Origin of the sequence: Prevotella herbatica (assembly GCF_017347605.1) — a bacterium.
Taxonomy (GTDB): Bacteria; Bacteroidota; Bacteroidia; order Bacteroidales; family Bacteroidaceae; genus Prevotella; species Prevotella herbatica.
Map to the genome: position 1 here is coordinate 346,029 of NZ_AP024484.1, position 115,343 is coordinate 461,371.

Genomic DNA, 115,343 nt, shown 5'->3' on the forward strand with positions numbered 1-115,343 from the left:
ATCACGTGACCTCCAAGAAACTCACTAAACGAGCTAGCGGCACAACCATAAAGGTGGGCAGTAGAAAAACTACCACTGCTTTTCAGTTTGTCGATACATGTTTGTGTAAATAAAGAAAATGTTACTTTCATAATTAATCTTTTTGGAAAAATACAAATGTACAAATCAAAAACCAATAAAAAGAAAGTACAAACTCATTTACAATTAAATAACACACGAAACATTGGTATTTTAATACAGATTATATATGTCTGTTCGAAATAATAGACAGAACAGTATCACGCATGTTTCTGCGGATTAACGCTGATATATATTTTTTTGCATGTACAATAACAGTATATTTTCCCGCAGATCTCACAGATTTACGCAGACAAAAGACAGTAGGGGTAAATGAATCAGTTAAAGCAGAGAACGTAGAGAACGACATCTGCCGGAGACTAGACTGTTAATGCTGAGATAAACCATTAAACAAGTAAACTTTGGAAAATTGTGATAAGATAAAAAAAAGTCCTTTTTATTTTGTGTTGTGTTCGGCTTACAGTATCTTTGCATAAGATAAGGCTACACTCGACAAAACATATAAGTAAACTTAATGATTTTGTTCTCGTTGGCACTATCTTTGCATAAGATAAGGCTACACTCGACAAAACATATAAGTAAACTTAATGATTTTGTTCTCGTTGGCACTATCTTTGCATAAGATAAGGCTACACTCGACAAAACATATAAGTAAACTTAATGATTTTGTTCTCGTTGGCACTATCTTTGGCAGAAATAGGCTCAAATCGGGATAATATCCAAGCATGCTTGATATTTATGCCCACGCTTACATGAACTTTACATTTAGAAATGAGATATGGAGGATTTTGAAGAGAAAAACGATAAACAACCTTTAGTTGACTTTGGACCAATAGAAGACAAGTCGAAAGGAATCATAAAAGTTATTGGAGTTGGCGGAGGAGGATGCAACGCTGTCAACAATATGTATCGTGAGGGTATCGTAAACGTTACTTTCGCTGTACTTAATACCGATAGTCAATCTTTGCAAAAATCACCTGTCACAGTGAAACTTCCACTTGGCGACACAGGACTTGGCGCCGGCGCTAATCCAGAAATAGGCAAAGACGCAGCTATGTCGAGTATAGAACAAATTCACCAACTACTTGATGACGGCACGAAAATGGCATTCATAACGGCCGGAATGGGTGGAGGCACAGGAACTGGTGCTGCCCCAATTATAGCAGGTGAAGCAAAAAAAATGGGAATACTCACTATCGGAATCGTCACTATCCCATTCTATTTTGAAAAGAGAAAAAAAATAATAAAGGCACTGCACGGCGTTGAAGAAATGCGCAAAAATGTTGATGCCTTGCTAATTATAAATAATGAAAGAATATGCGACATCTTCTCTAATGAAGAAGTTGCCGTGAAAGATGCTTTCAAAAGAGCCGACCAGATACTTAGCGATGCCACGAAATCAATATCTGAACTCATAACTGTTCAAGGCGACATAAACCTAGACTTCTGTGATGTAGAATCAACTCTTCGAGGAGGTGGTGGTGCAATAATGGCTATGGGGCAAGGAGAAGGTGAACATCGTGTGGAAAAATCTGTTGTTGACGCATTGGACTCACCACTTATATATGGAAACGAAATTGACAAAGCAAAACGAATATTGCTTAATATATATACAAGCAAGGACTATCCACTTCTGGTTAGCGAAATGAATGAAATAGACCAGTTCATGGATGCATTAGATCCAAATATTGACGTTATATGGGGTGTTAGTAACGATAATACTCTTGGCAAAAATGCTAAAGTGACAATCCTTGCCACAGGCTTTGAAGACGATGGAGAGGACGATCTTATTGACTCTACAAATGATTACTATTTTGAATCATTGATAGAAAAACTATACAAACCTTACAAGAGAAAGATATTTGATTTTGGTTTTAAAAATGAAAATGAATTCACTCCAGCAACAACTGTTGAAGATGAACCAGAAGACTTTCATGATGCACAACAAAATTATGATGAAAACGAACTATCTGAAGATAAAGTTGAAGAAGAAGAACCAGAAGAAAACAATTCTATAACATTCAAAATTTCTGCTGAAGATAATACAACAAGCAAAATTGCGGATGAACCTAGAAAAAAAATGTCGGATAATAATATGAATGTCTCTGAAGTACCGAATTTCAATCATCACAAAGCTTCTTTGCTTGACAAAGCTAAGTTTCTCATGGGCAAAATAACAGAACTGACACAAGATCCGGAATAAACAAAGTTTAACCAACTTAATAATACTGTACAAAATAAACAAACAGCGGATAATCTGATTATATAGCTATAACATATAACTGTGAAAATAATTTTAATATTGTTCATTTTTTCCGTAAAAATGCTAAAAATTAAGTTTATAGGTGTTTGATGTTTAAAAAGTCTTTGCCATTTAAGATAAAAACGGTAAATTTGCGTTGTTTTAAATATAAGGAAAATAAATATAATTATGAATAAGAAAATTTTAATTCCCCTTATTATTGTAGGTGTTCTACTCATCAGCGGTGTTATTTACCTGTCTGTGAATCTAAAATCACAAAAACAAGAGAACAAAGCTATGCAGGAATTGGCAGAGCTCGACAAGAAAGAGATGGAAAACGAGTATCAACAATTCGCCAATCAGTATAGCGAAATGAAAACTCAGATAAACAATGATTCTATCGTTGCACAGCTTACAACGGAGCAAGAACACACACAAAAACTGCTTCAGGAACTAAGAAATGTAAAAAGTTCCGACGCTGTAGAAATTACACGCCTTAAAAAAGAATTGGCAACTGTAAGGAAAGTATTGCGCAGCTACGTATTGGAAATAGATTCACTAAACCGTTTGAACAAAAACCTATCAGACGAGAACTATCACATAAAAGGACAATACGAAGAAGCGACGAAACAGATTGCTGGACTTAATACAGAAAGAGCCTCTTTGTCAGAGAAAGTAGCTATGGCATCACAGTTAGATGCGATTGGTATTAATATGTCTGCAAGAAACAAGAATGGGAAAAACACCAATAGACTAAAGAAGGCAACAGCATTTCAGCTTAATTTCAGCATAGCAAAAAATGTGACAGCAGCCAATGGAAATAAAACCATTTTTGTAAGAATAACATCGCCTACAGGAACTCTACTTGGCGGTTCAGGCTCTTTTAAATATGAAAACAGGAGCTTGGAAAGTTCAATGCAAAAGACAATAGAATACGGTGGTCAGGAAACTCCAGTAACGATGTATTGGAATGTATCACAAGCTTTAGTAGAAGGAACATACAACGTGAGCATCTTTGCTGATGGTAACATGATTGGTTCAAGAAGCTTTACATTTAAATAAATGAAGAAGATAATATCATTATTCATATTTTTTGGCGCATTTATGTCTGCCGAGGCTCAAAGAACATTGAGCCTTGACAGTTGTCGTGTATTAGCATTGCACAACAACAAACAGATCAATATATCTAAGTTAAAACAGGATATGGCAATGAATATAAGAAAAGCTGCTAAAACAAAGTATCTTCCAAAGGTTGATGCTGCTGGTGGCTATCAATATTTTAGCGAATCCATATCTCTGCTTAACAAAGACGAAAAGAACCAACTTAATAATTTAGGCACAAATATAGCCACACTGGCAGGCGGTAGTTTGTCGAGCATGGTCACAGGACTTGTACAACAAGGTGTTATTCCAGCGAGTGTTGCGCAACAGATAAGCGGTGCGATGGGACAGTTGGGAACCCCAATGGCTACAGCCGGCAACCAGATAGGCAATTCAATAGTAAAATCATTAGAAACAGACACTCATAATATTTGGGGAGGAGCAATAATGGTACGCCAACCTATTTATATGGGAGGTGCCATAACAGCTATTAATAATATAGCGAAGATTAACGAAAGTCTTACTGAAAATGATGCAGACTATAAGACGCAGTCTACATTATATAACATTGACCAAGCCTATTGGTTGGTAGTTTCACTAAAACAGAAACAGTTGCTTGCAAACAGTTACCTCAATTTGGTGAAAAAGCTGAATAGTGATGTTCAAAAGATGATAAAGGAAGGTGTAGCCACACATTCCGATGGATTGAGAGTCAACGTGAAAGTAAACGAAGCAGAAATGCAAGTAACACAAGTTGAAGATGGACTTACATTATCAAAAATGATGCTTTGCCAACTTTGTGGCATCCCAATGAGTGATAATATAATTCTTGCCGACGAAAGCAGTGATAGTCTGAACATAGACATGTCACAACAAACAGACAATGTAGCTGACAAAGATGCAGCTAGCAACAACCGTCCAGAGCTACGCATGTTGCAAAATAGCATAGAAATAAGCCAACAAGCAACCAAACTTGTAAGAGCTGAATATTTACCACATGTTCTTCTGACAGGAGGATATCTTGTTAGTAACCCTAACATATACAATAGTTTTGAAAGAAAATTCGCAGGGACATGGAATGTAGGCGTAATATTACAAGTCCCAGTATGGAATTGGTTTGAAAGTTCATATAAAATAAGAGCCTCAAAAGTAGCTACATGCATGGCTCAAATGGAATTATGTGATACTAAAGAAAAAATAGACTTACAAATAACACAGAGTCAATTTAAAGTAAAGGAAGCACACAAGAAACTTACTATGGCACGTAGAAACATAAAAAGTGCTGAGGAAAACCTACGTTGCGCAAACCTTGGATTTAAAGAAGGTATAATGGAGACAACAGACGTAATGACAGCACAGACAGCTTGGCAACAGGCTCAAAGTCAGAAAATAGACGCTGAGGTCGAAGTAAAATTATCCCTTGTTAACCTCCAAAAGGCTCTAGGAGTATTAAGATATTAAAATTGTTGAAAATAGAAATATAATAATCATGTCAGCAAAATCACAGCATAACAACATTCTACTCGCAGTATTGGGATTTACTCTTGTAGTCGTGGTTGTAGGATTAATCGGTTTCTTTACTCTTGGGAAGCAAGATGAAACCATTCAGGGAGAAGTTGAAGTTTCTGAATACAGAGTTTCATGCAAACTTCCTGGGCGAATTGTGGAATTAAGAGTGAAAGAGGGAGACTATGTACATGTAGGCGACACACTTGCTATACTCGAAATTCCAGAAATTGATGCCCAAAAGAAGGTAGCACAGGCTACAGGAAATGCAGCTAAAGCACTGCAAGACCTTACTGATGCCGGTGCACGCAAGGAACAGATACAAGGAGCCTATGAACTAGTGCAACAGGCAAAAGCTGCAGGGGATATTGCGAAGAAATCATATATTCGTATGCAACATCTATATGATGAGGGAGTTATGAGTGGTCAGAAACGTGACGAGGCTTTTGCTGCCTATAAAGCTACAGAAGCTCAGGTTAAGGCTGCGCAAAGTCAATATGATCTTGCTCGCAATGGCGCACGTGAGCAAGAAAAACGTATAGCAGCAAATAATGCCAAAGCAGCACAGAGTACTGTAGACGTAGTAAGTTCACTGTTGAAAGAAACTGTACAAATTGCACAGGTTGAAGGTGAAGTTAGTGATGTATATCCAAAAGTTGGAGAACTTGTAGGTATGGGTTCTCCTATCATGAGTATTTCTATCATGAGCGACAAATGGGGTACTTTCAACATACGCGAGGACCAATTAAAAGGGATGAAGATAGGTGATATATTTACTGCATTCGTACCAGCCTTCAACAAGGACATCAGAATGAAAGTATATTATATAAAGGATCAAGGCAGCTATGCTGTTTGGAAGGCAACCAAGACAACAGGGCAATACGACCTGAAGACTTTTGAAGTTAAGGCGCGCCCGATAGACAAATTAGACGGGCTACGCCCAGGAATGAGTTTGATTAAGAAATAAATGCGCGTTTTAAAGCAAATATATAGTATCGCTATTCGCGAATGCGGAATACTCATGAAAAATCCTATATATGGATTTTGTATGGTTTTATTCCCGACATTCGTTGTTTTCTTTTTTACGTCACTCATGAACAAAGGTTTACCTACAGATATGCCAGTCGGAATTGTAGACCTTGACCATACAGCAACTACGCGTTCTATGATAAGACACCTAGATGCTTTTCAAACAACGAAAGTAGTTGCCGAATACAACAATGTAAATGAGGCAAGACAAGCAATACAGGAAAACAAAATATATGCTTTTCTATATATACCACGAGGAACAACAGATGGACTGATGACATCAAGTCAACCTAAGATATCTTTCTATTATAGCAATGTGACATTGGTTGCAGGGTCCATGTTATTTCGCGACTTGAAGACTATTTCATCGCTAGGTTCAGCGTCAATTGGCAAAACAAAACTGAGTGCATTTGGTAAAACTGATGATGAAATTAAGACATATCTGCAACCTGTAGCAATAGATTTGCACATGATTGGGAATCCTTGGTCAAACTATAATGTTTATCTTAGTACTGTAATGGTTCCAGGAATATTAATGCTATTTATATTTCTGCTTACACCTTATTCTATAGGTACAGAACTGAAATTCAAACATTCAAAGGAATGGTTTGCAATGGCAGGTAACAATCCTTGGATAGCTATTGCAGGTAAGCTGCTCCCACAATTCATGATATTTCTTACAATATTCTATCTTTTTGAACTCTATATTTATTACATATTAGGATTTCCACATCCAGGCGGTGTCTTTACCATGCTACTACTTGGTTTTCTTGCAGTTATATCAGCACAAGGATTCGGAGTCTTTGCATTTGGACTTATGCCATCACTAAGAATGTCGATGAGCATCTGCTCACTATGGGCTGTGGTAAGTTTCTCTACAAGTGGAGCAACATATCCGGCTTTTTCAATGAATCCTATCATACAGGGACTGACAAATTTATTTCCGCTGCGACACTATTACATGATATATCAAATCAATATATTTAACGGTTACCCACTGATGGACGCATGGTTCAGTATATCAGCCCTTATACTATTCGCATTACTGCCGATATTCGTGATGGGAAACATTAAGAGGGCTATGCTACTTTATGTATATATACCATAATGGAGAAGAACGAAGGATTATTAAATAAGATACTAAATGGTCTCAGAGATATGTGTTATATCTGGGCTAAAGAAATGCGCTCTACCATTACTGATGAAGGTGTGCTCATTTTCTTTATACTAGTACCACTAGGATACCCTCTACTCTACTCATGGATATACAATAATGAAGTAGTAAGAGAGGTTCCTGTAGCCATAGTAGACCAATCACATAGTCAGACAAGCCGCGAATTTATACGCGAACTAGACGCAAGTCCTGACACAAAAGTTGCTTATTACTGTAACAGTATAGATGAGGCAAAAGATCTAATTGGTAAGCAGGAAGTACATGGAATATTGTATTTCCCAAAAGATTTTGCAACAAAACTGTTTCGTTCAGAACAAGCACATATGAGTTTATATTGCGACATGAGTCTCATGCTGACATATAAAGCTATCTATCAAACGGCACAGGCTGTTGCGAGCAAAATAAACAATAATATTCAAATAGCTCAGTCAAAAGACTACACCAATAGAGACGATGAAATAACCACAAAGCCACTTGACTTTGCTGAAGTTCCTATATTTAATTCTACTGGAGGATATGGAAATGCTATAATACCGGGAGTACTCATACTTATTCTACAACAAACATTAATGTTGGGAATTGGTCTTGGTGCAGGAACAGCACGCGAAAGCAACAGATATAAAGATCTTGTGCCTATAAGCCGACACTATATCGGAATATTCAGAATAGTGCTTGGTAAGTCTATGTGCTATTTTATGATTTATAGTGTAATGGCGGCATATATAACAATGTGCGTTCCACGATTTTTCAATTACACAATGCTTGCATCTGGAATAGATCTACTAGGACTTATGGTTCCATTTCTTTCAGCTGTTATATTCTTTGGAATGGCATTGTCATGTTTAGTTAGATATAGAGAGAACGTAATGCTACTGGTAATATTCACATCAGTGCCACTATTATTCATGTCAGGTATTTCATGGCCACTAGCTGATATGCCGGGGGTATGGCAAGCTATTGCCTATATTTTCCCATCTACATTCGGAATTAGAGGATTCCTAAGAATTAGCAGTATGGGCGGAACTCTATCCGATATACAGCCAGAAGTAACTGTATTGTGGATACAAACAGTAGTATACTTGTTGCTAACATGTATAGTATACAGATTCCAGATTAGCAACACACGAAAGCATGCTTATGAGAAGATTGAGCTTCTGAAGAAAAAAGCTATTGAAGCAAAAGAGAAAAACAAAAAAGTACAGGAATAATGATATAATACAAAGAGGTGGAGAATTAATAAATTCTCCACCTCTTTTGTTTATTTTATAAATAGCTAATCAGTCCTTCATCTTAACTATTTCTGTAGGAGCCTGTTCCTTGTTTCTGCGATTGACAACTGTAATAACAGACTGTGCCAAACTCAGGAAAGCCTGACCTGTAATTGTGTCTACTTTAGTTGCTGCAGGTTCACCGGCATCACCACTCTCACAAATACTCTGAACAATAGGAATCTGAGCCAGCAAAGCTACACCTAATTCATTAGCTAAGTTCTTTGCGCCATCTTTTCCAAAGATATAATATTTATTATCTGGTAACTCTGCAGGAGTGAAATAAGCCATATTCTCAACAAGTCCAAGGATTGGAACATTAACCTTATCATTGCGATACATATCAATACCTTTACGTGCATCAGCAAGAGCCACTTTCTGAGGAGTACTAACGATAACAGCACCAGTGATAGAAAGGGTTTGTAGCAATGTAAGATGTATATCACTTGTGCCAGGAGGAGTGTCTAGAATGAAATAATCCAAATCTCCCCAATCAGCATCGGCAATAAGTTGCTTCAGAGCAGATGTTGCCATACCGCCACGCCATAAAGTCGCAGTATCAGGATTTACGAAAAAGCCAATACTTAATAGTTTTACACCATATTTTTCTATTGGTTCTATTAGCTGCCTACCATCCTTATTTACACCACAAGGGCGAGCATCCTCAACTCCGAACATTTTAGGCATTGAAGGACCGAATATATCAGTATCAAGAAGTCCAACTTTATATCCTAGACGAGCTAACGCTATAGCAAGATTCGCTGAGACCGTACTCTTACCTACTCCACCTTTACCAGAACTTACTGCAATAACATTCTTTACCTGCGGCAGAAGTTTGCCAACCTCTGGACGTGGAGCTGATTTAAATTCCGTTTCGATAGTAACTTCAACTTTCTTATCCACATGATAATGAATAGCAGCCTCAGCAGCCTTTAAAGTTGATTTGAGAAATGGGTCTGTGTCACGAGGGAAAATTAGTGTGACGGTAACCTTCATCCCATCAATATGCACATTATCCATAGCAACCATATCGCTCTCCACAAGGTTTTTCTTCGTACCTGGATATACAACAGTCGCTAGGGCATCTGTAATTAGTTTTGGGTATAATGTCATAATCTAATAATTTATTAATAATGCAAAAGTAATTATATTTTTTGATTAAACATAATGAGAGTCAAAAAAAATAGTGCATTGTCTCACGACTATGCACTATTAAGTTAACTCAACTTTAAAATTTTGTATACTGACACCCTCACGAGCATAAGCACACACGACTAATTAAAATAATCTCATCAATTAATGATGAGCATATCTCTAAATGGAAATAAATCCATAACATCATATTAATTAAGAATGTATAAATATACCGAATATACTATTAAAAAATACAGTAGCTATACATATTTGCAAATGTACGTTTAAATTTTTAAATCAACAAACTTTTTGCATTTTTTCACTTACCTGTTTCTGAGCCACTTCTTTTAGGTCTGTGATAGCTTCTGTAATCATCCAAAGGAATCTCAATATCAGGTTCGTTTAGTTCGGCTTTACGCGGCAATTTAAACTTCATATACTTGATGTTTAATCCCCTTTCTATCCACATACTTTCGTAATAAGTTTGAATAGAAAGTATCTTACGAGTATCTGAATCCAGATTATCGTGATACAGATCTTCCGTACAAATAAGTACTGGCAACTTATTTACATCAACCATATACTTAGTATAAGTAAATAAGAAATTAGAGTCTGTTTTTAAATGAATAATACCTTTATCAACAAGGAAATGACGATATCTGTCCATGAAGAAAGTACTAGTGAGTCGCTTATGGGCGTTTTTCATCTGAGGATCACTAAAAGTGAGCCATATCTCCTCTACTTCATCAATATCGAAAAACCTATCAATAATCTCTATGTTAGTTCTGAGAAAAGCGACATTTTCAAGATTTGCTTCTATTGCTTTTTTAGCTCCAGTCCACATACGTGCACCCTTGATGTCTACACCAACAAAGTTTACATTTGGATACAGTTTGGCAAGCTCTACGGTATATTCGCCCTTACCACAACCAAGTTCCAATACTATAGGATTATCATTCTTAAAAAAATCTTGATTCCAATGTCCCTTCATATCAAAAGGTACATTGTCTATGATAGAAAACGGATATTGAAACACGTTTCTGAATGTTTCCATCTCCGCAAACTTTTCTAATTTTCCTTTGCTCATAAATGTATATTCATAAAATTAAAAAGGTCGTACCCGTGTAGTTTTGTGTACTTCGGATACGATCTTATTATGTAGTTGTATTTGTTCTATTCGGCAATATTCTGCTGCTCTTCAGCTTTCAGATCTTCATAGAAGTGGGCATGAGCTGTTAAATTGTATGGTGCAAGGAATAAGAATCCTATTCCACATGTTATTATACTAAGGATAAGCCAGCCTATCATGCTCAAATCGAGTATGAATAAATCCAGTTTATGACCTTTCATCATTGCCATACTCTTTTCAATAGCTGAATTGTATTTCAAATCAGGGTCATCCAACAAGATATAATTGGTCATACTGTATGAGTACATCTTCATAATTCCAGGGATGATAAACAATAGCGTCCAAAGCAGTGTATATACTCCTCGAAGTAGGTTGGTTAGCATTATTCGAAAATAGTCCTTGAATCCTTCAAACATTTTGCCAAGGTCTAGTTCTCCTTTGCGTATGTTTTCTAAAAACATTATTTCAAATCCCCAAGCGATAGGTGATAATAAAATCTGTATGATATTGCCAAGTGGATCTAATTTTGTCGGACATGATTGTGTTAAGGTAACACCATAAGAGAATGTTATTGCTATTCCCCCAAATATTATCATATATATAAGGGTAGCAATAGCAGAGTTTCCCCATTTACCAGTTAGCGATTCTATCGCTCTGTCTTTGTAACCAGAAATATTGTCCATAGTATTTTTGTTATTTTGTTAATTAATCGATGACAACTGTAGTCCAGTCGTGCTTATCCTCAACAGTACCATACTGAATTCCACGAAGCGTATCATAGAGTTTCTTTGATATCTTGCCAGGCTCTGCACCAAAGTCATAGCGCTTACCATTATCAAGATCATCGATAAAACTAATTGGACTTATTACAGCTGCTGTTCCGCAAGCTCCAGCCTCTTCAAATGTTTCAAGTTCATCCTCTGGAATCTGACGACGCTCAACCTTCATTCCTAAATCTTCTGCAAGTTGCATAAGACTCTTGTTGGTGATACTAGGCAGAATAGATGTACTCTTTGGAGTAACATAAGTATTGTTCTTAATACCGAAGAAATTTGCAGCACCACATTCATCCATATACTTCTTTTCCTTTGCATCAAGATAGAACTCACAAGCATATCCCTTTTCATGTGCAATTGCGTTCGCCTTAAGACTGGCAGCATAATTACCACCGACTTTATATATACCTGTACCAAGAGGAGCTGAACGATCATAATCACGAATAATAACATAAGGATTAGTCGAGAAGCCACCCTTGAAGTAAGGTCCAACAGGAGTTACAAATATAGTAAACAAATATTCTGTAGAAGGATGTACACCAACCTGTGCACTAGTACCAATAAGCAATGGACGTACATAAAGAGTTGCGCCACTCTCATAAGTAGGAATAAATTCCTGGTTAAGTCTAACAACCTTTTTCACCATTTCCTCAAATAGCTCTGTAGGAACTTCAGGCATAAGAATACCGCGGCATGTGCTCTGTAAACGAGCAGCATTTTCGTCCATACGGAACACTCTCACCTTACCATCAGGGCAACGATATGCCTTCAAGCCTTCAAAAGCTTCCTGACCATAATGTAGACAGGTTGAAGCCATATGCAATTTAATATACTCATCGGAGCAAACTTCTATCTCGCCCCATTTTCCGTTGCGATAATAGCAGCGAACATTGTAGTCTGTTGGTATGTAGCCAAAAGACAAGTTAGACCAATCTAGATCTTTCATAACATGTATTTTAAATGTTCAACGTAATAACTTAGCGCAAAAGTACGAATAAAAATGAATATTTGCAACTATTAAGCGCAAAAAATAAAAATTCGTTATTTCTTATCCTTCTCTAATATCTTATTGATTTCATCATCAGTTTTAGTAAGTTTGTCCTTACAAAGTTTGATGAGTTTCTGAGCTTTCTTTAAATTATCACTCATTGAATCAATATCGAGTTCATCGTTTTCCAATTTTTCAACGATACTCTCAAGCTGTCTCACAGCCTCTTCATATTTAAATTCTTCTTTAGCCATAATATATTTATTTTATTATAGATTTTACAGTTCCTTTTTCAAGTCGTATCTCTACCTCGTCACCACTTTTTAAAGCAGACGCATTCTTCACAACTTGTCCTTTAAACGTAGTTATACTATACCCTCTTTTGAGCAACAAAACAGGGTCAAGAGCTTCCAGTTTCTGTTGAATAAGTTGCAGTTTATAACTTTCTTTTGTCAACCGCCTTTGTGCAACAGGTGCTAGACTGTTTGAAAGAATACTTATATCGTAATTACACATTGAAATCTTCAGGGTAATGGTATTTACAATTTCCACAAACAATTTATCAAGCATAGAAATCTGCTGATTCTTAAATATAGAAAATAACATTGGAATCTTTTCAGCAAGTCTTTTCAATCGTAAATTTTCGACCTCCATTCGACGTGCTATATTTGATATTATCTCCTCTTGCGCATCCATAACACGATTATAGACATCAGAAAGGTGTTCTATCAACAATGCAGCTGCAGCGGTAGGTGTCTTTACTCTTGTATTTGAGACCATATCAAGAACAGATTCATCACGTTCATGGCCTATTCCGGTTATTATTGGCAATGGAAAATTAGCTACATTCTCAGCAAGAGCCAACGTATCAAAACCACTCATGTCGCTGGTAGCTCCACCACCACGTATAATCACAACGACATCAAAGTCATCCAAAGATTTATAAATATCATCAAGAGCAGAAATAACACTTTTTTCTATACCTTCCCCTTGCATGATAGCAGGAAACAGACGAGGATAGAACTTCAAACCATAATCATTATTTTCCAATTGACTACAGAAGTCACCATATCCAGCGGCATTAGGACTAGAAACTACAGCAATACGCTGTGCAAACATCAGCAATTCCAAATTTTTCTGCAAGTCAAACACACCGTCTGTTTTCAATTTATTTATAATCTCCAATCTCTTACGAGCCATGTCACCCATTGTGAACTCAGGGTTAACATCAGTGACAATCCAAGAAAAGCCATAAGCCTCGTGGAAATCAGGATAAACTTTCAACATCACCTTCAAACCTGCATGAAGAGATTGTCCTGCTATACGTTCAAATTTATCACGAACACCTATCCATTTACTTTTCCAGCATTTTGCCTGAGCCTTGGCAACAGGAGTATTACTAAACAAATCCTTTTGGATCAATTCCATATAGCAATGTCCTCTGACCTCTCTCAGTTCAGACAATTCTGCCTCTACCCAATATTCATCAGTCAAAGAAACAGCAATTGTTTCCCTCACCAAATTGTTCAGTTCGTATAATGACAGTGCTTTCATCGTTTTCCGCTGTTATAAGCTTTTTGAAAATCAGGAACACCATACCCATAAACATTATCAGGATGGATGTTGTTACCACTATGAATGACTATATTGATAATTTCTTTTGCCGTTTTATTTGGTAAAGCCTGCCATAGACAAGCTACCATACCAGATATCAACGGTGCAGAGAAAGAGGTACCCATATCATCAACAATAGTTCCACGTCCAGAAATCACCACAGCAGGACTTCCATAAGCCATTACATCCGGTTTAATTCTTCCATCGGCAGTAGGTCCCACAGCACTGAAAGCCGCATTATCCCCCATTGGAGTTATTGCCCCAACAGTAATTATGTTTCTGGCATCAGCCGGAAAGTTTAATTTCTTCCATGTCCCCATACCATCATTTCCAGCACTATTAACCAAGATGATGCCTTTATCGGCAAGCATAGATGCTGTACGTGAAATAGATGTAGTCAAACCATCCATCTCGTAATATTTATGATTCGTAGATGAATCATCAAAATCATGATAGCCCAAAGATGAATTTATTATATCTACACCAGCCGAATCGGCATATTCCACAGCCTCAGCCCAATAAGTCTCTTCTGCCAAGCTCTCTGTTCGTGTATCCTCACATCTAAGAAGCATATAACTGGCATCAGGAGCAGTACCGATAAAAGTTCCCGGCATATCTGTTGCCATAAGAGACAAGACCATTGTTCCATGATCAGACTCTGCAAATATATTTTTTGATTTAGGTACTACAAAATCGTCAATACCAGCTATCTTTATTTGGTGCAAGGCTGGTATTCTATCCACATTCATAAATCCTGCATCAAGTACGGCTATAATCTTTCCTTTTCCACGATATCCCATTGAATGAAGTCTGTCACCATTCAAAGAAGTTATCTGATTTACAGCAACTCCATATCTACTGTCAGGTATTGTGTCCCAACGGTTAAATTCCTTTTTAAAACTAGAGCGTATAGAACTAGATATAGAATCCGGGGAAGAAAATACTTGTACTAAATTTCTTACAAAAGGCAATTTTAATAATTTATATGCATTGTTTTGATGATTACATTTTATCAAAACAGAATTGTTCCATTTACTTTTACCAACTATCTGAATCTTTTCGCATTTTGCTATAGCAGACAAATAAGCAGGAGATATTGGCAAATCCGTAGAATCAATCGCCAGATGTTGCTTTTTACGCCTATCAATAGCACGTTGAGATAAAAAATCCAAAGGCTTATCAAGCCTATATGGAGTATTCTTTTTGTCTGTAAGTTTAAGTCTGAAAATATAACATTTACCTCCAGGATATGAAACCATTTCAGCTTCATTTACTCCCCTAGAGCCCCAAACAACAGATGGCAAAGCCATTAAAATTATAAGGATAATATATTTGTTCATCAATATTTCATTTAGGTTTCAAGACACAAAAGTAATACATTAAATTGAGAACAGAAAATCATTTCAACAAAAATAGTTATTTACCTTTATTTTATAAATAAGAAATAAAATAATTTTTGTACTTTTGCATCATGGATAATAAACAGGCAACATTAGAGTTAGGAACCAAACCAGTAGGTAAACTACTTATCCAGTATGCTCTTCCAGCTATAGTAGCCATGACCGCAGCTTCACTCTACAATATTGTAGACAGCATTTTTATCGGCCAGGGAGTAGGTCCATTCGCCATTTCTGGTTTGGCCATAACTTTCCCATTCATGAATCTTTCAAGCGCATTCGGAGCTGCTGTTGGTGTTGGAGCATCGACATTCATATCTGTTAAACTGGGTCAGAAAGATTACAAAACTGCAGAAAATATTTTAGGTAATACCATTATACTAAACTTAATAATAGGAATAACGTTTTCTGTGGTATGTCTCATTTTTCTTAATCCCATACTCAGGTTTTTCGGAGCCAGTGACACAACTATTCCGTTTGCACGAGATTACATGACTGTTATACTTGGAGGAAACGTATTCTCACACATGTATTTTGGAATGAATGCTGTCCTTCGTGCAGGAAGCAAGCCTAGACATGCAATGTTGGCAACGATATTCACAGTGATAATGAATATCATACTGGACTATATTTTCATAATGATATTCCATTGGGGAATAAAGGGTGCAGCTTACGCAACTGTTATTTCTCAGGTTATGGCTCTTGTATGGCAGTTATGGGTATTCAGCAACAAAAAGGAATTACTTCATTTCAAACGAGGAATATATGGGTTGAAAAAAGATATTGTTAAGAATATAATTGGAGTTGGCGTGTCTCCTTTCGCAATGAATGTATGTGCATGTGTTGTCGTAATATTCATTAACCAGCAACTTGTACATTATGGAAACGATCTTGACGTAGGAGCATACGGAATATCAAATAAGATTGGATTTATTTTCGTTATGTTTGTAATGGGTGTAAACCAAGGTATGCAACCTATTGCTGGCTATAACTATGGAGCGCAACAACTTGACAGAATGATGCATGTAGTAAAACTTGCAATCATAGTAGCAACAATAATTATGACTGCTGGTTGGCTGATTGCTATGTTCATGCCTTACTATTGTTCACGCCTGTTTACGAAAGATCCAACACTTATTGGACTTGGAATAAAGGCAATAAGAATAAATCTTCTGGCGTTCCCTGTTGTCGGATGTCAGATGGTGATAACAAACTTTTTCCAAAGCATAGGTAAAGTGAAGATCAGCATTTTTCTTTCACTTTCAAGACAATTACTATTACTGCTGCCATTGCTAGCCATACTACCGTTAATCTACGGGCTCAACGGAGTTTGGTATTCAATGCCTACATCTGATGTCTGTGCTTCTATAATTGCAGCATTTATGATGATGGCATATATGAAAAAATTTAAAAACCAACATAAAAACATGATACATGGAAGACAAGAAGATAATAATTAATATTGGTAGACAGATCGGCAGTGGCGGAAGATATATTGCAAAGAAACTTTCCGAAGAGCTGAACTATAGTTTTTATGACCGTGAGCTTCTGAACCTTGCTGCACATGAAAGCGGATTCAGTGAGACTTTTTTTGAGCAGGCTGACGAGCATAAGGGATTTTTTAAATCTCTTCTGAATATACATATACCATTGATTGGTGAAAGTAATTTCTACAAGAATGATCTATCTCAGGAAAGTCTTTACAAATTTCAAAGTGATGCCATATTAAAAGCCGCAGAAAAAGGTAATTGTATATTTGTAGGAAGAACTGCAGATTATGTTCTCCGTGATTTCAAGAATACAATCAATATATTCGTAACGGCAGATATTGATCAACGAATACAGCGAGTATCTAAGCGCTATGATATGAACAGCGCTGAAGCAAGAAAATATATCACTGACAAGGAAGAAGCACGTGCTTCATACTACAACTATTACACCGGCAAACAATGGGGACACAGTGAAAGCTATGATTTATGCATCAACAGCAGCCTACTTGGTATAGAAGATACTGAGGCATTTATTGCCGAATTAATAAAAAAGCGATTTCAGTTATGAAGAAAATAGGAATAATCAGCGACACTCACGCCTGTTGGGATGAGAAATACAAAACCTATATGGGAGAATGCGACGAGATTTGGCACGCAGGAGACATTGGCTCTATTGAGGTTGCTGATAAATTCGAGAGCATGAAACCTACATTCAGAGCTGTCTATGGTAATTGTGACGGGTATGAACTCCGTGCAAGATATCCCGAGATACTAAGATTTAAATGCGAGGATGTAGATGTAATGATGAAACACATTGGCGGATACCCTGGAAAATATGACATTTCTGTAAAGAATATGATATTCGCATCACCCCCCAACCTGTTTATTTCTGGGCATTCACACATATTGAAAGTAATGCCCGACAAATCATTAAATCTTTTGCATATAAACCCTGGTGCGGCCGGACACATGGGATGGCAGAAAGAAAGAACAATAATAAGACTCACAATCGAAGGCAATAAATTCACTGATTGCGAAGTTATTACATTAGGAACAAATAAATCACAACTATAAAAATGAAAACTTATCTTGTTACAGGAGCCGCAGGCTTTATCGGAGCAAACTTCATTAAGTATTTGCTAAACAGAAAATACAAAAACGAAGATATAAAGGTCATCGTCCTTGATGCATTGACATACGCAGGAAATCTGGGAACGATAAAAGATGATATCGACAACAAACGTTGCGTATTCGTTAAGGGAGACATCCGTGACCGTGAACTGGCAGACAAACTGTTTGCGGAAAATGAGATTGACTATTTAGTAAACTTCGCGGCTGAAAGTCATGTTGACCGCAGCATTGAAGATCCTCAGCTTTTTCTCAGTGTAAACATTCTCGGCACACAGAATCTGCTTGATGCAGCCCGCCGTGCATGGGTTACAGGAAAAGATGAAAACGGCTATCCTACATGGAAAGCTGGCAAGCGCTATCATCAGGTTTCTACAGACGAGGTTTATGGAAGTCTCGGAGCTGAAGGCTTTTTCACTGAGACAACTCCACTATGTCCTCACAGTCCTTACAGTGCAAGTAAGACAAGTGCAGACATGTTTGTAATGGCATATCGTGATACTTACCACATGCCAATAACAATTACACGTTGTTCTAACAACTATGGTCCTTATCATTTCCCTGAAAAACTTATTCCATTAATTATCAACAATATTCTTGAAGGCAAGCAATTACCTGTCTACGGCGAAGGACTTAATGTTCGTGACTGGTTATACGTTGAAGACCACTGCAAGGCTATTGACATGGTTGTACGTGAAGGTCGTGAAGGTGAGGTTTATAATGTTGGTGGTCACAACGAAATGACAAACATCGACATCGTGAAACTCACAATAAAGACTATACACGATATGATGGCTGACAACAAACAGCTGCGAAACGTACTAAAGAAGCAACAAAAAGATGCTACCGGTGATATTGACATCAGTTGGATAAACAATGATCTCATCACACACGTTGCCGACCGCTTAGGTCATGATAAGCGTTATGCCATTGATCCAACAAAGATAAAGAATGAACTTGGTTGGTACCCAGAGACTAAGTTTGCCGACGGTATAGTGAAAACCATTCAATGGAATCTTGAAAACCAGCAATGGATACACGAAGTTACCAGTGGTGACTACCAGAAGTACTATGATAATATGTATGGAAACAAATAAGGCTATGAAAAGAATCATGTTATTGGGCTCAGGTGAACTGGGCAAGGAGTTTGTTATTGCTGCTAAAAGAGCAGGAGTTTATGTGATTGCATGTGATCGTTATGATAACGCACCGGCAATGCAAGTTGCTGATGAAAGAGAAATCTTCAGTATGCTTGACGGAGATGCACTTGAAGCTGCGGTTCGCAAACACCATCCAGACATCATTGTACCAGAAATAGAAGCCATTCGTACTGAGCGACTTTTCGATTTTGAAAAAGAAGGTATTCAGGTCGTACCTTCTGCACGTGCGGTAAACTATACGATGAACCGCCGCGCTATTCGTGACCTTGCATCTAAAGAACTTGGACTTCGCACAGCAAAGTATTTCTATGCAAAGACTTTTGACGAATTTAAGAAAGCCGCTGACGAAATCGGTTTCCCATGTGTCGTTAAACCTCTTATGAGCTCAAGCGGTCATGGTCAAAGTTACGTACACAACGACGATGAACTAAAAGCTGCATTCACAGAAGCAATGGAAGGTAGCCGCGGCGACGTTAAAGAGGTTATTATTGAGGAATTTATAGATTTTGATTCTGAGTTCACTCTTCTTACTGTAACACAGAAAAATGCTCCTACGATATTCTGCCCTCCTATAGGACACATACAGAAAAGCGGTGACTATCGTGAAAGTTGGCAGCCTTACCACATATCTGATGAAGCATTAAAGAAGGCAGAACACATGGCTAACGAAGTAACAAAAGCGCTTACAGGCTATGGCTTATGGGGCGTTGAGTTCTTCATGACGAAAAAAGGCGAAGTGATATTCTCAGAGTTAAGTCCGCGACCACACGACACAGGTATGGTTACACTTGGACACACAACCAACTTGAGCGAATTTGAACTTCATCTTCGTGCAATAATGGGGTGGCCTATTCCTGCTATACATCTTGAACATTATGGATGCAGTGCTGTTGTTCTTGCAAAAGAAGACGCAGACCATGCTCCAGAATACAATCTTGTAGAAGCATTAAGGGAAGACCGTACACGCGTTCGTATTTTCGGCAAACCAGACCAGCATGTAAATCGCCGTATGGGTGTAGTATTATGCTATGGCGAAGTTGGAGATGATATCAACGCATTGCGTGAGAAGGCTAAGAGAGTTGCTGCCACTATCATTAAATAAAACTACATGATTAATAACAACAACGACAAGATTGATACTATTACCAAGTTTTTGGAGGATCTCCAGAAACTTGGTAAACAACTTTCAATAACTAGAGATGAACAGAAGGTTGTCTTAGAACAGATGATGTCACTAAAAGAAGATAGCAGGACAAAGACTGAAGACTACATTCAACTAGATAACCGTAGTAAGGATTTACAAGCAATTTTGGATAAATATAGTCCTATATTCAACGAAAGAATGAAATGGATTAAAGATATAAATGCCAAACACGCTAAAAAGAAATAATGAGCTGTAAACTTGGGACAATAATTGAACTGCCTAAGATTTCAGATCCACGTGGGAACCTTACTGTTGCAGAAAGATTCAAGGGTATTCCTTTTGAATTCAAAAGGGTATATTGGACTTATGATGTTCCGTCAGGAGGCTATCGTGGTGGACACGCTCATATCCATTGCCGTGAATTTATTGTTGCCGTGAGTGGTTCGTTTACAGTTACACTTGACAGCGGACATAAAAAGCAGCATTATCTGCTAAATCATCCATATCAAGGTCTGTTTGTCGACAAAGGTATATGGCGCACGCTTGAAGACTTCTCTTCAGGTTCAGTATGTCTGGTACTTGCAGAAGACGACTATGATGAAGCCGACTATATCTACGATTACAATGAATTCATACAACGTACTGAATGTTTGAAATAAGGAAATACACGCCAGACCAAAAAGAAGAATGGAACAAATTCGTTGACAAGGCGAAAAACGCAACATTTCTTTTTGACCGTAACTATATGGATTATCATTCTGATAGATTTGATGACTTCTCATTAATGTTCTATAAGAAGAATAAACTATATGCGCTACTTCCTGCACACAAGATTGAAGATACCCTTTATTCACATTTCGGACTTACATACGGCGGACTGATAATGGACATTCACGTCAATATCACCAGCACTTGCATGCTATTCACCGAACTTAATGAATATTTAAGGACTATAGGTTTTAAGAAAGTAATCTATCGTCCTATCCCATGGATTTATTGCAAACATGCTTCAGAAGAAGACCTTTATGCAATATTCTGGAAATGTCATGCCCATTTGTTGACAAGAAACATCGGAACAACGATCTTCATGAATGAACACATGAGATGGCGCAAAGACCATATAAGAAGATTGAAAAAAGCAGTACTTAATGGTGTTGAAGTAGTAGCCAATGCAAGTCTTGATGAATTTTGGAAAATACTTAATGATAACCTAAAGCAACGTTTCAATGCAAAACCTGTGCACACACTCGAAGAGATGAAACTGCTTAAATCAATATTTCCAAACAACATTATTCAATACAATGCCTATAAAGACGGCAATATAATCGGTGGCATCACATTCTATATGATGAGGAATGTCATACATGGACAATATAGCTCTACTAACTCGATAGGAAAAGATTTAGGTGCGATGGAAGCTATATATGATAAAGTGATGTACCATGACTATCCGGATTATCAATATCTTGACTTTGGAAGCTCTACTGAAGATAATTGTAGCGTAATCAATGAGGGCCTTATCTCCCACAAAGAGGGATACGGAGGCAGAGGTGTTGTATATGATACTTATGAATGGGAGCTATGAAAATAGATTATCTGTCACTCAAAAAAGTAACAAGCATGCACGGTGAGGAAATCCACACTGCTGTAAGCAATGTAATAGATAGCGGTTGGTATCTAAATGGAGAGGCTACAACTACTTTTGAAAGACAATATGCAAATTATATAGGATCAAAGCACTGCATTGGTTGTGGAAATGGCTTGGATGCCTTAACCATTATATTCAGATCATATAAGGAACTTGGTATACTTAAAGACGGCGACGAAGTTATTGTCCCCGCAAATACTTATATTGCTTCTATACTTTCAATAACAGCAAACAATCTCACGCCTGTACTTGTTGAACCAAATATCAGCACTCTACAGATTGATGACACAAAAATAGAGAATGCCATTACAAAGAACACCCGTGCAATACTCATTGTTCATCTTTATGGAATCTGTGCATATACTGAAGAAATTGGCAGGATATGTAAGAATCATAATCTGCTGTTGATAGAAGACAATGCACAAGCTCATGGGTGTAACTATTCTGAAAACATTATAACAGGCAGTATCGGAAATGCAGCTGCTCACAGTTTCTATCCAGGAAAGAATCTTGGTGCATTTGGCGATGCGGGAGCGATAACAACAGACGATGACAGACTTAATGATACAGCAAGAGCAATAGGCAACTACGGTAGTTCACGCAAATACGTATTTCCATATAAAGGAATGAACAGTAGAATTGACGAGATTCAGGCTGCTATATTAAGTGTAAAGCTGAAATACCTTGATCAGGATAACGCAAGAAGAATTGCTATTGCGAAATACTATAATGAAAATATTATAAATAGAAATATCAAGACTGTAAACGCTCTTAATTCTGTTTACCACATATATCCTATACTATGTTCTAATCGCGATTTAATAAGGCTACGACTTAAAGATAAGGGGATAGAAACAATGGTTCACTACCCTATTCCTCCTCATAAACAAAAATGTTACAGGGAATGGAATAATTTCTCATTCCCCATAACAGAATATATTGCAGACAATGAATTGAGTTTGCCTTGCAATCAGGTTCTTACCGACAGTGAAGTTGAATACATAGTATCAACACTAAACAGCTGTCAGTGATAATCATCGTCTAAAGATTTATTGGCGCAACAACCTTTATTCCGAAATTACGTCCCATATTAAATACACCCTGTCGTCCTGTAACAGGATTTAATCCAGCATATTTCAATCTGCTCAGATTATTCTGGTATGCTCTGTTAGTGAGATTGTCACCAGTTAGATACACAGAAAGGATTTTCTTTCCTCTGCATTTTATATCTGTTCCCATAGAAGCATTCAACAGAGTATATGAAGGTGTGGCAGTTTCAGTATTGTCAAGTGCATAAAAATGATTTTGACGAAGATCACATTCCAGCCCAAACTTTACATAAGTATTGTTAAACGTCTTGCCGTCACGAATTATATCATATTTCAATTCTGATGTCCAACGTGGTGCCGGAGTCATTGGCAAATATTTTGCCTCCGCAGTTTGATTCAGCTGTACGGCATCAACATACGAAAAGGCATTTTGGAAATGAAGTCTTTCTACAGGATGAATATCAACGCTGGCTTCCCCCCCTAATAGACGTGCATTGCCCTGCACAAATTGATATACAGGAACATCATCAACTACTTTTCCAGCTACTTTATGTGCAAAGATATAGTTGTCTATGTAGTTGGCAAACAATGATAATTGTGCTGAAATATAAGCAGATGTATAATCCCATCCAGCATCTAACTGCCAACTGTATTCAGGTTTCAGTTCTGTGTTACCTATTTCATATCTGAAAGTACCTTCATGTTCACCATTTGAAGCTAACTCACTAAGATTTGGAACACGGAAACCTCTTGCTAGATTCAACCTTACATTCATTTTTTCATTAATAGCATAAGTAGCACCGATACTACCAGTAACACCATTGAAAGTACGTGACATGCTTGCGAATCTATCTTCGAGTGCAAAACTGCGAAGATGTCGTGTATCATATCTTAATCCACCACTTACATTCCAGTTTCCAACTTTATAGCTCGACGTTGCAAATGCTCCAAAATCAAACAGTGCATAAGAAGGAATAAGGAATTCATCGCCTTTATTCAAAGAGCGCTGATACATTCCGTTCACTCCAGTTGCAAAACTCAAGCCTTCAGCTGGCTGCAATGCATAATGAACATCATAGTTTATAGTATGCAACATAAAGTCAAGTCCAGGTTTATTTGGATTTTCCTCATCCTCAAACTCCTGTCTGCGGTTTTGCTGGTATGCAACAAGGGTCTTCAGATTTCCTTCACCCACATAAAATGAATTATCCAGCACAGCCTTATAATGATGTATCTGCTGATATGGCAGTCCATGTCCATAGTCCTTGTCACCAACAGCTCCAGGTTCTTCTATCATACTTGGAGTAAGATGATAATAACTCAATTTAAGATGACTGTATCCCCAACTTTTGTTTACTCCCAATAAGCCAGACATTGCACGTTCTCTGAACTGCGAATTGTCTACATATCCGTCATACTTGTTTTTGTATGCATGTGCCATCTTATCAGAATACCTCACTCCCCAAACATATCCATTATTATTTCCAGCCATGTGAAGGGAATAGTCAAACAGTCCATTATTGGTCTGATATTCCGATGAAACATCACCAGCCACAGTATTCTTTGCCAATGTTGGTGCATCGTGGAATATAACGACTCCAGCCATAGCATCTGATCCATACATTAGCGAAGCTGGACCTTTAAGAATCTCTATATTGTTAACCGTCTGTGGATCTATTTCAATACCATGTTCATCTCCCCATTGCTGTCCTTCCTGTCTCACTCCGTCATTGATAGTCACAATACGGTTATATCCCAATCCACGTATCACAGGTTTAGAAATACCGCTACCTGTAGTAATCTGTGATATACCAGGCTGATGTGCTATCGCATCAATGATATTTGTTGAAGACACCTCTTTGATGTCAGCTGCAGTAAGAATAGATACTGGTGTAGGAGAATCTTTCATCAGTGAATTTCCAGCCAGTCCCGTTACTACCACTTCATTTATCATCGCATTTGATTCTTTCATCACGAAGTCTGCGGTAGTACTTTTTTGTAATGTGACCTTTTTTATTATAGTCTGATGACCAAGATAACTGATCTGCAAAGTGATCGTCTTCAAAGGAAGATCTGCTATAACGTAATTACCATTTTCATCAGTTGTGGTACCCAGTGATAACTCAGGTACATATATTGTAACACCAACAAGGGCACTTTTATCTGAAGCGTCTGTCACATGTCCTGACAAAGACGCTTTTGGAGCCATAGGCTCGGCTGTCGCACATATACAAACACATATGAGCAATAGCATGATATATAATCTTTTCATTCTATAGAATTGTTTTTTACCTTAAAAATACTATTTACTTTCCAATTGAATAAAAAGACGGAGGACCGCGTGTTGTCGTTACGCCACGGAAGGTGGCAGCATGCATTGGCTTTAAAAAAGCCAATGCCATATATAATAAAATTGCAAATAATGCTATGCTGACCTCTGTTCCTAAGATGTAAGGAAGACTATGAAAATGACATAGTACGCATCCATCTATAGATGTCCATCCATTAGCAATATGCCCAGCATGATGTATATGATGCTGACAATCATAGCATGTTATACCAGCACCCATCACCTCCTCATGGTGGTGGAATGTTGACATAATAAGCATAGGTACAAATACTGCCAAGAGTATCCGTGCCCAAAGCCTTTGTCTATGCATTGCTTTATTCACAGATGCAAAAGTAAAATTATTATTAAGATATATTTGGATTTTACGGCAGCATTAACTACTTTTGTAGATAAATAACAAATAAAATGGATGAAAACAAATGTATCTTGCTTCTGGAAAAGCATGGCATCAAACCAACTTCCAACAGAATAGTTATTGCTAAGTCTCTTGCTGCATGTGAAAATCCAGTCTCAATGAAAGAACTGGAAGATCAGATTATCACAATAGACAAATCTAACATATTCCGTACACTCACATTATTTCGTGACAATCACCTAGTTCACACAGTGGAAGACGGTGCGGGTGGAACTAAATACGAACTATGTTTCAGCAAAAGCATTGAAACTGATGAAGACGAGCACATGCATTTCTTTTGTGAACGCTGCCACAAGACATTCTGCCTATACGACATGCCTATCCCTGACCTTTGTATTCCGCTAGGTTATCAGATGCATAGTGTAAACTTCATGATAAAGGGTTTATGCCCTAAATGTTCAAAGAAGAAACAGTAGCCTTTCATTTCTGGATTAATATCTATATTTTCTAAGCATTAATATAGGTAGACTCCTCATGCACTTTTTTGTTTTTTTAGCTACGGAGCTACGTCTTCGTCTGTATCCCCTTGCATAAAGGGATTTCAGAGGAACCTACAAAACTTTTAGCTACGACAAGCTACGTTCTAGCTACGTTATCTATTTCTGCTTATATAATGTACGCGCATACACGCGCACACCTAAGGTTTTGAAAAATATAAGTGTCGAAGTGTCAACTTAATGAATATCAATATTTTATCGACGAATTTGACTAAATAAAGTGACGGTGGATTGACTGTCAAATTTCAAGTTTTGCATGCGTTTCTATATAGAAACGGAACTCATTCCATATAGAAAAGCACTGCAAAACATCGAAAATTGCATCAAAATGCTTCGTGAAGCGCAATGCAATATGATGAAAAATTTTCCCCGATATTTTACCGACGAATAGTTATCACTTTGTTCGACCCGAAAAGAGTTCTAACCAGTTGATGTTCAAAGGATAGACACTTCGACAATTGTTTTCCTGAAAAATTCAGAGTGTGCGTGCGTGCGCGTATTTATAGTGTGTAGCACTAGTAATTGAAACATTGGCTAACAGCTCAAACTTGATTTCATTGCATAGACAAAAATTTTGTAGTATCTTTGCCGAAGATAAGGTTGCACTAGCATACCATTTAAACAAACCCCACTTAGAGTATAATTACAAAATAACTAATTTATGAAACGAATAACAATATTGAGTCTTTTGTTATTAATGATTCTAACATCATTCGCCCAAAAGACGATTAATCTGTCTGGTACTTGGGACTTCCAAATTGACCGTAACGGAAGTTATAATGCATCACAAAAATATGATGATACAATAAAACTGCCTGGGTCTATGCTAACAAATGGCAAAGGTGACTTACCTAGTATTCATACAAAATGGACTGGCTCATTATATGACTCTTCATACTACTACAATCCATATATGGAGAAATACCGCCACACTGGCAGTATCAAATTTCCGTTCTTCTTAACTCCTGAACATTATTATGTAGGCTACGCATGGTACCGACAAAATACAAATATTCCAAGAGAATGGAAAAGAAATCGAGTTGTATTATTCCTTGAACGCCCGCATATAGAAACTACGGTATTCGTAAACGGCAAAGAAGTTGGACACCAAATGTCACTATCCGTTCCACACGAATATGACATAACAGATTATGTAAAGTTTGGAAAAACCAACAGCATAGCCATAAAGATATACAATGGCATTGAGAATGTTGGTGTAGGACAAGACTCACATTCTGTAACCGACCAGACACAAGGCAATTGGAATGGTATTGTTGGAAAGATACAACTACGTTCACAAAAAAGTATTTTCACTGTAAAAACATTTCCTGACCTAAACACTGGAAATGTGAAAATATTAGTGAATAACAAAGAATACAATCTAAAAATAGACAATCCGCAACCTTGGAGTGAATTTACTCCTAATCTATACACTCGCAGCGTAATATACTGTGGAGATACAATACCTGTTACTTTCGGATTTAGAAATATCGAAGTAAAAGGACGCGACATTATGCTCAATGGAAAACCGATATACATACGTGGAACAGTAGAAAACTGTAATTTTCCACTAACAGGATATCCACCTACAGATGTAGAATCATGGAAGAAAATAATTCAGAAATGCAAAGATTATGGAATAAACACGATGCGCTTTCACAGCTACTGTCCACCAGAAGCTGCCTTTATAGCTGCTGACAGTCTAGGATTCTATCTTCAGCCAGAAGGACCATCATGGCCAAATCATGGTGTAAAATTAAACTACAAACAGCATATAGACCAATATCTGGCAGAAGAGACTAAGAAAATATGTGATTACTATGGTAATCATCCTTCTTTCGTGATGATGGCTGCTGGCAATGAACCTGCAGGAGACTGGGTTACATGGTGCAACAACTGGGTCAAGACTATGAAAGAATACGACAACAGGCACATATACTGCGGGGCTAGTGTTGGTGGAGGATGGGCTTGGGACAATCTAAGCGAATATCATGTTAAAGGTGGAGCGAGAGGACTTGACTGGAGCCACAAGGCTCCGCAATGTAACGATGATTATCTGTCACAGATAGAATTTCCTCGCAATTACAGAGAAAAAGAACCAAACAATTCTCCTATCATTGCTCACGAGCAAGGACAATGGTGTGCATTCCCCGACTTCAAGGAACGCAGTCTGTATACAGGACCTTACAAAGCTAAGAACTTTGATATATTTGAAGACTTGCTGAAAAAGGATGGCATGGCATCACAGGCAGAGAAGTTCCTTTATGCCAGTGGTAAGCTGCAAGTTACGGCATATAAATACGAAATAGAACGTAACCTACGTACAAAGGACTATTCTGGTTTTCTTTTGTTAGGACTCAATGACTATAGTGGTCAGGGAACAGCTCTAGTAGGTCCTCTCAATGTTTTTTGGAAAGAAAAGGGATATGTAGACAGCAAACAATGGAAAGAATTCTGCGGTAAGATAGTTCCACTTGCAAAATTTCCTAAGTTTATTTTCCAAAATACAGATACACTGAACATACCAATAGAAGTGTATAATGCTTCAGAAGGAGATATTAAAGATGCTTATATAGAATATAGTATCATTGACAATAATACACACAGTAATATAATCGCCAAGTATAACACGACCATAAAATATGGTAAAAACAATGAAATAAGACCTATTACATTGCCGCTTAACGGGATAAAGACACCTAGTAAACTCACACTCAATGTGTCTGTAAATGGCAATACCAATGAATGGGACTTTTGGGTATATCCTTCAAAAGTTGAGATGCCAAAGACAAAAGACATATACATAACAGATACATTGGATTCCAAAGCTATTAAGATATTAAATAACGGAGGAAAAGTTCTCATTACTGCCGGTGGAAAAATACGTTATGGCAACGATGTAAAGCAAACTTATCTACCAGTATTCTGGAATACTAGTTGGTTCAAAATGCGTCCTCCACATACTACAGGATCGTATATAATGAACAACCATCCTATTTTCAAAGACTTTCCTACAGACTCATGGCAAAACATAAACTGGTGGGAGCTTATAAATAATGCACAAGTTATGAATCTTCAGGAATTTCCAGAAGACTATCAACCTATATATCAGCCAATAGATACATGGCACGTAAGTCGCAAGTTGGGAATGATTGTAGAGGCAAATGTTTTAAAGGGTAAACTGCTAATGACAACTTTTGACATAAACAGCAATCTTAACAATAGAATTGTAGCACGTCAACTTAGGAAATCAATACTAGAATATATGTCTGGCAACAGTTTTAAGCCAGAAATAACACTAGATATAAAAGTTATACGTGATTTGTTTGAGAAAGAAGCACCAAAGGTAAATATGTTTACCAAAGACTCACCTGATGAATTGAAGCCTAAAATTATAAGATAAGCAACTCTACGTCAATATAATATAAGCAGTATCCTAACAATAAAAAGGGATGCTGCTTATTTTATTTTGTACAGTATTCGACTAGCATCTTTAACAATAGTTGGTTGATAACTTTGCACTCTTGAAAACAAAGAAAAAACATAATTTTTCTTTGCTTTTCCACTCGTTTGCACTATCTTTGCATAAGTTTTAAATTAACAAAGGAAAATTATAACAATGACTTACGAAATAACTGGACCTGCAAAGATAAATACTGAGATTAATCTGTCAGCTAGTAAAAGCATTAGCAACCGCACACTGATAATCAATGCTATGGCTGGCGGCAGGATAACACCTGAAAATATGAGTGACTGCGATGACACAGAAGTTATAATTGCTGCATTGAAAGATATGCCTGATGTTATTGACATAAAGGCTGCCGGAACTGCAATGAGATTTGTCACTGCATATCTAAGCATAACAGAAGGTGAACATACAATAACCGGTACTGACAGAATGAAGCACCGCCCTATAAGTGTACTTGTTGACGCTTTGAGATATCTTGGTGCAGACATCACTTATGTAGGCGAAGAAGGATTTCCCCCACTCTACATAAAAGGGCGCACACTTGAAGGTGGTCATCTTGAGATTCCAGGAAACGTAAGTTCACAATATATTTCAGCATTGCTCATGATTGGACCAATGCTAAAAAACGGACTAGAACTTAAACTGCTTGACGAAATTGTGTCACGACCATACATCGACCTGACACTGTGGACAATGAGAGAGTTTGGCGCAGACGCAGACTGGTCTGATGTTGACACGATTACTGTTTCAGCAAAACCATACACAGAACGTCCTTATTTCATTGAAAGTGACTGGAGCGCTAGCAGCTATTGGTATGAAGTAATGGCCCTTAGCGATGATCCGGAGGCTGAAATAAGACTTAACGGACTTATGGACGGTTCTAAACAAGGCGACTCTGTTGTGAGATACATATTCTCTCTGCTTGGAGTGAAAACAAGTTTTAAATCTACAGAACTTGGTGTTCCAACTACTGTGACGCTGAAAAGACACAGATGTATGCTTCCTCGATTGGAATATGACTTTACTGGTTCACCAGACCTTGCACAGACATTTGTTGTATGTTGTGCCCTTATGGGTATAAAGTTTCACTTCACTGGACTGGCAAGCCTAAAAATTAAGGAAACAGACCGTATAGAAGCTTTGAAAAAAGAGCTAAAGAAACTAGGATATGTCATAAAAGGTCAAAACGACAGTGAGCTTATATGGGATGGCGAGAGATGTGAACCAACAGATGAGGCAATAGACACTTACGAAGATCATCGTATGGCAATGTCTTTCGCCCCAGTAGCATTAAAGATTCCTGGACTAAAGATAAATAATCCCGAAGTTGTAAGCAAGTCATATCCTAATTTCTGGAAAGACATGGATGCAGCAGGATTCAATATAAAATAAAAATAAATTCATAGCGACATGATATACCTAATTATCCCGATACTGGCGCTTGGCATTATAACAGCCATTATAACTATCCTCTCCAAAGACGAAGAAGGACGTGATAAGCCTATTATAACAAAACAGACTTGTAATACCTGCAACGGTGATAATGACATGTGTGAGCAGGAATGCATGATGGAAGCTGCCACCAAAGAGGTGGAATATTATGACGACGAAGAACTCGACAGATTCAAAGGACGTCTATCTAACGAATATACCAATGAGGAAGCTGACGAGTTCTCAGAAGTTATGCTGACGATGAAACAGAATGAAGTTAAAGGCTGGAACCGCAGTCTCATACTTCGGGGCATAAACATGCCAGACCAGATAAAGGATGAATATATTGCTCTGGCTGAACAACAATAATAAAATATAAAGATAAATTGGATATACTACATTATACTTTTTTCCAGAATGCATTGCTTGGTTCCATATTGGCAAGCATTGTTTGCGGAATTATCGGTACATACATTGTTACACGCCGACTGGTATTTATCAGCGGAGGTATCACCCACGCTTCTTTCGGCGGTATAGGACTTGGTGTGCTACTTGGTATAAATCCAATACTATCAGCAATGGTTTTTGCAATACTAAGTGCATTCGGCGTAGAATGGATGTCACGAAGAGGCGATGTAAGAGAAGATTCAGCAATAGCAGTGTTCTGGACCTTTGGAATGAGCATTGGTATCATCTGCTGCTTTCTTACTCCAGGATTCATGCCAGACCTACCTTCTTTTCTATTCGGAAGTATTCTAACTATTGGCTATACCGACTTATGGATTCTTGCCATACTAGCAATAGTTGTAATTGCAATATTTACTTTTATGTATCGTGAAATACAAAGCGTGGCTTTTGATTCCACATTTGCAATGTCACAGGGACTGCATGTTAGGTTCATCGAATATATGATGATGGCACTTATAGCGATGGCAATAGTGTCTACACTGAGAATGGTAGGAATAGTACTTGCAATAAGTTTGCTTACAATTCCACAGATGACAGCCAATGTATTTACTTATAATTTTAAGAAAATGGCCATCCTTAGTATTGGTATCGGCTGGATTGATTGCTTGTTGGGACTAGGAATAAGCTATTGGCTAAACGTGCCGTCTGGAGCCTGCATCATATTTATCAGTATCATAATATATGCCATAGCCAAACTTAAATGAAGCATAATGCCATATACATCCTGGCCGCACTGATTAGCATTACGTCAATCTACGGATGTTCGACTCAGCAAAACACCGCTAAGTCTAGATGGTGGCATGCCTTCAATGCAAGATACAATACTTATTACAATGGTTCTGTGGCATATATTGACGGTTCTCTTGAAAAAGAAAACGGAAATAAGGATAACTTCACAGAGATGATTCCTCTTTACACAGTAGGAAATAAAGAAAGCAGGCAACTAGGAGGTTCAAACTTTGACAAAGCTATTGAGAAATGTAAAAAGGCGATAAGACTGTATAGTATAAAGCGAAGACCAGCATGGAACCCTAACAAGAAAAAGACTCAACAAGATATAGAGTGGTTGAGCAGAAGGGAATACAATCCTTTTTTATGGAAAGCATGGTTACTCATGGGACGTGCTCAATTCTACAAGGGCGACTTCAGTGAAGCGGCATCCACTTTCGCTTACATGAGTAGACTATATTCAAACCAACCTGCTATATACGGAAAGGCAAGAGCATGGCTGGCAAAATGCTATATTGAAGAAGACTGGCTATATGATGCCGAAGACGTAATACGTAATATCCAACGTGACTCTATACATTGGCGGGCACAAAAGGAATGGGACTACACGTATGCCGACTATTATATACATAATGGAAACTACGAAAAGGCAATCCCATATCTGAGAAAGGTTATAAGTCACGAAATGAGACGTAAGCAGAGAGCTCGTGAATGGTTTCTCATGGGACAGTTGTTCGAGGAATTGGGAAACAAGGAGAATGCTTACAATGCATATAGACACGTAATAAGATTGAACCCGCCCTACCAACTCACACTTAATGCAAGAGTTGGCATGACAGAAGTGATGGCTGGAGGAAAGCAGAAACAAATGATTGCCAAATTGAAAAGAATGGCTGCATCTGATAACAATAAGGATTATCAAGAGCAGATATATTATGCCATCGGTAATATATATCTAGCAAAAAAAGATACTACGAATGCTATTGCCACTTACGAACTAGGAAAAGAAAAGGCTACAAGAAACGGAATAGAAAAAGGTGTTTTGTTGTTAAAACTTGGTAATCTGTATTGGATTAAGGAACAATTCGGAAAGGCCAAAGGATGCTACGACGTAGCAATTGGATTGCTAGATAAAGAAAGAAAAGACTACCAACAGCTGACCGACAGACAGAAAGTGCTAGAGGAACTGGTTCCTTTCACTGACGCAGTAGAACTTCAGGACTCTTTACAACGACTTGCGAGAATAAACGAAAGCAGTCGTAACTTGATTATCGACAAAATAATCATTGCGCTAAAGAAAAAGGAAAAGAAAGAGCTGAATTCACAGCTACAGACAAATACAGGAAATGTAGGTGCTGATATTATATCTATGAAGACTGAGTTTGCTATGCAAAACAACTCTGTTGACGGAAAGAGCACAACTACTTGGTATTTCTATAATCCCATGACTGTTAGCAGAGGCAAGGAAACATTTACTCGCATATGGGGTAAACGTGATAATGTGGATAACTGGCAACGAATAAACAAGACTGTTGTTGCAGGAATAAATGATATATCGCAAGATTCTACAACACAAAGCGAAATCAATGATAGTGCGAACACTATAATTAATGACAGCGCTGAGGCAAATCCACATAAGCGTGAATACTACATTAAGCAGATACCACTTAATAAAGAGAAACTTGATGAAAGCGACAATATCCTAATGAATGCACTATACAATAGTGGAGTAATTTTCAAGGATAAACTTGACAATCTTGTTCTTGGCGAAAAGGCTTTAAGAAGAATAGAAGACAATTATCCTAAATATAAGGATATGGACAATGTTTACTATCATCTATATCTGCTATACGCACGTGAAAATAAGATGGACATTGCCGACAGTTATATCGGAAAACTCAAAAAAGGATACCCACAAAGCAAATGGACAACATTGCTGAGTGATCCCCTATATAAGGAAAACGCAAAATGGGGCGAGCATATCGAAGACTCAATCTATGCAGCCACATACGATGCTTTTAAAGCTGGACGATATACAGAAGTTGACGGCAATACATATATTTCAGAACACAGATTCCCGTCTGGTGCAAACCGTGACAAATTTCTGTTTATTGGTGGACTGAACAAGTTGAACAATGGTAATCAGAAAGGATGCCTTAACGATATGAATACGCTTGTTAAGAATTTCCCAGAAAGCGCACTGAGCCAAATGGCTGGTATGATTATCAACGGTGTTAAAGCAGGAAGGAAACTACACGGTGGTAAGTTTGATATTGGTGATGTTTGGAGTAGACGTACTGAAATACTCAACGACAGTGATTCAATAAAGACACAGAAGTTTAATTCTGGCAGTAATATCGACTTCGTATATATGTTGGTATATAACCCTGATTCTGTTAATGAAAATCAGTTACTCTTCGAGATAGCTAAATACAATTTCACCAGTTACATGGTGAGGAATTTCGATATACAGATAGAAAATATTGATGACATTCACAGAATGGTTATCAAGGGATTTCTTAATTATGACGAAGCATTGCAATATGCAAGGGAACTGCACAGGCAGACAGCAGTAATAAATTTGGCAAAAAAAGCTAGACCTATTATCATAAGTAAACAGAATCTACCTCTGCTTGGCAATCAATTCAGTTACGAAGATTACGAAAAATTCTATAATAAGCATTTCGCTCCGATAAAGCCTACAACTTCTAACCTGCTTATAGAACCGGCAAAGATTGTAATAACAGGGAATGAAGAAGAAACAATGCCTTTACCCAAAGCGGAAAAGAATGTAGACAAAAAATCAACCGAGAAGAAAACAGAAGAAAAGACATTCGACTTGGAAGATGAATATTACGATTTAGAAGGATTTTAAGATATGAGTAACGGTAAACTACTTTGGGTTGACGATGAAATAGATCTTCTTCGTGCCCACATAATCTTTCTTGAGAAAAGGGAGTATGATGTTACTACAATAAGCAATGGCGAAGATGCCATTGAACTTTGTAGAAACACCACCTTTGACCTTATTCTTCTTGATGAGATGATGCCTGGACTTACCGGACTTGAAACACTACAACGTATTAAGGATATACAGCCAACCACTCCTATAGTTATGGTGACTAAAAGCGAGGAAGAGAATATAATGAATCAAGCTATTGGCAGAAAAATTGCCGACTATCTTATTAAACCTGTAAATCCAAGTCAGATACTTATCGCACTGAAGAAGAACATACACAAGCGCGAACTAGTAACAGAAGTAACACAGAGTGGATATCGTGAGGATTTTAACAAGATTTCGATATCAATTGACGATTGCAACTCTTTTGATGATTGGACTGAAATATACCGTTTGCTCACGAAATGGGAACTGGAACTTAGCAATGCCGACAGTAAAATGCTTGAAATGCTACAAATGCAAAAGGAAGAAGCAAATAATGCTTTTGCTAAATACATCCAGAAGAACTATATGCAATGGATGGAAAATGCAAAAAACCGTCCTTTGATGAGCAATGATATATTCAAAACTAATATATTCCCGACACTTGACAATAAGGAAAAAGCATTCTGTATTGTAATAGATAACCTACGCTATGATCATTGGAAAATACTTGCCAACGAGATTAGTAACTTATTCGAAATAAAAGAGAATATGTACATGAGTATTCTTCCAACAGCTACGCAATATGGTAGAAATGCTATTTTCAGTGGGTTAATGCCATACGACATACAGAAGATGTATCCAGATCTGTGGGTAGATGAAGATGAAGACGAAGGAAAGAACGTAAACGAGGAGGCATTGATTCAGACCCAGTTTGATAGATACAGACGTCATGAAACTTTCAGTTATCACAAAATTAATGACTCACAAACCATAGACAAACTGATTGAACGATTTGGTGAACTTGAGAAATATGATTTAAATGTTGTTGTGATAAACTTCATCGACATGCTGTCACACGCAAGAACAGAATCTAAGATGGTTAGAGAACTTGCCAACAACGAGAGTGCATACCGCAGTATAACACAAAGTTGGCTAAAACATTCTGGTATTGCCGAACTATTCCATTTGCTTTCTCATAAAGACTATAAAGTTGTTATCACCACTGATCACGGCAGCATAAGAGCAAACAAGCCGATAAAGATTATAGGTGACAAAAATACAAATACAAATCTTAGATATAAACTAGGCAAGAATCTTAACTATGATTCACGTCAAGTATTTGAGATAAAAGACCCTCATAAAGCAAATCTGCCTTCACCAAACATAAGTACGTCGTATGTATTCGCTACAGGAGACTCATTCTTTGCGTATCCAAACAACTACAATTACTACGCGACATATTATAAAAATACGTTTCAGCATGGCGGAATATCAATGGAAGAAATGCTTATTCCATTAATATCTATGACAAGAAGAAAAAAAGAATAATTATAATTATATAGATTATGAAAATAAGAATCGATTCATTAGACAACATCCATGTTGCTGCAAAGGAATTTATTGCGAACATGGGAACGGGAAAGGTTTTCGCTTTCTACGGAAAGATGGGAGCCGGAAAGACAACTTTTATTAAAGCTATCTGTGAAGAGTTAGGAGTTAACGATGTAATAACATCTCCAACTTTTGCTATCGTCAACGAATACACCGCTGACAATGATACCCCTATATACCATTTCGACTTTTATAGAATAAAGAAACTCGAAGAAGTGTATGATATGGGATACGAAGATTATTTCTACGGTGGAAATCTATGTCTGTTGGAATGGCCAGAACTCATTGAGGACATTCTTCCTGAAGATGTTACAAAGGTAACTATCACAGAACAGGAAGACGGAACTAGACTAGTAGAGTTCTAGAAACGTTAAAGGCAGAAATGCAGCGATAACAATCACTAGCATTTCTGCCTTTTATATTTTATAAAAGAGCTTTAAACTTCTCTTCTATTTTTGCTTTACTAGCTGCGCCTACGAACTTGTCTACAACTTCACCATTCTTTAAGAACAATATTGTAGGAATGTTGCGGATGCCAAATTCACTTGCTATATCATCAGCTTCCTCTACATCACATTTACCAACAACGACCTTTCCATCATACTCTTCAGCAAGTTCAGCGATGATTGGAGCAATCATTCTACAAGGAGCGCACCAAGTAGCCCAAAAATCAACTACTAATGGTAATTCACCATTCTTATAACTCTCAAAATTTTCGTTTGTAATTGTTACTTCCATTTTTATACTCGTTATTTATTATATCATAATTTCACTGCAAATATAACCATTTGATTTTACACAAGCAAACGTTATAACAAGAATATCTGCAAATATTATTATTTTATTATCAGTTTCATCTTTCATATACACTATCTAATAACATGCGTTGAAGATTGACTGCACTCGGGAAAGCAAAATTAAAACAAGTTTTATTTTGCCTTTCCACTCGTTTGGTGTATCTTTGTAGATAGATTTATATTTAGGCAAAATGGAAACTAACAACGAACTGGAACTAGCATGGGAATTCATTGAACATACTAGTACCAGTATATTCCTTACAGGTAAAGCAGGAACAGGAAAAACTACATTTTTAAGAAGTATTACCGACAAAAGCTGCAAACGTATTGTTGTTGTCGCTCCTACAGGTGTGGCAGCAATAAATGCACACGGAGTTACAATACACTCATTTTTCCAACTCCCATTCTCACCATACGTACCAAACACAACATTCAAGGAAAAGTTTGATTTCTCTAAGGAAAAGAGAAACATTGTAAAGACTTTGGATTTACTTATCATTGATGAAATAAGTATGGTTAGAAGTGATTTACTTGATGCCATTGACTCTGTATTGCGAAGATACAAGGACGCAAGTAAACCGTTTGGAGGAGTTCAACTGCTTATGATGGGCGATCTTCAACAATTGACTCCTGTCGTAACAGACGATGATGCAAAGATATTGCGCCCACATTATAATACGCCGTATTTCTTCGGAAGTCACGCTCTGCAACAAATTAACTATGTAACAATAGAACTGCAGAAAGTTTACCGACAGCAAGACGCAAAATTTCTAGACTTACTAAATAGTATTAGAAGCGGAAAGCCTTCTGAAGAGGATATAAACATTCTTAATTCAAGGTTCAATCCCGAATTTCATACAGACAATAAAGATGGATATATAAGGCTAACTACACACAATGCTATAGCCGATAGATATAACGATTCAGAATTAGCCAAACTAGAAACTGAAGAATATACATTCAAAGCCGATATAAAAGGTAACTTTCCAGAATACAGCTACCCTACAAATGAGACCCTTTTGCTAAAAGAAGATGCACAGGTGATGTTTGTAAAAAACGACACGTCCATAGACCATCTTTATTACAACGGTAAGATAGGCCGTATCACATGTATATCCGATGACTGTATAAAGGTAAGATGCAGCGGGGAAGAAAATGATATAGAAGTGCAACCACAAGAATGGGAAAATACCAAATACGTAATAAACAAGGAAACTAAGGAAATAGAACCAGATGTTCAGGGAGTATTCAAGCAATATCCTCTGAGACTTGCATGGGCTATAACGATACATAAGAGTCAAGGATTGACATTCGAGCATGCAATTATTGATGCCGGAGCATCTTTCGCCTCAGGGCAAGTTTATGTAGCTCTCAGTCGATGCAAGACTCTTGAAGGAATGGTACTAGCATCAAAGATTGACAATCACGCTGTAATAAACGATGAACGAGTTGATTCTTACATTAGCATACAAGAAGAGGCTGCAAAGCAAAATATAGACAGCCTTGAACTTCAGAAACAAAACTATTACAAGCAACAACTGGTTGAACTATTTACATTCAATGATATCATTATGGCTGAAGATAATCTCTGCCGTACCGTTATTGAATTTCTGCACTCTTATCCAAAACTTACAATACTTCACAAAGCTACATTTAAATCTTTACAGGAAAAAATAGACGCTGTATCACGTAAATGGATAAATACGATAATTCGTACGCCATACGAAGAACTAACAGAAGAGGCATTTCTTGAACGTGTAGTAAAAAGTGCTTGTTACTTCAACAAGACTTTAAAGACTTATATACAGCCGTTACTCGACCAAACAGCTGCTGCTAAAACAGATAACAAGCAAGGAGCAAAAAGACTTGATACTACGTATCCAGAACTTAAGCTAGCATATCTTTCTAAGAAAAATATTCTTGAGATGACTATAGACAACGGATTTAATAGTGAAAGTTATTTGAAAAACCGACAAACAGCTTTTCTTAATGCTATAGAAGAGATAAATCCACTCGCAGTAACTACACGTAGAAGGAAGAAAGACTACAGCGATAAAGAAGAAACTCCAAAACCAAAAGTAAAGAAAGAAAATACGAAGGAACTTACATTGACTATGTATAAAAAAGGTTTCTCTCCAAAAGAGATTGCTATGGAAAGAGATTTCACACTTGGGACCATATTCGGTCACCTTGCACATTACGTTGAGACTGGTGAGATAAAAGCTCCAGACATTATTGGTAAAGAAAAATACGATATAATAAACAAAGCTGTAAATAAGATTGGTACATCACAAGGTCTTAAGGTCATTAAAGACATTTGTCCAGAAGACATAGACTATGGAGAAATAAGAATGATTTTCGCAGAAAAGGCTATAATAGCTAAAACCTCAAGTTAATAAATTATGTGATTAATTATCCATAATGATTTTGATACATTCATATTTTTTGGTTATATTTGCACTCAATTATGAAGAAGATATTTATTTTTGTTATATCATGCATCGCCGCAATGACTGTTTCTACATCATGCAAGATGGCTCCAAGCGACAATCCTGGTGATACTGTTGCCGCCAGTGTATTTGAACCTGTCGACACAAGTGTGCACGCCGCCAAATCAAAGAATGATACAACAAACATCAAAAATATCAAGGACAGTATAGATATTTTCTTCGTTGGAGATGGCAGTACAAAGCACAATCTACAACTTGTTTCATATCCAAGCAAAAAAGACACTGCTACATATTACAAAGGCAAACATTTGAAAGTAACAGGAAACGCAGATTTCGGACACGTTGTCAGAATAGGTTTCTATCACCTACCTACTGGTGATTCTATCGTTACATCAGTTACCGAAGTGAAATAACATTCTGCGACTGAAATATCACAAGACCAAATTCACGAGCTATAGCATAGGCGCAATCCATTATTTTAGCACAATCATGCTCATATGGTTTGCTGTCTTTATTGATCAGGAAAAAATAAAACTCCAAAGGTAATCCGCCTTGCGATGAGTCCAATTGGCGCACAATATAGAGCAGATCTTTATTCACTTCTTTTCTAGAAGCAATAAACTTTTCCATGTATTTTCTGTAAAGACTGATATTTATATCATCATCATTCAATTCTTCAGCCTTGAAATATCCTCGGTTAATGATGTTCTTTTTCACATCAGGAGTAAGCAGACCTATACTGTTAAAATCAAAATAAGCCTTTTTGGTTACGCGTCTACCTTCAGCATTCTGCATTCCTATCCAATTTGTGAATGAACCATCAACCAAAGCAATGGGACTTACTGTGACTATGGAATTATCAAAATTACGTATTTTTACTGTTGTAAGGGTCATCTCTTCTACTATTCCGTCAGCACCAGCAGAAGAAACGGTTATCCAGTCTCCGCAATGAAGCATATCATTGCTTGTGAGGCGTACTCCGGCAACAAGTCCGGCTATTGTATCCTTAAACACTAACATAAGTATTGCACTGGTTGCTCCAAGACCTGCAAACAAAGCAAGAGGACTTCGATTAATCGCTATAGCAACTACGACCACTGTAGCAATAAACAACAATAGAATTTTAAGCACACCGCAAAAAGACTTCAAATACTGTTGCATGCTGGAACGTTGTGCTCCTGTGTCAAGATTATTAAAACTGTCAACAAAGACAAATGCCGTACGTGCAGACATCACTGTGATATATATAGCAGTTGCACGCTCTAACACTTCTCTAACAACATGGAACTGGTAAAATATTAGTGGTAGTAATATCCATATAATTATAGCAGGTATAATATTACAAGCACTTCGCAATACTTGCTCATTAAAGATTACGTCGTCCCACTTAACATCAGTATGTTTAGTGAATTTTAGCAACAGAGGAACCAGTATCTTATGACATATAATGCCTATAAGCCACGCAAATAATATAGCAAAAAGCACAAGAAGTATATGCCTCAGAACATGAACAGACGGTCCTGTGACTCCCATCAGTTCAATAATATTCTCAACAAAAACTTTTATTTCCTCCATATCATTTCAATTAATTAGGTGAACACAACACCGTGCAGACACGATCTTGAAAGGCCCTCCCGTTTCTACCATGAATGAGTCCCTGATTTATTATTGAGAAACAAAGCGTATGACCATTTGAAGACTTACAATATCCAGCCAAACTACTTATTCCTGTTACTGTTCCTGTCTTAGCTCTTACATTTCCACTGGCGAAACTACCTTTCATCCGTTTTTTAAGAGTACCATCAACACCAGCTATTGGCAATGCTTGATTAAGATGATTATATATATTGTCATTCTTATATGCATAGCGCAGCATCTTTACTTCCAATTCCGGACTTACATAATTATATAATGAAAGCCCTGAACCATCAGCAAACTTATATTGCGAAGGGATCAAACCTATTTTCTCAACAAGTCTTCTCTCTACTGCACGTGCACTCTTTGCTGAAGCTGGATGATTTCCTGTGCTTGCTGCTATCTGATAATACATAGCCTCTGCATACAGATTATCGCTTTCCTTCAACATTCTCATCAGAATCTGGTCGATCGTGTGGAAGCGATTTACGATGCAATACGCATCAGCAGGTCTTCTGCCATCGTCAATAGTAGCATCATTAACAACTATCTTGTGCTTTTGGAGTTCTTCCAGAAAGCGCCCCATAAATATATCCTTGCGACTGATGATAAGCGGACTCAGCACATAATTATCGTCGTCCCAACACCAGCCTTCACCAAACTGCTTGTCATCTTTCATGCTCTTGTCGGCATACAACGTTCCGATAATCGTGTCAACCCCCATCTTCTGAATAGCCTCAACAAAAGCATTAAGGTCATCACTGTTGAAACGAGGATCAAAACCTCCAACACAATATATATTTCCTTTAAGAGTATGATTCTCTACCTTTCCAGTATAGCAAAGTTCTGTCTTAAACTGATAATCTCCACCAAGCTTATCTATTGCTGTGATTGCAGTGATGAGTTTCATTGTGCTTGCAGGACGCATAAGCTGCTTTTCGTTGAAGCAGAATATAGTACTGTCTGCATCAAGATCATACACCATCATTCCCAATTGTGAAGTCTTGAACATAACGCTGTTTGTAAGTCTACTCAATTTATGCTGTATCCCCTTAGGCCAAGGTAAAGCGACGCTGTCATTTTGCAGCGTGTCAACCATTGCAGAGTCAGCAACGTTACTGTCATCGTCATCCTCTATATTTTCCAATTCAACCTGCGCATAGGTTGGCAAGGTAAAAACTACTATAAGAAGAAATAAATATCTTAAATGTTTCATTGTCTTTTGTTTAACTCAGCCATAAACAGTTTTTCTTCGTCGGGCTGCAAACTAATAAGATGACATGCACCGTATTGCATAAGCAGATAACAACTAAGTCCGAAAACAGCTTTCATTCGTGTAACTTTCACAATATCCCCTACCCTTATGGATATGGGCTTGGAAAACCTGCCACGATAAATCACTAGTTGCTGCACCCCGTTTTCATCAAGAAGGAAGGTGTAGGTAGTATGTAGCACACGCTCTATCATCATGACAATCACGATCACAACCAATAGTGCAGGTATAGCTATCTTATTCCATAAAAAATAAAATGCTAACAGTGTAAATAGAGATATTGCACACTTGGAAGTAAACGTGAAACGTTGGTGAAAGATACGATTCATTACATTATTAATAATATATTGTTTGCAAAATTAATAAAAAGATAGCATAGATGAAGAAAAATACACATATTTTTAGTATTTTTGCAACCAAATAGCTAAAAAGCTTATAAGCAAAAATGGTTTATAAATACGATTTTCTTATTATCGGTAGTGGTATTGCCGGTATGAGCTACGCCCTTAAAGTTGCCAGGGCGCACAAAGGTAAAGTGTGCATGATCTGCAAAACATCCCTTGACGAGGCGAACACATCATTTGCACAAGGAGGTGTTGCCTCGGTAACCAACCTTGAAATAGACAACTTTGACAAACACATTCAGGATACAATGATTGCAGGAGACTACATCAGCGACTACGATGCTGTAAAGCAAGTAGTTACTAAGGCTCCAGAGCAAATCAAGGAACTTGTTGAATGGGGTACAAACTTTGACAAGATGCAAGACGGTCGCTTTGACCTTCACCGCGAAGGTGGGCATTCTGAATTCAGAATTCTTCACCACGCAGACGATACGGGTGCTGAAATACAACGTGCATTAATGGATGCAGTAAGAAGCAATCCTGATATTATTATCAAAGAAAATCACTTTGCCGTAGAAATAATAACACAGCATCATCTTGGAGCAAGAGTAACAAGACGCACACCATACATAAACTGCTATGGCGCATACGTTTTAAACCCTGAAACACAGAAGGTTGATACTTATCTCAGCAAAGTTACAGTAATGTGTACTGGTGGCTGCGGAGCTGTCTACCAAACAACCACTAATCCAGTCATTGCTACCGGTGATGGAGAGGCTATGGTTTATCGTGCTAAGGGAACAGTCGCCGACATGGAGTTTGTACAATTCCATCCTACATCACTGTATCATCCAGGAGAGACTCATCCCGCATTTCTCATCACTGAGGCAATGCGTGGATATGGAGGCATACTGAAATTGCCTACTGGAGATACGTTCATGGAGAAATACGACAAACGACTAAGCCTTGCACCACGTGACATTGTTGCACGAGCAATAGATAAGGAAATGAAGATGCACGGTTTGGATCATGTTTGCCTTGACGTAACACATAAAGATCCAGAAGAGACAAAACATCATTTTCCAAACATATACGCAAAATGCCTTAGCATAGGAATTGACATTACAAAGGAAATGATCCCTGTGCGTCCTGCAGCACATTATATGTGTGGAGGTATAAAGGTTGACCTCAATGGGTGCAGCAATATCGAAGGGCTGTATGCTCTTGGCGAGTGTTCTTGCACAGGTCTTCACGGTGGCAATCGTCTTGCCAGTAATTCGCTTATCGAAGCCGTTGTTTATGCAGACTCTGCAGCAAAGCACAGCATAGAGCATGTTGATGACTTCGTATTCAATGATAAGGTCCCTGAATGGAATGACGATGGAACTCTTACCAACGAGGAACATGTACTTATCACGCAGAGTGTGAAAGAGGTTGGACAAATCATGAGCAACTACGTTGGAATAGTAAGAAGTGACTTACGACTGAAGCGTGCATGGGATCGCCTAGATCTGATATACGAAGAGACAGAAGCTCTATTCAAGCGCGTAAAGATTAGCAAGGACTTATGCGAACTGCGCAACATGATTAATACAGGTTACCTTATAACCAGAATGGCTATTGAGCGCAAGGAAAGTCGAGGACTTCATTATACTGTTGACTATCCAGTACACGCATACGACAAGAAAAAAGACAAATAACTATATTATGAATAAAGCCTGCCAAATCATTGGTAGGCTTTATTTTTATCTTGTCAAACTGAATTTTATACTCAATCCAAAATCACGTGTTGTTGTAGGATAACTGCTACTACTCAACAATGGAGTGTTACTTTGATGATCGTAATAGAAACTAATGGTGAGCATTCTTGACAACGTATAGTCAGCTGCAAAACTAAGTTTGAATGCTGTGTTACCACTGCTTGCATTACTCATCATACTTGCAATATCTCTCGTTATTGCAGCCTGATTACGATAACTTATGTCAAGACGAAGATTAAGATCATGATTCAATCCACCACGCCTACTATTTGCTATTTCCCCATTCTTATCCTTCCTATTTGAAACAACTCTGTGTGAATTCATCCCAAACAGGCTGAAATCACTTACCTTATATCCAAGTCCTATTACCCAGTCCTTGCTCAAAGCCTCGTTTACCTGAACACTTGTCATACTAAGGCTCACACTCCTCACAGTGCGATATTCCAGCTTTGCAGTAAGATTATTATTGAATGTCATATCTATTCCTAACAATGGAGAGAAAGCCTCATTGATGCTCACCGTAGACACATTAAACATACTACTTGGAGTAGGATTACCAGTTTCGGCATCAGTAATAAATCCTAGTCCATTCATATACTCGGCAAAAGTACTGTATGAAGAATATGAACCTACAGTATAAATACTTTTGTATGAATGATTGATATTGAAACTCTTAAACACATCTCTGAACCAAGGTAGTCTAACCAATCCTCCGTATCTCAACGTCCAGTTTGGTAGAAGCCTAGCCAATGAAGGGAATAGTTCCAGACTGTTACCGCCCATACTTGTATAAGCTGATATAAAAGCCGGCACCATAACATCAGCGCTATATTTATTAACAGTACCATTCTTTACATCGAATACCTTCCCTGCCAATGAAGTGTTTTGGGGATAAACAGCACTTGCATATTGCGCTTCCACACGATTGCGGAATGCATCAAGTAATCCACAGAATTTATCAAATGTATTGCTGTGATATCCATTGTTGGCATTTCCCATTCCCTCAAAAGAACTACCTATTGATATTGTCGTCATTGCGAAAGTTCCACTTTGAGTTGTTGGCATTCCTGGATACATATACTGTATACTGCGAGCCTTTGTTGATATACGAGTTGCATTAAGGTCAATCTTCAAATCTTTCAAAGGTTCCAAAGTCGCCCTTAACTGCAAGTCTTCCGTTATGTTACTTGTTGCCGGCGTAGCAACAGAGTCATTCTGCAACAGCCATCCACGTTCAAAAGACTTGTTTACATAAGAATCTCCAGTAAGTCCAAATGCGAAATCAAGTCCGGGAGAAAGCAGTCCGTTTCCACGATTCTGTCCAAATGCATCACCTACATTTGGCATAAATCCAGGCAACGACATTGAATACTGATTGCGATAGCTGATGCTTACGTTGCGCACCATCATCATAACCCTAGCAATGCTCTGTGCTGTTCTATACCATTTATCATTTTCGAGTGGCATCTTTGCGGCAACTGTTATCTTCAGGTGCAAAGCAGAATCAACCTTATTTATTATCCGTATTCTGTTATTATCTATCTTTTTGTATTTTAGTTTATAACTATGTCCGTCGCGTGTTCTTGCTGTAACAACTATTCTCTTACTCTTCTTACCATGAGTAACTACTGTTGTAGTATCAGGGAGAATCGTTATCTCACTTTCAAAACTATTCTTGTTTTTCGGAAGCGCTTTCTTTGTTTTGTCGTCACCATTATTCTTGTTCATCATCCTCGATACATTTCTCGGTTTCATGCTAACTCTACTGAAAGGTACAGATGTTCTGTCGAAACGTTCATTGGCACTTTTTAAGAACGGAATGTGATTATACAGTTTCTCCATATTAAACGTACCATTTATATTCAGGTTACGATTATTCGTTATTGTATTTCCCAAACTTGTTCCATCATCAAGTTTAGTACCTCTCACCCAAGTATAATTTGCAGAATATTGCGCATCAGACATTATCCAATCGAAAACAGGGATAAGATTCAATGGCAACTGATATGACAAAGTAAAGTTCTGCTGATAGTCAAGCGGAGTCCCCATGTGCTTTATACTTGTCCAAACAGAGTCTTTCCACGCCTGATAATTATCAGCATATAGTTCCTTGTTTATAGGGGTATAGGGTTCTTCTATCTGTGCCCTTGTAGCACTTTGAAAAGTCATGTGGATATTTCGTGTCACATCCCATCTAAGGGTGAAGTCACGATTCCAAAGGAACTGTTCACTGAACGTTACAGGAATAGAAGAATTTTCTGTACTCTCCATATCACGCTCTTGAAGTTCGTAGTAGTTACGTGTCATTTCACTATTGAAAGCTATATTCTGTGGCAACCAGTTTATTCCCATCTTTTTGAATATGTCTATCCATTTTGATCGGCTCTTCAAATCTCTGAAAGGTTCCCAAGTCCTATAAACAGGAGTCCAACTATAGTTCATTGCCCCACGCCAGTTATCTTCATTTTCATATACAGTTGTCTCTCCGCTTGTATGAGAATGAGAATGACTGTAAGAGAACGAGAAGTTAGCTGGATCATAAGGCATAGGATGCTGCTTTGTTTGTATTCCGACACGCACATTTGAAAGAGAAAAGTTTGTGTTAACGGTCTTCTTTACGGCAATATTCTCAATGCTGTCCCTTTCAAATTTCGTTGCAACCGATCCCAATGCGTCATCAAGTTTCATATCGGTGTCAAGCGGATTATATCTTGGTTTATTTTTCTCTTTTGTTACAGAATAGTACAACGGAGCTGTTACCTTAGCTTTATCAGGAAAGAATTTGCCTAGTTCTACATTAGTAGTAACACTGTATGTAGAGAAGTCTTCCTGTGAGCGCTGCATCACTCCATCTTCAAGTCCACCAAATCCGTCACTTACATATTTTCCCTGAACATTGACGTTACCCAAGTCTGATAACTGCACATTCAGATTACCATTAGCAGCCCATCCACCTTTGTTATTATAATCTTTAAGTCTCAGTTCGTTTACCCACACCTCACCACTTTTATTGTCTGCTGATAGGTTTCTCACACCGATAATCATTGTCTTCACCTCCCCCAATGTTGGATTTCCCATAACCGAGACCTTATTGGCGGGTTTATCATTGTCATAATCAGTGAACACTCTATTGAAATTAGCTCTTCCATCTGCCTTTGCTATATTTCTTTTCTTCTTTATGTCTGTGAAAATAGATAGCGGAATATCAAGCATATTACTTTCAGGCCATACTGCAACGCGATCTATAGTTGAATTATTCTTGTATGTTCCTGCGGGTGTTAGTTTTAGTGGTATCTGATATTCATAATAATTATTCTTATAATCAGAACCAAGTCTAATATATACAGCCAACTGCCCGTCTGTAAGGTTCGTATTATTCTGCTGCAATGCATTTGCATGCACAAACATCTGTAACTTTTTGTATTGTCTCAAGTCTATAGTCGTATTCTTGTAGACAGCCTTAGACTCTCCGTTTGACAAATTATCCACAATGAAGTTCAACGCCTGTTCATTACTTTCTACAAGTTGTGGCTGAGTAGGATCCTGTTCTCGGCTTATACCTGGAGGCAGCACATAGTTTACAGGAGTCTTATCTCCATTTTCTTCTATACTTACCGAACTTACAGCCGCTGTTCCTGAACCTCCTGCGTTATCAAGATTCTGTTCATACAGTCTCCATTCACCACGCACAAGATTAAGGCTTCCGAAACGAAGCACGATAGGGTGCTTGAAACCAGTGAGAAACATTCTCATAAATCTGATGCTTGTGAAACCAGAAATAGAACCTACACGCTTTTGGTATTCACTAAGTGGAATACGGAACTGGTACCATGTCACGTTTTCTGTTTTTCCATTTCTAAGACTAGCACTAGCCTCACGCTTATCAACGATATAATTATTACCTACAACCATATCCTCTGGTCTCATAGACACATGATACTGATAATACTTTTCATATTCGTTCAGTGTATAGTCCTGGTTTATGTCTTCTACATCAGGCGTAGTCTTGTATGAGGTGTCATAGTTCTCAGAACTTGAATTACTGTCAGGTGAGTTTCCCTGAGGGTTGTTAATATACTTGTATCTGTCAAGAATACTTGTTTCCTTTCTGTCATAGTCACTTCCTCTGAAATAATGGTAATCGTCATTAGCGGGATCATTGTATATTGAGTCCCAAACGGCTGCACTCACCTTTCCCTGTATAGCTGTTAGGAAACTCTGATATGACTGAAAACTTCGTTCCTCAGCATCATTCAATCCGTTAAATCCAACATCCTGTAATGCCCTTGCACCGCTCGTTGTCGCAAAAGCGTAAGTGACAGCATTTCTAGTTGGAATCTTTCCCCATTGTGTAGTGGTGTAACTGGCAGAACCATCTACAGGCATTCCGCTTTCATAGAATTTTTTTCCGTCACGCAATACATCTTCAGAAACCTCACCCAAATTTATATAAAAATCACCGCCGTAATCAGATGCATCTGCTTTTTTGTTTGTATAGATAAAAGGGTCCAGAAGCCAGAACTCCACATACTCTATATTAGCCTGTTCAAAATCGTTTGTATCAAGTTTGCGCATCATTCCTCCCCAATGTTGTTCTGGATTGTTTAATGTGCCGTCAAAGTTAATGTTGGTATTGAAGTTATATGGTCCACGTAAATTTGGATAATATGCTAAGTTTAGAACATTTAGTGTAGACAATGTTCCATTATAATTACTTATATCCTTATTTGGATACAACTCTCTTGTAGGAACCTCGCGCACATAATGATTTGACAATTGTTCCAAGTCGCTCTTTATATGTGCAGGAGTTAGCGAACTGGTTCGGCGTGTAAATAGTGGATCTATATCATACCATGCCATAAGCGAACGATTATATCCGCTTGCAAGAGTTGTCTTATCATTGAATTCTGAAAACATCGAAGGTACACTTGATATAATCCATGATGTTGGTGTAGAAACATCAATCTTATTGGTGGTATTCTCAAAATCATCTATATATGAAGCGTTGTCCTGTGTACCATGATTATTTCCGGCTATAAGCTGAGCAAACTCTCCGGTAAACGATATCAGTGATGGCTGGGTGAGATGCAGAAACGGTAGTTTGTCGAGCATGTCTGTCAGCCACTGACTCTCTTTCTTCCAGTTAATGTTCAGTCCCCACAAAGTGTTATTAAGTGGTTCAGAGCCCATTGTGACCTTGTTAGTAAGTGATTGTTCTGACAGATGCTGCAACGTTCCACTTAATTGGAACTCACGAGAGAAGTCGTATTCCCAGTTCATTCCAAGCATCGTCTTGCGCTGCATGCCATAGTCATTGTTACTTTCCAGTGATACGTTTACCGCTGTACCAGCATCAATAATACTTTGATTTAATATCGTTACTTCTCCGGCACTATAGTCCACACTATAGTCTATTCCCTCAGTAAGTTTCACTCCTCCTGCTGTTACAACTACCGACCCATTCGGAATATTGAATGCACCCAACGATATCACGTTGGCAGACGATCCTTTGAACTGTCCAACAAGATTAAACTTATCTTTCTCTGCTATCTGCTTTGCTGTAGTCTTGGTACTGTCGTAAAGTTCTGTGAATGCGTATTTCTGAGCCACGTTCGCAGCAACACCTTTGCTAATCAAAATATCGTATAAATCCCTTCCAAAAGGTTCTGGTTCCGGAAAGAATACACGCCCATTGTTTACTGTGTAGCCTTGAACATAATCAAAATATCCATTGCTCTGCGCCCTATTGTTATTGTCTAGCCGGTCAGCACCTAAGAGTTTGATGATAGGAGTACTTTTTACCTGACTTTCTGGAATATAATTAAGATATACTCCAGTTGTGTCGCTCTGATATTTCACGTCAAGTCTAAACTTTGTCTTCTCTATCGTGTCGCCGAGCTTATATACGTTCTTCATCATCAATGCCCAGTTTCCCTGAGAAGGACTGTTACTCGTATTCTTAAGCGACTTCACAAACAAAGCCTCATTCACATCTGTGCGGTCACTAGCAAATTCACCAACTTGATATGTAACTCCACCATAGGTATATTCATAAGCAACAGCTACAACTTGGTCTGTGCTTATTCCTGTGTTCAGACTCACATAACCCAAAGCCGAGTTAACGGTATATTCTGAAGAACTCAACAGTCGTGCATTCTCCAGTTTCTCATAATCCGCCCCCCCTACAAGTCCTCCAGCATCAAGCACTGTTGATGTCTGGTCAATATCTCTCGCAGAAACTAAAGAGCTTACCAATGTAGCGTATTCGGTATTGGCATCATTTGCTGGAACATTTTTTCCTATTGTATTCCACAATGATTTGTTTGAAACACTTATATTCTCGCCAAGATCAGTCAATGCCACGATATTTCTAGTGTTGCTTGTCGCCCCTGTTTTATTCGTAACCCATATTTCCACACGATTGATGTTTACTCCTGTTGTAAGATTAGGTAGGGTCTTCATTCCAGAAGCATACTTCTTTCTGAAATACTGAGAAAGAAAGAAGTGACGGTTTTCCTCATAGTTGGATACGTCTATATCAAAAGGCGTGAGTTGTACCCCACCTTTGCTTGATACGCTTTTTGAGGAACTTTTTTTCTGTGACGCGACAAGCTGCATCTTCAGTTTACCAAATTGCAGATCAGTTCTTACTCCGAACAATGATGTTGCCCCGCTCACTAGCGAAGAATTAGAAGGAAACGACACATTACCTGCCTCTACTAGTTTGACTATCTCATCTTCCTTTCCCTCGTATTTAAGTTTAAGATTTTGAGCATCATAATTAAAAGTAGCATCAGTATTATAGTTCAGGTTCATATTCACCTTGTCGCCAACCTTTCCGTTCACGTTCAGATTAATCTTCTCGTCGAAGTTCATCGTTGTTGTGTTTCTTCTGTTTATCGTAAGGGCAGGATTATCAACCTTCTTCTTTGTAGCTCCGAATCTTAGTTCAGCTGTTCCTTGTGTTTTAATCCTCACTCCTCCAGCCCCGAAAATCTTTTCTGCAGGTCCCAAGTCGAAGTGCATATCACTAAAATCAAACAGATTCTTCCCTTTAGCCTTATATATCTCGTCATTCTTCTTTCGGAAGAATGCATGCATCTGTTGTTTTTCGCTCCAGTCATTGTATTCACTTCTCGTCATCATTACTGGAGCACTGAGGTAAGTTCCTCCCATTTTCTTACCAAACACGTATTCGTCAAGCGTATCGTTATACTGTATGCTCTGTCTTAGGTTAAAAGGTGTCTTCAAGTCAAGACTACTGCTATCAAGGTCATGCCATGTAATTGGCAGAGTGCGCTGCACCCTCCACAATACTTTTCTACCAGTTTTGACAGAGTCATCATCAACGCCTGACAATCTGGTGTTTTTAGTAGTGTCTGCTGAATTATTTTGTTTCTTTGTGTCGTCCTGAATATAAGGCATGGCGATTGAATAGCTTACGCAAAAAAGCGCAAGCATAACTACAATCATACAAAAAAATCCATGTCTTGTTTTCATTAACAAAGAGTATCATCCACACTGAAATAAATAGTAAACAGTCTATTTTATTCTCTTCAATCCTTCCTTTACAACATCTTCCACTGCCCAGTCAGGATGTTCTGTCATAATCCCTACAACAACTTTAGCAGAAGGTGCCGGCGAGAATCCAAGCATTGTTAATGCGGCAACAGCCTCATCCTTTATACCATTATTCATATTCATTCCTCCAGCATTGCGACTCACGTGTAGTTCGTCAGCAATACCACTTGCAACTATCTTGTCTCGCAAGTCAATAATAATACGCTGAGCTGTCTTCAGTCCTATTCCCTTCACGGTCTTAATCATCTTATCATCACCGTTGGCAATTGCATTACAAAGTTCAGCCGGACTCATTGACGACAACATCATTCTTGCAGTATTGGCACCAACTCCCGACACAGTGATAAGAAGTCTGTAAAGCGAACGTTCCTGCTTGTTAACAAAGCCGAATAGCGTAAAATTATCATCACGTCCTCCTGTGACTAGAGATTCATGCACATATAGTTTTATTGCTTTTTTACCTTGAATGGCACTATATGTGGTAAGTGATATATTCAGAGCATACCCTACTCCCGCTGCCTCTACCACAGCCAATGCTGGAGTAAGTTCTGTCAACTCGCCTTTTATATATTCTATCATGTTATATTATATTTATTTATACTTAATAATAACGCACGCGCACACATGATTATTGTATAGTCAGTGAATAAGAGTAGCTATATGTTAAAGCATAAAATATTTTACGCATGAAGAATTAACATCAATATAGAAAGAGAGATATTACTATTATGATTGATAACTTTTTGTAGAATTTAAGATAAAAAATCCACCAAAATATAGTATTTTCCAGCAGAATAATGTAATTTTGCCAATAGGTTATAATTTTAAGTAAAACTTAACAACAATAAAGAACATGAAGAAGATTAGAGCAGCCGTAGTTGGTTACGGCAATATCGGACACTTCACTGTAGAGGCACTTGAAGCAGCTCCTGATTTTGAAATCGCAGGTATCGTACGTCGTAACGCCAATCAGGCTAAGCCGGTTGAACTTACTGATTACGAAGTTGTAGACGACATCACTAAATTGAAAAACGTTGATGTTGCTATTCTTGCAACTCCTACACGTAGTTGCCCAGAATATGCTGAGAAAATAACAGCTTTAGGAATAAACACAGTAGACAGTTTTGATATACACACTAGCATCCTTGACTATCGCACAAAGCAGATGGAAAACAACAAGAAGACTCACACCGTAAGTGTTATTTCTGCAGGTTGGGATCCAGGATCAGACTCTATCGTACGTGTACTCATGGAGAGCCTTGCACCAAAGGGACTCAGCTATACCAACTTTGGTCCAGGTATGTCTATGGGGCATTCTGTATGTGTACGTAGTAAGGAGGGTGTAAAGAATGCTCTTTCTGTAACTATTCCTCTTGGTGAAGGTATTCATCGCCGTATGGTATATGTTGAGTTGGAAGACGGAGCTAAGTTGGAAAACGTAACAGCAGCTATAAAGGCTGATCCATATTTCGCACACGATGAAACTCATGTATTCGCGGTTGCATCTGTTGATGATGTACGTGATATGGGACATGGCGTAAACTTGGTACGCAAAGGCGTTTCTGGAAAGACACAGAATCAGCGTTTTGAGTTCAACATGAGCATTAACAACCCAGCTCTTACAGCACAGGTTCTTGTAAACGTAGCTCGTGCTAGTTTCCGTTTACAGCCAGGATGTTATACTATGCCAGAGATTCCTGTTATTGACATGCTACCTGGCACTCGCGAAGAAATTGTCGCAACACTAGTATAAAACTATACTTCTTATATACACTACGGCGCATGAATATCATCTTCATGCGCCGTTTTCTTTTATGTAAATCAAAAAATAACATAAAAGTAGAACACGTTGCTATTAACATGTCGATTAATTTTTTACTTTTGCAAAAAGACTCAGGTATTAGGGTAAATAAAAGTTTTATCAATTAAAAATAGGATTATTATAATATGACTAAAAGATTCAATGCAATTGTAACAGCTTTGTCTGCTTGTGCAATGATAGCGGTAATGGTAAGTGCCATGCCTAACGACAACGTTATTTCACGTGAGAATGACACCGTAATTGTAAATACTCAGCAATTAGGTAAGAACATAAAGGGATTCAGAGGTAACACTCCTATTAAAATTTTCATCCGTAAGAATAAGGTTGTAAAGATTGAGACTATGCCAAATCACGAAACTCCTCAATTCTTTGGCAAAGCAAAGACTTTACTAGATCAGTTTAATGGTCAGACGGTTTCAAAGGCTGTCAAGATGAATGTTGACGGAGTAAGCGGTGCAACCTATTCTTCGGAAGCACTGAAGAAAAATGTAAAACTAGGTCTTGAATATTACAAGAAGAATAAATAACATTTTCGTTGTTTTATCAATATAACTTAAACGTTTTAACGATATAACTTGTAAGAGGACCGATTTCAGCCTCTACTAGAAAAAGTTTTTTCAATGTCACAAATGTCACTTTGTCACAAATCCTTTGTTTATAAGGGATGAGCGAGTGACATTAAGTGACATTATCTGTCTAAAAGTGACATTAAACTCTAAATCGCACCTATTTTTGGCGAATTTTCACCAAAAATGCAATACCATTATTGGTTCTTTTTTATCCAAGACTAGGCATGTACTTCACTAGATATGTTTATTATGATATAAGCATCATTAAGAATAATTTGTTTACATACACTGAACAATGCTCTTTTTCATGTTGGGCAATCCAATTACCCAACGTAGGTAATCGAGTTGTTCACGTTAGGTAATCCGATTACCCATCGTGGGTAATCGAATTACACACGTGCTTGGGTAATCGAATTACCCAATAATTGTGATAATTTAGGTAATTATTTATTTACTGAAGTTGTAACCATATCTATAATTCTCAAACTCATTCTCTCACGTGTATCCATTTTATATAACAGATTTACAATCAATTATTATCGTTTAAAAAATATATCTTTAAATTTATTGGGATGAATGACAACCAATCCGGTAAGATCTGGCAACTTATTTAAGAACACATGTAAACCTTTTTCGACTAAAAACTGTTCCAAGTTATGTTTGAGAAGTATAAAAGGCATATATTACCCAAATCATATTTGTAGAAAAAACGCTAAATATAGGTATGATCTAGAATTTAATGTCACTTTTCCCCCGATAATGTCACTTAATGTCACTCGCTCATCCCTTATAAACAAAGGGTTTGTGACAAAGTGACATTAGTGACATTGAAAAAAACTTTTTCTGGTAATGCGTTGCCTTTAACACGAAAATGTGTACATGTGTTCTTAAATAAGTTGCCAGATCTCCCCTAATTAGTTGTCGGTTGATGAAAATTTTGTCACAAACATTTTTTACTATCCTATCATAAATCTTCTTCTTTTTATAATAGGTATATTTCTACGAAACATTCGTAAAATGTTAAAAATACGAACATTTACACACTTTAACGCATATACTATTGCTTTTATTACGAAAGTTTCGTAGATTTGCGTCATTGATAATAAAAACATATAATATAATGGAAAAACTAACAAAGCAAGAAGAAGAAGTAATGAGATATGTATGGAAGTTAGGCCGCTGCGCTGTAAAACAAGTAGTGGATGAAATTCCAGAACCCAAACCACCGTACACAACTGTGGCTTCTATTGTGAACAACTTGAAAAGAAAGAACTTCGTAAAATCTGAGCGTGATGGTAAAGGATATCTTTACACCCCATCCATTGATGAAGGCGAATACAAACGCCGATTCATGAATGGTTTTGTACATGACTATTTTAAAAATTCATTTAAAGAAATGGTTTCTTTTTTTGCTAAAGAAGAAAAAATATCAGAAGATGAACTGAAAGATATTATTAAGGAAATAGAGAAAGGAGAATAGAATATGGCTATATACCTATTAAAAGTAAATATCGCTCTGATTCTGTTATATGGATTCTATCGGCTAATGACAAGCAAAGACACATTCTTTGCATTGCGACGTGCCACTCTGTGGACAATATATCTTATATCATTAACTATTCCATTACTTAACATTGAATACTGGATTAAAGACTCCGATACCACAGTTAGTATGGCAAACAGTTATGCCACAAGTATATTACCAACAATGATGACGTATGCCAATGCTCCGTCAATAACATGGAAAGACATTATACTATATGTTTATATAGCCGTGGTAACGATCATGTTACTAAACTTTATTTTACAACTTGGAACTATCGTATATATGGCATGCAAACATAAAAAAATAAGCATCAATGGCACAATGCTCCACATACTGAAAAGCAAAGACGGACCATTCTCTTTCTTCAAATGGATATTTGTAAATACGGAAGGACTATGTGATGATGAACTTAATGAAATAATAATACATGAACGTACACACGTAAATCAGTGGCACTCTTTTGACAGCATAATGTCGGAACTGTTTTGCATATTCTGCTGGTTTAATCCTTTTACATGGTTAATGAAACGTGATGTACGTATTAATTTGGAATTTTTAGCCGATGAAAGTGTATTGACTGAAGGCAACGCGCGCAAAGCCTATCAGTACCACTTACTAGGTTTGGCATATCATTCGTCAAAAACGAATATTGCCAATAACTTTAATGTTTTACCTCTTAAAAAAAGAATTAAAATGATGAACAAACGTAGGACTAAGGAAATAGTTAAGACTAAGTATCTGCTTTTTGCGCCACTTGCCGCCGCATTACTTATTGTAAGTAATATCGACTCTGTTGCTCGTTCTCTAAGTGAGAAAATTCCTGAGATCGCAAAAATATCAAATGTAACAAAAGGATTACTTGAGTCAGGAGTTACCCAAAGCAAGGCTTCAACTGTAGCAGACTTAGTTAATAACGCTGTTGATAATCAAGCCCAAGATGCAAAGATTATCAATATAAAAGGAACTGTTGTTAATGAAAACGGCATTCCAGTACCAGGTGCACTAGTTGTGATAAATGGTACTAAGAAGGGTGTTGTATCTGATGTTAAAGGAAACTTTTCTTTAAATGATGTTTCTGATGACAAAACTATCTCAATACAATATGTAGGCTTCGCTGATATGACATTCCATGCAGGAGATGCAATAAACGGAATGAAAATTACTTTAAAGAATGACAACAGTGAATCAAACGATGAAGATAAAGTTTACAATGCTGTAGACAAGATGCCTAGTTTTCCAGGTGGCTCTAAGAAGATGTTGGAATACTTTACCAAGAACATAAAGAATCAAGAAAATTCCACAAAGTCTGGCCATATTATAGTCGCATTCACAGTTAACAAAGACGGCTCGATTTATGGTGCTCATATTGTACATAGCATAAATCCAGAATTGGACAACGAGGCTTTGCAAGCTGTGAACAATATGCCAAACTGGGAACCTGGCATTAACAAAGGTAAGGCAGTGAAGACAATGTTTACCATTCCTGTACCCGTAGGCAAAGTAAGCCCTGTATCATTTCCTGAAAAGAAAAACTGCATATACATAATAGATGGAAAAGAACTACCTGAAGGTGAAGATATTGATGGAACTTTAAAACCATCTGACATTAAATCTATTACCGTTATGAAGTCTGAAGACGGAAAGGCTAAAGTGTATATAAAGACATTTAAATAAGATATTCCATTTAAATCTCTTTTGAAAAGAGAAAATTGTATTGTTTAAATAAAGAAATGGCAGTGCCTGAGATAGGTACTGCCATTAACTAAAAATCATTAATTAATTTGTTTCTTAATCTTTATATTGCTATTTTTGTAATATAACGTAAAAAGACTTTACATGATTAAAATAACAAATGCTGTTAAACAACAAGCTGATAAAATAGCAAGATACATAATGTTGGCGATGAACCATGAATGTTGCAAGAACTTTGTAGGTAGCACACATACGCTTGAGGATTTTCACAATATGATGACAAGACTTGTGGCAAGAGAGGACTCACAATATTCATATAAAAACACATTAGTAGCTTTGGATGAAGATTCAGAAAATGTTATTGGAATATGTGTAAGCTATGATGGAGCAGATCTACATAGACTGAGAAAGGCTTTTATAGAAGAGGCGATAAAAGAATTCGGTATTGACTATTCTGGAATTGACGACGAAACGGAGAAAGGCGAGCTTTATATAGACAGCTTAGCTGTTGACGAAAGATACCGCAATATGGGGATTGCTTCTGCCCTATTGAAAGCTACTTGCGAAAAAGCAGATAGTCTAAAGATCCCATCAGCAGGATTACTTGTAGATTGTGGTAATCCAAAAGCCGAACTACTATATAGAAAACTCGGCTTTAAATATTTGAATGATACAGCTTGGGGAGGACATAAAATGAAACACTTACAAAAAACGAATCACTAATAAATAAGAGTCTGATGTTTTTCTGTTTATATTAAGGTGACTACCGAATAGACCATTTTGGTTTTTCACAAAATACCATTTATATACAATCACTATGTCTATAAGGCTATGTGATTAACGACTGGTACCTAATAAAACTAAAAAATATATAATACTTTTATTGTTTCAAACATTATTTTTAGCTATATTTGCAATATAGTTTAATAATTTTGCGCCATTAAAACCACACAATATGTATAACTGGAAACTCATAATACCCTTGCTGATAATGCCGAATTTCACCATGCAGGCTCAGGAAAAACACAGTCTTTCTGAAATTGACTCTTTGAAAATAATGCGACTAATACCAGAACGCAAACAGGGATCGGTAGATATTGTTACTGAAGACAGAATGAACAAAGGACTTGTTATAAACTCACTCAACGCATTAAGCGGACAAGCTGCAGGTGTGAACGTAACTTCTGGAGAAAACAGAATGGCACAGTTGAGTAGTGTGCGAGTAAGAGGTACGACTTCTCTTACAGGTGGAAACGATCCACTTGTTATTATTGATGGCGTTTACAGCGACCTTTCTACACTTTCATCAATATATCCGGCAGATATAGAGAGCTTTACTATTCTGAAGAATGCCGCAGAAACAGCAAAATATGGTTCTAGAGGTGCATCAGGTGTTATACAGGTTACGACAAAAAAAGGACATGGAAGTATGTTTCATATTAGTTACGATGGTAATATTGGCTTTGAGTCTAAATACAAGACCATAGACATGTTGCAACGTAACGGATATATATCAACGGCAAAGACACTCGGACTTGAATACAATGACGGCGGATACAATACTGATTTTCAGGATGCAGTAACAAGAACTGGAGTTGTACAAAATCATCATATCGCTTTCAGCGGAGGCTCTGAAAGCAGTAACTATCGTGCGTCAATAGGAGTTATGGACCACAAAACGATTGTTAAGGTTAATGAATACCAAAACTTCACTGCTAAGTTTGACTTGTCACAAAAGGCATTCGACAATCTTCTTTCTATTGATTTTGGTGTATTTGGAGCTTCACAAAAGAACAACTATATATTTGATGAACAAAAACTGTTCTACAGTGCAGCTACACAAAATCCAACATATCCAGAAGGAATGAATGCATCGGGTGGTTGGGATAAAAACTCAACGGCTAGTCAGATAAATCCTCCTGGAGCATTACTAAAAGAGAAGAATGATGATAAGAACATTAACTTCAATACTCATTTAGGACTGGACTTTACACTAGAAAAAGAACTACATTTAAAACTATTCGGCAGTTATAGCTATAACTCTCTTGAGAATGCAGTGTTCTGCCCTACATGGGTTTGGGCACAGGGGCAGGCTTACCGTGGAGAACATAAGACAGAAGATATGCTGGGCAATGCAACTCTTGAATGGAAGCACTCATGGGGTATACACGCGATAGAAGCAACGGCAATGACAGAATATCAAAAGAGCAAACATAGCGGCTTCTGGACTCTTGTAAAAGGTTTCACAACAAATGAATTAGGTTATGATAATCTTGCTGCCGCTTCTACAAGACCATACGGAGGTACAGGATCAGACTATACAGAATCGTCACTAGCTTCCGCAATGGGTAGCGTATCTTATACACTTCTGAATAGATACACCGTTGCTGGCAACATGAGAGCAGATGGAAGTAGTATGTTTGGAGACAACAACAAATGGGGCATATTTCCATCAATATCAGGAACATGGGACGTTGCTGCCGAACCTTTCTTTAAAAGTTTACGCAAATTGGTAAACATCTTCAAAATCAGAATAGGATACGGACTTTCTGGAAACCTAGGAGGTATTGATCCATACAACTCAATAAATTTAGTTCAGCCTACAGGTGTAATATCTTATAACGGTTCACCAACTATAACAATGGGACAATTTCGCAATGCTAATCCTGATTTAAAATGGGAAACACGCAGCACATTCAATATTGGTACGGATATAAGTTTTTGGAAGAACAGAGTGATACTTACAGCAGAATACTATTACAGTAAGACGCGAGACATGCTATACCAATATGATGTACCTGTTCCACCATTCACATACAATAAGTTACTTGCCAATCTAGGAGAAATGAGCAACAGTGGTTTTGAATTAGGTTTAGGCATTATTCCGATATCAAAAAAAGATATAGAACTAAACATTAACATGAACGTAGCTTTCCAAAAGAACAAACTACTTTCATTGTCGGGCAACTATAATGGCACACAACTTTCTGCTTCACAGATAACAAGTATAGGTTCACTTAACGGTGCTGGATTCCATGGTGGCAACAACAACATCGTATACCAAATAATAGGTCAGCCACTTGGAGTTTTCTATCTGCCCCACTGCACAGGGTTAACAAAAAACAGTGACGGCAGTTACAGTTATGCCATTGCTGACCTTGACCATAATGGCAAGATAAATATTGAAGACGGAGGCGACAGATATATTGCAGGACAAGCCACACCTAAATGGATACTAGGCTCAAACATCAGTTTCAGATACAAAGAATTTGATGTATCATTGCAGATAAACGGAGCTTTCGGTCACAAGATATACAACGGAACAAGTCTAACGTATATGAATATGTCTAGCTTTCCCGACTATAATGTAATGGCAAAAGCACCTAAGCAAAACATCAAAGACCAGACTGCAACAGACTATTGGCTGGAAAAAGGAGACTACTTGAACTTTGACTACCTGACAATAGGTTGGAACATACCTGTAAAAAATAAATATATCAGTTCACTACGCCTTTCATGCTCTGTCAATAATTTAGCTACCATAACAGGATACAGTGGACTCACACCAATGATAAACAGTTATGTAGTTGACGGAACACTAGGCATTGACGACAAACGGTCATACCCACCATACCGTTCATACTCTATAGGAATAAGCATTCAATTCTAGATCACATGAAAAAAACATATCATATAATAATGACGATTATCGGTATTGCCGGAATGACATTATCGACAACATTTCTATCGTCTTGTCTTGATGAAAGTCCCAAAGACAGACTGCTCGAATACAAAGCTTACGATTCGTCAACGAATCTATATATAAACTCGGTAGGAAATCTATACAACTATATCGGTGGAAACAGTAACAGTCAAGGTATTCAAGGCACTTATCGTGGTGTTTATGACTACAACACATTTACCACTGACGAGGCGATTCTGCCAACAAGAGGAGGAGACTGGTATGATGGAGGTTTCTGGCAAGACCTATATATGCACAAATGGACATCCACCGATAAGGCACTACTAGACACATGGAACTATCTTTATAAGGTAGTTGGACTATGCAACCATTCTTTAGCAGAGATTGAGTATAACAAAAATCTTCTAAACGACTCTGAATATAATGAATACACTGCTGAAGTAAAAGGCTTACGAGCAATGTTCTACTTCTACATAATGGATATGTTTGGAAACGTGCCGCTTTCGATGAAAGACGGGGCTACGCTTGATGATATGACACAAGCAACACGTCAGGAAGTAGCAAGTACGATCATATCTCAGCTACAAGAGGCTGCAACATATCTTCCTGATGAACACAGTAACATTCAAGGAAAGTATTACGGTAAATTCACACGTCCTGTAGCTTATTTCATACTAGCCAAGATGATGCTTAATAATGAAGTCTATCTTGGTAATGGCGAACATACGTTTAACATTGACGGGAAGCAACTTAACGCATGGGAAGCATGCATATATTATTGCAACATGATTACCAAAGAGGGATATTCTCTTGAAAAGAACTATGCCGACAACTTTGCCGTACACAATGAGACTTCAAGTGAGAACATATTCACCATACCTATGGATAAGACATTATATAGCAACCAATTCTGGTATCTCTTCCGTAGCAGACACTACAATCATGGAAGTGCGATAGGTATGGATGCAGAAAACGGAAGCTGTGCTACCCTATTAACTGTTAAGACGTATGGATATGGTACAGATTCTATTGACAGCAGATATAGTATAAACTTCTACAGTGATACACTAAGAGTAGACGGAAAGATTGTTTATCTCAACAATGGAGATCCTTTGATTTACAGACCACTTGAAGTTGCACCAGATCTTACTGGAAGTAAATATGAAAAGACAGGTGGAGCAAGAATGTCTAAATATGAGATAGACCGTACAGCTCATGCTGACGGAAAGCTACAAGATAATGACATTGTGCTATTCAGATATTCTGATGTATTGCTTATGATATCTGAAGCAAAAGTGCGCAACGGTGAAGACGGCACACAAGAACTCAATATGATACGCAATCGTGTAGGAATGAACGACAGAAAGGCTACATTGCAGAATATCCTTGATGAAAGACTACTTGAACTTATGTGGGAAGGATGGCGACGTAATGACATGATTAGGTTTGGAATCTTTCAAAAGGCTTACGACCAACGTAAACAGGTGGATAACGAAGATAGTAAATTCACATATCTATTCCCTATTCCACAAGCTGTAATAGACATGAATACAAAATTAAAACAGAACCAAGGATACAAATAAATGTACACGAATAACAAACTGCAACTTTATCCTCTGCTGCGTCTCGCTATAGCCTTTTGCATAGGTATTGTTGCAGGAAATCTATTGTATGAGCACATAACGATGGGTATATGGCTCACTTCAGGCATTATATTCATCGTTTTAGCATTACTTATAAAACGCGAACATATACAAAGCATACTAATAGCTGCAACAACATTAGCACTTGGCGGCACTTTGATGTCTCGGCAACTGAAAGTAACAGATATACAACTTCCAAAAGAAACATCACAATACGAGGCTTTGATTACAAGCACACCAACTGTCCACGGTAAGGTACTAAAATGTGATATTGAAATTATGAGCCTCAACGGAAAGGCTATTAGCAGTCCAATCAACGCAAAGGCTACTATTCTCAGGGATACAACAACTAAAATGAAACTGAATACTGGTGATGGGATATGCGCTGAGTCTGTTTTAGAAAAGCCACATAATATATCTGTCAACTCAAACTTCAACTATGCACAATGGATGAAAATACACGGATACACTGCACAGACCTTCATTCCATATTGGAATATACATCCTGCAAGAGTTTCACTTGGCAAAAATGCTTATGATAGATTATGCATGAAAGCACGTATATTTCGTGACAACCTATCTAAAAAACTATTTGCGGATAACGGAAAGGATAAAGAGGCTTACTCTGTGATTTCAGCTATGACATTAGGCGACAAGAGTGCTCTGGACAAAGATACGAAAAATGCATTTTCTATATCTGGAGGAAGTCATGTCCTTGCATTGTCGGGATTGCATCTTGGAATAATATTCTCCGTTTTCCTGCTTTTGTTCGGTCATAGTGCAATCGCTATGACATTATCTATAATTGGCATATGGGCATTCGCCTTTATTGTAGGTATGCCTCCGTCTGTAGTACGCAGTGCAGTGATGCTTTCAATATATGCCCTTGTAAGTATCATAAACAGAAGGAGCATGAGTTTTAATACTCTTGCCTTCGCGGCAATAGTGATACTTGTAATCAATCCACTTAGTTTGTGGGATATAGGATTCCAAATGTCGTTCATGGCTGTTGCTGGAATATTTACCCTATACAAGCCAATGTATATGCTGTTACATCCATACAACAAATTGTTGAGTTGGATATGGGGAAGCATCTGCGTATCATTATCTGCACAGATATTCACATTTCCAATAGTACTTCATTGCTTCGGACGCTTTTCATGTTATTTCATTCTCACAAACTTTATTGTAGTACCATGTGCCACATTGATAATATACATGGCTGTGGCATTGATAATAACAATCCCGCTAACTGCACTCAATAACATTGTATGTTACGTAATAGTGCAGGCAGCGGGATTAATGAACCGTTCTATATTTTTTATAGCAGGACTTCCTGGTTCGTCAATAGAAAATTTCTATATTTCCACTTTACAGACCTGGCTGCTATATATCTTCATTCTCAGTAATATTGCAATGCTAAGAATACTAAAAGTCCGGAATTAATTATCCTCTAAGAACAAAGGGTCATCAGGAGTAACCATAGTTGGTTTCTGAGAAGCAGCATCCAATATCTTTTGTGTGGCGTATTTCTTGTTCACAACAAGACGGAACATATACTCATTAAACCAGTTGTTGGTCATTATTAAGCAGCCCTTCTGACCATAAGTTGGTCCCCAACTATTCTCAACCTTCCATTTTTTTGGACTTCCGTTCTTGTCCATATCTACAGCTGTAAGAGTCATAGCATGAGTAGAACCACTGTCAAAAGTACTGATACGATCAGCTTTATTCATATTGAAAGTAGTTCCCATAAGAGTAGCATAATCAAAGTTGTCTACATCCATATATCCCCGTTTACGGTCTAATTGCTTACCTACATCATAGCTAGAATACATCTTGTGTCCGTCTTTTATTGAAGCAATGGCTAGTTTGGCTATCTCTTCCATCGGCAGATTAAGATATGTCCAGTTGTGACCATCATAGGTATGGCGGTCATATTCTACTTCAAAAGTTTTATAATATGGGCGTCGTGGATCGTTCATCACCATAATGAAAGTACCATTAAGTTTCTTTCCAACGGTAGCTTCATAGAATGTCTGTGGAGTGTACTTATGCGCTTCACCAACAGCCTTACCATTTTTATCCGTAAACGTATATGTGAACTCCTTAGCAGGTTCACCAATAGTAAGAGTTAGCAAATGATAAATATCTGCTAGCATTTCTGTCTTTCTCTCTTTTATAGCATTCTTGCTCTTTCCAGAAGCAACCATACGGCGAAGTTCAAGTCCGTATTCACGCAACTTACTAGATACAAGCCTATCCATGATCTTAGTATTGTCACTTGAATATGTTTCAGGCTGAACATTCATTGGAACCAAACCATACTTTTCAGTAAGGTCTGCTATACCACAAAACGTACCGCCATCACTGATAGGATTTTTAAAGAAAAATTGTACAGTTGGGTCTTCCATAGGTTTCTTTGCATTATCTATAACACCCTGAAGCATAAGGTTTGCCTTCTCCAACTGATCATAGAAAAACAAATAAGCATGAGAGAACTCAACAGCAAGAGTATCGTTGTGCTGTTTTGCAAAATCTGCACGAAGCACATTCATTCCTGTAAACATCCAGCAACGTCCAGAACTCTGCTGGTCGTGAATATTCTGACTAGGAGTCTCATTACTGAAATATGTATCAACAGTACCCTGATTGGCAAAGTTCTTAGCTAAATCGTCTATACTATTAGATGCGATTGCATTGAAAATAGCTTTATCAGCTTTTGATGATTTCTGTGATTTCTCTATCTGCTGCAACATATTAGCAGATATGCCACCTGGATTTGTCTGTGCCAGCATCATGGTTGCTACACACAAGCAAAGTCCAACGGTAAAAGTCTTTTTACTCATGATAATGTTTACTTTTAATATTTTTACGCCTTCAAAGGTAATAATTAATGCATTGAAACACAAAGAAATTAATATTTCTTTTAAATTTTGCACTTACAGAATAAGAATGAGCGATTTATTATCTGAACATTATCTATAATTATATATTTATTTTTGTATATCCAACTGATTTTTAGTAATTTTGCAATCTAATCGAATTTTAGGAATTACTCAACATTGAGATAAAATACAATATATTATGAAATTTCAGGAAATACCAGTACTGCTGCTTACAGGTTATCTGGGCAGTGGAAAGACTACATTGGTTAACAAGATTCTATCAAACAAGCATGGTATAAAATTCGCCGTAATCGTTAATGATATCGGTGAAGTAAATATCGATGCAGACCTGATACAACAAGGTGGCATCGTTGATCAGAAAGACGACAGTCTTGTTGCATTGCAGAACGGATGTATATGTTGCACCCTGAAAATGGATCTCGTAGCACAACTTTGTGACATCACAAGCATGCAGAAGTTTGACTATATTGTAATTGAGGCTAGCGGTGTATGTGAACCTGCGCCTATCGCACAAACAATATGTTCTATACCAACTATGGGACCAGAATATATCAAAGGTGGCATAGCTCGCCTTGACTGTATAACGACAGTTGTTGACGCACTGCGAATGAAAGATGAATTCGGCAACGGAGAAAATCTCATAAGGCAGAATATAGCAGAAGATGATATTGAGAACTTAGTGATACAACAGATTGAATTCTGTAATATCATATTGCTTAACAAAGCATCTGAAGTTGAGCCTAGCGAACTAGAACGTCTAAAAGAAATAATAGTAGCTTTGCAGCCACATGCAACAATTATTGAATGTGACTATGGCAATGTAGACCTCGATAAGATCATCAATACACATCTGTTTGACTTTGATAAAGTTGCTACTTCTGCAGCATGGATTGACGAAATAGAGCATCACCACGACGATGAACATGATGATGATGACGACGATGATGATGAACATGACCATCACCACGAAGGCCACCACCATCATCACGAACATGATCACGAAGGTGGAGAAGTTGAAGAATATGGTATCGGCACATTTGTATATTATCGCCGCAAGCCTTTTGATCTTGTAGGATTTGATGAGTTTATCGCTTCTAAATGGTCAAAGAATATCATACGATGCAAGGGTATATGCTGGTTTAAGGAAGAGCCTGCAACATGCTATGTTTTTGAACAGGCAGGAAAACAGATGAATCTTCGTAATGCTGGCCAATGGTATGCAACGATGGAGAAAGATGAACTTGCTGACCTCATGCAGCGTGAACCAGGACTGCGTCAAGATTGGAACGACCAATACGGTGACAGAATGCAAAAGCTTGTATTCATAGGCCAGCACCTTGACAAAGACGAGATAACAAGACAATTAGACTCTATTCTTCTTGACTGATAAAGCATGCAACTAGATAAATTCAAGATTATAGCTATAGACGCTGACGATACACTTTGGGACTGTCAATCGCATTTTGACGATGTCGAAAATATGTATTGTCAGCTGCTCTCAAAATATGCTGATGCTGAAACCATATCAGACTCTCTGTTTGCAATAGAAAAAGCAAACATGGATTGTCTTGGTTACGGCATTAAGGCATTCACAATGTCATTGATTGAGAATGCTATTAAGATTTCTGATGGTGAAGTACATGGAAATATAATAGAAGAGATACTGCAAATGGGTAAATCGCTTTTATCTTTCCCAACAACTCCACTGCCAGAAGTTGAAGACACACTTATCACTCTTAACGAAAGAAAGAATGATGACAACTACAAACTGGTAGTTTTTACCAAAGGAGAACTTCAAGACCAAGAAAACAAATTAAAGCGTTCTGGACTTGCTAACTACTTTGACGATGTTGTGATTGTTTCTGAAAAGACAGAGCATGAGTACAAGCATCTGTGCGTGAACTACAACATACATCCAGAAGAATTACTTATGATTGGTAATTCTTTTAAATCAGATATTGCACCTGCACTTAATATAGGAGCATACGCAATTCATGTCCCATTCAGTGTAGCTTGGAAAATGGAACTATCTGAAACTTATGATCATAAACGCCTCACGACAATCAAGCATTTCGGGGAAATTTGCAAATAAAGCATAAATTTATTTTTCACTTCGGGGTAATTATATTACCCCTTTCTTTTTTTATTAATGACACCATTTGAATTTAAGCCACAGCTGGTGGCTACTTTAAAGAATTACAATCGTAAACAGTTTATCACTGACCTCATGGCAGGTATCATTGTTGGAATCGTGGCATTGCCGTTAGCAATAGCTTTTGGTATCGCCAGTGGAGTAACACCTGAAAAGGGAATAATAACAGCTATCGTTGCCGGACTGATAGTATCATTATTCGGAGGAAGTAAGGTTCAGATAGGTGGACCTACAGGAGCTTTCATCGTAATAATATATGGTATTATTCAACAATATGGAATAGAAGGATTAACCATCGCCACAATAATGGCAGGAATATTATTGATTATTTTTGGACTACTACATTTAGGTACAATAATCAAATACATTCCCTATCCTATTGTAATTGGATTCACAAGCGGTATAGCGGTAACCATTTTCACTACACAGATAAAAGATCTTCTTGGGCTTTCGATAGCAAACGTTCCTGCTGATTTTTCTAGTAAATGGATTGCATATATTCAAAACATCGGCACCATTACTCCTTGGAATGCAGCTATAGGCATTGCAAGTGTTATCGTCATTGCTATATCACCAAAGTTCAGCAAAAAGATTCCAGGATCACTGATAGCTATTATAATAATGACGATATCAGCATTGCTGTTAAGACAATATGCTGGTATCACATCAATAACAACAATTGGCGACCACTTTGCCATAAGCAATAAACTACCAGAAGCAACAATACCAGCATTATCATTCAACATTATAAAGTCATTGATATCTCCTGCTATTGTCATTGCCGTTTTGGGAGCTATAGAGTCTTTACTTTCTGCCACTGTAGCTGATGGTGTTATTGGCTCACGTCACAATTCAAATACAGAATTGATTGCACAAGGACTGGCAAATCTTGCGTCGCCTATTTTTGGTGGAATACCAGCAACAGGCGCAATAGCAAGAACCATGACTAATATAAATAACGGCGGTCGCAGTCCTATTGCAGGAATAATACATTCAGGTGTATTACTATTGATATTTCTTTTCCTAATGCCATTTGCCAAATACATACCAATGGCTTGTCTTGCTGGAGTATTAGTAATTGTTAGCTACGGAATGTGCGGTTGGCGATCATTCATCGGAATCATGCACAATCCCAAGAGCGACATTATCGTATTGTGGGTCACTTTCCTTCTAACAATATTCTTTGATTTGACCATCGCTATTGAAGTTGGACTAGTATGTGCATGCCTACTCTTCATGAGACGTGTGACAGAAGCTACAGACGTTAAAATTATAACCGACGAGATCGACCCATCTGAAGAGGAAAGTGATTTCATGCTTGGAAATCTGGAACATCTGGCTATACCTAAAGGCGTAGAAGTCTACGAAATAAATGGTCCATATTTCTTTGGCGCAGGTAACAGCTTTGAAGAGATTATGGCAACATTCGGAGACCGTCCAAAAGTAAGAATAATAAGAATGAGAAAAGTACCATTTGTAGACAGTACAGGAATACATAATCTAACAAATCTCTGTATGATGAGCAAGAAAGAAGGCATACAAGTTATACTTTCTGGAGTCAACGAAAATGTAATGAAAACACTTGAACATGCACGTCTCGAAAGTATTATCGGCAAGGATAATATATGCAGTCATATAAATGAAGCTTTAGAAAGATCAAAGGAAATCAAATAAGTAGTTAAAAAAGATATATATTATCTAAAATCATTTTGATATATTCAAAATATAATTTATCTTTGTCGTTGATGATAAATTTATCATGAAAGTATAAATTATTAAAAATAAATCGATATGAAAGATTTAAAAGGTACAAAAACAGAGAAAAACCTACATGACGCCTTTGCAGGTGAGAGCATGGCACGTAACAAATATACTTATTATGCCTCAAAAGCTAAGAAAGAGGGTTATGAGCAGATAGCAGCTCTTTTCGAAGAGACTGCTGGAAATGAAAAAGAGCATGCAAAACTTTGGTTTAAGTATCTCAATGGTGGAGATTTTGCACCCACTATGGATAACTTAGTTGACGCTGCAGGCGGAGAGCACTACGAGTGGACTGACATGTATGCTCGAATGGCTAAAGAAGCTAAAGAAGAAGGCTTTGATGAGATCTCTAGAAAATTTGAGCTTGTTGCTGCTATTGAAAAGCATCATGAAGAGCGTTACTTGAAACTGTTGCAAAACATCAAGGACGGAATTGTATTCTCACGTGATGGAGATCGCATCTGGAAATGCCGTAACTGCGGACATATCATTATAGGAAAGAAAGCTCCTGAAATTTGCCCAACGTGCAATCACCCAAAGAGTTTCTTCGAAATAAGTGCAGAGAACTATTAAATAATATCTATAATAAAGAGGCAGCTTAATTAGCTGCCTCTTTTTAGTTTAATTATCTGAACTTTATCATAATTCTGAGTAAACAGCTTATTGATATACAGGATTAATCAATTCGTATTTATTTTGTAGCCCCAAAGAGAGTATCTGAAAAATAACACAAAACACCATACCATCAAAACAAAAAAGCTGTATTGAAAATAACCTTTAAGATAGGGACATACACCGTAATTAAATAAAATATTTCATTTTTTATTTTGTATTGTGTGAGGCTTGCAGTATCTTTGCACAAATAATCATGCTAAAAGTATTGATGGACAAAAGCAAATTTGGATTACTAAGTAATATTATATATCCGGCAGATCTTCGTAAGCTCAACGTTGAACAGTTACCCGAAATCTGCAAGGAACTACGCGAGGATATTATTGATGAAGTTTCTGTTAATCCAGGACACTTCGCATCATCGCTAGGTGTTGTGGAAATAACTGTTGCTCTGCATTACGTATACAATACACCGGAAGACCGTATTGTATGGGATGTTGGACATCAGGCTTATGGACACAAAATACTTACAGGACGTAGAGATAAATTCTGTACCAACCGTAAGTTTCATGGTATATGCCCATTTCCTAATCCACGCGAAAGCGAATACGATACTTTTACATGCGGACACGCTAGTAATTCCATTTCAGCGGCATTAGGTATGGCTGTGGCAGCTAAGCATAACGACCAACGTCATGTTGTTGCTGTCATCGGAGACGGAGCTATGAGCGGAGGTTTGGCATTTGAAGGACTAAACAACGCATCAAGCACACCAAATGACTTACTGATAATCCTCAACGACAACGATATGTCTATTGACCGTGCCGTAGGAGGCATGGAACAGTATTTGCTTAACCTTGACACTAACGAGACTTACAATCGTTTGCGCTTCAAAGCTAGCAAATGGCTGCATAGCAAAGGATATCTGAATGAAGACCGTAGAAAAGGTATCATCAGACTAAACAATGCATTGAAAAGTGCGATAAGTCATCAGCAAAATATCTTTGAGGGTATGAACATTAGATATTTCGGACCTTTTGACGGACATAACGTTAAGGAAATAGTAAGAGTTCTTCAGCAACTGAAGAATATGAAAGGTCCAAAACTTCTACATCTTCATACTGTAAAGGGTAAAGGATATGAGCCAGCTGAGAAGGCTGCAACAATATGGCATGCTCCTGGTAAGTTTGATCCAGAAACTGGCGAACGTATGATTGCCGACAGCAGCAACCTGCCTCCTAGATTTCAGGATGTATTCGGAAAGACACTTTTGGAACTAGCAGAACAGAATCCAAATATAGTTGGTGTTACTCCTGCTATGCCTACAGGCTGTTCTATGAATATAATGCAGAAAGAAATGCCTGATCGTGTATTCGACGTTGGAATAGCCGAAGGACACTCTATAACATTCTCTGGAGGTATGGCAAAAGACGGACTGCAGCCATTCTGCAATATCTACAGTGCTTTTGCTCAAAGGGCTTATGATAATATTATTCACGATGTAACAATACTTAATCTGCCAGTTGTGATTTGTCTTGATCGTGCAGGATTAGTCGGGGAAGATGGTCCTACGCATCATGGCGTATTTGACATGGCAGCACTGCGCCCTATTCCTAACATTACAATAGCAAGCCCGATGGACGAGCATGAATTGCGCCGTCTCATGTACACAGCGCAACTTCCTGATAAAGGAACGTTTGTTATTAGGTATCCACGTGGACGAGGAGTTCTTACCGACTGGAAATGTCCATTGGAAGAAATAGAAGTTGGAACCGGCAGAAAACTCCATGACGGTAAAGATGTTGCAATACTTAGTATTGGTCCTATCGGCAATAATGTTGAGAATGCCATCAAGGATTATTGTGCCTCAGATAACACACTAAGTGTAGCACATTACGACATGCGTTTCTTAAAACCATTAGACAATAATTTACTTCACGAAATAGGGAAGAAATTCAATCGCATAATAACAATCGAAGATGGAGTACGTAACGGAGGATTTGGTTCATCTATCCTTGAATGGATGAGTGACAATGGATACACTCCAAAGATTACCCGTCTGGGTATCCCCGACTCTTTTGTTGAACACGGACCAGTCGACGAACTTCAGAAGATATGCCATATTGATTCTGATAGTATCATTGACGCGATAAAGAACTTAAGATGACATTAATCAATAAAACACACAAGTGCCCATGGATATATTCACCGTTTTGGTGATATTCCTGTCGGCTATATGAAAACACAACTAAATATATTATATGAAACCTATTAAATTCAATCCACTACTGAAATCCACTATTTGGGGTGGCGACAAAATAATTCCGTTTAAACACCTGGCGATAAACCAAGAAAACGTTGGTGAGAGTTGGGAAATATCGGGAGTAAAAGACCATGAAAGCATAATAGCCGAAGGCGAATATGCAGGAACAAAACTAAATGACTTATTAGCAAAACTTAAAGGTAAACTTCTAGGAGAAGAAAACTACAAACATTTCGGCAACGAATTTCCTTTGCTAGTTAAATTTATCGACGCAAAAGACCAATTGTCTATTCAAGTACATCCTAACGACGAAATTGCCAAAAAGCAAGGTTTGAAGCGTGGAAAGACTGAGATGTGGTATATCATGAACAGTGATGAAAACGCAAAGCTGAGAATTGGACTAAAGAAGAAGATTACACCAGAAGAATACGAGAAGATTGTTGAAAATGATACGATCACTGATGTGCTTGCTGAATATACGGTAAAAGAAGGTGACTGTTTTTTCTTGCCTGCGGGAAGAATACATAGCACTGGTAAAGGATGCTTTCTTGCCGAGATACAACAGACAAGTGATGTCACATGGCGTATTTATGACTTCAAGCGCAAAGATAAAGACGGAAACTATCGCCAACTTCACACAAAACAGGCTGCTGAAAGCATTGACTACAATGTAGAGAATGACTATCACACAGATTATAAATCAGAAAAGAATCAAGGTGTAAGTCTTGTACACTGCCCTTATTTCTGCACTAGCATATATGACCTTAACGAACCTGTGACAATTGACTATAGTAGTCTTGACAGTTTCGTTATCTTTGTTTGTCTTAAAGGACATGCGGATATAAGTGACAATGAAGAAAACAATATTTCTTTAGAGGCAGGTGAATCAATACTCATACCTGCAACAACAAAGTATGTATATATAAAAGGTGAGATAAAATTCCTTGAGTCTTACATTTAATTTTTAGCATATACACACAAAAAAGCACGAAGAATAGATAACCATTCTTCGTGCTTTTTTATTATAAACAACTAACTAGTTTGATTTAGCTACCGTCAATGCACTATTTGATCTTACAATCCATTCCTGCATATTTCTCACATCATATTTACTCCATGCAGAACCGAATAAATAAGTAAACTTCTCACCTCGATAATCATCTTTTATACCAACAGCATGTCCATAAATCCCATTCTCAGGCTTTGTCATCATCAATTTTGTTGTAATGTTGCCATAAGGAAACAATACACCGACATAGATCTGTGAATTGTTCTTATCCGGATCATCAGTAGGATCGGCATACAAAACAGTTTCTTTATCAAGCACAGCACCATCAGAACTATGAAGAACAACACCCGTAACAAGTTTACAAGCCGACTTCATACCATCATACCAGACTGTAATTCTATTAAAGTTACTGCCTTTATCAAGACTTATCAAGCGGTGTTCCACTACATTCTTATCACTTCCAATGCTAACAGGATTGAAATCAAGTCTCACAGTAAATCTTAATGGACCATTATCCAATATCTCATAATCTTTATAACAGTAAGGCATAATCATTTTTCCGTCTTTCATCAATGCAGGCGTACCACAACCTAAAGTCGGTCCTACACTGTAACAATCCATACCGTTGCCGTGATCATAATGAAAAGAAGTTGCATCGTCAATAGCTCTAGCCTCTTCTTTCTTTCCTATTCTGTAAAGTGAATCCTCTATAATATTGGCATCATAATCAATCTTGTATCGCTTATCCATAACAAGTTCAGGAGTATTCTTCACCCATACATCAAATCCGTAAGCCTTTTCGCCACTCCTTTGAAGTGCAGGTCCATACGCCCTATACATTCCTCGGTCGTTTTCCCAAGCAATATCATCTTTTCTTATCTTATAGTACGCACCATAAACAAAATTCTTCATTGCGGAATGTTGTCCTCGTTCAACATAAAAGACAGCGTTTCCGTTTGGTCTTACAGATGCATCAACAAGAAGTTTGCCATTATAACTTTTCTGATACTCCACCTCGTTTCCATGAGCATCTCTTACGATAATGTCATCTTCATTTCCGCATCCCAAACCAGCATATACACTGTCAATGTTAACTTCTGCTAATCTCTGAATCTGAAAATCAAGCCCATTATGAACGTTGAAAGAAAATCTTTGCAATCCCTTTCCGATATACTTCACATATTCACAAGCTGCAAGCAGAAAAGCACCTGTTCCAAAATTAGCTTCAGAGTCTTTGCCGACAACCTGACCTGGTATAGCTTTTTCTCCAATAGGCTGAACATAGCCAATCTTTCCATCAGACTGCAATGCTTCTTCCGAAAGATACTTCCATGCTCTGTTTATCACAGGGCGATATTTCGCATCGTCAAGAATCCCATTGTTTACACCCCATAGCATTCCATAAGTAAAGAAAGCCGTGCCACTAGTCTCTGGTCCTGGAGCCTGCAACGGATCCATCATTGAGCGAGTCCAATACCCTTCTTTCTGCTGAAGTTTAGCAACAGCATCAGCAAGAGTAATATATTTTTTGACAAAGAAATCATAATGACGATATGTATGTGGCATATCCTGTAGCACTTTTGCAAGTCCAGCAAGAACCCATCCGTCACCTCTTGCCCAGAAGTCCTTCTTACCGCTATTCGTCTTATGACGTGGATAAACATATTTACCATCACGGAAATAAAGCCCAGTTTTTTTATCCAACATGATGCTATCACTGTAACAGATGTTATCATAAAGTTTATCTAGGTATTTCTCTTCACCCGTCAAATTATACATCTTTGTCATTACTGGCATTACCATATACAGAGCGTCTGCCCACCACCAATAGTCGTGTTTCTTTGAATCAGCTTCATATCCCATTACCTCAAGAGCTCTTTTCAGACGGAAATCATTAAGCATCTCATTTCTGTCAGCCTTTGGACCATAAGAAATATTACACAAATCAATATATGTCTGAAAACAAATCTGCCAGTCACCGAATAATACATGCTGTTGGTCTTCACCATAAAACTTATATTTCCATTTCGAGGCATCCTTTTCTGTAGCTCCCATCCATTTATTGTGTTCTGCCCATTTAGTAGAATATTCAAGCCATTGCCTGTTTGGCATAAGTTTGTAAGCTTCAATATTACCGGTATGATAAGCGGCATTATCCCAGAAAGCCCTTGTTTCGGGTTTATGATGAGACTGCCAGTAATCATTCACCTTTTCTATCATCTCCACAATCTTTTTCTGTTGCGCACTAAAAGCCATACAGCTTGTGCACGCAAGCATAAGCATTGTCGAAATCATTAATTTCTTCATTATATATAATATATATTATTCGTTATTATGTATAATCTCTACCATTTATCCTTAGGTTGTGGAGTATCCGTCCACACGTGGTCTTTAGGAAATTTATCTCCACCCCATGCCTTGACCTGTGTCCAAGGTTCAGCTTTCACAGTCCAGAAAGGGTCATCAGCAGGCAGTCCCAATGGCATAAAGGTTAACGAAGCCATATATTCACTTCCATTATTGGTGTACCAATCGGCTGCATCAGGCTGACTTCCACAAAAACCGATGGTAAGAAAACCTGCATCATTATAGTTATTGTGTTCATCCCACATACGATGCATCACCTTTGTAAGGGCAGCTCTCACCTGACCATTTGTAAGTTCTGTTGGAAGAGCTTTCATCCATGCCAAAAGAGCCAACGGCTGCATCGCAGCATTACGATAAGGAATACTACGGCCAAATACAGGGAATGTACCTTCTGGAGATATGAAGCGTTCCAAAATAATTGAGTATCTCTGTGTACGCTTCAACTGTCTGTCATAATACTTTTTATAGTCAAGACGAGTACTTGCCTTAGCATCAATCATAGCCTGTAATGTTTCCAGATACATTGCATGAAATACATAACTACCATAATAATTAAAAGCAAACTCAGGACCATCAGAGAACCATCCGTCACCAACATACCACTCCTCGACTTTACGACATGCTGAGTTCACACGATACTCGTCATAATCCCCCCCAGCCTTTGCCATAAAACTCTCTATCGTTGACGAGAACAACAACCAGTTGGTATAAGGAGGATCAATCTTTCTTAATTTCTTAAATTCAGCAAGATATCTTTGTTTTGTAGTATCATCCAGCGGTTTCCATAATGAATCATATCCACGAAGAAAGCTTTCAGCAATATATGCTGCATCTACAAGATTCTGACCGCCGATACCCCAGCACAGATAATCAGGAGATGTCGGATCTACGGCGTTAGCATAGCTTCTAAGTGCCCACTCCCTAAGTTGCTTACGTTTAGTGCCTTCAGCAGTATTATCATCTGGCAACGAAAGCCAAGGTGCGATACCTGCCATAAGTCTACCAAAACATTCCATATAGGCAACCTTTTTGTTTCGGTTGTCGAAACTAGGGCTGAATTCCATCTTCATGTTCTTTACCAGTTCACCCTTCGCCATGTTCTCCAATACAGGACGTGACATTTTCCAAGCTTGTGAACTCCAATACTCACGATCGTTCATCTGCACCTTCTTCTTTGCCGAAATGCCAAGAGGCATAAGCAAAGCCAGTGCTACGACAAATAACTTAATATATCTAATCATAACAAACTATTTATTATTACCCATTTAAGATAAAACGACGGAATAACCATTATATTTGATTACTCCGCCGTAAATTATAACCTATTAATAATTAACGTTATCCATAAACATCTTAATTACCTATTTTTCATCAGCGACAGCATCTTCCCAATTAGTCCACATTTGTGTAGATTCATTATATCCGTCATATCCATAGTTCTGCCTCAATGCAGCACCCGTATTAGCTGTTATTGCAGAATTAGGAATAGGCCAGAATAGATTGTGCTTGTTAACCTTATATTCCAAACTTATACCGTTTGACTGTATGATGCCATTATTAAATAGACTGTAGTTAATAAGACGCTGATACCAATAGCTTCCACCAGTGCGATCTGTACCCTCTTGCTTGTCCCATGTCTTTATGTCATAAGTGTGTCCCCATTCATCTGGCTGTCCACTCTTTGCAAGACACCAAGCTACACGTGTCATTTCTGGCTGTCTCCACTCTTCCATATAAAGTTCACGAGCTCGTTCGTCAAGAATATCACCTATTGTAACAGTTGTAAACATATGGCGTGCGTTTGCGCGCTTACGTACTACGTTCACGTCATCAGCTGCACCTGTTGTATTTCCTTGATAGAAACGTGCCTCGGCACGAATCAAATAAGTTTCAGCTAGACGGAAGAGATAAAGGTTTCCATTAGACCCAGTAGATGCACCGTTAAACTGATTTGCACCTAAGTTACCTTCTGCTGTCTTATCCAATATATAGCATTGGTATAGCGGTGTAGGATACCAGCTTCTTATCGTATCTCCACAAAGCAAATCTCCCTTGTGAACGATAGTCTTGCCAGTGCCGTCAACATAGTCTTCAGTAGCATATAGCTGATAGTTCTTACCATAGTAAGGAGACTTTTTATTACTATATCTTATGTCTTCCATTTCTACCCAGTTTCCAACCTTACGGTTGTGACGCAAGTCTTGATAGTCAGGAGTTCCGTCTACGTTCCAGATAGCCTGATTATAATGCTTTGATGTTCTGAAACATCCAATACCACGTCCGATAGATCTTACCCAGTCGTTGTTTTCATCATAATCAGCATTGTTACGTGCAATATTCTTTCCAGCTGGAGAAATTCCTGAAGGATCCTTAATTACACCGTTACCCCAATGTGCAAAACATGCACGCATAATACTATATCCTGTGAAATTCTGATCATTGAAGTTCAATATAGGCATAATGAGTTCCTTGTTTGCAGGATCGCATACATTTTCGCCACGATGAAGATCCCAAAGTACATTACGTGTGATAGGCCATGTCTTTTGGTTTCCGGCAACAAATGTTCCGAATGGACTTTCCATCAAGTGCAGACCATAGTTACTTATAAGATCTGTAGCAGTCTGTTCTGCCTTGTCATATTGTCCTGTAACAAGATAGCATTTTGCTAAAAGCTGCAAGCATGCCTCTTTGTTTACCATACCGATATCAGTCATTGCAGACTGAGAAGGCACGTATTTCACAGCAAACTCCAAGTCGTTTACAAGCATCTTGAAAATAGCTTCCTTTGATGTACTCTTATAGTCTTGCTTTGGTTTTGTGATAATCTTTGTTACCAATGGAATATCACCAAACTGTAATGTCAGATAGTAATATCTCAATGCACGGTGGAAATAAGCACGTCCTTTATAAATGTTTCTTGTATTATCATCAAGTCCTTGTGCTTTATCTACGTATGATAGCACAGTATTAGCATATTTCACACCTGTATATCCTTCATCCCAAAAACGTTGCATGGCATTACCATCACCACCACCGTTCATACCAGATGTAGGAGTTAGCTTTGCATCAAAGTTATCTTGGAAACCACCACCCATATCTGTCTTGGCATATAAGCCAATATCAGACATATTATAGTTGGAAGCCATTGGAAGAACGTTTCCGTTTCCATCCATTATGATTGTCTTCAACTCTAGGTCACACATACCAAGAGCTGACTTCAATCCAGCCTCATTGCTATATGTTGTTGAAGGCTCATAGAATGACAGTGGGTCTTGACCCAAAAATGAGTCACCACAACTAACGAGCATTGTCGCCATGACAAATGCCGCACTGCCTTTAAATATATTACTTATATAGTTCATGATGTATTGCAAATTAAAGTGTAACATTTATTCCAAGATTGAATGCACGTGTGGCCAAGCCGCTTGTTTCTGGATCACCATATTCCCAACTGTCTATTGTGAATACATTGTTCACACTTGCGTTTATACGAACTCTTTCAACCATAACCTTGCGTGTCCATTCACGTGGAAGTGTATAACCTATACTTATATTGTCAAGACGTACAAAACTGCGATTATGTAGTTTTTGCACCCCAGTACATCCCGTAGGACCTACTGCGTCAAGACGTGCATAAGTATTTGACGGATTCTCAGGAGTCCAATATTCTTTCTTAAATACATTAAATGCATTAGTGATCATTGAACCTCCGTTATCCTGATTCAGATAATATCCCTCAAGGCTCTTATGTCCCATGTATGAATAAAGAGAGAATGAGAATGTAAAGTCCTTCCAGAGTGTAAACTCATTGCGCAAGTTCCAATAGATAGGAGGATTTGTAGTTCCAAGAAAAACTTTATCCTTATCATTGTAAACAGGAACACGTGTTCCATCGGCAAGAACCTTATCATCATCAGTACAGTAGTTTATAACTTTTGGATCACCAGGTTTCTGATTTACCAAAGCTGCCTGAGCAGCCTCACTCTTTTGCCAGATACCATTAGTTTCCCAAGACCATATCTCACCTACAGGATGACCAATAAACCAATTATTTGAAGTATCATCACGCTCTACTCCATTTGCATCATAGTCATAATACAAGTGCTTAATTGTGTTCTTGTTATATGAAAAACCAGCAGAGGTAGTCCATTCAAAGTCTTTATTTTTAATGTTTACAGAGTTTAGGGTCAACTCCACACCTGAGTTATGAACTTCACCAAGGTTAGTTGTGATACTGCTAAAACCTGTATAGTTAGGAAGGCGCTGTGCCATAATCATATTATTGGTCTTCTTGAAATACCAATCTATGCTACCGCTTAGTCTCTGACCAAGAACAGCGAAATCAAGTCCCAAGTTCCAAGCAGAAGTCTTTTCCCACTCAAGATTAGGATTACCTAGGCGTGACATTGCGAGTGTCTTCACGATGTCGGCATTACCATTATTATAGTATACCATAGTACCTTGATTAGGAAGGCTTGTAAGGTTTGAAAGAGATAGGTATGTATCTTTCAGCGAGCGGTTACCGTTTGTACCGTATGATGCGCGCAACTTACCCATATCAAGCCAAGGCAAAGCCTTCTTTACCATAGGTTCCTCTGAGAATATCCAGCTGCCTCCCAATGACCAGAATGTAGCCCAAGGATTGTTAGAACCGAATGCAGAATATCCGTCACGTCTAACAGAAGCTGTAACCATATAGCGCTCTTTATATGCATAGAACAAGCGACCTAAGTAGGCTGCAGCTGTAGAATGAGTGTCGTTTACATTGAATTTACTCTGATCCATATTGGCACCTGATATATAATGGAATCCAAGAGCATCAGAAGGAGTAATATTGCGTGCCTCTATTCTGTCATCCCAATAGCGCATCTCTTCTGCTTCCTGCACAAGGGTGAGTGTGAAGTGATGATCTTTGTTAAACACTTTATCCCATGTAATAGTATTATTCAGAGAATAGTCAAAATCCTTAGATGTTTCACGATCAGCACCACGTGATGCTGGAGAACTGTTTGGAAGTTCTGCTGACATAAAATATCTATTATAGAACCACTGATAACGTGGAGAGATATTAAACTGGTATGTAATACCGAAAGGCAGTGTTACCTTAGCGTTGAAAATAGTGTTCAACACGGTATATCCCTTGTCCAGATCAAGATACTGGCGATCAAACCAATAGTTGTATCCTCCGTTTGTAGGAGTTCCATTCATAGGATACTGTACATAATTACCCTGATCATCTTTGATTGGAGCAAAAGGAGAATTGCGAGTTTGGTTATTATCCCAATAGTTAGTTCCCAGAGCCACAGCTATATCACCGTCTGAGCGGTCCTGAAAATTCACGTTTACACCCATTTCCAACCAGTCCGTGACCTTAGCGTTCAACTTCATGTTTGAACGGAATGCGTGATAGTTATTTCCTTCTACTACACCTTGATTCTTCATATATCCGAATGAAGCATAATAGTTCACACGGTCTGAAGCTCCAGATATACTAGCATTATAGTCTTGATTAACACCTGTTCTGAAAGTACTGTCATACCAGTTGTAAGTCTTTCCAGCCAAGTAATTGTTATATACGTTCATGGCTTCGTTAAGTTTGAGTCGTCTTGCATACAAAGACTGGTATGTTTCACCAGACTGTAGCTGTACAGATCCCATCTTTGACCATTGGTCGGCAGTAAGTCCGTATTGTGACAGATTATCTACATTGTCATAATATCCAGCTGGCGTACCACTATTCACACCATAATAGCCCCAATTTCCGGCAGCATCATATCCGTATGTGGTAGCTTTGTACCAATCTTCACGATACTTCATGTATTCAGAAGCATTGAATACTTCGCGATAAGCTGACTTCGTATTTGCAGCCCAGTTAGCACTTACGTTAATAGTAGGTTTACCACTCTTACCTTTCTTTGTTGTTATGATGATAACACCACTAGCAGCTTTTGCACCATATATAGCTGCAGAAGAAGCATCTTTCAGAACGTCAATCTGTGCAATATCATCAGGATTGATTTCAGAAAGTTCACCATAGAAAGCCATACCATCAAGAATCAGCAATGGAGAATTGTGTCCACCGTCAGTATAAAGTGAGTTTTGTCCACGAAGCTGAATTGAGGCACTGCTCTTTGCTGAAGGATCATATCCAATCTGCAAACCTGGAGTTCCACGAAGCAAGTCCTGTACAGTACCTGGATTCTGGTCAGCGAGCTTGTTTGGATTTATCTGAACCACAGAACCGGTAAGGTCCTTCTTGCGCATTGTACCATATCCTACAACAACGACTTCATTAAGAGTTTCAGAGTTTTCAGCCAGCTTGATATTCAAAAATTCTCTACCGGCTTTAACCGTTTGCGGTTTATATCCGACATAAGTAACTTCAAGCATTGCTCCTGGAGCGGCATTAATATTAAAATTACCGTCAAGATCGGTAACAGTTCCGGTTTTAGACCCTTTTACTTTTACAGTAGCACCAATAATAGGTTCGCCCGTAGAATCAAGAATCCTACCTTTAATAGAGTTAGCTTGCTGAGTAATCTGAACGGCATCAAGTGCCATTGCATCAATAGGAGTCAGCGAGCACCCTGCAGCCATAGCCATCAAAACAAACAATTTTCTAGGCATGATTGAAAGATTAACATATTCCATTATTCAAGTTATTAAGTTAGGTATTGTTTAAAATCTCGGTTACATAGTTGTCAATCAACGACAACAAATATTCCGTTTGCAAATATCGTTTATATTCGTTAAAGCGAGGGGTACAAAATGTGATTTTAAGGGAACAGAATGTGATTTATGCCCATTTTTAAAGGATTTGCATGAATTAATAAGATTTTGCAAGATTACATCAATTTCTACACTTAAAGCAAATTGTAGTACCTGCATAACCTAATTATTATCCCATAGATTTTGCAATTAGAGTAATCTATGGGAGAGCATGCCGTTCATGTTACTGTATTTAGTCTGCGAGAAAATATTCACATAAGAGGACTCAAGCTATTGCACAAAGAAACGCCAATTGTCTCTCGCAGATCTCGCTGATTACGCAGATAAACCCCAAAACTACAAACTGTCTTTCTCTGCGAAATAATGCAGCCTGCTGCATTCCTCTGCGACCTCTGCGTTATCTGCGAGAGAATATGTAGTTAAAGCTATTGCCGTTCGTCTGCCGGAGAATAGGCCGTTTAAATTGAAGCAATAATCTGCTGGAAACCACATCTGCTTTAGCAGATACATCAGCTATATCCCCAAAAAACATCTACAGAAATCAGCGGTAGATTAAACTAAAGAACCTCCACACTCACGTGTGAAGGCTCTCAAATACATCCCCACCGGGATGTACTCTTCTTAGCCTAAGTAGACTTAGAAGAAAATGAATAGAACTAACTATCCATTAATTTATAGTGATAAATATATTCTATGCCCTTCGATTCTCACGAACCTACTCTTCGCATGAAAAGATCATGAGGGACATTATAGAATTGAGTTATATCTTATTTATTAGCTTAATATACTTAATTATTTACTATGTAATCGTATTTAAAATGCGATAACCGATCTAACATAAAGTGTATTATTTTCACTATTGCCATTATTAAAATCAGCATCTAACAGTCCATTGTTATAAAAATTAACATTAAGAAAGGGATGTACAGTCTCTCCACTAGAAGTACTGGTCCAAAAATCCTGAGTTGGATTATATCCAAATGCACTATAGGCTACACCACACTTACTAAATGCACTATTTAATACAGAAGTAACAGATGGCGCTACATATGAAAACCATATTCCACCTGTACTAGGTGTAACTATGTCCGCTTCTGTTGCACTCAGTCCACCTAAATAACAAACAACCCTTCTGAATTCAAAAATACTTGGCAAATACCAATTAGAAGTATTTGAGGGAGCTGTAACACTATAACTCTTAGCTATACTAATACAATTGTTTCCATCACTACAATTAGTTGAAGCGTTTGTCAAAGCCATAGCTTCACCATTAGTATATCCATTATTTTTATGATCAGAAGTTGCATTTATAGCAAATACAATTGCTATTGGTATTTTAGAACTGTTGTAAGATATTCCTCCCCAAGTTCCATCACTAAACAAGAACTCGCCAGGACACAATACTCTCATATCGGCTAAATCAGTACCACTTATATTAATATTATAAATATAATTAGTATTACGCGATATATCAAAACCTGTGAAATCAGATGATGATGAGCCACCTAAGTAATAAGTAAATTTACATTTCACATTAGAAGAAGATGTTGCATAAACCACTAAATAAGTTGCTTTTTTAGGTGAGTTTAATGATACTCTCAATGCAGAAGTTTTAGATGCAGAATTAGTACCAGCCATATTCTCATACATAAAGATATTAGCTGAAGTAGAAGCATTCTGTATAGAAAGCCCACTTACCTCTACTTGATCATTGAATGTATTTGTTACATTAAATGTTGTACCACTAATATTTGTAGTAGCCAAGTTATCACTGCTTACATATGATGACATCGTTGTATTGCATATCTGATAACCTGTTATTGTATAATTATTAATTGAAGCTAAATTCAAAGTTATTTTAGCAGCAAGACGAGAGAGATTTATATTAGTTGTAGAACCAACTCCATTGGAGTTACCTAATGTAGCAGTACCTTTACCAAACATGACCAAACTTGTGGCGCTATTCAAATCATCTGCTGATGACAGTGTTGAAGAAATGGCATTGAATGCCGTTAAAGTTGTAGCCGCTTTCATTGACGCAACAGTAGCACTACTGGCATTAGCTACGGCATATACCTTATAACTATTAGCGACAGCAACAGGTACACTTGCATAGAATGTAGTAGTTTTAGCTGAAGAGAACGTTAAATAATACTCACCAACCTTTCCCCCACTAGTATTGAATACAACTATCGAAATACTGTTTACTACAGATTCCTGTGCAGTAGTCATAGAGCGAGTAGTCTTAATCACATTCCCGTCAGTAACAATTCTCGGCTGTTCAATATTAAACGCAAGCTTTAGAGTATTTCTTTCGCCGTTAGTGTCTGTTCCACTCTGAGTAATATCGTTGGCACAAGATCCTAGAAGCAATATCATTGCCACTAAGATTATATTTATTTGTATTTTATATATTGTCGTCATAGAACTTTATTTTTAATATACCAGAACAGAACGAGCTGGCTGAAGACCATCCTTACCAACCCCACAATGCAATTCAATAGCTGTACTAGGCATGTATAAATAAACAGGATCCAAAGAATCATATTCAGATGCTGTCCAGAAAGCATTTGCGACTGTTGTTGGAAATTGATCACCACCAGCTTCTGCAATTTTTTTATTCAAGTTTGTGAAATATGTGTTGCTTATTCCTGTTATCAAATTAGATTCTATTCCTGAATTAATCAAATGTGTTCTTTTGTCATATATTATAGCTTTCTGATCAGTATTCCAATTTCCAAGATTCTCTATAATATCCCACCACTCTCCAATGCTTGGAAGATACCAACCACTATTTGTAAATGATTTGGATACACCATCCTGATAAGAATTACAATAATACCATGCACCATTGGCTATATTTGTAACAAAAGTGCTGTTTGCAGAATAAGCATCATAGCCACTACTGATATCGTCATAGTACATTTTAAAACTTGTCAGATAAGGATGTCCTGTACTTGTATGATCAGTATATGGAGAACCATTATTGGTTGACCAATAACAATTACTCCCATTATTAGCATTTTTCAACGCCATAACTTTTCCGTGACGACAGTTAGCATTGTATTGTGCTTGCGTCAATTGATTAGAATAGATAATACCTACAGTTGCATCTTTTTTAAATACCCTACCATTAGTTCCATCGGCATACAGATAATTACCAATAATGGCATCACCAATATACACAACTTCTGGATGGGTTCTTTCCACATTTGCATCAGCCATATCAGCACCTTTTATTGTTATGTCACTGTATGTTGTGGCGAGATTGCGATATACACTATAATCAGTGTAGTCGCTTGATAAATTGCCGCCTAGATAAACTCTATTAATATATTTTTCTCCTGTATTGGTATCTGCTACATATAGCAATAAATAGCTAGCATCAGCCGGAGCATTATTTATATTCCTGCTTGCCATAGATGTAGCACCTGTCTGTTTACCCACCAAATTTTCATATTGATATACGCTGAAAGTTGTTCCTGTGGCATCATCAGCAGAGGCTGTTACTGCTACAGCAGCTGCATCACCATAACTCTTTGCAGGATTATAATTAGTACCCAACACATTATTTGTGGTAATATTCTTACTGCAATAGTATGTTGAGAGTGGAACATGGCATAACTGATAAGCCATTAGCTTGAATCCATTTGCTGTCTTTACTGTAAATGTATGGCGAGCCGCTAAACGCTTCAAGCCTATTGTTGCCGAACTTCCTGCGGCAGCAATATCTATTGTTGCAGTTGTTTCACCATACATCATCATGTTACTTGCTGTAGCTATCTCGTCAGCCGAAGTAAAACGATGTGCGGCAGCTTTAAGCATTGTAACATTTGAAATATCCTTCAAAGAATCCTCCGCAACATTTGCTATTGCACATATTGTACACCCTGTAGCAACTCTTGTATTTATGCCGCTAACGGTATAGGCTGTACTGGTTGAAGTTATCAGCGAACCCGTACCAATAAATTTATATCCAATAACGTTTCCATTAGAATCAAAAACAAATATAGCCAACTTGTCCACAATATTTTCACTTGTTCCTGTAGAAGAAAGTGCACGAGTATCTGGCAACGCTTCAGTCTTAGCTGTCAACGAAAGCGTAGCCTGATGACTATCTTCATCAGATAATTTTATTGTTTCTGCACATGATGCAAACATTAGCACTACCATCTGAATGAATATTATTTTTATAAAATATTTTATTCTCATACTATATATATCATTCTTTGAGGATTAGAAGGCTATCATGGGGCGAACACAACACAATGATGTTCCTATATACAAACAAATAGCACCTGATGTGCCAGAGGCATCATATTCATCTGACATATAAAAAGCATTTGATACATCATATTGACTACTTGCCCAATATCGCATGCTGATATTAAAACTCGAAACTGTTGCTCCGTAAGTTGCAGCATTGTTAAGATAAGTATTCCAAATTGCAGAAATAGTATTAGCTCGATAATTAACATTATAATTAGGATTCCAATAATATCCACCATCGTAATTATTAGTCATTTGTGAAACATCATCTGGTAATCCTCCTAAGTTGACACAGAAATCATACCAATCACCTATAGAAGGCAAATACCATCCGCTTGTTCCTACTGGCGGAGTTACGGTATCCTTAAACTTCAGTGCCCAATATGCCGCATAAAAAGTATTCTTTAAATTTTCCAAATTAGAAGAAGCATAATTATTATAAATATTCATCGTTTTAGTATATCCATCTTTGTCCGTTTTAATAGCTGTATAAGTGGTACTAATGGCAGCGTTTGCAAGAATCTTTGTATCACTAGAAGACCATGTCATTGTATTACTTGAATTTGCATTCTGTAGTGCCAATGCATACCCATGTACAAAACCATTTGCCTTATCTGTTGTCGTTGGATTTGTTGAGAATATAACTGCTATTGGAGTTTTACCAGAATTGGCAGCCAATGTCCCCCATGTACCGTCAGCAAACAGATATTCACCAACGTTTGGATGCGGAAGGAACGGAATTGCTCCACCACCTGTACCCCATGTTGCTGCACTAAGTGTGATTGGTGGGTCATATTCTGATGCATTTTTTGATAAAGCATCCCATGAAGCAACACTTACATTAACAGATGCGCTTGCCGGTGATATGTCATCACTAGGAGATGCCGTTCCTCTGCCCTTTATTGTCAGAGAGAGTGAATATATTGTATTCTTTGTTATCTTCGAATCATTTGTAGGTGCGGCTGCCGAACCATTTATCGTCACACCAGTCTGATAATGATTCACGATTATTGGATAATACATCACCTCACCTGTAGCCTCACTGCCACCCTTTGGATAGAACACTCCCTTTACAACCAGTTTGGTTGGGGCAGTGTCAGAATGAGGATGCACATAAAAATAATAAGGATATGAAGCGGTAGATATCAATCCACTACTAAGATAGGCATAGTTGCCTAGTGTGGGGGCGTTAGCAAGCGTTGATGGATCTCCAGCTACAGTCGCAGATGTGCTCTCTCCAGAACGATTGTTTTCTGTTACCTTACCCGTAAAATCAGTGACATCTGCTACATTATACATAAATATTTCTTTAGGCACGAATGTAGCACCTGCAAGCGGAGATATAAATGAAGTTGTGATACTCGTAAGCATTACTCTTGAAACAAGACGAGTTAGATCAATTGGAATTGTTGTTGTCCCAGTAGTTGTTAGAGCACTAGTAATAGAATATTCCCCTATCATCGGAAGCATTGTCTGTTGCTGACTGTTAAGTGTGGAAGCCTTAGTGGATGTACCATCATACGATGTATAGTCAAGATTCTGCGTTATAGCATAAAAATCGGTTTTTGTGGTGACTTTTGAAAACTTTTCAGCTGGTATATTCACAGCAGCCACAATATACTTTGCACTTGTGGATGTAGTCATTGTCTGTGCAGAACCACTATAGTCAAAATCCTTCAATGTAATAAGATTCGTATTTCCATCGAACACACCAACACATACATGATTTATCTTAAGCTCGCCTGAGTTGGCTGTGGAGCTGCTTGGCATAGAACCATTAGCACGCGTTCCACCATCCATTCCGTCTGGACGGAAATTAAGCGATATAGTCACAGCATCACCTCCCCTGCTATTCAGTGCATCCTCACTATAACAGGACGTAAAAAGCAATGCTGTTGACAATAAGATGCCATATATATGCAAATGTGAAAATAACTTCATAATCTATTTTTTTCTTTTTCCTTGTTTTGTATATCATGACAGGTCTTACACAAAAGACCTGCCAATAAAGAGATTGCACTTATTCAAACACCACATTCTGATTTGTTACACTCCAGTCTGTAACTGTCAATGCAACAGAAATTGCCGATGGAGTTATGTTTGTTGCAGGATCACTTACACCTTTTGCATAAATCTCCGCAGATATATTATACTGCATGTTTGCATCAATCTGTGAGTCTGTAGCAGGAGTAAGAGGGTTATGACTACCATCAGTAATGGTTGTACCAGTCTGTGAGTGGTTAATAACTATTGGATAGTATACAACCTCGTAAGTACTTGTAGCAGAATTATGCCAAATACCTTTTATTACAAGTTTTGTTGGAGTAGTTGCTGTATGTGGAAAAACATAGAAATAATACTGGTTTGTTGTTGCCAATGTTGGAGAGCTCTGTGTGTTATCTGTAAAACTAGAAATAACGCCTGTACTCAGATAGCTGTAATTACCAAGATTGTCTTCTATTGTTGGCATTGTCGTTCCAGGAGTCCAACCATCAGATGTTTTTGTAGACTCACCACTATTACTTGGTTCTGTAGAAAGTGTTGTTCCATCAGGATTAATAGAAGTTGCTGCATTATATACGAATACTTCTGTAGGAGTGAATGTGTCACCAGCATACATACCCGTAGAAGGAATACTAATCTTTATGGAATTAATAGCTATACGAGCGACAAGACGCTTCATGGCTATTCCACCAGTAACAACAAGTTTGTTTATATCGGCACCCGATCCTGCTGTCAAAGTAGCAAGAGGGCTATTCATCGGCAATGCTGTCTGAACCTGTTTTGTTGCTGCACCTGATGTATAATTTGTATTGCCATCTACACTTGTTGTGTATCCCAGATCAAGAGCTGTTGTATAGAAATCTGAAAGCAAAGTCTTTCCACTGAAATGTCCCACAGGAGCATTTGCTACGATATACACATTATTATTTGCTGCAGCCTGTGCATTGAATGATGCTGTATATGATGTATTATCATCCCCCGCTTTGGTATTATCAAGAGTAATTTCGTTGATAGAAGAAGTTGTTGTACCGTTGAAGATACCAACAGCAAGACGTGAAAGACGCGCCTCTTTAGAATCAAGACCTACTATGTATCCATTGGCATCGGCAGGATTACCTGAAGCTCTGGTTTTTAAGTTTGTGGCAGAGAAATCAAGACTTATGGTCTTAAGTCCATTATCAGTAGTCACTGTATCATTTTCAGAAGAGCATGAAGACATCATTATGGTCATTGCAAGTCCCGAAATAAAGAAATAAGTTAATTTCATAATCGTATTGTTTTAATTGTTATTATTTCTATTAATTTTATAACTGAGCCTGTTGCGACACAAAGTCACCCCACGGCATTACCTGTGTATTTGTATATGTTGCACCAGCATTGATTACGATTGCTTTCTCTTCGCCTCCACTTGTCGTTATAGGATTTCCGGCATAGTCTGTATTCACAGTTCTTATAGCTTCACCATCCTTATAAAGAGTTATCGTCAGAGGAGAATCTGAAGGTAAAGTACTCACTACTCCGCTTCGGTATGAACCATCGGCAAGATGCGTCATGTCTAGATTGCATTCCCTACTGTCTCCCGTTACTATTCCACCATAGGTGAACTCACTATACAGACCGCTTATCTTCACACTATATTTACCTGTACCAAGCAAACTTTCTACATTGTTTAGTATGACATGAAGACGTGATAGGTTGTCATACATAGGAAGTGTTACTGGATAATCTGCTGAATCGGGTGTGATATTCGATAACGTGACATTACCATAATAAAGTCTGGAATGAAGCAATGAGTCCTGTGCCTGTTCTAGTGAGGCAATCTTTACGGCAATAGTATTCATGTCATCACCTATAGAAAGTTTGCTAAGTTCAAAGCCTGAGATATTTCGATTTCCAAATACCGTCATGCAAGTGTTGTCACATCCATTGAAAAACACATGATAGGTTCCGTCTGAAGAAACAGGAACGGAATAAACATACTTGCCGTTGCGGAATATATAGGCAACAGACTGAGTAGCAATACTGTCAGGAAGCAATTTACCGTTTCTGTCAACAAGCCGCGTACGAACGGAATACTGTATACAGTTGCCGGTATCCTCGCTTATACAAGAGCACAGGCTGCCAAATGCCACCGTAAGCAACATTGACATAACCATTGTTCTTATAAAATGAGGACTTATCATATAGTATCTATTTTAATTAAAGACAACATCTTGTGTAAGGTTCGAAGACCAATCACTAACTGTAATATTTATAGAAAGATCGTTGGGCTTCAAGTCATCGTCGGGATTTGTATTACCCTTTGTCATAATCGTCACGCCGAGTGTATAGGTACGATTAGCTCCTACTGTTCCATTGCCGCTGTGAGAAGCATCACCACTATTTGAATTATTGATATCAGTACCTGTCTGCGCACGATTCACTACTACTGGATAATAATATGTGCCGACAAGAGCACCGTCTTTGTCGTAAAGCTGACCTTTGATAATAATTTTAGTCTGGGTAGCAAATACAGTACTTGTATTAGGGAACACATAGAAGTATTGGGGTGTACTAAACGGTGTTGCCACATTTATGACGCCAGTCCCCAAATAGCTCTTATAGCCTGTCTCATTAGTAGTCAATCCCTGCACCAAAGCTGATGTAACGGGAGAATTATTGCCTGCATTTGAATCCCATTCAGAAGCCAATGTAGATACCGAAGGCACGTTTGCCATATACACCTGTTCTACTTTGAATATATAGCCGGCGTATGGCCCGTATTGAGAAAATGCAGTTGTAATGCTATTTATGGCTACACGCGAGACCATCCTATAGAGGCTTACTGTAGAGTTACCATTGGCATCAATAGAAGAAGCCGTACCAATCATTGGAAGCACATCTGATTTCTGTGTACCAACATTATCCTTGTCCCCCACTGCTGAAGTAAAATCTGCAGTTTCGGTATTATAGATAGACGTGGTATTGTCAAGACTTGCAGTAAGGGCTTTAAAATCGTCTTCGGTCTTAACACCAGCAAACAGAGATGCAGGGACGTTGGCTACCACAACAATCTTAGGTGTGGCTGCCTTATAGGTAATTTTCTTCGTTATCGTATTATTCGTAACATCAGGAGATGACACCACGAAAGTATTCTCCAAAGATGTTCCATCGAATACGGCTATAACAATATTCTTAACCGATGATTCATTACCCACAGTGCCAGAGGCACGGGTATCAGAACTAGCACCCTTAATGTTAAGGGTCATCGCCTTACTCTCTTTATTGTCATTGCCATCTACATTCACATCCGTTGAGCACGACTGCATAAATCCAGCAAGGAGAAAGATGCCAAATAGATATTTGCTGATTCTCATAATCATGAATCTTTTATATTGTTTTATTTTATCTTCATCAGTTCAATCAGGGCTTTGTCTGCCTGTACAACTCCAGCTGCCTTTGCCATCTTCAGGTATACCTCTGCCTTATCGCGGTTTCCCTCGCTAAGATAAAGGAGTCCCATGTTGCAGTAGGCTCTTGGATCAGTCTCCCAACGCTTAAGATACTTATGCGCAAGGGTTACGTCGTTACGTGTCAGAGCCACACCGGCTGCATTGATGTTTGCCTCTGGATTATCAGGGAACAGACGGGCTGTCAAATCCAATATATCGTTATATTCGCGAGAGCCCTTCTTATAGAATCCAGCTGTGGCATAGAGCTCACCCAGCGTCATTGTTGCTGGGTTGGAACCAAGATGCTGCATAGCGGAATTACTGTCGAAACCATCGTGGCGGAAGGTCAGCGTATATTTGATGCGGTAGACCTTTGGAAAGATAAAGCGGTTCATATAAGCATACGGCATACCCAGCCCAAGATTCTCAATTTCACGCTCACGACCGTTGACTACGTCAATATTCTTAATGATGTCTACAACTGCATCGCGAAGGTTCATACCACTACCTGCTACAAGAGAAGAGATGCTGTCCCAGTCCTCTGCAAGCCAGCTTACGTTAAGGTCGTTACGGTTGGTGAGCTTCTGCTTCATGAGATACTTCTTCAAATCAAGAGAACGCTCCATTGCCTCACTTTCGTTGCGGCGGTAGTTTCCGATAGGAGCACCGAAGCCATTGATATTAAGTCCCACAAGACTCGTACCATAACGCTGAAGTTCGCTTTTCACGTCAGTAGCGATAGTATTGAACACAGTGTGGTTGAATCTGCTTCCGCTGAGTTTAGCAAGTGCCTTGTTACCGAAGATCTGAATCTCACCACTGCGATGGAACTTGTCGATATCAGAGCCTTGTGGCTGAAGGAACTGTACATAGTCCATCAGGTTATAGTAGTGAACATTTGGATCGGGATTGTCATTGCTCATGTCGTGAAGGTAGATGTTCTTCAGAACAAGATCCTCATAGACATGACCTTTTCTACCCTGGCAGTTAAGTTCTTCACTTTCTACATACATGCGGCAGTCCTGCATCCAGTCCTTATAAGGAACTGTTGTGTCGTAGACAAAATAGCGCTTAGCAGCACGACTGTCCTTGACAACGATGGGGATATTGCGACGAACCTCTGAAAGGACCTCTGTACGGTGAGCATCACGCTCTCTGTCACGGCCGTTGATGACCACTGAAGATAGCACAGAAACGGCACTGTCTGTCTTAAGAACAGGAGTGAAAGTCAGCGCCTCACAGCTTCCAACAACGCTACTGTCATAGCTTACCTTCATGCGTACACGGAGAAGGTCTCCCTGACGGGTAAAGTTCTCGGAGTTGACGTAGATCTGTCCGCCGTAGACAGTCTGGGCGGATGCTGCGGATACCGTTCCGCTAAAGGCAAGAAGAAAGAATGCAGATTGTAATAGTTTCATTTCTCTATAAATATTATTTCATTATTATTATCTTATTACGTAAACTAGTGACATTGAGATACCTGTTGGCATAATAAGGTTTCGGACATTATGTCCCTCATTATACCCACACTCATAGTTAAGATATTTGTCGTATGATACATTGACGTAGCCTGCTGCTATAGAAAACTCAAGTCCCCAATGTGGAGATAGTATTCTATGCCAGCCAGCAGTAAAGCCACCACCTATGAAACGACCTTCACCACGACGGTCTTTAAGCCCGATGAATGGAATCCTAGAAGCGTTGAAGTAACCATAAAAAACGTCAGCACCTACAAATGGACCATTAAATGATTTACGGAACCACTTGCGGACTTCGGGACGGACAGACCAATTTTTCCATTTACGGTCAGAAGTAAAGCTGAAGGGATTATATGTGCCAGAGACTCCAACTGTAAGTGTACTGTCTATCCTGACTTCGGCACCAAGTGAAGGAACTGCTATAGCATCATAGATTAGATTGGATTTCAGTGCTACATACTGAGCCTTCAGCTGAAATGGAATCAGCTGAAGTATGAATATAAAACAATACTTTAGGATAAAGACACTGTTATCACACACTCGTCTATCTACAATTCGTCTAAACATTATCACTTAAAAAACATATTCTGTTACTTTACAAGTAACAGAAAGGAACAAGTGATATTTAGAGTATAAAACAGTACAAAAAAAGCTGGCACGCGTAAAATGTTGTTACGTGTGACAGGAGGATGCTGATGAGTAAATCATTAAAATATGTTGAAATAAGAGCATATTTAAAATGTCAGCTTCCTCTTTAATATGTTTTTCTTCGGTTTTTAGTTAATTAACGTGAATTTATATATAACTCAATAAATTAATCACTACATTTGCCAAATAATTATTTATAGCCGTTACTTGTAAAGTAACGGCTATTTTATTTGTACCTGAGAGTCTGTGTTATGGGCGTAATCGCCTGTCAAAAAAGACAATTCAATACTTCATTTATTTTCCACACACCTGCATACCTTTCTGTTGGCAAGCCCTATCTCTTTGGCATTAAAACCCTTGAGATATATCTGCGTGGTCTTGATGTCGGCATGACCGAGAGCGGAACTGATCACCTCCACAGGAACATGACAGTACAGAGCTGTGGTAGCCCAAGAATGGCGGATGGTATAAGAGGACACATGAGCCTTGATACCAAGCTTACTGGCAAGACGCGAAAGACTGGCGTTGAACTTGCGAAGCAATGACTGGTAATGGCGGTAACCCGCCTCGGTATTCATATCTGAAGGGCATACTGCCGCTTTCTCTATAAGAGAGACTGTTTCTTTATTGACAGGAATGCTAACACAGACTCCTGTCTTACGGCGGCTGTAGTTCAGAGAACCGTCTTTTACTGAGTCAGCGCCGACATGCTGAAAATCAACGAAGGGAATACCACAAAGACAATACATGAGTCTAGCAATCTGCTGAGCACTGATGAGTGCTGGACTGCTTACCTTGCCAAAAAAGAGTGTATTCAGGTCAACGGGCGACATCGCTTTCTTATGGCTTTTGTCAATGCCCGTATAAACATCGTGAAACAGATTATAAACATGTTTGGTAAGCCCTGCATATACTCCTTTATTATATAAGGCACGGAGCATGCGCATATAAGTGGACTGAGTATTGGGAGTATAATTCCGCTGAATGAGATACATTTTAAAAACATGAAGGGAATTACGGTTTATCTCACTGAAACGGATAACATCGTGACCGAGACATTTACAAAATGAGCGCAGTGAAATGTCATACAAATGGGCGGTTGAAAAACGACCCTCTTGCCGAAGGTCACGAATACAAGTCTGGGTAAAAGAAGAGAATGTTACTGACATAATAATGATAATAATAAAAATAATATTTAAAAAGTGAATTACAAATTTACAAATCAAAGACCAATAAAAAGAAAGTAAAAACTCATTTTAAATTTAATAACAGACGAATCACTGTTATTTTAATACAGATTATATATGTCAGTCAAAATAATAGACAAAGCCGTTCCCCGCTGATTCCCGTTGATATTCTTTTTCTTTGCATGTGAACGGCCTATTCTCCCGCAGATCTCTCTGATTACGCAGATAAACACCAAAACAACACGAACAACACTAACTGTCTTTATCTGCGAAATAATGCAGCCTGCTGCATTCATCTGCGACCTCTGCGTTATCTGCGAGAGAATAGGCCGTTCAAGTTGAGACAATAAGTCTGCGGGAGATAATGCAACTCATGCTGTTTCTCTGCGTAAATCTGCGAGATCTGCGGGAGAATTATCACACAAGCGTACTCAATCTATCTACAGAAGCACAAACAATAACCATCCGCAGGGAAAACATAAAAACATAAAAACATAAAAGGGATGCGCTTTAGCACATCCCTCTGTTGTTATCCTGCAATCCATACCGTGCAGCTAAGTAGCGCTGTGAGCGCTGCGATTAACCATATTAAGTTGGTTATGATTTTAATTAAGTCGTTGAAATCGTGATAGCTCACTCGGCTATTCCTGCGTTTCGTTCTGTTGCGTTCCAAGCAACCCCAGAAGACTTGAAGCGATAGCGATTACTATCTTAATGATCCATGAAATGTTTACTTTGTTCTTATCCATTGTTTTCTGTTTTTAATTCGTTGTTTGTTTAAAAGCAATGTCCCCCTGTGCGCATCAGGGGGAGCTATGTTTAAGGCTTTACGACTCCGCCGTTTGGATCACCTGCAGCTGGTGCACCCTTGATCTTGTTGTACTCTGCGTACTCCTTGACTTGCGTACCTGTTACCAATGCCTTGGTGCGTGTCTTTGAACCTGCGTCTACATGTGCTTCCGGAGAGAAGCGGATGTTGACTTTCTTGATGTTCTTGGCAGGTGTGAACTCCTTGATACTGTCTGCGCCTACACACTTCAGTGTGAGCTTGAACGCGCCTAGTCCTGCGATCTTTACGATTTTTGAGTCCTGAAGTTCGGCTGTCATCACCTCTGCAAGTTCTGTGAGTACTGCTAGTACATCACTCTTTTTAACAGAGCAGTTTGCCTGAATCTTTTCTGCCATGTCATCAAGTTGAGCTATTCCGTGATAGACGGCACGAGCGTAAAACTTGTTATAGGTTTTCAGATTCTTTTTGTTTTTGTTCATGTAAATTTTGTAATTCAGCATGTTTCTTTTTCCTTTCGTTTTAAATTGTTTTTTTACTGTTTGAGACTTGCTGAAAGCATCATATATGTGCACCTATAATGTTCCTCCTTTCATTAAGCCCAGTCACCTGATTTTCAAATGACGTTACAAAGGTACTCGTATTTTTTAAGGCTTGCAATGAAATACTCGTTGGGGTGTTAGCCAAAGTAACGTTGACATGAATCTTAATATGACAATAGTTAAATACTACATAAAGTAAAATATATAAGCAGACTTCGATATTAATTTAAATCACGCTGGCATTATTTCTACTTTTATATTGCATTTTCGTGAAATATTCACAAAAATAATATATAAATTAATCATTTATAATATTTTATTTGTAGCTTTGCACACAGAATATAATAAATAAGACTATGATAGCAGAATTCAAAATCAAGAACTTCTATTCGCTTAAGGACGAACAAACACTTAGTTTCATCCCAACGAATGACAAGACTTCTGAAGACGTTTACACTGAGAATGTAGCCGATGGCATTCGTTTGCTGAAAATCGGATGCATCTATGGTTCAAATGCTTCAGGAAAGACAAATATCCTGCATGCTTTAGATTTCTTCTCACATTTCATGGTTGATACTAGCCAGAAAAAAGGTGATGAAACTGGTGTTATTCCATTTCTTCTGGATAACGTTTCAAATAAAGAAAAAACAGAGTTTGAAATGACATTCTATCTTATGCAAGAAAGATATAAACTGAATCTTATACTTGATCGTAAAATCGTTTATAAAGAGATATTACAGGTATATACTTCTCCTCAGCCTACATTATTGTATGATAGGACATATAATGCGGATACAGATTCTACTGAAATAAAATTTGGCTCAAAAGCTGGTCTGTTGAAGAAAAAGCGAGATGCTATTGAAGGAAATACCATTAGTAATCGATCAGTAATTGCAGCTTTTGGTATTTCTAACGTGGAAAAAAGCAAGCTAAATCTGGTGTACGAAATGTTTTCAAATCACATTGCACCAGCCATGTTACCAACAAACTCACTTATGGGATTCATTAAAAAGAATCTTAGAGACCGTAGAAATGATAAAATGAAAAAGTTCATCCTTCATTTCTTGAAAGCATCAGATTTCAATATTTCCGATATATCAATACATGATGAGGAAATAAAGATAAATTCGGATATGGAAGCATTTATTAGAAATGCACCAAGTATGTCAGATAAAGAAAAGGATGAAATCATCCAAAATGGTACTATCAAAAGGGAAGAATTATTTTTCACTCATCATACTACTAATGGGGAAGCAGAACTCAACGAAGAATTGGAGTCAATGGGAACTAAAAGATATATGGGACTGGCAACAATACTTTATGATTTGTTGGCACGTGGTGTTTTTCTCCCTATTGATGAAATAGAAACAAGTATTCATTATGAACTACTTTCATACTTCATTAGAGTGTTCCTTGTTAATAGCAAGAAGCATTCACAATTGATTATGACAACTCACGACATCAATCTTTTAGATGAAAATTATATTCGCCGAGATACCATTTGGTTTACAGATAAGAACGACTGTGGAGAAACTCAACTCCTTAGACTATCATCACTGGGGCTGCATAAAACCATTTCTGTTTACAATGCATATAGACAGGAGAAGTTAGTTGATCTTCCATTCACTGAAAGTATCTATATAGATAAAAATTTGTACGATGAAGAATCAGAAAACTAAACCCATTAGAAAAAGTATAGCTGTCATTGGTGAAGGATTGACGGAATACAGATATATTGAATCTATGCGAACAAACGAGCGCTACCGATTTCACTTATTTCCAGGTGTTCCCAAACATTCCGATATCAATGATATGGTTGCATTGGCACAGAGAAGACTCAACGAGGGTTATGACTATGTACTCTGCCTTGTAGATATGGACGTAATATTAAGCAATCAAGAAAAGTTAAGACAATACAAACTATTACAGAAACAAAACCGTAAAATTGAGTTCATAGAGTCTAACCCATGTACGGAATATTGGTTCTTGATGCATTACATGCCTCACTCTTCAAGTAAGGAGTATCCTACATACGATGCTGTAGCAAAGGAACTGCGTAAATATATCCCCGATTATGACAAAAGCGAGGAATTCTTCAACAAGACAGATATATACAAATATCTAAAAGAAAATAGCGACATGCCCCGTGCAATTGAGATCTCGCGAGATTTAGACCATTTGAGAGAGAATGAACCAGATGTATATAAGTCTTATTCACAGATGTACAAACTATTTGATAAGATACTAGAAATAACACAGAAAAAATAACAAACATATATGAAACTTTAATGCAGCTTACTGCATTCGTCTGCGTAATCTGCGCTATCTGCGGGAGAATATCACGCAAGCGTACTCAAGCTATATTGCACAAAGAACCCCAAATATCTCCCGCAGATCACGCTGATAATCGCAGACAAACCACAAAACCACAACCTCATTTCTCTGCGGGAGAACTCCCGTTCCTCCTCGCGCACGTACATAGGGTTTTCAAGAAATACTAGCGTCTAAGCGTCTTGTCATTGATTATCAACATGCTACGTTTCAAATCTTCATTAATCAAGTGGCACCATCGTGTCATTTGTAGCGATGTCATAACGGCGAGACTTTCCCCTTGTCAGCTTAAACTTATTCCTCATCAGAATATGTCCTACACGCATGATGTTGCTGTTGTTGATGCTGATGTTACGATACTTCGTTTTCATTTTCTGCACAATCTCCGTTGCCGTGAGACGCATCGCCTTTTCCTCTTTCGCAGGACGATGAAACATCTCAAAGAAAATGTCATCCATGCAGTCAATCTGTAGAAAGTCGGCATTAGCAAGCTGAATCTGATGTTCCGCCTCGTTGTCGAAATATGTTCTCGCTCCCGATTTTATTTCCTCAACTGCCTGCGCATACATCTGTTCATAGTTCACTGCCGTGCTTGTGTCTATGCGTTCCTTTACCCTGATACACATGTATCGTCGTGAACCGGTATAGTCTATCAACGGTTGAGGATTGTTGGTCGTACCGATGAAGGCAGCATATCGCTTGTGCTGCTGCGTGATACTCTCATATAGATTGCGGAACTTCACGTCCACTGCCTGCAACATGTATTTAAGAAATGCTGTCTGGCGCTTTGAAATACTGTCATATTCATCTATGTTTATCAATATAAATCGGCTCAATGCCTTCACGGCATCCTCCTTCTTCGTGAAGTCCACACGGTCTGTGTAGTAAATCTGCTGTTCGTCAGGGATGATCATTCTGCAAAATGTTGACTTTCCGTCTCCCTGTTCGCCTACCAACAGCGGAACAAGTGAATTACCGTGCATGGAGTTCCTGCGCATCCATTGGCTCACCATACCGATAAACCACAGATGAAAGTTCTTCACCCAGTCCTGGTTATCCGTTTTCACCCTCTGGGCAAACTTGTCTATGCGGTCCTCGCCATCCCATTTTGGTAGATAAGTTATCCAGTCGGCAATCGGGTCGTAATCTTCTGTGAATGATGATTCTATGAATCGCTTCACGTCCTTGTCCCATGCGTCAATACCCTCAGCCTTTGCATTGATTGTTATCGTGTTGAGAACCTCTTTTGTAACCGAGTTCCACGAAAATATAAAACTGTCACGTTCCCTGTATTCGCAGTCGTTTGTGATCTCATTCTTGCGGAAAGCATATCTCACGGCAAGAAACGTGCGCAGTCTTTCCATGTCAATAGTCATCTTTGATACCGCACAGTCTGATTTTGGCGCACTCGTGTCATAGACATTGCGGAAGCAGTTGCGCACGATATAATCAAAATTACAATATGGCGCATGTCGCATCAGTCTCTTGATGCAGAACTCCTCCGCAAGACCGTTGCGCTGACAGTTTTTCGCAAGTTCCGTCACAATCTCGTCCATATCCATATCCACGGCATTGTTGATTAGATTCAGAAATATTGTCTGAAACTTCGCCATTGCCATGTGCTGCTTTTCATAAAAAGGAATCACGCCACTCTCCCTGCCTGCATTGTAGCTTGTCTTCTTCATCTGATAGCGAATCTCACTTTTCACCCTTTTCTCAACGCCTTCATGTGGCTGCTGAAGAATCATCGGTATAGCACTGGCATTAAGAAACACATGCTCGTCCGTGCTTATTCTGCATACAGTCTGGGTGGTAGGCACTGTTCGCTCGCATTTGATGCCAAGTTCCGCCTCGTAAAACTTAGCACATGTGAAGTAGGCATGCTGATGAAAGAAGCAGATGTCCTGTTCTGTCTGTGGCAGCGTACCGTCTGGCAGAGTAAATGCCACTACGATTTTCAGCGACTTCGCCGATGCTCCGGTAAAGCACATCAATGTCTGCGGAAGTCCCTCTGCAAGAAACTTCAGATTGTTCAGCCAACCGTCCTCTGCCTTGAATGACAGCAATACATAGCCCGTGTACTGTTTTCTGCACAAAGAAAACTGTATCTGTGGCAGTTCTGCCGTCTCAGTCAACTTCATACCCGCAATATTGGGGTATGAGTTGAGGGCATATCGCAGTTTATTGCACTGTTTTTGGTATTTTTCACCTCGAATCATGACAAACAAATCGTCAAGACTCGTCAATTTTTGTTTGATTTCCTGTTTTGTCTTATACAAGACATTGATTTTAGATATTTTCATTCTGTTTTTTCGTTTTTATGAGCTAAATTTCCGTTCTACGAAGCATTGTTTGCGTTTGTACGTGGAAACGTTTCTGTTGCTACGACATAAAGTTTGCGTTTCATCGATCAAACGTTTCCGTTTCTACGTAGAAACGTTTTTGTTATTTGCCATTTTACCGACAGTATGTTTTTGAAAAACAGCATCTAATACGTTGATTATCAGCAAATAGACGTTTCGACGCTTATTAATTTGTAAAACCTATGTATCATTTTCCAGTTCTCTGAGTATGCGCCTTACCCGTGAGGGTTTGATGTAGTACTCGTATTTACACTGGTTGCATACCTGTCGATAAGTTCCAGACTTCATGCGTTCTAACTTCTGTTTAGGAAGTTCACGCCCGCATTTCTGGCATCTGATTGTTTCGGGGAGGGTTCCCCGATTGATAAATTTGACATAATCGTTGTTTTAATTGTTAATATTTAGAACGGGCATTCAGTAGGAGGCTTTGGGCTGAAGTCAATCTCCTGAGAAGTGGCTTCATGCTTCGTCCAGTCGCTCTCATCCTCACTGATGGGACTATACGTCTTATCGAAGTTCTGATTGCAGCCAGCATACCGCATGGTGTCCGTAGAATACTTCAGCGCAACGGTACCCGTCTTTCCGATCTCATTCCAACGGCACTTGATGCAGTTCCAGTACGTTACTTCCTTCAGCGGGTCCTCGTCCTTCTTGCGGTCAAGCCAGAACACGTAATCACTCTTGTTTCCGAAGTCACTGCTACCAAAGATGTCGTTGATGGTGAGCTTCGTCTTGTCGTCAAACTTGCGGGGATGATGCATCATGAACACAGGCACTTTATACTGATGGGCGAACTGTACAATCTTCATCAGCAGCATCGTGTACTTCATTGTGTCCGTGATGCCTGTCTGCTCTGGTAGCTGAATCCAGTTGAAAGGGTCTATAATCAGCATGTCGCACAGTCCCTGGTAATACTCCTGCTGCGCTATATGCAGGATGCCGTCGATGTCGTTGGTCACGTTTGCGTCAATCTCACGGATATACTCCCTACAGATTTCCTTTCCTCGCTGATAGGCTGGCTCAATCAGTTTGCCCTTGCTGAACTCCTTACCAGTCATAACGTTGATCATCTCAGAATAGTGACGGGCTGTAGGATATTTCTCTGGACTATAAACGAGGATGTGCGTGCCGTAAAGATGCACCATGCTCATCATGATGAAGTTCATCATCGTTGACTTTCCACTGCCCGGAGCGGCAAAACCAAGATAGATCAGTCCGTCCTCAATCCTGAAGATGTTGTTCAGCTTCGCCACGTGCAGGTCCTTCGCCTTTGGCAGTCCGTTCTCGTAAAGGTCATCAAGCTGTGACTCCACCGTGTCCAGTTCCACGAGTCCCGCAATGTTCATCTTCTTTGCGTGCTCAATGCACCACACCACGGCATCCCTGCCTTTCTCCATAAGCATCTGGTTGGCATCCTTGGCACAGTGCATGTTGTCCTCGCCCTCGCCATCCTTCCATCTGTAAGTCCAGTCAACGCTCTTCATCCGTGACTCCCCGAAGTAAGCAGCAACCTTGTTGCGTGCCTCAATACCAGGCTCATCTGTATCTCCCGCATAGATAATCGTTGCACCGCTGAAATAGTCCTTGTATTTGTCGAAACATCGCAGGTCGCTCTGTGCCCCGTTGGGTAGACTCACCACCGCCTCATAACCACATTCGGTGCAGGCTGCCGTGTCCATCATGCCCTCTGTGATGAGTATCTGCGAGGCACCTATGGCACTGTTGATGTTATAGGGAATCTTCTCGCAGCCCTGTTCAAAGAAGAACTTCTTTTCGGTCTTTGAAGCCAGTTTAAACTGCACGTCAACGGTGTTGCTGCCGTCGATGAACGGGAATCCGATATACTCCTCCTTTGTCGTTCCGTGCTCAATCACCCTTGTCCTGATGCCAAGTTTATGTGCCGTCTCGGTGCTGATGCATCTGAATTTGAGATACTCCATCGTCTTTGTACCGAAGCTGGGCATGAAATAATCAGCCGTAGGCAGGTTGTATTTCTTCTTGGCATACCGCTTTTCCTGTCCTTCCTTCCATGTCTTGAAATGGCTTTCAAGTAGAAACACCGTTCCGCATCTGAAGCAGTGTCCCCAACCCGTATCAAGGTCAATGCTCACGCAGTCGGAATTGGGCTTGTTGCCCTCGTGGCTGCTGCATTCAGGACACTTGCATCTTATCTTTCCGCTCGTCTTTGCGCTTGTGGACCGTGATATCTGTAAATCCTCCTTTGCTACAACCTTGTGACCGTAGCCGTCATCATAAGTCTGTGCCATGTCATTTCATGTTATGAATTCGTCTATATTCGTCATAATAGTCAGACCGTGCAGCCATTTCAGGGTCCATTTTGAAATCACCAACTGGAATAAATTCAAGTTTTATCCAGCTCCATATCGTGTTTGGATCAATCTGCCGTGGAGCATCAGGCGGTATAATCTGGTGGTGTGAATCATATCGTCTGCCGTTTTCTTTGTAGTCATAATAATCGTCTTCGCAGCATTCCATAGCGGTCTTCCTCACCATTTCGTCGTATTTGTATTGCTTGTAGTATTCATCAAACGCCTCCCTTGTCTTGCGTCCCTGTTGGAGCAGATTACAGAAATACCACCTTGCGTTTTCATCCGTGTCAAAGGTCTTGCCCTTTGCCTTACACTGCATGCCGAACCACTCAATACAGGCATCGGCAACAGTCTTGTCGGTAAGGTCAAGAGCCGTGACTCCCGAAATGGACTTCACCCAGTCGGCGTCAGCAAATGATTTTTTGATAGAATCAGAAGAAGAACCAACGTTTGCGTTTACGTCGTTGCTTTTAATATTCGTAGTCGTAGACGAAGAATATCTTTTATCTTTATCTATATTTTCTTTATCTCTATTTCTATCTTTATGTTCTATATAGTGGGGGTGCTGATTTTCAACGAGTTGCGGAGTTATTTTTGCAACTTTTTTTGAAAATGTTGCAACTTTGTTGGAACTTTTTTGATTTTTCTTACAACTTTCATTGGCTTTCTTTGTGCTTTTCCACCCTCCAACACACTCCTTAATCTCATCATCCGAAGGGTGTTCTGGCAAGCCAAGCGTAGAACGCAAATAAGGACTGTAAAAAATATCGGTGTCTTTTGGACTGCAAAACAATCCATAGTTATTGATTATCTCAAGCAGGAACTTCTTATTCTTTCCCATTGCTCTGGCAAGACTCGGGATGCTGATATAACTTCCCAGTCCGTTCCTGCGGTCAACGAGATACTCAAAGATGAACATGATTGCTCCACGTCCTTCAAGTCTGTGATTAATATCTAATTTCTGCATTTCCTCACTATTAAGGAAATTTGATGATAGCATATAGTATTTCATGATTCTTGTTAATGTTTAGCTGGATAATTTTCTATTCTCATTTTACGATTCCTTTCGTTACGTTTAATTGAAACGTGAATCCAAAAAGAACCACCTCTTCGGTATTCGAAAAGCAGTTGATCATACGGACAAAGATTCGTAATAAAGTCAAAATATTTTCTGGCTATATATGAACTGTTGCAATGTATGTCGGCAGCTTCACCAAAAAGGTGTTGAGAGTTTCCAACTCCATTAACTCGCTGGTTAAGTACAGGGCAGCGAAAACCGCTGTTAATTTTGATTACGCCAAAATTACGGCGTAAAGGTTCTAGGATTTTTTCACACAGATATTTTAAGTTTTCAATCTGTGTTGCGTCGGGGGTATTGTCGATGTTGTGGTTTTCAGCAGTATCAGAACGCATCATTTCATAAAGAGTAAAATGCTCAGTAAGCCTTTTCTCTTTTGCTTGTTCAAGTGTCATTATCTTATTAAAAAAAAGGACAAAGCTACCGCTAGAGTGATTATTTGTCATTCTTTAAATAGTGGCTAAAACTTAGTCGTTAGTTATACTAATATTTACATACCATATAATAATAAAATAGAAATTTCTTTATTTGCCCCTACCTTTTGCAGTAGGGGCAAATGTAATTTAATGTGGGTTATTGTTTTAATCATACTAATGGTTTTAGTTGTTTAAATTCATATACAAATTTACGAAATATACAAGCGATATAATGCAAAATGTCGAAAACTTGTAAAAATATATAGTCGTTTTTACACAGTTTAACTTTCGAACAGTTTTTTGTATGACTTATACAACAAACTAGACGCTTTTTTCTTCTTTCGCTGCTTCATCTGACAGATACGCAAATAAGGATATTGCGGACTATTTATTTCAAAATAATCAAATGCCATTTTGCAAATTTCCAAGAATGTTGGTGTGTTTCCATCGTAATCTTCAATTAGTTTACATACATGCAGAGCATAGCACAGTTCAATCAGTTCTGACTTTGTGCCACTCCAATAATATTTTTGATTATCCATATTAAGAATCTTTTTAATTGTTAATAATATTGTTTGTTTACCAAAGCAAAACTGGTATCAGGCTCGTGTTCATGTAAAGGGACATAGATTTTTTGGCAAATCATGGACTCACCCCGTCTAATCACATAGTGTTCTGACACGGCATTTTGTATGGTATGAGATCGTACACGTTGCCACATCAAACTTATTGAGTCGTTCAGACATGAGGCAGGCATACCGATTCCCATACAGAATATATTTTTCTGTATCACAAAGGTATAAAAATATATTTTAACAACAAAATATCAAACAATGTATATACAATAAAAATCCATATTTTTGCATTCTACAGTTAGACATAAATACAGCAAACAGACAAAGTGTATGATAACAGGACACTTTCATCAACTTTATCATTTTTGTTCGCTCATTAGCGAAAATATAATACAGACCATGTAGTTACTATATGGAATATTGTTCTCGTTTGCTTGATTGTTTTTCCTTATATCGTAATATAAACGGCCTATTCTCCCGCAGATCTCGCAGATTTACGCAGACAAAAGACTGTTTGGTTAAATGAGACGAACAACAATAACGGCCGTTCTCGCGTTTCTCGCGGAAAATAAATGCAGAAACTAAAGAAATTCGCTTGAGTTTATTGCTCACATAGTTTCGGAAAAACTTGCATGAAACCGCACCTAAAGGTACCAGGAAAAGCTAGCAAGAAATTCCCTTGAGAAATTCCACTCACGCAACTTTCTTGTATCTTTTTCGTGGCATCTTTAGATGCGGTTTCCTAATAATTAACAAAATAACGTGAGCAATAATGGGCCGTTTTTCCTTCGTTTCAGAATTTTATTTCCGTGAGAACGGCCGTTTATGTTGTTTGCAGTTTATCTGCGTAAATCTGCGAGATCTGCGGGAGATAATGCCGTTCACATATACAAAGAACGAGCAATAAAACAAAAAGGAAAAAATAAAAGGAAAAATAAGCAATCCGCGGGCTCTTTAAAAAAAGAGCCCCCACACTCGCGTGTGAAGGCTCTCCAATACATCCCCACTGGGATGTACTCTTCTAAATCGAAGTTGACTTAGAAGAAAATGAATAGAACTAACTATCCATTAATTATTTATAGTGATAATTATTTAGACGTCCTTCGGTTCTCACGAACCTACTCTTCACATGAACGAGCCACGAGGGACATCGTAGAATTGAGTTATATCTTTTTTATCATACAGTTACAGATGCCTAACACGATAAAAGTATCTTTATAAATAGGGAAATGATCGGATTGCGACATTGTTAGTATTTAAACCACCAAAAGCTGTGTTATTTTAATAGATAAAGTTATTAAAAAGCAAGAACCGCCCGGACATAACACCCACCGTTCTTACTGGTGTAGGCTATGTACAATTGAGCAACATTGATATATATGATGACACAACTAGTAACAGATAACTCTGACGCTGACCAATAATAACCATCTGAATTTAATGGTATACCGCCTGCTGCTGATATTGCATTATTAACTTTGGTTGTTACTGTTCCATCGCCATAAAGGTTACCATATACTTTATTGGAAGTTTGCTGACCGCTAAGATCAACCTTACCAAGATTTGCACAAACATCCCACCATTGACCGATACTTGGAAGATACCAGCCACTGTTTTTAAATCCAGAGATGTTTACATTATAATTATTGGCTAACTGCCATGCGGGATAGGTAGCGTTTGATTTATCGTAATTCATAATAAACGTTCCATAATAGCCAGCATTGATATCATTATAATATGCTGAGAATGTTTGAACCTTTGTCAAGTTTGACTCATCATTAGTAGTTTTATATGCAAATGTACTAGTTGACACATTTTTCAGCGCAAGTGCATAACCATGGGTATAACCTGCATTGTATTCCGTTGAACTAAGCTGGTTGGAGAATACGATGCCAACTACTGTATGACCATCAGTAGTAGTACCAGTTTTACCATCACTGTACAAATAGGTTCCTACTACTGCAGTGCCTGTCACAGCCGTAGTGCGCGTGTCCTGTACTGTCGCTGTATAAGTTACTCTTGCGTCTCCATTACCACCGTTTGCACCAAGATTTATAGTGCAATTGTAGTTCAAGTTGCGGTAGACATTAAAATTAGTAAGATCGGTTAATGGATTGGCTACATTCGTCATTCCGCCAAGATAGATTCTATAAGTGGATTTCCAACCACTACCCTTAGCATTGACAAGAAGGTAACTAGCTGTAGTGGGAGCATTACTGCTATTTCTGGACTTCTCGTCTGTGACACTGTTGCTGCTACCACACAGGTTCTCGTATACATAATAAGTCTTTGACAAGGATGCCAGGTTTAGACCACTAACAGCAGCAAAGTCGTTGTAGCTATCCGAACCTGCAGGAGGACCAACTACGGTAGAAGCTGGGGGGACAGGGACATGACTGTCTGTTATATAACTACTAAGAGGGACATGGCAGAGCTGATACCCCGTAATCGTTACACCAGCAGCTGCATTTATCGTGAAGCTAAACTTGCCGCACTGATGATATAAGGTAATTGGTATTTTATTACTATTGGGGATCTCGGCGATTGCCTTACCTACCATTAAAGCTCCATTACTGCCAGATATGCTGCCGTCACTCTCCAAAACGGAAGGTGAAGAGATCGTGGTACTCATGTTGTTAAGCTGATCAATGGTATTAATTCCAGCGAAGTAACCCTCAGGACCTGTATTGGCAATAGCATAGATGGTGCTTCCTGAGGCGGAACGCGCGGTTACGGGAACATCAACTGGAATAGAAGAAACCGGGAACACATACTTGCTGCCGATAAGAGACCCTCCGGCATCAAAAACAAGTATGGTGATATCGTTCACGGTATTCTCATTGTCTGCAGTTATCGAGCGCGTTTGAGCCCCATCGTTGATATTGAAAGTAAGACGCACAATGGTACTGTCTGAAGAACCCTTAGAAAAGGGTCCTACGGAGTCATCGGTGACACAGGAACTTAAACCCAATGCCATCAAAAGTAACATCAATGAACCAAATGAGGCTAGTGAGGTATATATGTTTTGTATGTATCGTGTATAGTGTTTCATCCTTATTATTATATCCTTATTATCAGTTCTTTTCATCAGTTCCATATCATCATACTCTTTTCATCAATAGAAAACGGTATTTCCGTTTACATCGCTCCATGGGATGACATTCAGATTAACGCCCATTTTGCCTACGTCAACAATGATTACCTTGTCATCTTCTGGCTGAAGAGAGATGGGACTGCCATCGGAGTCGGAACCACTTGTAAAGATAGGATAGCCGTCTTTGTAGAGACTGAACGTGACGTGCTCGCCATCGGCTGTAGGCATAGCATTGATGATGTCGGTTGAGTATGTGCCATCACTGTCGAAACTGCCGTGAGGCTCATACTCAATACTGTCGCCCTTGATGCTGCCGTCAAAGGCAAGGGCGTCACGGAATCCTCTCAGTTTAACGGTGTATTTGCCATCTCCAAGCTGGGTCAGCAGATGCCTGATAACGATGTGTATACGCACGTTCTTGTTCATCATCGTTAGGGTGGCTGTAGTGGAGTCAGTCAGTGACTCTCCGGGGGTGTAGCTGAAATTGCCGTAGCACAGATAGTTCATGGGAGTAGTCTCTGAGATGCTGGCAGAAGAACGGGACTCTGAAGGATACTTCAGACTGGCACAGACACTACTGATGTCCTCTCCTACCGAAGGAGTGACAAGCGAAACGCTGTCTACCGTACCTGCCCCAACAGCGACAAGCTGCATTGGCTGGCTGTTGTCGAAGCAGATATAGTAGCGGCCATTAACCTCAGGAGTAACCTCCTGAACGAAACGGCCCGAGAGAAACATATAGGTATGCACCGTTCCCGCGACGGAATCAGGCAGAAGCTCTCCCGTCTTTGTCACAAGGCGCACGCCGACACTGTACTGCACACGACTGCTATCGTCGTCGTTTATGCAGCCGGTCAGTAGCATCAGCAGTGACAGTATCGGGATTATCATTAGTTGCCTTTTCTTCATCGCGTTACGTGAATTTCGTTGTTATTCTTTTTTCTTGCGTATTAATTGAATGTATTCGACTGAGTAGCATCAACGAACGAATTAACACTGATCGTAGCTGTAACGGTCTGTGGGTCCAAAGATGTTGTTGGACTGTCTGCTCCCTTACCCTTAATGATCACAGCTATTACATAGTTCTTGTTTGGATATACATGCTTTGCGGTACCATCCTTTCCACCACCAGAGAGATCGGCTGGGCTGCCGTCATCTGAGTTGTAGTTGATATTAACTGGATAGTAAACTGTACCTGTGTTTGTACCTTTGCCATCGGGATCAAAGGTACCTTTGATGACAAGCTGTGTAGGACTTGCAGAATTGTTTGGCATTGTATAAAAATACAACAGGTTGGTTCCCCAGCTATTCGTCGCCGTCGCATTGACATCACCCTTCAGTACCTTACCACTAAGGCTAGCAAGGTCAGTGCCTGTTCCCAGATAATCCTTTACTGAAGATTTACCAACCTCACCGTTGTAATAGCTACCATCAGCGTAAATATAAGTGTATGCATCTGCTGGATTGAATTCCAATTTTTCAGGGACGTTGTACATAAACACCTCTAAAGGAGTGAACGTGGCGTCCTTATAGGCTCCGTTTGGATCAAATGCCACTTTGAGAGATGTCAGAGTTACCTTTGCGACCATGTGAGATACAGGTACAGTTGCTTCGTAAGCAGTGGAGCTTCCACTTTTAAGAGCTATTGATCCTGTACCGAACATGGGAAGCTTTGCTGGGTCTACAGTTACTGAACCACTTACAGGGAGGGCATCATTAATTGCAAGAGTCTTTTTTTCGAAGTCTGATTCGGTAAGAGCGCCATTGAAGGTTCCTGCTGGGGCATTCACCGCTACAAGTATATCGTCGCCATCAGCAAGCTGACTGGTGGTGATCTCAGGAGCAGCAGCATTCGCGGCATCCTGTATCGTCTTGACGTTACCAGTTGTCTTATCGAAGATACCTATTGTGACGCTGTTGATTTTATCCTCAGGATTAGGAGTAATTGAAGCAGGATCTGTATAGGCTGCCGCACGAGTGTCGGCAGGTTTCAGATTTATCTTCAGGGTCTGAAGACCTTCCTGTTTCTCTGTGCCCAGGGGTTCATCACTTGAGCATGATGTAAATAAGCCCTGCATGGCAATGGTTGCCAATGCGAAGAAGGCTAGTATTGCTGGTTTTGTTCTCATAATTATAAATCAATTTAATTATTAATATTCTTTTTATTACTTATATTCCTTTTCATTATTTCATCTTCATCAGCTCGCTCAGGGCTTTGTCAGCCTGAGTAACCCCAGCAGCCTTTGCCATCTTCAGGTAAACCTCTGCCTTATCGCGGTTGCCCTCGCTAAGATAAAGAAGTCCCATGTTGCAGTAGGCTCTTGGATCAGTCTCCCAGCGCTTAAGATACTTATGCGCTAGAGTTACGTCGTTGCGTGTCAGAGCAACACCGGCAGCGTTGATGTTTGCCTCTGGATTATCAGGGAAGAGACGAGCGGTCAAGTCCACGATGTCGTTGTACTCGCGAGAACCCTTCTTGTAGAATGCCGCTGTAGCATAGAGTTCACCCAGCGTCATCGTTGCAGGGTTGGAACCGAGATGCTGCATGGCAGAGTTACTGTCGAAACCATCGTGACGGAAGGTCAGCGTATATTTGATGCGGTAGACCTTCGGGAAGATGAACTTCACCATATACTCATAGGGCATGCCGTGACCGATGTTCTGAATTTCACGCTCACGACCGTTGACTACATCAATGCTCTTGATGATGTCTACAACGGCTTCGCGGAGGTTCATGCCGCTACCTGCTACAAGCGAAGAGATACTGTCCCAGTCCTCTGCAAGCCAACTTACGTTAAGGTCGTTGCGATTAGTGAGCTTCTGCTTCATCAGGTACTTCTTCAGGGCAAGGGAACGCTCCATCGCCTCACTCTCATTACGGCGATAGTTGCCGATAGGAGCACCGAAACCGTTGATGCGAAGGCCTACAAGGCTTGTTCCGTAACGCTGCAGTTCACTTTTCACGTCAGTGGCGATGGTATTGAACACAGTGCGGTTGAATCTGCTTCCGCTGAGTTTGGCAAGAGACTTGTTACCGAAGATCGAAATCTCACCACTGCGGTGGAACTTGTCTATATCGGAGCCCTGTGGCTGAAGGAACTGTACATAGTCCATCAAATTATAGTAGTGCACATTGGGATCGGGATTATCGTTGCTCATGTCGTGAAGATAGATGTTCTTCAGCACAAGGTCCTCGTAGACGTGTCCGCGGTGACCTGTGCAGTTAAGCTCCTCGCTCTCAACATACATGCGGCAGTCCTGCATCCAGTCCTTATAAGGAACGGTTGTGTCATAGATAAAGTAGCGCTTGGCAGCATGGCTGTCCTTGACAACGATGGGCATGTTGCGGCGGACCTCGGAAAGGACCTCTGTGCGGTGGGCATCACGCTCACGCGCACGGCCATTGATGACCACTGAAGAAAGCACTGAGACGGCACTGTCTGTCTTCAGCACAGGAGTGAAGGTCAGCGACTCACAGCTTCCAACAACGCTACTGTCATAGCTTACCTTCATGCGCACACGGAGAAGGTCGCCTTGACGGGTGAAATTCTCGGAGTTGACGTAGATCTGTCCGCCGTAGACAGTCTGGGCGGATGCTGCGGATACCGTTCCGCTGAAGGCAAGAAGAAAGAATGCAGATTGTAATAATTTCATTTCTCTATAAATATTATTTCATTGTTATTATCTTATTATTATCACTTGATTATATATACCAGCGATACGGAAAGGGATACCGGACCGACATAGTCCCTACCCTTTGTATATTCAAGGTAGCCATAGGTTCCCTCACGGTAATGGCGGTAGCGCAGATGGAGATAGCCCGCAGAAAGGGATGTATCTATGCCCCAGTGAGGAGAGAGTATTCGATGGAAGCCGAAAGTGAGTCCTGCACCGTTGAAGTTGCCTTCGGCACGGTGGCTGGTAAGACGGAACACAGGTATGCGGTTTAGGTTGAAACCTCCATGAATGCCGAAGACTCCTATATAGGGACCATTGAAGGACTTACGGAACCAGTGACGAGCTTCGTACTGAACAGACCAGTTCTTCCATTTACGGTCGCTGCCGTAGGATATCGGGCAGTAGGTAGAAGAAACACTCAGGGTAAGGGTACTGTCAAGGCGGACCTCGGTACCCAGGGAAGGAATACATAATGCATCATAGAGCAGATTGGACTTCAGCGCTACATATTGCGCATGAAGGCGCAATGATGACAGGGATACCAATAAAAGCAAAAATGACTTTAATATAATATCACTCATCCTACGTTTCGTACTATGAAATTTTAATTTACTCATCCAATTTATCTATTCTATTATTACACGTTCCGTTACTTTGTAAGTAACAGAAAGGATTGGGGAATAATGTTGGATAAGAATAGACAAAAAGGGAACTAACCAGCGGATAAGTGCTACCGTTGGATAACAATATGTACATCGAATTATGTTTAAAATGTGTTTATATCAAACGCATTAAGATTACATATGTCCCGTTGGTTATGTTTTTTATTGGTTTTTATTATTTTTTAGTTAATAAATGCAAATTAGTATATAACTTAATAAATTAATAACTACATTTGCCCAACAATTAGTTGTATCTGTTACTTACAAAGTAACGGCTACATTTTTTTATTTACTTTCGATATTTATTGATATCTTTTTAAAAGGCTAATCATTGCTACTTATCTTACATTCAGACATTTGCAGACTTTGCTGTTTGCCTTTCCTATTTCTTCTGCATCAAAACCTTTGAGGTATATCTGTGTGGTTCTGATGTCGGAATGACCGAGGGCAGAACTGATTACCTCCACTGGTACATGATGATGGAGGGCATTTGTAGCCCACGAATGGCGGAAGGTGTAGGAAGAAATACTAATTTTTACGCCAAAGGCTTTTGCTAGGCGTTTAAGACCTGCATTGAAATTGCGAAGCAATGACTGGTAGCGCTTGTAGCCGCTCTCTGTGCTGAGGTCTAAATCTGATACGGGGAGAAGCTTGATGAGTTTGCAAACATTTCTGTTTACAGGAATATTCACACAGCTCCCTGTCTTTTGGCGGTTGTATTTCAACACACCGTCCACAACCGAATGAATGCCAAGATGCTGCAGGTCGACAAACGGCATTCCACAAAGTCGGTACATTGCTGCCGCCATTAACTGTACCCGTTTCAGAGCTAGGCTTTTCACCTCACCGGTAAGGATCTCCTTCAAATTAGATTCGTCGAGTGCCTTCTTGTGATTTCGGTCTATGCCCGTGAACACATCATGGAACAGGTTGAACACAAATCG

84 protein-coding genes and 1 pseudogene (2 of these 85 cut by a window edge) are annotated in these 115,343 nt (G+C 38.7%); 42 read left to right on the plus strand and 43 right to left on the minus strand.

Annotation, left to right across the window (positions count from 1 at the left end):
* On the minus strand, positions 1 to 131 hold the 5' portion of the coding sequence (locus prwr041_RS01435; protein WP_207154552.1) for a tyrosine-type recombinase/integrase. It extends 748 nt beyond the left edge of the window; 131 of the gene's 879 nt are visible here — the first part of the coding sequence; its start codon is at positions 129 to 131; its stop codon lies off the left edge, out of view.
* A 725-nt stretch (positions 132 to 856) separates the two neighbouring features.
* Here prwr041_RS01435 and ftsZ point away from each other — a divergent pair.
* The 6 genes from ftsZ to prwr041_RS01465 all read left to right on the plus strand — a co-directional run bounded on the left by ftsZ (position 857) and on the right by prwr041_RS01465 (position 8,338).
* Positions 857 to 2,281, plus strand: a complete 1,425-nt coding sequence (ftsZ, locus tag prwr041_RS01440; RefSeq protein ID WP_207154553.1) for a cell division protein FtsZ — start codon at positions 857 to 859, stop codon at positions 2,279 to 2,281.
* Between the two features lie 228 nt (positions 2,282 to 2,509).
* Complete coding sequence (locus prwr041_RS01445; RefSeq protein ID WP_207154554.1) at positions 2,510 to 3,382, plus strand: hypothetical protein; 873 nt, start codon at positions 2,510 to 2,512, stop codon at positions 3,380 to 3,382.
* Complete coding sequence (locus tag prwr041_RS01450; protein ID WP_207154555.1) at positions 3,383 to 4,882, plus strand: TolC family protein; 1,500 nt, start codon at positions 3,383 to 3,385, stop codon at positions 4,880 to 4,882.
* Between the two features lie 28 nt (positions 4,883 to 4,910).
* Positions 4,911 to 5,894, plus strand: a complete 984-nt coding sequence (locus prwr041_RS01455; RefSeq protein ID WP_207154556.1) for an HlyD family secretion protein — start codon at positions 4,911 to 4,913, stop codon at positions 5,892 to 5,894.
* On the plus strand, positions 5,895 to 7,064 hold the full coding sequence (locus tag prwr041_RS01460) for an ABC transporter permease (RefSeq protein ID WP_207154557.1): 1,170 nt from the start codon (positions 5,895 to 5,897) through the stop codon (positions 7,062 to 7,064).
* A complete protein-coding gene (locus prwr041_RS01465) occupies positions 7,064 to 8,338 on the plus strand; it encodes an ABC transporter permease (protein WP_207154558.1) in 1,275 nt (424 codons plus the stop codon). The genes prwr041_RS01460 and prwr041_RS01465 overlap by 1 nt, the downstream gene beginning before the upstream one ends.
* A 69-nt stretch (positions 8,339 to 8,407) precedes the next feature.
* On the opposite strand, the gene prwr041_RS01470 is transcribed toward prwr041_RS01465, so the two are convergent.
* From prwr041_RS01470 to prwr041_RS01500, 7 genes are all read right to left on the minus strand, one after another.
* Positions 8,408 to 9,511: an Mrp/NBP35 family ATP-binding protein gene (locus prwr041_RS01470; RefSeq protein ID WP_207154559.1), complete on the minus strand. Its 1,104-nt coding sequence runs from the start codon at positions 9,509 to 9,511 to the stop codon at positions 8,408 to 8,410.
* Between the two features lie 340 nt (positions 9,512 to 9,851).
* Complete coding sequence (gene trmB / locus prwr041_RS01475; protein WP_207154560.1) at positions 9,852 to 10,619, minus strand: tRNA (guanosine(46)-N7)-methyltransferase TrmB; 768 nt, start codon at positions 10,617 to 10,619, stop codon at positions 9,852 to 9,854.
* A gap of 86 nt (positions 10,620 to 10,705) precedes the next feature.
* Complete coding sequence (locus prwr041_RS01480; protein WP_207154561.1) at positions 10,706 to 11,344, minus strand: DUF975 family protein; 639 nt, start codon at positions 11,342 to 11,344, stop codon at positions 10,706 to 10,708.
* Positions 11,345 to 11,366: 22 nt separating this feature from the next.
* Positions 11,367 to 12,383 carry a branched-chain amino acid aminotransferase gene (locus tag prwr041_RS01485; RefSeq protein ID WP_207154562.1) on the minus strand — a complete coding sequence of 339 codons (1,017 nt, stop codon included), beginning with the start codon at positions 12,381 to 12,383 and terminating at the stop codon, positions 11,367 to 11,369.
* Between the two features lie 95 nt (positions 12,384 to 12,478).
* Positions 12,479 to 12,679: an exodeoxyribonuclease VII small subunit gene (gene xseB, locus prwr041_RS01490; protein ID WP_207154563.1), complete on the minus strand. Its 201-nt coding sequence runs from the start codon at positions 12,677 to 12,679 to the stop codon at positions 12,479 to 12,481.
* Positions 12,680 to 12,686: 7 nt separating this feature from the next.
* Positions 12,687 to 13,979 carry an exodeoxyribonuclease VII large subunit gene (gene xseA, locus prwr041_RS01495; RefSeq protein ID WP_207154564.1) on the minus strand — a complete coding sequence of 431 codons (1,293 nt, stop codon included), beginning with the start codon at positions 13,977 to 13,979 and terminating at the stop codon, positions 12,687 to 12,689.
* Positions 13,976 to 15,379 (minus strand): S8 family peptidase, encoded by a 1,404-nt coding sequence (locus prwr041_RS01500; protein WP_207154565.1) that lies wholly within the window; start codon positions 15,377 to 15,379, stop codon positions 13,976 to 13,978. Before prwr041_RS01500 ends, xseA begins: the two co-directional genes overlap by 4 nt.
* A 131-nt stretch (positions 15,380 to 15,510) precedes the next feature.
* On the opposite strand from prwr041_RS01500, the gene prwr041_RS01505 reads away from it, so the two are divergent.
* From prwr041_RS01505 to prwr041_RS01545, 9 genes are read left to right on the plus strand one after another with little or no spacing between them, the layout of a single operon-like run.
* Positions 15,511 to 16,896 (plus strand): MATE family efflux transporter, encoded by a 1,386-nt coding sequence (locus prwr041_RS01505; protein ID WP_207154566.1) that lies wholly within the window; start codon positions 15,511 to 15,513, stop codon positions 16,894 to 16,896.
* Positions 16,871 to 17,494 (plus strand): cytidylate kinase-like family protein, encoded by a 624-nt coding sequence (locus prwr041_RS01510; RefSeq protein WP_207154567.1) that lies wholly within the window; start codon positions 16,871 to 16,873, stop codon positions 17,492 to 17,494. The genes prwr041_RS01505 and prwr041_RS01510 overlap by 26 nt, the downstream gene beginning before the upstream one ends.
* Positions 17,491 to 18,000, plus strand: a complete 510-nt coding sequence (locus tag prwr041_RS01515) for a metallophosphoesterase family protein (RefSeq protein WP_207154568.1) — start codon at positions 17,491 to 17,493, stop codon at positions 17,998 to 18,000. Before prwr041_RS01510 ends, prwr041_RS01515 begins: the two co-directional genes overlap by 4 nt.
* Before the next feature lie 2 nt (positions 18,001 to 18,002).
* Positions 18,003 to 19,151 carry a dTDP-glucose 4,6-dehydratase gene (gene rfbB / locus prwr041_RS01520; RefSeq protein ID WP_207154569.1) on the plus strand — a complete coding sequence of 383 codons (1,149 nt, stop codon included), beginning with the start codon at positions 18,003 to 18,005 and terminating at the stop codon, positions 19,149 to 19,151.
* A gap of 4 nt (positions 19,152 to 19,155) precedes the next feature.
* Positions 19,156 to 20,316 (plus strand): formate-dependent phosphoribosylglycinamide formyltransferase, encoded by a 1,161-nt coding sequence (gene purT / locus prwr041_RS01525; RefSeq protein ID WP_237072277.1) that lies wholly within the window; start codon positions 19,156 to 19,158, stop codon positions 20,314 to 20,316.
* A 6-nt stretch (positions 20,317 to 20,322) separates the two neighbouring features.
* Positions 20,323 to 20,604, plus strand: a complete 282-nt coding sequence (locus prwr041_RS01530) for a hypothetical protein (protein WP_207154571.1) — start codon at positions 20,323 to 20,325, stop codon at positions 20,602 to 20,604.
* Entirely contained in the window at positions 20,604 to 21,017 is a 414-nt protein-coding gene (locus prwr041_RS01535; protein WP_207154572.1) for a sugar 3,4-ketoisomerase, read from the plus strand. The genes prwr041_RS01530 and prwr041_RS01535 overlap by 1 nt, the downstream gene beginning before the upstream one ends.
* Positions 21,005 to 21,943, plus strand: coding sequence for a GNAT family N-acetyltransferase (locus prwr041_RS01540; RefSeq protein WP_207154573.1), 939 nt, complete (start codon positions 21,005 to 21,007; stop codon positions 21,941 to 21,943). Before prwr041_RS01535 ends, prwr041_RS01540 begins: the two co-directional genes overlap by 13 nt.
* A complete protein-coding gene (locus prwr041_RS01545; protein WP_207154574.1) occupies positions 21,940 to 23,037 on the plus strand; it encodes a DegT/DnrJ/EryC1/StrS family aminotransferase in 1,098 nt (365 codons plus the stop codon). Before prwr041_RS01540 ends, prwr041_RS01545 begins: the two co-directional genes overlap by 4 nt.
* Before the next feature lie 10 nt (positions 23,038 to 23,047).
* On the opposite strand, the gene prwr041_RS01550 is transcribed toward prwr041_RS01545, so the two are convergent.
* The gene (locus tag prwr041_RS01550) at positions 23,048 to 25,327 is read right to left on the minus strand and encodes a TonB-dependent receptor (protein ID WP_207154575.1); all 2,280 of its coding nucleotides are present in this window, start codon (positions 25,325 to 25,327) and stop codon (positions 23,048 to 23,050) included.
* Between the two features lie 34 nt (positions 25,328 to 25,361).
* A complete protein-coding gene (locus tag prwr041_RS01555; RefSeq protein WP_207154576.1) occupies positions 25,362 to 25,715 on the minus strand; it encodes a hypothetical protein in 354 nt (117 codons plus the stop codon).
* 95 nt (positions 25,716 to 25,810) lie between these two features.
* Here prwr041_RS01555 and prwr041_RS01560 point away from each other — a divergent pair, with 95 nt between their 5' ends.
* The 8 genes from prwr041_RS01560 to tsaE all read left to right on the plus strand — a co-directional run bounded on the left by prwr041_RS01560 (position 25,811) and on the right by tsaE (position 37,274).
* Positions 25,811 to 26,236 carry a Fur family transcriptional regulator gene (locus prwr041_RS01560; RefSeq protein ID WP_207154577.1) on the plus strand — a complete coding sequence of 142 codons (426 nt, stop codon included), beginning with the start codon at positions 25,811 to 25,813 and terminating at the stop codon, positions 26,234 to 26,236.
* 742 nt (positions 26,237 to 26,978) lie between these two features.
* Entirely contained in the window at positions 26,979 to 29,720 is a 2,742-nt protein-coding gene (locus prwr041_RS01565; protein ID WP_207154578.1) for a sugar-binding domain-containing protein, read from the plus strand.
* Between the two features lie 216 nt (positions 29,721 to 29,936).
* Positions 29,937 to 31,178, plus strand: a complete 1,242-nt coding sequence (locus tag prwr041_RS01570) for a 3-phosphoshikimate 1-carboxyvinyltransferase (RefSeq protein ID WP_207154579.1) — start codon at positions 29,937 to 29,939, stop codon at positions 31,176 to 31,178.
* Between the two features lie 18 nt (positions 31,179 to 31,196).
* Positions 31,197 to 31,586, plus strand: coding sequence for a hypothetical protein (locus prwr041_RS01575; RefSeq protein WP_207154580.1), 390 nt, complete (start codon positions 31,197 to 31,199; stop codon positions 31,584 to 31,586).
* A gap of 17 nt (positions 31,587 to 31,603) precedes the next feature.
* The gene (locus prwr041_RS01580; protein WP_207154581.1) at positions 31,604 to 32,389 is read left to right on the plus strand and encodes a metal ABC transporter permease; all 786 of its coding nucleotides are present in this window, start codon (positions 31,604 to 31,606) and stop codon (positions 32,387 to 32,389) included.
* Positions 32,386 to 35,289 (plus strand): type IX secretion system periplasmic lipoprotein PorW/SprE, encoded by a 2,904-nt coding sequence (porW, locus tag prwr041_RS01585; RefSeq protein WP_207154582.1) that lies wholly within the window; start codon positions 32,386 to 32,388, stop codon positions 35,287 to 35,289. Before prwr041_RS01580 ends, porW begins: the two co-directional genes overlap by 4 nt.
* Positions 35,290 to 35,292: 3 nt before the next feature.
* A complete protein-coding gene (gene porX / locus prwr041_RS01590; RefSeq protein ID WP_207154583.1) occupies positions 35,293 to 36,846 on the plus strand; it encodes a T9SS response regulator signal transducer PorX in 1,554 nt (517 codons plus the stop codon).
* A gap of 17 nt (positions 36,847 to 36,863) precedes the next feature.
* On the plus strand, positions 36,864 to 37,274 hold the full coding sequence (tsaE, locus tag prwr041_RS01595; RefSeq protein ID WP_207154584.1) for a tRNA (adenosine(37)-N6)-threonylcarbamoyltransferase complex ATPase subunit type 1 TsaE: 411 nt from the start codon (positions 36,864 to 36,866) through the stop codon (positions 37,272 to 37,274).
* A 58-nt stretch (positions 37,275 to 37,332) separates the two neighbouring features.
* Here the strand turns inward: tsaE and trxA are convergent, their stop codons facing one another.
* Complete coding sequence (trxA, locus tag prwr041_RS01600; RefSeq protein WP_207154585.1) at positions 37,333 to 37,647, minus strand: thioredoxin; 315 nt, start codon at positions 37,645 to 37,647, stop codon at positions 37,333 to 37,335.
* A gap of 250 nt (positions 37,648 to 37,897) precedes the next feature.
* On the opposite strand from trxA, the gene prwr041_RS01605 reads away from it, so the two are divergent.
* Both prwr041_RS01605 and prwr041_RS01610 read left to right on the plus strand, forming a co-directional pair.
* On the plus strand, positions 37,898 to 40,102 hold the full coding sequence (locus prwr041_RS01605; RefSeq protein WP_207154586.1) for a helix-turn-helix domain-containing protein: 2,205 nt from the start codon (positions 37,898 to 37,900) through the stop codon (positions 40,100 to 40,102).
* A 71-nt stretch (positions 40,103 to 40,173) separates the two neighbouring features.
* Complete coding sequence (locus prwr041_RS01610) at positions 40,174 to 40,569, plus strand: hypothetical protein (protein ID WP_207154587.1); 396 nt, start codon at positions 40,174 to 40,176, stop codon at positions 40,567 to 40,569.
* Here prwr041_RS01610 and prwr041_RS01615 read toward each other — a convergent pair.
* Genes prwr041_RS01615 through prwr041_RS01625 form a run of 3 tightly spaced genes read right to left on the minus strand, consistent with a single transcriptional unit; the run spans position 40,553 to position 43,393 of the window.
* Positions 40,553 to 41,731: a mechanosensitive ion channel family protein gene (locus tag prwr041_RS01615; protein ID WP_207154588.1), complete on the minus strand. Its 1,179-nt coding sequence runs from the start codon at positions 41,729 to 41,731 to the stop codon at positions 40,553 to 40,555. The genes prwr041_RS01610 and prwr041_RS01615 overlap by 17 nt on opposite strands.
* Positions 41,732 to 41,741: 10 nt before the next feature.
* Positions 41,742 to 43,007 carry a D-alanyl-D-alanine carboxypeptidase/D-alanyl-D-alanine endopeptidase gene (dacB, locus tag prwr041_RS01620; protein WP_207154589.1) on the minus strand — a complete coding sequence of 422 codons (1,266 nt, stop codon included), beginning with the start codon at positions 43,005 to 43,007 and terminating at the stop codon, positions 41,742 to 41,744.
* Complete coding sequence (locus tag prwr041_RS01625; protein WP_207154590.1) at positions 43,004 to 43,393, minus strand: PH domain-containing protein; 390 nt, start codon at positions 43,391 to 43,393, stop codon at positions 43,004 to 43,006. The genes dacB and prwr041_RS01625 overlap by 4 nt, the downstream gene beginning before the upstream one ends.
* 116 nt (positions 43,394 to 43,509) lie before the next feature.
* On the opposite strand from prwr041_RS01625, the gene nadB reads away from it, so the two are divergent.
* Positions 43,510 to 45,108, plus strand: a complete 1,599-nt coding sequence (nadB, locus tag prwr041_RS01630) for an L-aspartate oxidase (RefSeq protein WP_207154591.1) — start codon at positions 43,510 to 43,512, stop codon at positions 45,106 to 45,108.
* Positions 45,109 to 45,153: 45 nt separating this feature from the next.
* Here the strand turns inward: nadB and sov are convergent.
* Together sov and ruvA are read right to left on the minus strand one after the other, a co-directional pair.
* A pseudogene (gene sov / locus prwr041_RS01635) lies at positions 45,154 to 52,479 on the minus strand (T9SS outer membrane translocon Sov/SprA); the annotation flags it as partial.
* Between the two features lie 231 nt (positions 52,480 to 52,710).
* On the minus strand, positions 52,711 to 53,328 hold the full coding sequence (gene ruvA, locus prwr041_RS01640; RefSeq protein ID WP_207154593.1) for a Holliday junction branch migration protein RuvA: 618 nt from the start codon (positions 53,326 to 53,328) through the stop codon (positions 52,711 to 52,713).
* Positions 53,329 to 53,602: 274 nt separating this feature from the next.
* On the opposite strand from ruvA, the gene prwr041_RS01645 reads away from it, so the two are divergent.
* The 8 genes from prwr041_RS01645 (at position 53,603) to prwr041_RS01680 (ending at position 65,170) form a co-directional block, all read left to right on the plus strand.
* Entirely contained in the window at positions 53,603 to 54,502 is a 900-nt protein-coding gene (locus prwr041_RS01645) for a diaminopimelate dehydrogenase (protein WP_207154594.1), read from the plus strand.
* A gap of 194 nt (positions 54,503 to 54,696) precedes the next feature.
* Entirely contained in the window at positions 54,697 to 55,098 is a 402-nt protein-coding gene (locus prwr041_RS01650; protein ID WP_207154595.1) for an FMN-binding protein, read from the plus strand.
* A gap of 1,162 nt (positions 55,099 to 56,260) precedes the next feature.
* On the plus strand, positions 56,261 to 56,620 hold the full coding sequence (locus tag prwr041_RS01655) for a BlaI/MecI/CopY family transcriptional regulator (protein WP_207154596.1): 360 nt from the start codon (positions 56,261 to 56,263) through the stop codon (positions 56,618 to 56,620).
* Positions 56,621 to 56,623: 3 nt separating this feature from the next.
* Positions 56,624 to 58,360, plus strand: a complete 1,737-nt coding sequence (locus tag prwr041_RS01660) for a M56 family metallopeptidase (RefSeq protein WP_207154597.1) — start codon at positions 56,624 to 56,626, stop codon at positions 58,358 to 58,360.
* 162 nt (positions 58,361 to 58,522) lie between these two features.
* Positions 58,523 to 59,101 (plus strand): GNAT family N-acetyltransferase, encoded by a 579-nt coding sequence (locus prwr041_RS01665; protein WP_207154598.1) that lies wholly within the window; start codon positions 58,523 to 58,525, stop codon positions 59,099 to 59,101.
* Positions 59,102 to 59,333: 232 nt separating this feature from the next.
* A complete protein-coding gene (locus prwr041_RS01670) occupies positions 59,334 to 62,048 on the plus strand; it encodes a SusC/RagA family TonB-linked outer membrane protein (protein WP_207154599.1) in 2,715 nt (904 codons plus the stop codon).
* 5 nt (positions 62,049 to 62,053) lie between these two features.
* Positions 62,054 to 63,664, plus strand: a complete 1,611-nt coding sequence (locus tag prwr041_RS01675) for a RagB/SusD family nutrient uptake outer membrane protein (protein WP_394370803.1) — start codon at positions 62,054 to 62,056, stop codon at positions 63,662 to 63,664.
* Complete coding sequence (locus tag prwr041_RS01680; RefSeq protein WP_207154600.1) at positions 63,665 to 65,170, plus strand: ComEC/Rec2 family competence protein; 1,506 nt, start codon at positions 63,665 to 63,667, stop codon at positions 65,168 to 65,170.
* Here prwr041_RS01680 and prwr041_RS01685 read toward each other — a convergent pair.
* On the minus strand, positions 65,167 to 66,573 hold the full coding sequence (locus tag prwr041_RS01685; RefSeq protein WP_207154601.1) for a C1 family peptidase: 1,407 nt from the start codon (positions 66,571 to 66,573) through the stop codon (positions 65,167 to 65,169). The two genes, prwr041_RS01680 and prwr041_RS01685, sit on opposite strands and share 4 nt — an antisense overlap.
* Before the next feature lie 238 nt (positions 66,574 to 66,811).
* Between prwr041_RS01685 and prwr041_RS01690 the strand changes: the two genes are divergently transcribed.
* From prwr041_RS01690 to prwr041_RS01715, 6 genes are all read left to right on the plus strand, one after another.
* Entirely contained in the window at positions 66,812 to 68,020 is a 1,209-nt protein-coding gene (locus prwr041_RS01690; protein ID WP_207154602.1) for a CobW family GTP-binding protein, read from the plus strand.
* A 6-nt stretch (positions 68,021 to 68,026) separates the two neighbouring features.
* Positions 68,027 to 68,725 (plus strand): HAD family hydrolase, encoded by a 699-nt coding sequence (locus prwr041_RS01695; protein WP_207154603.1) that lies wholly within the window; start codon positions 68,027 to 68,029, stop codon positions 68,723 to 68,725.
* Between the two features lie 57 nt (positions 68,726 to 68,782).
* A complete protein-coding gene (locus tag prwr041_RS01700; protein ID WP_207154604.1) occupies positions 68,783 to 70,459 on the plus strand; it encodes a SulP family inorganic anion transporter in 1,677 nt (558 codons plus the stop codon).
* Between the two features lie 117 nt (positions 70,460 to 70,576).
* Positions 70,577 to 71,119, plus strand: a complete 543-nt coding sequence (gene rbr / locus prwr041_RS01705) for a rubrerythrin (RefSeq protein WP_018462599.1) — start codon at positions 70,577 to 70,579, stop codon at positions 71,117 to 71,119.
* Between the two features lie 310 nt (positions 71,120 to 71,429).
* Positions 71,430 to 73,325: a 1-deoxy-D-xylulose-5-phosphate synthase gene (gene dxs / locus prwr041_RS01710; RefSeq protein ID WP_207154605.1), complete on the plus strand. Its 1,896-nt coding sequence runs from the start codon at positions 71,430 to 71,432 to the stop codon at positions 73,323 to 73,325.
* A gap of 94 nt (positions 73,326 to 73,419) precedes the next feature.
* On the plus strand, positions 73,420 to 74,382 hold the full coding sequence (locus tag prwr041_RS01715) for a type I phosphomannose isomerase catalytic subunit (protein ID WP_207154606.1): 963 nt from the start codon (positions 73,420 to 73,422) through the stop codon (positions 74,380 to 74,382).
* A gap of 75 nt (positions 74,383 to 74,457) precedes the next feature.
* Here the strand turns inward: prwr041_RS01715 and prwr041_RS01720 are convergent, their stop codons facing one another.
* The 15 genes from prwr041_RS01720 to prwr041_RS01785 form a co-directional block, all read right to left on the minus strand.
* The gene (locus prwr041_RS01720) at positions 74,458 to 76,737 is read right to left on the minus strand and encodes a glycoside hydrolase family 88 protein (protein ID WP_207154607.1); all 2,280 of its coding nucleotides are present in this window, start codon (positions 76,735 to 76,737) and stop codon (positions 74,458 to 74,460) included.
* A gap of 38 nt (positions 76,738 to 76,775) precedes the next feature.
* Complete coding sequence (locus prwr041_RS01725; RefSeq protein ID WP_207154608.1) at positions 76,776 to 78,038, minus strand: DUF2264 domain-containing protein; 1,263 nt, start codon at positions 78,036 to 78,038, stop codon at positions 76,776 to 76,778.
* 120 nt (positions 78,039 to 78,158) lie between these two features.
* Entirely contained in the window at positions 78,159 to 80,159 is a 2,001-nt protein-coding gene (locus prwr041_RS01730) for a RagB/SusD family nutrient uptake outer membrane protein (RefSeq protein WP_207154609.1), read from the minus strand.
* A 13-nt stretch (positions 80,160 to 80,172) separates the two neighbouring features.
* On the minus strand, positions 80,173 to 83,448 hold the full coding sequence (locus prwr041_RS01735) for a SusC/RagA family TonB-linked outer membrane protein (RefSeq protein ID WP_207154610.1): 3,276 nt from the start codon (positions 83,446 to 83,448) through the stop codon (positions 80,173 to 80,175).
* An 891-nt stretch (positions 83,449 to 84,339) separates the two neighbouring features.
* A complete protein-coding gene (locus prwr041_RS01740; protein ID WP_207154611.1) occupies positions 84,340 to 85,950 on the minus strand; it encodes a DUF4906 domain-containing protein in 1,611 nt (536 codons plus the stop codon).
* Between the two features lie 12 nt (positions 85,951 to 85,962).
* Positions 85,963 to 87,738: a DUF4906 domain-containing protein gene (locus prwr041_RS01745; RefSeq protein ID WP_207154612.1), complete on the minus strand. Its 1,776-nt coding sequence runs from the start codon at positions 87,736 to 87,738 to the stop codon at positions 85,963 to 85,965.
* A 24-nt stretch (positions 87,739 to 87,762) separates the two neighbouring features.
* On the minus strand, positions 87,763 to 89,736 hold the full coding sequence (locus tag prwr041_RS01750) for a hypothetical protein (protein WP_207154613.1): 1,974 nt from the start codon (positions 89,734 to 89,736) through the stop codon (positions 87,763 to 87,765).
* A 79-nt stretch (positions 89,737 to 89,815) separates the two neighbouring features.
* Positions 89,816 to 91,066, minus strand: a complete 1,251-nt coding sequence (locus prwr041_RS01755; RefSeq protein ID WP_207154614.1) for a fimbrial protein — start codon at positions 91,064 to 91,066, stop codon at positions 89,816 to 89,818.
* Positions 91,067 to 91,103: 37 nt separating this feature from the next.
* Positions 91,104 to 91,982 carry a FimB/Mfa2 family fimbrial subunit gene (locus prwr041_RS01760; RefSeq protein WP_207154615.1) on the minus strand — a complete coding sequence of 293 codons (879 nt, stop codon included), beginning with the start codon at positions 91,980 to 91,982 and terminating at the stop codon, positions 91,104 to 91,106.
* 12 nt (positions 91,983 to 91,994) lie between these two features.
* Positions 91,995 to 93,155, minus strand: a complete 1,161-nt coding sequence (locus prwr041_RS01765) for a fimbrial protein (protein WP_207154616.1) — start codon at positions 93,153 to 93,155, stop codon at positions 91,995 to 91,997.
* Positions 93,156 to 93,178: 23 nt separating this feature from the next.
* Positions 93,179 to 94,648: a tetratricopeptide repeat protein gene (locus prwr041_RS01770; protein ID WP_207154617.1), complete on the minus strand. Its 1,470-nt coding sequence runs from the start codon at positions 94,646 to 94,648 to the stop codon at positions 93,179 to 93,181.
* Positions 94,649 to 94,675: 27 nt separating this feature from the next.
* Positions 94,676 to 95,275, minus strand: coding sequence for a DUF3575 domain-containing protein (locus tag prwr041_RS01775; RefSeq protein ID WP_207154618.1), 600 nt, complete (start codon positions 95,273 to 95,275; stop codon positions 94,676 to 94,678).
* Between the two features lie 371 nt (positions 95,276 to 95,646).
* Positions 95,647 to 96,525, minus strand: a complete 879-nt coding sequence (locus prwr041_RS01780; RefSeq protein WP_207154619.1) for a tyrosine-type recombinase/integrase — start codon at positions 96,523 to 96,525, stop codon at positions 95,647 to 95,649.
* 659 nt (positions 96,526 to 97,184) lie between these two features.
* Positions 97,185 to 97,292, minus strand: a complete 108-nt coding sequence (locus prwr041_RS13605; RefSeq protein ID WP_237072209.1) for a DUF6486 family protein — start codon at positions 97,290 to 97,292, stop codon at positions 97,185 to 97,187.
* A gap of 70 nt (positions 97,293 to 97,362) precedes the next feature.
* A complete protein-coding gene (locus tag prwr041_RS01785) occupies positions 97,363 to 97,812 on the minus strand; it encodes an HU family DNA-binding protein (RefSeq protein WP_237072279.1) in 450 nt (149 codons plus the stop codon).
* Positions 97,813 to 98,228: 416 nt separating this feature from the next.
* On the opposite strand from prwr041_RS01785, the gene prwr041_RS01790 reads away from it, so the two are divergent.
* Together prwr041_RS01790 and prwr041_RS01795 are read left to right on the plus strand one after the other, a co-directional pair.
* Complete coding sequence (locus prwr041_RS01790) at positions 98,229 to 99,551, plus strand: AAA family ATPase (RefSeq protein WP_207154621.1); 1,323 nt, start codon at positions 98,229 to 98,231, stop codon at positions 99,549 to 99,551.
* On the plus strand, positions 99,532 to 100,140 hold the full coding sequence (locus prwr041_RS01795; protein WP_207154622.1) for an RloB family protein: 609 nt from the start codon (positions 99,532 to 99,534) through the stop codon (positions 100,138 to 100,140). Before prwr041_RS01790 ends, prwr041_RS01795 begins: the two co-directional genes overlap by 20 nt.
* 284 nt (positions 100,141 to 100,424) lie before the next feature.
* Here the strand turns inward: prwr041_RS01795 and prwr041_RS01800 are convergent, their stop codons facing one another.
* From prwr041_RS01800 to prwr041_RS01850, 11 genes are all read right to left on the minus strand, one after another.
* Entirely contained in the window at positions 100,425 to 102,506 is a 2,082-nt protein-coding gene (locus prwr041_RS01800) for a VapE domain-containing protein (protein ID WP_207154623.1), read from the minus strand.
* 461 nt (positions 102,507 to 102,967) lie between these two features.
* A complete protein-coding gene (locus prwr041_RS01805) occupies positions 102,968 to 104,833 on the minus strand; it encodes a bifunctional DNA primase/helicase (RefSeq protein WP_207154624.1) in 1,866 nt (621 codons plus the stop codon).
* A 1-nt stretch (position 104,834) separates the two neighbouring features.
* Positions 104,835 to 105,908 carry a hypothetical protein gene (locus tag prwr041_RS01810; RefSeq protein WP_237072280.1) on the minus strand — a complete coding sequence of 358 codons (1,074 nt, stop codon included), beginning with the start codon at positions 105,906 to 105,908 and terminating at the stop codon, positions 104,835 to 104,837.
* An 8-nt stretch (positions 105,909 to 105,916) separates the two neighbouring features.
* Positions 105,917 to 106,369 carry a D-Ala-D-Ala carboxypeptidase family metallohydrolase gene (locus tag prwr041_RS01815; protein ID WP_207154625.1) on the minus strand — a complete coding sequence of 151 codons (453 nt, stop codon included), beginning with the start codon at positions 106,367 to 106,369 and terminating at the stop codon, positions 105,917 to 105,919.
* A 302-nt stretch (positions 106,370 to 106,671) separates the two neighbouring features.
* Positions 106,672 to 106,932, minus strand: coding sequence for an RteC domain-containing protein (locus tag prwr041_RS01820; RefSeq protein ID WP_207154626.1), 261 nt, complete (start codon positions 106,930 to 106,932; stop codon positions 106,672 to 106,674).
* Positions 106,933 to 108,262: 1,330 nt separating this feature from the next.
* Positions 108,263 to 110,062, minus strand: coding sequence for a DUF4906 domain-containing protein (locus prwr041_RS01825; protein ID WP_237072281.1), 1,800 nt, complete (start codon positions 110,060 to 110,062; stop codon positions 108,263 to 108,265).
* A gap of 18 nt (positions 110,063 to 110,080) precedes the next feature.
* The gene (locus prwr041_RS01830) at positions 110,081 to 110,797 is read right to left on the minus strand and encodes a FimB/Mfa2 family fimbrial subunit (RefSeq protein WP_207154627.1); all 717 of its coding nucleotides are present in this window, start codon (positions 110,795 to 110,797) and stop codon (positions 110,081 to 110,083) included.
* A 212-nt stretch (positions 110,798 to 111,009) separates the two neighbouring features.
* Positions 111,010 to 112,188 (minus strand): hypothetical protein, encoded by a 1,179-nt coding sequence (locus prwr041_RS01835; RefSeq protein WP_207154628.1) that lies wholly within the window; start codon positions 112,186 to 112,188, stop codon positions 111,010 to 111,012.
* 55 nt (positions 112,189 to 112,243) lie between these two features.
* Positions 112,244 to 113,713, minus strand: a complete 1,470-nt coding sequence (locus tag prwr041_RS01840) for a tetratricopeptide repeat protein (RefSeq protein WP_207154629.1) — start codon at positions 113,711 to 113,713, stop codon at positions 112,244 to 112,246.
* 41 nt (positions 113,714 to 113,754) lie between these two features.
* Entirely contained in the window at positions 113,755 to 114,354 is a 600-nt protein-coding gene (locus prwr041_RS01845; RefSeq protein WP_207154630.1) for a DUF3575 domain-containing protein, read from the minus strand.
* A gap of 383 nt (positions 114,355 to 114,737) precedes the next feature.
* Positions 114,738 to 115,343: the 3' portion of a tyrosine-type recombinase/integrase gene (locus prwr041_RS01850; protein WP_207154631.1), read on the minus strand. The gene runs 273 nt beyond the window's last position; 606 of the gene's 879 nt are visible here — the last part of the coding sequence; its start codon lies beyond the right edge, outside the window; the stop codon is at positions 114,738 to 114,740.

What these genes read in the sequence shown, in the direction of transcription:
- ftsZ (WP_207154553.1), top strand. Translation starts at nt 857, where the DNA reads ATGGAGGATTTTGAAGAGAAAAACGATAAACAACCTTTAGTTGACTTT.
- prwr041_RS01445 (WP_207154554.1), top strand. Translation starts at nt 2,510, where the DNA reads ATGAATAAGAAAATTTTAATTCCCCTTATTATTGTAGGTGTTCTACTC.
- prwr041_RS01450 (WP_207154555.1), top strand. Translation starts at nt 3,383, where the DNA reads ATGAAGAAGATAATATCATTATTCATATTTTTTGGCGCATTTATGTCT.
- prwr041_RS01455 (WP_207154556.1), top strand. Translation starts at nt 4,911, where the DNA reads ATGTCAGCAAAATCACAGCATAACAACATTCTACTCGCAGTATTGGGA.
- prwr041_RS01460 (WP_207154557.1), top strand. Translation starts at nt 5,895, where the DNA reads ATGCGCGTTTTAAAGCAAATATATAGTATCGCTATTCGCGAATGCGGA.
- prwr041_RS01465 (WP_207154558.1), top strand. Translation starts at nt 7,064, where the DNA reads ATGGAGAAGAACGAAGGATTATTAAATAAGATACTAAATGGTCTCAGA.
- prwr041_RS01470 (WP_207154559.1), bottom strand. Translation starts at nt 9,511, where the DNA reads ATGACATTATACCCAAAACTAATTACAGATGCCCTAGCGACTGTTGTA.
- trmB (WP_207154560.1), bottom strand. Translation starts at nt 10,619, where the DNA reads ATGAGCAAAGGAAAATTAGAAAAGTTTGCGGAGATGGAAACATTCAGA.
- prwr041_RS01480 (WP_207154561.1), bottom strand. Translation starts at nt 11,344, where the DNA reads ATGGACAATATTTCTGGTTACAAAGACAGAGCGATAGAATCGCTAACT.
- prwr041_RS01485 (WP_207154562.1), bottom strand. Translation starts at nt 12,383, where the DNA reads ATGAAAGATCTAGATTGGTCTAACTTGTCTTTTGGCTACATACCAACA.
- xseB (WP_207154563.1), bottom strand. Translation starts at nt 12,679, where the DNA reads ATGGCTAAAGAAGAATTTAAATATGAAGAGGCTGTGAGACAGCTTGAG.
- xseA (WP_207154564.1), bottom strand. Translation starts at nt 13,979, where the DNA reads ATGAAAGCACTGTCATTATACGAACTGAACAATTTGGTGAGGGAAACA.
- prwr041_RS01500 (WP_207154565.1), bottom strand. Translation starts at nt 15,379, where the DNA reads ATGAACAAATATATTATCCTTATAATTTTAATGGCTTTGCCATCTGTT.
- prwr041_RS01505 (WP_207154566.1), top strand. Translation starts at nt 15,511, where the DNA reads ATGGATAATAAACAGGCAACATTAGAGTTAGGAACCAAACCAGTAGGT.
- prwr041_RS01510 (WP_207154567.1), top strand. Translation starts at nt 16,871, where the DNA reads ATGGAAGACAAGAAGATAATAATTAATATTGGTAGACAGATCGGCAGT.
- prwr041_RS01515 (WP_207154568.1), top strand. Translation starts at nt 17,491, where the DNA reads ATGAAGAAAATAGGAATAATCAGCGACACTCACGCCTGTTGGGATGAG.
- rfbB (WP_207154569.1), top strand. Translation starts at nt 18,003, where the DNA reads ATGAAAACTTATCTTGTTACAGGAGCCGCAGGCTTTATCGGAGCAAAC.
- purT (WP_237072277.1), top strand. Translation starts at nt 19,156, where the DNA reads ATGAAAAGAATCATGTTATTGGGCTCAGGTGAACTGGGCAAGGAGTTT.
- prwr041_RS01530 (WP_207154571.1), top strand. Translation starts at nt 20,323, where the DNA reads ATGATTAATAACAACAACGACAAGATTGATACTATTACCAAGTTTTTG.
- prwr041_RS01535 (WP_207154572.1), top strand. Translation starts at nt 20,604, where the DNA reads ATGAGCTGTAAACTTGGGACAATAATTGAACTGCCTAAGATTTCAGAT.
- prwr041_RS01540 (WP_207154573.1), top strand. Translation starts at nt 21,005, where the DNA reads ATGTTTGAAATAAGGAAATACACGCCAGACCAAAAAGAAGAATGGAAC.
- prwr041_RS01545 (WP_207154574.1), top strand. Translation starts at nt 21,940, where the DNA reads ATGAAAATAGATTATCTGTCACTCAAAAAAGTAACAAGCATGCACGGT.
- prwr041_RS01550 (WP_207154575.1), bottom strand. Translation starts at nt 25,327, where the DNA reads ATGAAAAGATTATATATCATGCTATTGCTCATATGTGTTTGTATATGT.
- prwr041_RS01555 (WP_207154576.1), bottom strand. Translation starts at nt 25,715, where the DNA reads ATGCATAGACAAAGGCTTTGGGCACGGATACTCTTGGCAGTATTTGTA.
- prwr041_RS01560 (WP_207154577.1), top strand. Translation starts at nt 25,811, where the DNA reads ATGGATGAAAACAAATGTATCTTGCTTCTGGAAAAGCATGGCATCAAA.
- prwr041_RS01565 (WP_207154578.1), top strand. Translation starts at nt 26,979, where the DNA reads ATGAAACGAATAACAATATTGAGTCTTTTGTTATTAATGATTCTAACA.
- prwr041_RS01570 (WP_207154579.1), top strand. Translation starts at nt 29,937, where the DNA reads ATGACTTACGAAATAACTGGACCTGCAAAGATAAATACTGAGATTAAT.
- prwr041_RS01575 (WP_207154580.1), top strand. Translation starts at nt 31,197, where the DNA reads ATGATATACCTAATTATCCCGATACTGGCGCTTGGCATTATAACAGCC.
- porW (WP_207154582.1), top strand. Translation starts at nt 32,386, where the DNA reads ATGAAGCATAATGCCATATACATCCTGGCCGCACTGATTAGCATTACG.
- porX (WP_207154583.1), top strand. Translation starts at nt 35,293, where the DNA reads ATGAGTAACGGTAAACTACTTTGGGTTGACGATGAAATAGATCTTCTT.
- tsaE (WP_207154584.1), top strand. Translation starts at nt 36,864, where the DNA reads ATGAAAATAAGAATCGATTCATTAGACAACATCCATGTTGCTGCAAAG.
- trxA (WP_207154585.1), bottom strand. Translation starts at nt 37,647, where the DNA reads ATGGAAGTAACAATTACAAACGAAAATTTTGAGAGTTATAAGAATGGT.
- prwr041_RS01605 (WP_207154586.1), top strand. Translation starts at nt 37,898, where the DNA reads ATGGAAACTAACAACGAACTGGAACTAGCATGGGAATTCATTGAACAT.
- prwr041_RS01610 (WP_207154587.1), top strand. Translation starts at nt 40,174, where the DNA reads ATGAAGAAGATATTTATTTTTGTTATATCATGCATCGCCGCAATGACT.
- prwr041_RS01615 (WP_207154588.1), bottom strand. Translation starts at nt 41,731, where the DNA reads ATGGAGGAAATAAAAGTTTTTGTTGAGAATATTATTGAACTGATGGGA.
- dacB (WP_207154589.1), bottom strand. Translation starts at nt 43,007, where the DNA reads ATGAAACATTTAAGATATTTATTTCTTCTTATAGTAGTTTTTACCTTG.
- prwr041_RS01625 (WP_207154590.1), bottom strand. Translation starts at nt 43,393, where the DNA reads ATGAATCGTATCTTTCACCAACGTTTCACGTTTACTTCCAAGTGTGCA.
- nadB (WP_207154591.1), top strand. Translation starts at nt 43,510, where the DNA reads ATGGTTTATAAATACGATTTTCTTATTATCGGTAGTGGTATTGCCGGT.
- ruvA (WP_207154593.1), bottom strand. Translation starts at nt 53,328, where the DNA reads ATGATAGAATATATAAAAGGCGAGTTGACAGAACTTACTCCAGCATTG.
- prwr041_RS01645 (WP_207154594.1), top strand. Translation starts at nt 53,603, where the DNA reads ATGAAGAAGATTAGAGCAGCCGTAGTTGGTTACGGCAATATCGGACAC.
- prwr041_RS01650 (WP_207154595.1), top strand. Translation starts at nt 54,697, where the DNA reads ATGACTAAAAGATTCAATGCAATTGTAACAGCTTTGTCTGCTTGTGCA.
- prwr041_RS01655 (WP_207154596.1), top strand. Translation starts at nt 56,261, where the DNA reads ATGGAAAAACTAACAAAGCAAGAAGAAGAAGTAATGAGATATGTATGG.
- prwr041_RS01660 (WP_207154597.1), top strand. Translation starts at nt 56,624, where the DNA reads ATGGCTATATACCTATTAAAAGTAAATATCGCTCTGATTCTGTTATAT.
- prwr041_RS01665 (WP_207154598.1), top strand. Translation starts at nt 58,523, where the DNA reads ATGATTAAAATAACAAATGCTGTTAAACAACAAGCTGATAAAATAGCA.
- prwr041_RS01670 (WP_207154599.1), top strand. Translation starts at nt 59,334, where the DNA reads ATGTATAACTGGAAACTCATAATACCCTTGCTGATAATGCCGAATTTC.
- prwr041_RS01675 (WP_394370803.1), top strand. Translation starts at nt 62,054, where the DNA reads ATGAAAAAAACATATCATATAATAATGACGATTATCGGTATTGCCGGA.
- prwr041_RS01680 (WP_207154600.1), top strand. Translation starts at nt 63,665, where the DNA reads ATGTACACGAATAACAAACTGCAACTTTATCCTCTGCTGCGTCTCGCT.
- prwr041_RS01685 (WP_207154601.1), bottom strand. Translation starts at nt 66,573, where the DNA reads ATGAGTAAAAAGACTTTTACCGTTGGACTTTGCTTGTGTGTAGCAACC.
- prwr041_RS01690 (WP_207154602.1), top strand. Translation starts at nt 66,812, where the DNA reads ATGAAATTTCAGGAAATACCAGTACTGCTGCTTACAGGTTATCTGGGC.
- prwr041_RS01695 (WP_207154603.1), top strand. Translation starts at nt 68,027, where the DNA reads ATGCAACTAGATAAATTCAAGATTATAGCTATAGACGCTGACGATACA.
- prwr041_RS01700 (WP_207154604.1), top strand. Translation starts at nt 68,783, where the DNA reads ATGACACCATTTGAATTTAAGCCACAGCTGGTGGCTACTTTAAAGAAT.
- rbr (WP_018462599.1), top strand. Translation starts at nt 70,577, where the DNA reads ATGAAAGATTTAAAAGGTACAAAAACAGAGAAAAACCTACATGACGCC.
- dxs (WP_207154605.1), top strand. Translation starts at nt 71,430, where the DNA reads ATGGACAAAAGCAAATTTGGATTACTAAGTAATATTATATATCCGGCA.
- prwr041_RS01715 (WP_207154606.1), top strand. Translation starts at nt 73,420, where the DNA reads ATGAAACCTATTAAATTCAATCCACTACTGAAATCCACTATTTGGGGT.
- prwr041_RS01720 (WP_207154607.1), bottom strand. Translation starts at nt 76,737, where the DNA reads ATGAAGAAATTAATGATTTCGACAATGCTTATGCTTGCGTGCACAAGC.
- prwr041_RS01725 (WP_207154608.1), bottom strand. Translation starts at nt 78,038, where the DNA reads ATGATTAGATATATTAAGTTATTTGTCGTAGCACTGGCTTTGCTTATG.
- prwr041_RS01730 (WP_207154609.1), bottom strand. Translation starts at nt 80,159, where the DNA reads ATGAACTATATAAGTAATATATTTAAAGGCAGTGCGGCATTTGTCATG.
- prwr041_RS01735 (WP_207154610.1), bottom strand. Translation starts at nt 83,448, where the DNA reads ATGGAATATGTTAATCTTTCAATCATGCCTAGAAAATTGTTTGTTTTG.
- prwr041_RS01740 (WP_207154611.1), bottom strand. Translation starts at nt 85,950, where the DNA reads ATGACGACAATATATAAAATACAAATAAATATAATCTTAGTGGCAATG.
- prwr041_RS01745 (WP_207154612.1), bottom strand. Translation starts at nt 87,738, where the DNA reads ATGAGAATAAAATATTTTATAAAAATAATATTCATTCAGATGGTAGTG.
- prwr041_RS01750 (WP_207154613.1), bottom strand. Translation starts at nt 89,736, where the DNA reads ATGAAGTTATTTTCACATTTGCATATATATGGCATCTTATTGTCAACA.
- prwr041_RS01755 (WP_207154614.1), bottom strand. Translation starts at nt 91,066, where the DNA reads ATGAAATTAACTTATTTCTTTATTTCGGGACTTGCAATGACCATAATG.
- prwr041_RS01760 (WP_207154615.1), bottom strand. Translation starts at nt 91,982, where the DNA reads ATGATAAGTCCTCATTTTATAAGAACAATGGTTATGTCAATGTTGCTT.
- prwr041_RS01765 (WP_207154616.1), bottom strand. Translation starts at nt 93,155, where the DNA reads ATGAGAATCAGCAAATATCTATTTGGCATCTTTCTCCTTGCTGGATTT.
- prwr041_RS01770 (WP_207154617.1), bottom strand. Translation starts at nt 94,648, where the DNA reads ATGAAACTATTACAATCTGCATTCTTTCTTCTTGCCTTTAGCGGAACG.
- prwr041_RS01775 (WP_207154618.1), bottom strand. Translation starts at nt 95,275, where the DNA reads ATGTTTAGACGAATTGTAGATAGACGAGTGTGTGATAACAGTGTCTTT.
- prwr041_RS01780 (WP_207154619.1), bottom strand. Translation starts at nt 96,525, where the DNA reads ATGTCAGTAACATTCTCTTCTTTTACCCAGACTTGTATTCGTGACCTT.
- prwr041_RS13605 (WP_237072209.1), bottom strand. Translation starts at nt 97,292, where the DNA reads ATGGATAAGAACAAAGTAAACATTTCATGGATCATTAAGATAGTAATC.
- prwr041_RS01785 (WP_237072279.1), bottom strand. Translation starts at nt 97,812, where the DNA reads ATGAACAAAAACAAAAAGAATCTGAAAACCTATAACAAGTTTTACGCT.
- prwr041_RS01790 (WP_207154621.1), top strand. Translation starts at nt 98,229, where the DNA reads ATGATAGCAGAATTCAAAATCAAGAACTTCTATTCGCTTAAGGACGAA.
- prwr041_RS01795 (WP_207154622.1), top strand. Translation starts at nt 99,532, where the DNA reads ATGAAGAATCAGAAAACTAAACCCATTAGAAAAAGTATAGCTGTCATT.
- prwr041_RS01800 (WP_207154623.1), bottom strand. Translation starts at nt 102,506, where the DNA reads ATGAAAATATCTAAAATCAATGTCTTGTATAAGACAAAACAGGAAATC.
- prwr041_RS01805 (WP_207154624.1), bottom strand. Translation starts at nt 104,833, where the DNA reads ATGGCACAGACTTATGATGACGGCTACGGTCACAAGGTTGTAGCAAAG.
- prwr041_RS01810 (WP_237072280.1), bottom strand. Translation starts at nt 105,908, where the DNA reads ATGAAATACTATATGCTATCATCAAATTTCCTTAATAGTGAGGAAATG.
- prwr041_RS01815 (WP_207154625.1), bottom strand. Translation starts at nt 106,369, where the DNA reads ATGACACTTGAACAAGCAAAAGAGAAAAGGCTTACTGAGCATTTTACT.
- prwr041_RS01820 (WP_207154626.1), bottom strand. Translation starts at nt 106,932, where the DNA reads ATGGATAATCAAAAATATTATTGGAGTGGCACAAAGTCAGAACTGATT.
- prwr041_RS01825 (WP_237072281.1), bottom strand. Translation starts at nt 110,062, where the DNA reads ATGGAACTGATGAAAAGAACTGATAATAAGGATATAATAATAAGGATG.
- prwr041_RS01830 (WP_207154627.1), bottom strand. Translation starts at nt 110,797, where the DNA reads ATGTTTCTCTCGGGCCGTTTCGTTCAGGAGGTTACTCCTGAGGTTAAT.
- prwr041_RS01835 (WP_207154628.1), bottom strand. Translation starts at nt 112,188, where the DNA reads ATGAGAACAAAACCAGCAATACTAGCCTTCTTCGCATTGGCAACCATT.
- prwr041_RS01840 (WP_207154629.1), bottom strand. Translation starts at nt 113,713, where the DNA reads ATGAAATTATTACAATCTGCATTCTTTCTTCTTGCCTTCAGCGGAACG.
- prwr041_RS01845 (WP_207154630.1), bottom strand. Translation starts at nt 114,354, where the DNA reads ATGAGTAAATTAAAATTTCATAGTACGAAACGTAGGATGAGTGATATT.